Genomic DNA, 101,696 nt, shown 5'->3' with positions numbered 1-101,696 from the left:
AACCTCTCTCGTTGGAATCAGGGTCAACATACAAGGAGCGAGGCTTGCCCGCGAATGGCCGTGTCTGACACCCCGCAACACCCCCTACCAATGCACGCCGCCACCTCGTTCGAAAGTAGCATTCGGGTGCATGGCACCCCGTGCATTAATGGCTTTACCGGAATCGTCCGGCACAAGAAGAGGATTGACCCATGTGGACTAAACCCGCGTTTACCGATCTGCGCATTGGCTTCGAAGTGACGATGTATTTCGCCAACCGCTGATTGTTCACCCGGCCAGCTGTTGCGTTGGCCGGGCCTGCCTTCTGGAGCATTGCCCATGCACATTCGCGTTCTCGGATCCGCCGCTGGCGGTGGTTTTCCGCAATGGAATTGCAACTGCCGCCAGTGCGCTGCGATGCGCAATGGCAGCCTGCGGGCGCAACGGCGCACACAGTCCTCGATTGCCCTGAGCGACAACGGTGTGGATTGGGTGCTGTGCAATGCTTCACCGGACATTCGCGCACAACTCGAGAGTTTCGCGCCGCTGCAACCGGCGCGGCGGGTGCGTGATACCGCGATCGTCGGCGTCGTCCTGCTGGACAGCCAGATCGACCATTGCACCGGCCTGTTGAGTCTGCGCGAAGGCTGCCCGCATTCGGTCTGGTGCACCGAACGCGTCCATGAAGACCTGAGCAGCGGCTTCCCCTTGTTTACCATGCTCAAGCATTGGAACGGCGGGTTGCAGTGGCAACCGGTCGGACTGGACCGCGAACCGTTCAGCATCGCGGCCTGCGAGCACCTGCAATTTCGTGCGATCCCCTTGGTGAGCAACGCACCGCCGTACTCGCCCAATCGCGGCAATCCGCAGCCGGGCGACACCATCGGGCTGTTTGTAGAAGACCGACGCACCGGCGCCTCACTGTTCTATGCGCCAGGCCTGGGTCAAGTCGACGACGAAGTCCTGAGTTGGATGCAACGCGCCGATTGCCTGTTGCTGGACGGTACCTTGTGGCGCGACAACGAGATGCGAATCTGCGAAGTCGGCCAGAACCTGGGCAGTGAAATGGGTCACCTGTCGCAAAGCGGCCCTGGCGGAATGCTCGAAATCCTTGAAGGTTTCACCCGCCAGCGCAAGGTGCTGATCCACATCAACAACACCAACCCGATCCTCGATGAAGACTCGGCCGAAAGGGCATTGCTGGAGCGACACGGGATTGAAGTGGCCTATGACGGCATGAGTATTGTGCTGTAGCGGAGGGCCCTTTCGCGGGCAAGTCGGATCGCCGCACCGCTCGCTCCTACAGATCACATCGAATTTGTAGGAGCGAGGCTTGCCCGCGAAGGCGCTGGACCAAAAACAGCAGAGCTTCCAGGAGAACCGCAATGACTGACACCGCAATGACCCCCAGCGAATTCGAAGCGGCGCTGCGCGCCAAAGGCGCCTATTACCACATTCATCACCCGTTCCACCAAGCCATGTACGCCGGGCGCTCCAGTCGCGAGCAGATTCAAGGCTGGGTCGCCAATCGCTTCTATTACCAGGTAAACATCCCCCTGAAGGACGCAGCGATTCTCGCCAACTGTCCAGACCGCGACGTGCGCCGGGAATGGCTGCAACGGATCCTTGATCACGACGGCGCACCCGGCAGCGAAGGCGGCATCGAAGCCTGGCTGCGGCTGGGCGAAGCGGTGGGGCTGGATCGCGAGCAAATCCTCTCACAGGAACTGGTGTTGCCCGGTGTGCGTTTCGCCGTGGATGCCTATGTCAACTTCGCCCGCCGCGCCTGTTGGCAAGAAGCCGCCAGCAGTTCGTTGACCGAGCTGTTTGCGCCACAGATTCACCAATCCCGGCTCGATGCCTGGCCGACCCATTACCCGTGGATCGACGTCGGCGGTTATGACTATTTTCGTACTCGCCTGAGTCAGGCACGGCGCGACGTAGAGCATGGTTTGCGCATCACCTTGGCGCACTACGTCACGGTCGAAGGCCAGCAACGCATGCTGGACATTCTGCAGTTCAAGCTCGACGTACTGTGGAGCATGCTCGACGCCATGAGCCTGGCCTACGAGCTGGAACGCCCGCCGTATCACACCGTCACCACTGAAAACGTCTGGCACCGGGGGATTGCCCTGTGAGCCTGATCAACCGCGAGCAATCACCGTCGCTGCGCCGGGGTTTTCGCCTGCAATGGGAGCCTCGTCAGGACTGTCACGTGCTGCTGTACCCTGAAGGCATGATCAAACTCAACACCAGTGCCGGGCAGATCCTCGATCTGGTGGACGGCCGGCGCAGCGTTGCGGCGATCATTGATCGACTGTCCGCGAGTTTTCCCGGCGTACCGGGGATCGACGAGGACGTGCTGGCGTTTCTGGAGGTGGCCCATGCTCAATTCTGGATCGAGTGACTCGCGCCCGGGGCCGCCGCTGTGGCTGTTGGCGGAGTTGACCTATCGTTGCCCGCTGCAATGCCCGTACTGCTCCAACCCGCTGGACTTCGCCCAGCAGGGTGAGGAATTGAGCACCGAGGAATGGATTCGGGTGTTCCGCGAGGCCCGGGAGATGGGCGCCGCGCAACTGGGCTTTTCCGGCGGCGAGCCGTTGGTGCGTCAGGACCTGGCCGAGCTGATCAAAGCCGCCCGGGACATGGGTTACTACACCAACCTGATCACCTCGGGCATCGGCCTGACCGAGCAGAAAGTCCGCGATTTCAAGGTCGCGGGGCTGGACCACATTCAGATCAGCTTCCAGGCTGCCGACGAAGCGGTAAACAACATGCTCGCCGGTTCGCGCAAAGCCTTCGCCCAGAAACTCGCCATGGCTCGCGCGGTAAAGGCGCAGGGCTATCCGATGGTGCTGAACTTCGTCACCCATCGGCACAACATCGACCAGATCGCGCAGATCATCGACTTGTGCCTGGAGCTGGAGGCAGATTTCGTCGAATTGGCGACGTGCCAGTTCTATGGCTGGGCTGAACTCAACCGCGCTGGCCTGTTACCCACCCGCGAACAATTGCAGCGCGCCGAGCGCATCACCCACTCATACCGCGAGCGTCTTGAAGCGCAGGGCCACCCGTGCAAGCTGATTTTCGTCACCCCGGATTACTACGAAGAGCGCCCCAAGACCTGCATGAACGGCTGGGCCAATCTGTTTCTCGATATCACCCCCGACGGCACGGCATTGCCTTGCCACAGCGCCCGACAGTTGCCGGTGCAGTTTCCCAACGTGCGCGAGCACAGTATCGAGCACATCTGGACGGATTCTTTCGGTTTCAATCGCTTTCGTGGCGATGACTGGATGAAAGAGCCGTGCCGCTCCTGCGATGAAAAGCACAAGGATCTGGGCGGCTGCCGCTGCCAGGCCTTCATGCTGACCGGTGATGCCGCCAACGCTGACCCGGTGTGCAGCAAGTCCCCGCACCACGGCTTGATTCTCAAGGCCCGCGAGGAAGCCGAGGCCCCGGGGCTGGGCATGGAACACCTGACATTGCGTAACGAGAAGGCTTCGCGACTGATCTATCGAGGCTGAGCCCAGGGCTACCCATTGGTCTGATTGCATTCACAGCCGGATGCTTTAGTGTGAACGTTACCTTCCAAAACAATAAAAACAGGCTTTCCAATGAGCCAGAGTCTCAGCCAGCTGCGTAAATTCGTTTCGCCTGAAATCATCTTTGGTGCCGGCTGCCGGCACAACGTCGGCAATTGCGCCAAAACCTTTGGCGCCCGCAAGGTGCTGCTGGTCAGCGATCCCGGTGTGATTGCTGCCGGTTGGGTCGCCGATGTCGAGGCCAGTCTGCAAGCCCAGGGCATCGAGTATTTCCTGTACAGCGCGGTCTCGCCCAACCCTCGGGTCGAAGAAGTGATGCTCGGCGCCGATCTGTACCGGGAAAATCATTGCGATGTGATCGTGGCCGTCGGTGGCGGCAGCCCGATGGATTGCGGCAAAGGCATTGGCATTGTCGTCGCCCATGGGCGCAGCATCCTCGAATTCGAAGGCGTGGACACCATCCGTGTCCCGAGCCCGCCGCTGATCCTGATTCCGACCACGGCCGGGACCTCAGCCGATGTCTCGCAATTCGTGATCATCTCCAACCAGCAAGAACGCATGAAGTTCTCCATCGTCAGTAAGGCGGTGGTGCCGGACGTGTCGCTGATCGACCCGGAAACCACTCTGAGCATGGACCCGTTCCTGTCGGCCTGTACCGGCATCGATGCGTTGGTGCATGCCATCGAAGCGTTTGTTTCCACCGGTCACGGGCCGTTGACTGATCCCCACGCACTCGAAGCGATGCGTCTGATCAACGGCAACCTGGTGCAGATGATCGCCAACCCGAACGACATCGCCCTGCGCGAGAAGATCATGCTCGGCAGCATGCAGGCCGGGCTGGCGTTCTCCAACGCGATTCTCGGCGCGGTGCACGCGATGTCCCACAGCCTGGGCGGTTTTCTCGATCTGCCGCACGGTTTGTGCAACGCCGTGCTGGTGGAACACGTGGTGGCCTTCAATTACAGCTCGGCACCGGAACGTTTCAAGATCATCGCCGAGACCTTCGGCATCGATTGCCGTGGCTTGAATCACCGGCAGATTTGCGGGCGTCTGGTTGAACATCTGATCGCCCTGAAACATGCGATCGGCTTCCACGAAACCCTGGGACTGCACGGGGTCAGCACTGCGGACATTCCGTTCCTGTCGCAACACGCCATGCACGACCCGTGCATCCTGACCAACCCGCGCCAGTCCAGTCAGCGTGATGTCGAGGTCGTTTATGGCGAAGCCCTCTGACGAACAGCAACGGGCGCTGGCGGGGTTACTGGGATTAGGCAGCCATTCGGCGCGCAAGAGTCATTACCCGGAACTGGCCGCGCGCCTTGACGAGCTGGAAGCCGAGCGCAATCGCTACAAATGGCTGTTCGAAAACGCGGTCCATGGGATCTTCCAGGCAAGCCTTCTGGAAGGCATGCGTGCCGCCAACCCGGCACTGGCGCGGATGCTTGGCTATCAGAACCCGCAAGAGGTGCTGTTCTCACTGGCCGACCTGGCGAGCAACCTGTTTGTCGGTGGTGCTCAAGAGCTGGAAAACATCGGTGAAATGCTCAAGCGCGAGCGCAGCCTGCTCGGGTACGAAACCCAATTGCGGCGCAAGGATGGCAGCAGCCTCGACGTGCTGATGAACCTGTTGCTCAAGCCCGATCAGGAAGGGCTGGTGGAGGGGTTTGTCGCCGACATCACCGAACGCAAACTCGCCCAGCAGCGCCTGCAGCAACTCAACGACGAACTGGAGCAGCGTGTCACCGCGCGCACTGACGAGTTGCTGGAAGCCAACCGCAACCTGCAACAGCAGATCACCCAGCGTAAAGAGATTGCCCAAGCGTTGCGCGATGCCCGAGACGCCGCCGAGGCCGCCAATCGCAGCAAGGACAAATACCTCGCCGCCGCCAGTCACGACCTGCTGCAGCCGCTCAACGCCGCGCGTTTGCTGATCTCCACCCTGCGCGAGCGCAAGCTGCCCGACGTCGAACAAGTGCTGGTGGAGCGTACTCACCAGGCGCTGGAAGGGGCGGAAGATTTGCTCACCGATTTGCTGGATATTTCCCGGCTCGATCAGGCGGCGGTCAAACCGGACATTGCGCTGTACCGTCTCGACGAATTGCTCGCGCCGTTGGTGTCGGAGTTCCAGTCAGTGGCCCAAGCTGCAGGGTTGAACCTGCGGGTGCACATGGGCGATTACGCCATCAGTACTGACTTGCGCCTGATGACGCGGATCCTGCGCAATTTCCTCAGCAACGCCTGTCGCTACACTGACGGGGGCAGCATCTTGCTGGGTGCCAGACGCCGGGGTGAAATGCTGCGCCTGGAAGTCTGGGACACCGGGCGCGGGATCGCGGCGGATCGACTGGATTCGATCTTCCTGGAATTCAACCAACTGGATGTAGGGCGCGCCGCCGACCGTAAGGGTGTGGGCCTGGGGCTGGCGATCGTTGAGCGTATCGCCAAGATCCTTAACTACAGAATCCAGGTTCATTCACGGCCGGGACGCGGTTCGGTGTTCAGCATCGACGTGCCGATTTCCCATGAGGTTCCGCTACCGATCAGTCTGGCCGCGCCACTGCCGGGCACCGGCAATCCATTGCCGGGCCGACGTTTGTTGGTCCTGGACAACGAAGTGAGCATCCTCGAAAGCATGAGCGCGCTGCTCGGGCAGTGGGGCTGCGAGGTGGTGACGGCCACAGATGAGTTCTCCGCACTGGCGGCCTTGCAGGGGCGACCACCAGAATTGATTCTGGCGGACTACCACCTCGATCACGGAGTGGTGGGCTGTGATGTGGTCAGGCATTTGCGCGAGCATTACAAACAGGTGATTCCGGCGGTCATCATCACTGCCGACCGCACGGATCAGTGTCGGCGCTCATTGCAGAGACTCGACGCACCGCTGCTGAACAAACCGGTGAAACCCGGCAAGTTGCGCGCGGTGTTGAGTCAGTTGCTGGGGTAGCGATGCAGTCGTCAATCCGGTGGATGCGATTTTCCTGAGACACCGCGCCGTATGGTTTTACGACTGCTACGCAGCCTTCGGCAGCTGCTACACAGGGGACCTGATGATTTTTATCCCTTGAACACCGGCTCCGGCAAACCTTTCACCCCGGGATTGAGGGCGAACACACCGCCGGCCAGTGACTGTTCGTCGTGGTCGCCGCCGGGGCGGATCGAGGTGACGAACAGCGTGTCCAGTCGGCTGCCACCGAAGGCGCACATGGTCGGTTTTTTCACCGGTACGGCGAGGGAACGGTCCAGTCGGCCGTCGGGGGTGAAGCGGTGAATCAGCCCGGCGTCATTGGCGCAAATCCAGTAGCAGCCTTCGGCATCGACCGCTGCGCCATCGGGACGGCCAGGGAACTGATTCATGTCGACAAACAGCCGGCGATTGGACGGCGTACCGCTGTCGATGTCGTAATCAAAGGCCCAGATCTGCTGGACCAGGGGATGGGAGTCAGACAAGTACATCGTCCGCCCGTCGGGGCTGAAACCCAGGCCGTTGGGCACGATAAACCCGTTGAGTTGCGCCTCGAGTGGCCCACGTTGACCGGCGCTGTAGCGGTAAAGCGCGCCGTCGGTAGCATTGGCGCCCATGTTCATCACCATGCTGCCGGCCCAGAAGCGGCCCTGACGATCGCAGCGCCCATCATTCAAGCGCATATCGGCGCGGGCGTGATCGACGTCCGCCAGCAGTGCGCTGTCGAGGCTGCTGTCGTTGTGCGGGTGCAGATGGAAGAACCCGCTCTCCATCCCGGCAACCCAGCCACCGTCGCGGTGACGTGCGATGCAGGCGAGCATTTGCGGCGTTGTCCAGGCGTGGACATGACCGGTTTCGGCGCTCCAGCGTTGCAGGCCCCCGACGGAAATATCGACCCAGTACAGGGCGTTTTCCTCGGGGACCCAGACCGGGCTTTCACCGACCGCGTTACGGGCATCGACAATCAATTCAACGTTCATGGCAACTCATTCCCTTAGGTTTTTGTTCGGGGTGAGGAGGTTCAGTCGCCAAACGGGCCAGCCGCGACAAACGCACCACCCTGGTAAACCATCGCAGGGTCATCCGCGGCCGGCATCGGTTGGGCTTCGACTTTTTCGCGGAACACTTCGGAGTTGTCTTTTGCCGCGTAGCCCAGGGCGGTGGCGAAACGGTTGTCCCACCAGACGTTCTTGTTATCGGACACGCCGTAGACCACGGTATGGCCGACGTTCGGGGCGTACAACGCGCATTCGAGCAGGTGGGTCAGATCACCGAAGCTCAGCCAGGTGCTCATCATCCGGCGGTTTTGCGGTTCCGCAAACGAGGAACCGATACGCACGCTGACGGTTTCGATGCCGTAGCGATCGAAGTAGAAACTGGCCATGTCTTCGCCGTAGGACTTGGACAAGCCGTAGTAGCTGTCCGGGCGGCGAGGGGAGTGGGCGTCGATGACGTCGTCTTGCTTGTAGAAGCCAATCACGTGGTTGGAGCTGGCGAAAATCATGCGTTTCACGCCATGCCGGCGAGCGGCTTCGTAAATATGGAAAACGCCGCAGATGTTGGCGCCGAGGATCTCTTCGAACGGGCGTTCTACCGACACGCCGCCGAAGTGCAGGATCGCGTCCACGCCTTCGACCAGTTGATGGACCGCCTGCTTGTCCGCGAGGTCGCAGAGGACGACTTCTTCTCGATCATCAAGGGCAGGGGTGATGTCGGCGATGTCCGACAGGCGAATGACATTGGCGTAAGGCCGCAGGCTTTCGCGCAAGACTTTGCCAAGGCCACCGGCGGCGCCGGTCAGCAGCAGGCGATTAAAAGGGGGGCGGGCTGTAGGAGTGGGTGTCATGGAAGTTCCTGCACAAGCAGTTATTGTTATTGAGTTCGTTGTAGGTTGTCGTACGACTGATTGAAGTATCGTTAGGCTTTCCGGTCCTTGTCAACGAGTCATCGTTTGAAATTGACGGAGGGTCATTCCACCCCCCATCAACCACAGGGTTTTTGTGAGCCTGCAAAAGACGGGCGCTGCCGTTTTCCTTGCGGTTTTATTTTTGTCATGCGTCGACCTTTGTGGGAGTGTCAGCCAGTGATCATCGGCGGCAGGGTGCCCAGAAGTGAGACCGCGGCCACCGCTCCCTTCCCGAGCAACCCTTCGAGGATGACGCTGCTTTTCAGAGCGGTCCGACGCTGCTTGCAGTGGTTGATTCGCAGCCGATTGAACAGTGCCAATCCCGGTGAGTCCCCGAACATTGATCAGCCCGGTGATCAGCAGCCCCGCAACCAAGGCGTAACCGACACCGCCAAAGCGTTGCAATATCGCTTTAACGCAATGCTCTGCCGGTTGCCGCAGGATCATCACCAACAGCATCAAGCCGCCGAGCCAGGCACCGACGATCCGCAGGGGCAGGTTCGAACGCAATGGCGTCATCAGCAGCGCTACCAACACAGCGTTGAGCAGCAGGTGCCAGCGCCAGGCCTGGGTCTGAACACCCAGGCCCCGAACAGCATCAGCACCACGGTGAAATGCAGAAAGCGGCACAGCACCATCGCGCTCGTCATGAACTACTGGTCAACCTTGAAGCTGTAGGCGCCTTCGCTTTTGTGCGTATCGACCGACACCGCGTGCCATTCGACTTTGTAGGCACCCGCCGCCAGCGGTGCAGCCGGGGTGACGATCAGGGTTTTCTTGTCGCTGCCTTCGGTGACGAGGCTTTTCACCGGAACGGGGGCGCCGTCCTTGAAGCGGCGAGCAGCGAGCCGAGCAGGGCGCCGGTGGTCAGGGCTTTCTTGAGCAGCATCGTGAATACCTCTGAGGCAAGTTCGAAAAGGCGCCAATTTACCTGCGGGAAGCTAGGTGTACGAAGTTTCGTTTTCCCTTGTCGCCGCGATGTAGAGCGGATGCTAGTCTTGGCCAACGCTGTTGTCAGGGAGCCCTCATGGGCAATCACAAGATTGAGATTCGTCGCAGTAACGTCGAGAAAATTCTGCTGGGGGCCGAAAAGATTTTTGCCGAAAAAGGTTTCGGCGGCACCGCCATGGCCGACATCGCCGCTGAAGTGCAACTGCCGCGCTCCAACCTGCATTACTACTTCAGCACCAAGAGTGAGCTGTACAGCGCCGTGCTGTTGGGTTTGCTGGAAGTGTGGAAACAGGACGCCCTGTGCTTCGAGATGTTCGACGATCCGCGCGTGGTGCTCAGCAGCTACATCCGCGCCAAAATGAACCACTCCCGCAGCCGGCCTTACGGCTCCAAAGTCTGGGCCAACGAGATCATGCATGGTGCACCGACCCTGGGTGAGAAGCTGGACGTGAGTCTGTACGACTGGGCAAAGATGAAAGAAGCGAAAATTCGCCAGTGGGTGGACGACAAACGCATTCTGCCGGTGGAGCCTTCAAGCCTGCTGTACATGATCTGGGCCTCGACCCAGCATTACGCCGACTTCGATCATCAGGTCAATATTCTTAATGACCATCAGCCGCTGTCGGACATGCAGTTTGAGCGGGCGGTGCAGACGGTGACGAGTGTGATTTTGCGTGGGATCGGGTTGGAGCCCTGACTCGATCATTCCCACGCTCCGCGTGGGAATGCCGCCCGGGACGCTCCGCGTCCCTAACGCGGACGCAGAGCGTCCGTTGAGGCATTCCCACGCAGAGCGTGGGAACGATCGGTTAGAGAGCGACGTGATACGGATTCCTCGGGTCATGATTCCAATCCAAAAACGGCTTGCCCGTATCCATCGGCACCATCTCGATACAATCCTGCACCGGACACGTGATCTGACACAGATTGCACCCTACGCACTCATCATCGATCACTTCATATTTATGCGTCCCGTCCGCCTGCTTCAGGCTGGCAACCGCCTGGTGCGAGGTGTCTTCGCAAGCGATGTGGCAACGACCGCAACCAATGCACGCTTCCTGGTCAATCTTCGCAATCACCTGATAGTTGATGTCCAGGTACTTCCAGTCCGTGGTATTGCCCACCGCACGCCCGGTAAACTCCGACACGCTTGCATAGCCCTGACTGTCCATCCAGCGCGATAAACCGTCCTTCATCTCCTCGACAATCCGGAAACCATGCAGCATCGCCGCCGTGCACACCTGCACCGAGCCGCTGCCCAGCGCAATGAACTCTGCCGCGTCGCGCCAGCTGCCGATGCCGCCAATGCCAGAGATCGGCAGGCCCTGCGTCTGTGGGTCGCGAGCGATTTCGGCGACCATGTTCAGCGCAATCGGCTTCACCGCCGAACCGCAATAACCACCATGAGTGCTTTGGTTGCCCACGGCGGGATTGGCGACCATGCGCTCCAGGTTGACGCTGGTGATCGAGTTGATCGTATTGATCAACGACACCGCATCCGCGCCACCGCGATGGGCCGCGCGGGCGGCGACACGAATGTCGGTGATGTTCGGCGTGAGCTTGACGATCACCGGCAGCGAGCAGTACGTCTTGCACCAGCGGGTGACTTGCTCGACGTACTCCGGCACCTGACCGACTGCCGCGCCCATGCCACGCTCCGGCATGCCGTGGGGGCAACCGAAGTTCAGCTCGATGCCGTCGGCGCCGGTGGCTTCCACCAGCGGCAAGATGAATTTCCACGATTCCTCGACGCAGGGCACCATCAGCGACACGATCAGCGCGCGGTCCGGCCAGTCCTTTTTGACCTGAGTGATTTCCCGCAGGTTGATTTCCAGCGAGCGATCGGTGATCAGCTCGATGTTGTTGAAACCCATGACTTCACGATTAGCGCCGAAGAGCGCGGAGTAGCGCGACGACACGTTGACCGCCGCCGGGTCTTCACCCAGGGTTTTCCAGACCACGCCACCCCAGCCGGCCTCAAAGGCGCGGACCACGTTGTAGGCCTTGTCGGTCGGTGGCGCGGAGGCCAGCCAGAACGGATTGGGGGCTTTGATGCCGGCGAAGACAATCGAGAGATCGGCCATTTACGCAGCCTCCACGTTGAGCATGAGTTGAGCGTTGATGGCCTCGGCGGCCCGTTTGCCATGCTGCACGGCCTGCACGGTAAGGTCCTGATCGAGACGGGTGCAGTCGCCACCGGCGTACACGCCGGGAATGCTGGTGCGCAGGTTTTCGTCCACTTGAATCCGCTCACCCTGACGCTTGAGTTCACGGGCCAGCGGGTCGGCGAGGGCGCTGGCATCGAAGGCTTGGCCGATGGCTTTGAAGATCGCGTCGGCGGCCAGTTCGAAAGTTTCACCGGTGGTTTGCAGACGACCGTCTACCGGCCGCGTGCGGGCGAAGCGCATGCCGCGCACGTGGCCCTGATCATCGAGCAGCACTTCTTCCGGTTGCGCCCAAGTCAACAGCCGCACCTGATTGGCCTTGGCGATGTCTTGTTCGTGACCGGTGGCGCCCATTTCCTCGACACCGCGGCGGTACACCAGATTCACGTCGCGAGCGCCGAGGCGAGCCATTTGCACGGCCATGTCGATGGCGGTGTTGCCGGCGCCCAGCACGATGCAATGATCGGCCAGCGGCAGTTGCGTCAGGTCATCAGCCTGGCGCAGTTCGCGGATGTAGTCGGTGGCGGCGAGCAGGCCCGGCGCCTCTTCGTTGGCCAGCCCCAGTTGTTTACTGGCATTCAAGCCGAGGCCGAGGAACACCGCATCGAATTGCAGATGCAGTTCGCTTAAGGTCAGGTTCTCTCCCAGTTTTTGCCCGTGGCGGATCTCGATCCCACCGATCTCCAAGAGGAAATTCAGTTCCTTCTGCGCGTAATCGTCCACCAGTTTGTACTTGGCAATCCCGTATTCGTTGAGGCCGCCAGCCTTTTCCCGTGCCTCGAAAATCACCACGTCATGACCGTGCATGGCACTGCGGTGAGCGCAGGACAAACCGGCCGGTCCGGCACCGACCACGGCAATGCGCTTGCCAGTAGATGCCGCACGTGGGAAGGGGTGTTCGCTGAAGTGTGCGTTGTCTACGGCGTAACGCTGCAACAGGCCGATCAGCACCGGCGCGCACTCATGGTCGTTGTTGCGCACGCAGGCTTGCTGGCATAGAACTTCCGTCGGACACACCCGGGCGCAACTGCCGCCGAGGATGTTCGCCGAAAGAATTTTCTGCGCGGCGCCCTGAATGTTTTCCTGATGAATATTGCGAATGAACGACGGAACATCGATCTCGCTCGGACAGGCATTCACGCACGGCGCGTCGTAGCAGTACAGGCAACGCGAGGCTTCCAGATGGGCCTGACGGTCGTTGAGTGGTGGTGCCAGATCGGTGAAATGGCCAGCGAGGGCGGCCGCATTCTCATAGGGATGCGGGAGGTGGTTGAGGGTCTTGATCACGGTGTTGGCCTCACGGTTATTGAGGTACTGCCTCTGATGGGCTGATCGTTCCCACGCGGAGCGTGGGAATGATCGGGTGTACGGCGTCAGCGTTTCACGGCAACAGGCTTGTTCATCTCAGCCCGCTTACTCAGCAAATCAAACACCGCCGGATACGCCGGCCGTTCGACATACCGCCCGGCGCCACGCTCGGCCCGCAAATCACCATCTGCCCAAACCACCCGGCCCTGGCTGACGGTGTGGCTCGGTACACCGCGCACGGTCTTGCCTTCGAAGATGTTGAAGTCGACCTGCTGGTGATGGGTCTTCGCTGAAATCGTCCGCGTACCTTCCGGATCCCACAGCACCAGGTCCGCATCCGCACCGACGCGGATCGCCCCTTTGCGCGGGTAGAGGTTGAAGATCTTCGCGGTGTTGGTGGAGGTGAGCGCCACGAAGTGCTGCATCGACAAACGCCCGGTGTTCACCCCTTCATCCCACAGCACCGCCATGCGGTCTTCGATACCTGCCGTGCCATTGGGGATCTTGCTGAAATCGTCACGGCCGGCGGCTTTTTGTTCGGCGCAGAAGCAGCAATGGTCGGTGGCGGTGGTGTGCAGGTTGCCCGATTGCAGGCCGTGCCAAAGCGCCTCTTGATGGCCGCGAGGACGGAAGGGCGGGCTCATCACGTAACCGGCGGCGGTCTGCCAGTCCGGGTGTTGATAGACGCTGTCGTCCAGCAGCAAATGCCCGGCCAGGACTTCTCCGTAGACTGGTTGACCCTTGCTGCGGGCGTAGGTGATTTCGTCGAGGGCTTCCTTGGTCGAGACATGCACCAGGTACAACGGCGTGCCTAGCGTTTCGGCGATGCGGATCGCCCGGCTGGCCGCTTCACCTTCAACCTGCGAAGGGCGGGACAACGGATGCGCTTCAGGGCCGGTCATGCCCTGGGCCATCAACTTGCGTTGCAGGTGATAGACCAACTCACCGTTCTCCGCATGCACAGTCGGCACTGCGCCCAATTCCAGACAGCGCTCGAAACTCGCCACCAAAGTGTCGTCGGCGGCCATGATCGCGTTCTTGTAGGCCATGAAGTGCTTGAAGCTGTTGACCCCGTGATGATTGACCAGCTCGGCCATGTCCTCACGCACCTGTTCGCTCCACCAGGTGATCGCGACATGGAAACCGTAATCCGACGCTGACTTCTCGGCCCAGCCGCGCCACTGATGAAACGCTTCCATCAAGGATTGCTGCGGATTGGGAATCACAAAGTCGATGATCGACGTGGTGCCGCCGGCCAGACCTGCCGCCGTGCCACTGAAAAAATCCTCACTGGCCACCGTGCCCATGAAGGGCAGCTGCATGTGCGTGTGCGGGTCGATGCCGCCGGGCATCAGGTATTGGCCGCTGCCGTCGAGCACTTCGGCACCCGCTGGAACATCAAGATTTTCACCGATGGCTTTGATCACGCCGTCGGCGCAATAGACGTCGGCGCGATAACTTTCATCGTGGGTAATAACGGTGGCGCCACGGATCAACAGAGACATTCCGAGTTCCTCGCAGGCAATGACCGACTTGTGCCGGTTCTAAATGTTTTATATGAAGCCGACGCAAACAGGCGTATTCCTGTCAGCGCTGTCAGGAATAAAAGTTAGTCTGAGTTTACGGATAGAGCAAGAATATTTTTTATAAGCTTATATCTGTTTTAACGTATTGATATTTAAGGTTTAAATCGTGAATTTACCAAAATGGTGAGGCCTCTCACCATTTTGACGCACTTGACAGGTTCTAAAAATAGACGAGATTTCTTATGTGAAATCAGCCGGTTGAGGATGGTCTATGGTTGATGCGCGACGTTGAAAAAAAGTGGTATGCACCAGATTGAGTCCTGACGGTTCGGACAACTTGCCTCGCATTCGGCCTGAGTGAACAAGCAAGTCACCGGTGACTCATCGGGTATACAAATAAAACTGATCAACATCAGTTGGTTACAACGTTTTGATGGAACTGCCCGATGCGCAAACGGGGTGGCCGGCACGTTTATTGATGCCGCCAGCCCTTGATGAGCAAAAATAATCAAAAGAACAGTGGAGCGGCCATGCAACAGATCAGATCGCAAGTGACCGAGCGCGACGGCTTGTTTGAGCTCGAAGCCGGCAGTGACGTCCTCGACAGTCCCCGTTACAACCACGACATGGCACCGACCAAGGTGCACGAACGAACCTGGAACAAATGGCACATCACCGCGTTATGGATTGGCATGGCGGTCTGCGTGCCGACCTACACCCTCGGAGGCGTGCTCACCGCCTATTTCGGCTTGAGCGTCGGCGAAGCACTGCTGGCGATTCTGTTCGCCAACATCATCGTACTGATCCCTCTGACCCTGAACGCCTTTCCCGGCACCAAGTACGGCATTCCGTTTCCGGTGCTGCTGCGTTCGTCTTTCGGGATTCTCGGCTCCAACATTCCGTGCCTGATCCGTGCGCTGGTAGCGTGTGGTTGGTTCGGCATTCAGACGATGTTCGGCGGACTGGCCATTCACCTGTTTCTCGGCTCGGTGTTCGAGGATTGGAAAGCCCTTGGCGGTATCGGTGAAGTGATCGGCTTCATGGTGTTCTGGGCCTTGAACCTGTGGGTGGTGATTCGCGGTGCGGACTCGATCAAATGGCTCGAAACCCTCTCGGCGCCGTTGTTGGTGCTGGTGGGCGTGGGGCTGTTGGTGTGGGCCATGCCGAACGTGTCGATGACCGAGTTGCTGGCGATCCCGGCCAAACGTCCGGAAGGCGCCAGCGTGGTCAGTTACTTTGCCGCCGGGCTGACCGCCATGGTCGGGTTCTGGGCCACCTTGTCCTTGAACATTCCGGATTTCAGCCGCTATGCGAAAAGCCAGAAGGATCAGATCGTCGGGCAGATTATCGGCTTGCCGCTGACCATGTTCTTGTTTGCCTCCCTTGGCGTGGTGATGACGGCGGCCTCGGTAAAACTGGTGGGCGTCACCGTCTCCGATCCGGTCACCCTGATCGGCCATATCCAGAGCCCGGTCTGGGTCGCGTTGGCCATGGCGCTGATCATCATCGCCACGCTGTCGACCAACACCGCGGCCAACATCGTTTCACCGACCAACGATTTCCAGAACGTCGCGCCCACGTTCATCAACCGCACCAAAGCGGTGTTGCTCACCGGCCTGGTCGGCTTGGCGCTGATGGCCCATGAGCTGTTGAAGAAGCTCGGATTGATCGTCTCGGATTTAAGCCTGGAGACGGTGTATTCCAACTGGCTGCTGGGCTATTCGAGTCTGCTGGGGCCGATCGCCGGGATCATGGTGGTGGACTATTTCCTGATCAAGAAACAGCAACTGGACCTGGCTGGCCTTTACCGCGACGACGTTTACCCGGCATGGAACTGGTTCGGTTTCATCGCGTTTGGTGTGCCGGTGGCGCTGACGCTGCTGTCGCTCGGCAGTGACGCATTCAGCTGGTTCTACAGCTATGGCTGGTTTACCGGCTCAGCGCTTGGCGGGCTGATTTATTACGGGTTGTGCTCGATGCGCCCCAGCCCGTCAATCGCGAAGTCCGCGGTTTGATCGTCCCTACGCTCCGCGTGGGAACTAGAAGAACAGAGGAGATCATCATGAACGCTGCCGTAGACGTTCTGCAGTCCACCCATCAGCACATCAACCGCGACCGCTTGTGGCAGTCGCTTATGGACCTGGCCAAGCTCGGCGCCACGGTCAAGGGCGGCGTCTGTCGCCTGGCCCTGACCGACCTCGACCGCCAGGCCCGGGACATTTTCGTCAACTGGTGCGAGGAGGCCGGTTGCACCGTCAGCATCGACGCCGTCGGCAACATCTTCGCCCGTCGTCCGGGCCGCAACCCGAACCTGCCCCCGGTGATGACCGGCAGCCACATCGACACCCAACCCACCGGCGGCAAGTTCGACGGCTGCTTCGGTGTGCTGGCCGGCGTCGAAGTGCTGCGCACCCTCAATGACCTGGGCGTGGAAACCGAAGCGCCACTGGAAGTGGTGGTCTGGACCAACGAGGAAGGCTCACGCTTCGCCCCCTGCATGATGGGCTCCGGTGTGTTCGCGGAAAAATTCACCCTCGAAGAAACCCTGGCCAAGGTCGATGCCGAGGGCATTACCGTCGGTGAAGCCTTGAACGCCATCGGCTATGCCGGCGAGCGCAACGTCAGTGGCCATGCCGTCGGCGCCTATTTCGAGGCGCATATCGAACAAGGCCCGATCCTCGAAGACGAGCACAAAACCATCGGCGTGGTGATGGGCGCCCTCGGCCAGAAATGGTTTGACCTGAAACTGCGCGGCGTCGAAGCCCACGCCGGCCCGACGCCGATGCACCTGCGCAAGGACGCCCTGGTCGGCGCTTCGGTGATCGTCGGTGCGGTCAATCGCGCGGCCCTCGGTCATCAGCCGCACGCCTGCGGCACCGTCGGTTGCCTGCAAGCCTATCCCGGCTCACGCAACGTCATCCCCGGCGAAGTGCGCATGACCCTGGACTTCCGTCATCTGGAACCGGCGCGTCTGGATTCGATGATTGCCGAAGTCCGCGAAGTTATCGAAACCACCTGCGAGGAACACGGCCTGTCCTTCGAACTCACACCCACCGCCGACTTTCCGCCGCTGTACTTCGACAAAGGCTGTGTCGAAGCGGTGCGCGGCGCCGCCCAAGGGCTGGGCCTGTCGCACATGGACATCGTCAGCGGAGCAGGGCACGACGCAATCTTCCTCGCCGAACTCGGCCCGGCCGGGATGATCTTCGTGCCGTGCGAAGGCGGCATCAGCCACAACGAAATCGAAAACGCCGCGCCGGATGATCTGGCGGCCGGGTGTGCGGTGTTGTTGCGGGCAATGCTGGCGGCGTCGGCGGCGATTGCCGGCGGTCAATTGGCAGTTTGAAACGCAAAAAAATCGTAGCCGCCGGCAACACTTGCGCCGCCGAAGGCTACGATCTCTTGACATTGACCTGGCGAGACGACTTAACGACGCGCTTGCAACACTCTGAATATCAACATCCCCGCCAGCATGGCGATCGCAAATACCCACGCCTGCCAATGCCCCGTCGGCAACAGCACCAGCGCCGGCCCGGGGCAGATGCCCGCAATGCCCCACCCGACCCCGAACAGTAGGCTGCCACCGATCAAGCGTCGATCCAGTTCACGACTGACCGGCAACTGCATCGGCGCCCCCAGCAACGACGTGGATTGTTTCATGGCCCAGTGAAACGGCACCCAGGCCACGGCAATCGCCCCGATCATGACCAGCGCCAGGGATGGGTCCCACAAACCGGTTACATCGAGAAACCCCAGCACTTTGGCCGGGTTGGCCATACCGGCCAACAGCAGGCCGATGCCGAACAACAGGCCGGCGAGGAAAGCCGTGAGTTTTTTCATGTTCAAAACCCCAACAGATGGCGCAGGACAAACACGGTCACAAAGCCCGCGAACATGAAGCTCAACGTCGCGACGATGGAGCGTGGTGACAGCCGCGAGATACCGCACACCCCGTGGCCACTGGTGCAACCAGAGCCATAACGGGTGCCGATCCCGACACACAATCCGGCGATGATCAGCCCCACGGTACCGGTCTTGAATTCGATGGCCGGCCACACCTGAAACAACGCCCACAACAGGGGGGCCGCCAGCAGTCCGAGGATGAAAAAGGCTTTTTCGCCCCGTCCCGAACCACCCGGCGCTAGCAGACTGCCGAGTAATCCGCTAATCCCGGCGACCCGCCCATTGGCCACGAGCATCACGCTGGCCGCCAAGCCGATCAACGCACCTCCTGTCAACGCGGACCAAGGAGTGAAATGCAGCGTATCCAGCATCATGGCAACTCTCCAGGCAGGTAAAGCACAGCATTAAACCACTCTTTGACTTGAGCTTAGGGCAGCCGCCGCGAAAAGGATCTACGACCAAAAAATCACAGGTACTGCCGGCGCGTCACAAACTGTAGTGCTATTTCGTCATCTCGTTGAATCCCTTAAACAGTTGAGCAACACGATGTCGTCCAACACCCAACCGATTAACCTGCTGCAATCCATTCCTCAAGTCTTCGAAAGCCTGACTCAGGTGCATGTCACCCTCGACAATCACGACCTGCCAGCGAGGCTGAAGCATTTGATCCACCTGCGTGCCTCGCAGATCAACCAATGCGGTTTCTGCGTGAAGATGCACACCCGCGAGGCCCGTGACGCCAATGAAAGCAACGAGCGGCTGGACCGTTTGATCGTCTGGCGCCACGTCAGTGATTTCAGCGCCTCCGAACGTGCCGCCCTGGCCTGGACCGAGGCCCTGACCGTACTCGATGAAAAGACCGACTACGCCCGCTTGCGCGGTGACTTGCGCGGGCATTTCAACGACGCCCAGATCGGTGCCTTGACGGCCGAGATTGGCATGATCAACCTGTGGAACCGTTTGCAGGTGTCGAGGCACTGATCGATGAATTCCGCTGAACACGTTGCCGCTGTGTTCGAGCAGCGCCGGCCCTTTTTGCTCGGTCTGGCGTATCGCATCCTCGGCTCGCGCGCCGAAGCCGAGGATGTGGTGCAAGAGCTGTTCATCAAGTGGCTAGAGGCCGATCGGGCTTCCATTGCCACCCCGGCCGCCTGGCTGACCACGGCGTGCACCCGGCACTGCATCGATCTGCTGCGCTCGGTCCACAAGTCGCGGGTTGATTACGTCGGCACCTGGCTGCCAGAACCGATTCACACCACCCATCAGGATTCACCCGAACACAAGCATGAACTGGCCTCGTCGCTGTCCACCGCGTTCTTGTTGTTGCTGGAACGGCTAACCCCCAAGGAGCGCGCCGCCTATCTGCTCTACGAAATTTTCGACATGGATTACGCGCAAGTCGCGGACGCGGTCGGGGTTCAAGAATCTGCGTGCCGCAAACTGGTGTCCCGGGCGAAGGCCCGCCTGGGCAGCGGACAAACTCGCTTTCAGCCGGAACCGGCTCGTCAGGACCAATTGCTCAGCGCTTTCCATCGCGCCATCGCCAGCGGCTCGACCTCGTCCTTGACCGCGATGCTCGCCGAAGACGTCGAACTCTGCGCTGACAGTGGCGGCAAGGCCTCGGCCATCCGCGAAACGTTGTCCGGCATTTCCAGCGTGCTGGATTTCATTGCTCAGTCGTTGCACGTCTATTGGCAGACTTGCGAATGGCTGCCCTGCGAAATCAATGGCGCTCAAGGTGTAATCATCAAGGCCGACGGGGTCATCACTGCATCGATGACCTTTGGTGTTGACGAAGCAGGGCGGGTGAGCCGGATTTTCATCATGCGTAACCCGGAGAAGTTGGCGGGGCTGGAAGCGTCTTTGCTGTTGCAGTAGTTAAACCCCAATCGTCAGTTTCACACCGTCCGTAGCAGCTGCCGAAGGCTGCGTTCGGCAGCTGCTACACGTGCTTTGCACTATCCCAACCCCCCGCGGTCGTAGTCTTCACAGGGTTGCGCATGAATGCGCCGCCGCACGCGTGGAGATCCAATGAGCCAGGACGTCCTGATCACTGAAACCAATCGTCGTCAGTTGCAGCAGATTATCGCCGGCCTGTCCGATGGGGTGATTCTGGTGGAGCTCGACCAGACCCTCCTCTGGGCCAATGACGCCGCGCTGGCCATGCACGGCGTCGGGGAGCTCAGCGAGCTGGGGGCGAATGCCAAGGAGTACGCCAAGCGCTTCGCCTTGCGTTATCGCAATAATCATCCGGTTCAGCGCGACAATTATCCGATCAGCCGCGTCGCCCGAGGCGAGACCTTCAGTGATGTGTTGGTTGAGGTGACGCCTGCGGACGACGAAGAGCGCACCCGGGTCCACAGTGTGCGCAGCATGATACTGAGCGACAGCGCGGGCGAGCCCGAGTCGCTGGTGCTGATCATGAACGATGTCACAGAGTGGGCCAGCGCCGAGCAGCGTTTCGAAAAAACCTTCAATGCCAACCCGGCCCCGGCTGTGATCTGTCGCCTCAGCGATTTGCGCTACATCAAAGTCAACCCGGGCTTCCTGGAGATGACCGGTCATGCCCGTGATCAGGTGATCGGCAGTTCGACCTATGAACTGGACATACTGGAAGGGGCCGAAAACAAAGACCTGGCCAAGCAGCGTTTGCGCGAAGGGGCGACTATTCCGCAAATGCAGGCCCAGCTGCAGTTGCCAGACGGTGGCAGCAAACAGGTGATCGTCGCCGGCCAGCCCCTTGAGCTGAACGACGAAGCCTGCATGCTGTTTTCCTTCGTGGACATCGAGCCCCGGCATAAGGCCGAAGTCGCCTTGCGCCAGAGCGAGGAGCGTTTTGCCAAGGCTTTTCGTCTGACCCCGGTGCCGATCCTGGTGTGTAACGCCAGCGATCAGGTGGTGATGGACGTCAATGAAGCCTTCCTCGATACGCTCGCGTATCCCAGTGAAGAAGTGCTCGGCAAGACTGTGGCGCAGATCGAATTTATCGATGACACAGGCGCTCGCACGCGACTTTTTTCGGCCCTGGAAAAAACCGGAAGTGTGGATCGTGTCGATGTTCGGGTACGCAAGAAAGGCGCCCAGCTGATCGATTGCGCGGTCTCGGCCGACACCGTGAACATTCAGGACAACCCCTGCTACCTGCTGGTGTTTATGGACATCACCGAGCGTAAACGTACAGAGCTGGAGTTGGTGTCGGCGATCGAAGAGGTGATGAAAGACGCCTCCTGGTTCAGCCGCACGCTCATCGAGAAGCTCGCCAACGTGAAGAACGTCAACTCGCCGCAGTTGCCTAGCGTGTCTTTCACCGACCTGACTGCCCGTGAACGCGATGTGCTGGGGCTGATCTGCGAGGGCTTGGCCGACAAGGAAATCGCCGCGCGGCTGAAGCTCGCGCCCAACACCGTGCGTAACCATGTGTCGACGGTGTATTCCAAACTCGATGTGCACAGTCGCAGCGAGGCGATTGTCTGGGCTCGCGAGCGCGGTTTGTTCTCCAGCGAGTGGCGGCCCAAGGCCCAGCGTTAGGTGCAAATGCACTACTCGAAGGGGTGCAAATGGATGTTCTGGGCGGGTGCGGCAGTTCTTAGGCTGTGAGGGTGCGATACAGGTCTTCGGGTATCGCGTCCCTTTCGAAAACAGCTACAGGAACTGCAGGATGATTTACGTGGCGCAATTGCGTATGCAACTGGAGCGGAGTTTTTCGCCGTTGGCCTGTGACTGCAGTGTTACAGGTGATAACTCGCTGACGGTGAAGCTCTATCATCCGGTGTCGGGGCAGGTGGATCTGGTGGTCAGTGGGTTGAGCGTGGGTAATCTTAGAACGCCGGAGGCGGTGGCAGTGTTGATCGAAGAGCTGCGGTATGAGCTTGAGAGCAATACGTTGCATCGTCCCGTGATTTCCTAGGAACTGTCGGGTTTGGCTGGCGGTCGTACAAGGTATACGAAAGTTTTTTTCTGTGACCGGTCCGCGTGTTCGCGTTGAGGGTGTTGGGTCGCGGAACTATCTCGATCACTTACCGCGGGTCAGCCTATGAACAGTCTTGGGAAACGCGTTTTTGCTCCACTGTCGTTTGCACTCTGCGTCGCGATTCTGGGGGGGTGTGCCAGTCCGCCACCGCCACCTCCCGCCGCGCCGCCTCCACCTCCTGTACGCACTTGCCAGACCACCGAAAACACCGATGTGCAAGGCGATATGAGGGCTGAGGGGCAGGTGACCCGGGAAACGACGCTCACTCGTTGCGTCACTCAGTAAGCATTCATTTGCTCATGTTGTACCGCCAGCGGCGCTGTCTGCTGGCGGGTATCCCCCGCGTTTCGTTCAGACATCCTCGATCCTGACCCACCGCGACTCCCGCGCTGCCAACCGAATCGCCGTCGCCAGACGTTCGACCTCCCACGCCTGCTCGAAGTCCGTTCCGCGCTGGCCGACCCCGGCCAACGCCATCACCAGATCATGGACCTCCAGTGTCTTGAGTTCGTTGTAGCCGAGCTGATGCCCAGCCGCCGGGCTGAACGCCGCATACCCCGGCAGGTTCGGCCCTGCCAGCAAGCGTTGGAAGCCATCCTGCCCGGCGCGATAAAGACGCAGTTCATTCAGACGTTCCTGATCGAACGCTAACGTCCCTTGGGTGCCGCTGATTTCAAAACTCAGGTGATTTTTGTAGCCGTGCTTGAGCCAACTGCTGCTGAACGTCCCCCGGGCGCCGTTAGCAAACCGCAACAAGGCGTGGACCTGATCGTCGACGGCGATACGGCGTTGTTCCGGACTGCCAGCCGAGGCGGGACGTTGCCGGTGCACGGTCTGGGTGTCGGCGCTGACTGCCTCGACATCGCCCACCAGATAACGGGCCATGGCCAACAAGTGACTGCCCAGATCGGCCAATGCGCCGCCGGCATGATCGGCATCGCAACGCCAGGACCAGGGTGATGCAGGATCGGCCATGAAGTCTTCGCTGAATTCACCCTGGAAACTGATGATCTGGCCCAAGTCGCCGTTTTCAATCAGCTCCCGGGCAAGCCCGATCATCGGGTTGTGCTGATAGTTGTAACCCACCCGCGTCACCACACCCGCCGCTTTGGCCGCCAGGCGCATGGCGTCGGCCTGTTCCAGATTCACCGCCAACGGTTTTTCGCAGTACACCGGTTTTCCGGCGGCGAGGGCGGCCATGGCCATGGGGTAGTGCAGGTGATTGGGCGTGGTGATAGCGATCAGATTGACCTTGGGGTCATCGATCAGTTGCTGCCAGTCGGTATGAGCGGTGTCGAACCCCCAGGCATCAGCACAGTGGCGGGCACGCTGCGGATCGGCGTCGGCCAGGGCCGCGAGTTTAAGCTTGAGGGGTAGTTCGAAAACCGCGCTGACGTTGCGAAACGCCAAGGCATGGGCGCGGCCCATGAAACCTGTGCCGATGAGTCCGATACCGAGTTCGCGCATAGCCGGGGTCCTTTTGGATTTTATTTTCAGGAGGGGCTATTAATGGAATAAATATTCCTAATGAGCAATATGTAGAATAAATATTCCCTAGTCTGTACTGAAAACAAAAAAGGCAGCCCAGGGCTTAATGCCGATCAGTTAAGGAACTGCAGGCAAAACACGCTCTTTGTAGCAGCTGGCGAAGCCTGCGTCCGGCTGCGTAGCAGTCGTAAAGCCTGAGTGCGAGGTCTTCCTGAAACATACTTGTCGACTGATTTCACGACTGCTACGCAGCCGGACGCAGGCTTCGCCAGCTGCTACAGATCGTGTTACGGCTTAACTGATCGGTATTAGCCCAAGGCTACCTTTTTTACATTCAAAAACGGATCAGGACAGGAACCCCCCATCCACATTCAATGAAACGCCAGTGGTATAGCTCGATGCATCACTCGCCAGGTACAACACCGCACCCGCCATCTCACTCGGATCCGCCACGCGCTTGAGCGGAATCTGCTGCAATGCGGTGTTCAAAATAGCCTCGTTCTTCACCAGCGCCGAAGCAAACTTGGTGTCGGTCAGGCCTGGCAGCAGGGCGTTGCAGCGAATACCGAACTGCGCGCATTCCTTGGCGAATACTTTGGTCATGTTAATGACGGCAGCCTTGGTCACCGAGTAGATGCCCTGGAAAATCCCCGGCGAGATGCCGTTGATCGAAGCAACGTTGATGATGCTACCGCCGCCGTTTTCGCGCATCAACTTGCCGGCTTCCACCGACATGAAGAAGTAGCCGCGGATGTTCACGTCGACGGTTTTCTGAAAGGCGCTGAGGTCGGTGTCCAGTACGTTGCAGAACTGCGGGTTGGTCGCGGCGTTGTTGACCAGGATGTCCAGGCGGCCGAACTGTTCGCGGATGCCGGCGAAGACCTGGCTGATCTGCTCCATTTCACCGATGTGGCATGCGACGGCGGTGGCTTTGCCGCCGGCGGCGATGATCGCGTCGGCCACGTGCTGGCAGCCGTCGAGTTTGCGGCTCGAGACGATGACGTGGGCGCCTTGCTGGGCCAGCAGTTTGGCGATGGCTTCACCGATGCCGCGGCTGGCGCCGGAGACGAAAGCGATCTTGCCGTCGAGGTCGAACAACTGAGTCTTGGACATGGTTTTTCCTTGTTATGGAGGCCAGGGGTGCGATCAGAGCCGCGATCAGAGGCTGGATTTCGAAATGACTTGCAGGCTCATCTGCTCCAGCAGTTTGTTCATGTGAATGAACTGCGCGAAGCGTTTGTCCTGTGTCTGACCATGGAAGAAGCGGTAGTAGATCTGCTGCACGATGCCGGCCAGGCGGAAGAGGCCGTAGGTGTAGTAGAAGTCGAAATTGTCGATCTGGATGCCTGAGCGCTCGGCGTAGTAATCGACGAACTCGCGGCGGGTCAGCATGCCCGGGGCGTGGCTCGGCTGGCGGCGCATCAGTTGCACCGGCGCCGGGTCATCGGCTTCGATCCAGTAGGCGAGGGTGTTGCCCAGGTCCATCAGCGGGTCGCCGAGGGTGGTTAGCTCCCAGTCGAGCACGCCGATGATTTGCATCGGGTTGTTCGGGTCGAGGATCACGTTGTCGAAGCGGTAGTCGTTGTGGACGATGCTGGAGGTCGGGTGATCGGCAGGCATCTTGTCGTTGAGCCAGGCTTTGACCGCCTCCCACTTCGGCGCGTCCGGGGTCAGGGCTTTCTCGTAACGGTCGCTCCAGCCTTTAATCTGCCGCGCGACATAACCTTCGGGTTTGCCAAGGTCGCCCAGGCCATAGGCGTTGTAGTCGACCCGGTGCAGTTCAACAAACTTGTCGATGAAGCTTTTGCACAGCGTTTCGGTTTGCACCGAATCAAGACCCAGTTCCAGCGGCAGTTCGGAGCGCAGGATAATCCCGTTGACCCGTTCCATCACATAAAACTCGGCGCCGATCACCGATTCATCGGTGCAGTGCACGTAGGCTCTGGGGCAGTACGGAAAACCGTCGCGGAGCTGATTGAGAATGCGAAATTCGCGGCCCATGTCATGAGCGGACTTGGCCTTGTGCCCAAACGGCGGCCGACGCAGGACGAACTCCTGTTCGGGGTATTCCAGCAAGTAGGTGAGGTTCGACGCACCGCCGGGAAACTGGCTGATTTTCGGTAAGCCACTGAGGCCCGGAAAGTGGGCCTTGAGGTACGGATCGATCAGGCTGGCATCGAGTTCTTCGCCGGTGCGGATACGGGTGGACTGGTCAGTAAGCGCCATGCTTATCCCTTCTACTTATTCTGGAGGCCAGAGACTATTGGATAATCTAATGTGCATACCCGGCACTCACAACCACGTGCAGCCCTTATAGGTGAGCGTGTTGCCGGGCAATCATTGTTTTTGATACATCTGTTTGAATGGTCGTCAAATCACACTCATCGACGATGGCAGGGCAATCGGGGTCAATACTGGATCTCCGGAGAAAAACGCTACCAGGTTGCGACCTACCAGTTCCACAGTGCCTTGAGTGGCTTCCGGGGACAGGCCGGCGACATGCGGGGTGAGGATCACATTGGCCAGCACCTTGAGCGCATTCGGTATCTGGGGTTCTGCGTCGAAGACATCCAGCGCAGCCCCGGCAATTCTGCGCTGCTCAAGCGCGCTGATCAGGTCTGCAGTGACGATCACGCTGGCTCTGGCGATGTTGACGATGAACCCGTTGGGCCCCAGGGCGTCGAGTACTTGTCGGTTGATCAGGTGTTTGGTGCCCAGGCCACCGGGGGTGGCAATAATCAAAAAGTCTGAGGCCCGTGCCAGCTCGGCGGGCGTCGAGCAGAAGCTGTACGGCACGTCGCGGCGATGTTGGCGGTTGTGGTAACTGACCGTCATGTCGAAGCCGTTGGCGCCGCGTTTGGCGATGGCCATGCCGACCGCCCCGAGCCCCAGGATGCCCAGGCGCTTGCCGGCCAGGGAAGGGCGCATGATTTTCGGCCACTCATCACGGCGCACGGCGGCGTCGCAACGGGGAATGTCACGCACCAGCGAGAGCAGCATCGCCATGGCATGGTCGGCGACCGAAGAGGCATTGACTCCGGCGCCATTGGTGACAGTAATTCCCCGGTCGGCGGCGGCTTGCAGGTCGACGTGTTCGTAGCCGGCGCCGATCACGCAGATGATCTTCAGATTCGGCAGGGCAGCGATTTCATCGGCATACAGGCCCAATGGGCCACGGGTCAGCACCGCATCGATCTGGGCGCCATGCCGTGTGATGGCCTCGGCGCGCTCCGCAGGCGTAGGCGCCAGAATCAGGTGAAAGCCCTGATGTTCGAGAATCGGCAGGTAATCATTGATGGTTTCAACCAGTACCAGAACGGTTGCGGGCATGCTGGACTCCTGTGGGCATCGGAAAGTCGGGGCTCGAACGTCGCTTCAGATTGCTGATTGCGCAACGGTTTGGCAATCACCAAAGGTCACAGGCTTGTGGCCTGCGACCTCAGTGTAGGAGGTTCGGCAGCTCTTACCTCTCCACAGTGTTCAACACTTTTATGAATGACTTTTAAACGGCCGTGTCCGAGGTGAGAAACGCGCGAGCCGCGTCGAGAATTTCATCGGACAAGGCGTCACCACGGGTAGCGCGGGCCAGGGTCAGGGCACCGACCATCAGCGAATAGTCCACCAACGCTTTTTGCCGATTGATGTCGGGCTGATCCGCGCCCATCAGCGGTGCCAGCATCTGCAACAATGCCTCAAGCCCTTGGGTATAGGTCTGGTGCAAACCGCTTTCAGCGGTTCATGACACATGTCGCCGGCAAAGCGGTCACCGGGCAGCTTTCGCGGGAATCTATTCCACACAACCACTCCTCAGCTAAGCCTTTGCTTCTGCTCATTAATCCCGGACAATCGCGCCCCTGTTTCGGCCAGGGCGCTGCCTGTCGGGTTTTTCCGACTCGTCCTGACCGGGTAGCAACTGACCGGAATGCGGAGATCCCACCGGATGAATGATCGGGCCAATAGCGTCGACGAACGCTATGTAGCGGCGGCACCAGCGACGCTTGAGCGCTGGAATCGCCATGACACCACCTGGATGCTGGGCCTGTTTGGCACGGCCATTGGGGCTGGCACGCTGTTTTTGCCGATCAACGCGGGTCTGGGCGGCTTCTGGCCGTTGCTGGTCCTGGCGGTGTTGGCGTTCCCCATGACTTTTTACGCACACCGTGGCCTGACACGCTTTGTGTTGTCCGGACGCGAAGGCGCGGACATTACTGAGGTGGTGGAAGAACACTTCGGGATCAAGGCCGGCGCGCTGATCACCTTGCTGTATTTCTTCGCGATCTTCCCGATCCTGTTGATTTACAGCGTGGCCTTGACCAACACCGTGGGCAGTTTCCTCGAGCATCAACTGCACATCATGCCGCCACCGCGCGCTGTGCTGTCGTTCGTGCTGATCCTCGGCCTGTTGGCGGTGGTACGTTGCGGCGAGCAAGCGATCGTCAAGGCCATGAGCCTGATGGTTTATCCGTTCATTGTTGCGCTGCTGTTCCTCGCGGTGTTCCTGATTCCTCACTGGAACGGCGGCATCCTCGCCACCGCTTCGACGCTTCCAGAACCATCGGCACTGTTGCACACGCTGTGGCTGGCGATTCCGGTGATGGTGTTCTCGTTCAACCATTCGCCGATCATCTCGGCGTTCGCGGTCGACCAGAAGCGTCGTTACGGCGAGCACGCCGAAGAGCGCAGCTCGCAGATCCTGTCTCGCGCCCACGCCTTGATGGTGGTGATGGTGCTGTTCTTCGTCTTCAGTTGTGTGCTGACCCTGTCGCCGGCGCAATTGGCGGAAGCCAAGGCGCAGAACCTGTCGATCCTGTCGTACCTGGCCAACCACTTCAGCAACCCGACCATCGCCTTTGCGGCGCCGTTGATTGCGTTCGTGGCCATTTCCAAGTCGTTCCTGGGTCACTACATCGGCGCCAGCGAAGGTCTTAAAGGTTTGATCGTGAAGACAGGCAAGCGCCCGGCGCCGAAGACCCTGGACCGCATGACCGCCGCCTTCATGCTGGTGGTCTGCTGGATCGTCGCCACGCTGAACCCGAGCATTCTCGGGATGATCGAAACCCTCGGTGGCCCGATCATTGCCGCGATCCTGTTCCTGATGCCGATGTACGCGATCCGCAAGGTGCCGGCCATGGCGCGTTATCGCGGTCAGGCTTCCAACGTCTTCGTGACGGCGGTGGGCCTGGTGGCGATCTCGGCGTTGATCTATTCGCTGACTGCCTGATTGGGCAAAACAACGGCCGCACTGTGCATACCGCACAGTGCGGCCGTTTTTTTTTGCCTGGCGTAAAGCTCGGCACCTGACCCAGTACACTCATCCCGTGGGGATTAGCGACTAAGCTTGAGGCTGCATTAGCTCGTCGTAGAGCGTTTGCCGGGGAGTTGCCCCGGCCCGTCAATCTTACTCTGGAGACGCTTCATGGCTCGAGCCCACGGCGCATCGGCGCAACCCCTTGCCGATAGGCCAAACCGTTGGCTGGATGTGTTGGCCGGGCTGTCGATTGCCGGTTTGTTGTTACCTGAGGCGGTCGCCTATTCAAGCATTGCTGCGTTGCCGCCTCAGGCGGGTGTGATTGCGTTATTTGCCGGCCTGCTGTGCTACGGGCTGTTCGGCACCAGTCGTTTTGCCATCGTTTCTGCGACGTCGTCTTCGGCGGCGGTGCTGGCCGCCGCCACAGCCACTTTGGCCAATGGTGATTCGGGCCTGCGCATCACCCTCGCGATTGGTCTGGTGCTGATGACGGGTGGGTTTTTCCTGCTGGCCGGTTTGTTCAAGCTCGGCAGCGTGACGTCGTTTATTGCCAAACCGGTGCTACGAGGCTTTGCCTTCGGCCTGGCAATGACGATCATCCTCAAGCAAGTAGCGAGCATCGTTGATGTGCACTTGAGCAACGGCAACCTGATCCGTTTCGTGCCGCAACTGCTTGAGCAGTTACCGCAGTGGAACCGGGTCGGCGCGCTTGTGGCGGCCGTGTCCTTGCTGGTGCTGTGGCTGTGCGCGCGGGTCAGGCGTTTGCCGGGTGGCTTGCTGGTGGTGGCGCTCGGCATCGCGGCCGGCCAATGGCTGAACTTGCCAGCCTATGGGGTGAAACTGATCGGCGTGATCGACCTGAGCCTGGAAGTGCCTCGTCTTCCCGTATTGCCATTTACCGACTGGCTGCGCCTGGGAGAATTGGCGTTTGCCATGGTGATGATTCTGTATGCCGAGTCTTACGGATCGATCACCTCGTTTGCGCTCAAGCACGGCGACCGTGTGTCCTCGAACCGCGATCTGCTGGCGCTCAGTGCGGCCAATGTGCTGTCGGGCCTGTTCCATGGCATGCCGGCGGGCGCTGGTTACTCTGCGACGTCGGCCAATGAGGCCGCGGGTGCAGGATCGCGTCTGGCCGGTGCGGTAGCGGCGGGGGTGGTGTTGCTCATCGTGTTGACGGTGTTGCCCTGGATTGCCCTGACCCCCGAGCCGGTGCTGGCGGCCATTGTCATTCATGCATTGGCGCGCGGCTTGAGCCTGCAGCCCTTGGGCCGGTACTTTATCTGGCGCCGCGACCGTCTATTGGTGATCTGTGCGGTGGCGGCGGTGCTGGTACTGGGTGTGTTGGACGGCTTGTTGGTGGCGGTGGTGATCAGCGTGGTGCTGATGTTGAAACAGATGTCGTCGGCGGATATTCAGGTGCTAGGGCAAATGGGCGGTGGCCATGATTTTGTCGACGTGCAGCGCCATCCCCAGGCCATCGAGATCCCCAGTGTGCTGATTGTCAGACCGAGCGAGGCGCTGTTTTTTGCCAACGTGGAGCGCATTCTGGGCGGTGCACTGCGTCTGGCCCGACAGGCAGAGCCACCGATTCATACAATAATTCTCAGTCTGGAGGAGTCTCCCAACCTGGATGGCACCAGCATCGAGGCGCTGGAGGCGTTCTTTATGCACGTGCGAGCCGAGGACAAACTGCTGATTCTGGCGCGGCTCAAGCACGAGGCCAAAGCGGTGCTCTCACTGTTGCCGCCGCAGGAACTCGCGCAGGTGATACTCAGCGGCTTGAGCGTCGACGGCGCTGTGCAACAAGCGCTTCAGGCAAACGGGCACCTTTCGCAGGCATAAAAAAACGCCGCACATCTCACGATGGGCGGCGTTTTTCATGGCGTTGCAGCGTTAGGCTTGAACGACCGGGATGTTGGCGTTCGCAGCAGCTTCACGGAACTCGGCGATCTGGTCGAAGGACAGGTAGCGGTAAACATCGGCCGCCATGCTGTCGATCTTGCCAGCGTATTCCATGTACTCCTCGACGGTCGGCAAGCGACCCAGGATGGAAGCAACAGACGCCAGCTCAGCCGAAGCCAGGTAGACGTTCGCGCCGTCACCCAGACGGTTCGGGAAGTTACGGGTCGAAGTCGACACAACTGTCGAGTTCGGCTCTACACGTGCCTGGTTACCCATGCACAGCGAGCAGCCTGGCATTTCCATGCGAGCGCCGGCCTTGCCGTAGATGCCGTAGTAGCCTTCTTCGGTCAGCTGGTGAGCGTCCATTTTGGTCGGCGGCGACAGCCACAGACGGGTTGGAAGCTGACCCTTGACCTGATCCAGCAACTTGCCGGCAGCGCGGAAGTGACCGATGTTGGTCATGCACGAACCGATGAACACTTCGTCGATCTTCTCGCCAGCAACGCTGGACAGCAGACGGGCGTCGTCCGGATCGTTTGGCGCGCAGAGCACAGGCTCTTTGATGTCGGCCAGGTCGATTTCGATGATTTCAGCGTACTCGGCGTCAGCATCGGCAACCATCAGCTCAGGGTTGGCAACCCAGGCTTCCATCGCTTGAGCGCGACGTTCCAGGGTACGAGCATCGCCGTAGCCTTCGCCGATCATCCAGCGCAGCAGGGTGATGTTGGAGTTCAGGTACTCGGTGATCGAGTCTTTCGACAGTTTGATGGTGCAACCGGCAGCCGAACGTTCAGCCGAGGCGTCGGACAGCTCGAAAGCCTGTTCGATGCTCAGATTGTCCAAGCCTTCGATTTCCAGAATGCGGCCGGAGAAGGCGTTCTTCTTGCCTTTCTTCTCGACGGTCAGCAGGCCAGCCTGAATCGCGAAGTAAGGAATGGCGTGAACCAGGTCGCGCAGGGTGACGCCCGGTTGCATTTTGCCTTTGAAGCGCACCAGGATCGATTCCGGCATGTCCAGCGGCATAACGCCGGTGGCCGCAGCGAACGCAACCAGACCGGAACCGGCCGGGAACGAAATGCCCATCGGGAAACGGGTGTGGGAGTCACCACCGGTACCGACGGTGTCCGGCAGCAGCATACGGTTCAGCCAGCTGTGGATGATGCCGTCGCCCGGACGCAGGGAAACGCCGCCGCGGGTCATGATGAAGTCTGGCAGGGTGTGGTGAGTGGTCACGTCGATCGGCTTTGGATAAGCCGCGGTGTGGCAGAAGGACTGCATCACCAGATCGGTCGAGAAGCCCAGGCACGCCAGGTCTTTCAGTTCGTCACGGGTCATGGGACCGGTGGTGTCCTGGGAACCGACGGTGGTCATTTTCGGTTCGCAGTAGGTGCCTGGACGAACGCCTTTGCCTTCTGGCAGGCCGCAAGCCTTGCCGACCATTTTCTGTGCCAGGGTGAAACCCTTGCCGGTGTCGACAGGTGCTTCAGGCAGTTTGAACAGATCGGTAGGGCCCAGGCCCAGCTCGGCACGGGCCTTGTCGGTCAGGCCGCGACCGATGATCAGCGGAATACGACCGCCGGCACGAACTTCGTCCAACAGAACCGGAGTCTTCATTTCGAAGGTGGTCAGGACTTCGTCAGTGCCGTGTTTGCAGACTTTGCCAGCATGCGGATACAGGTCGATCACGTCGCCCATGTTCATGTTGGTCACGTCGAATTCGATCGGCAGTGCGCCGGCATCTTCCATGGTGTTGTAGAAGATCGGGGCGATTTTGCTGCCGAAGCAGAAACCGCCAGCACGCTTGTTCGGGACGTGAGGAATGTCGTCGCCGAAGAACCACAGCACCGAGTTGGTCGCCGATTTACGCGACGAACCGGTACCGACCACGTCACCGACGTAGGCGATTGGGAAACCGGAGTTGCGCATTTCTTCGATCTGCTTCATCGGGCCAGTCACGCCTTGGGCGTCAGGCTCGATGCCTTCACGGGCCATTTTCAGCATGGCCAGGGCGTGCAGCGGGATGTCCGGGCGGGACCAGGCGTCCGGGGCAGGGGACAGGTCGTCGGTGTTGGTTTCGCCGGTGACCTTGAACACGCGCAGGCTGATCTTGTCGGCCAGGGTAGGGCGGTTCTGGAACCACTCGCCGTCGGCCCAGGATTGCAGCACGCCTTTGGCGTGAACGTTACCGTTTTTGGCTTTTTCAGCGACGTCGTGGAAGGCATCGAACATCAGCAGGGTGTGCTTGAGTTCTTCGGCAGCGACCGGGGCCAGTTCGGCGCTGTCGAGCAGGTCAACCAGGGTCACGATGTTGTAGCCGCCCTGCATGGTACCGAGCAGTTCAACAGCACGCTTCTTGTCGATCAGAGGGGATTTTGATTCGCCTTTAGCGAGGGCAGAGAGGAAACCGGCCTTAACATAGGCAGCTTCGTCCACACCTGGCGGAACGCGATGGGTGATCAGGTCAACGAGGAAAGCTTCTTCGCCAGCCGGGGGATTCTTCAGCAGCTCGACCAGGCCTGCAGTTTGTTCGGCGTTAAGCGGCTGGGGAACGATACCCAGTGCTGCACGCTCTTCGATATGTTTGCGGTAGGCTTCAAGCACAGTTATTACCCTCATCAGTGGTCCCAAATGGGTGTCCGGGACGCTCATCCCGAAATTGCCGTACTCATGCGCTGCGTGGCGTTGTGGGCCACTTAGCCAGAATTACCGGCAATTCCTTACAGAAGCTGCTTTCAAAGTTTTACGCCTGCAGAACGGGGAGCTGATGAGGGTTGGCGTAGAGCTTTTCCCCGCTGGAAAAACCCTTCGCCAACTCCGCTCTGAAGGAACGACTGTGCTCGTGACGCTTTGAAAACAGCTTCTAACGGACATTGGCGCCTTAAAAGGCTGGCTGATTCTACGGCAAAAAAAAATTAAAGGTAAGTTAGACCCTCAAGATTGAGGGGTGATCAATGTTAGACAAAGGGCTAACATGCCGACCTGTTCTGCTTTCCCGTGTTCTCCCTGACTATGCCCAATCAGACCATCAAGACCCCCTGCGTCGGCCTCTGCTCCACTGTTTACGGTGATTTGGTGTGCCGTGGCTGCAAGCGTTTCCACCATGAAGTGATCAACTGGAATGGTTACAACGAGGAAGAGAAGCGCGCGGTGTGGCTGCGTCTTGAGCAACTGCTGTCCCAGGTGATGGCCAGCAAGCTGGAAATTTTCGATCCCCAGCGACTGCGACTGCAGCTGGAGCAGCGCAAGATCCGCTTTGTGCCGCATCAGTCGGAATATTGCTGGGCGTATCAGTTGATCGCCCGGGGCGCGCGGGTCATCAACAATCTGGAAGCCTACGGAATGGTGCTGATGCCAGAGTTTCGCGACTGGAACCTGCCCGAATTACGGGACGCCATTGATCGGGAATTCTTTTTGCTGTCAGAGGCGCATTACCAGCGCTACATCGCGCCAGGCTTCCTCAGGGACGCCTTCGGCGCCTGATTTTTAAAGTCAAAAGATCGCAGGCTTCGCCAACGCCTACAGGTTGAACACATTCCCATGTAGGCGCTGGCGAAGCCTGCGATCTTTTGATCTTCTCTAGTGCTGGGTCACAATCTCCTCCAGATGATCCATGATCGTATCCGGTTTCAGCACCAGCACATCGCTCTCCACCGCATCCAGTACCACTTCCGCCGTATTACCGATCAACGCCCCCGACAACCCGGACCGCGCGACCGTACCGATCACGGTCACTGACGCCTGCAGCTTGTGGGCCATGTACGGAATCAACACATCCGCCGGGCCTTCGGCGATATGCAGGTGGTCGTCGTCGATGTCGAATTCGGCCTGAAAGGCCTTGCACTGTTCGCGATAGCGCGCCTCGATGGTTTCGCTGAGCTGCAACGTCGGGTCGGCTGACGACAGCATCGGTGATGGATGGGCGCTGATCACATGCAGGTGAGCCTTGGCCAGGCTGGCGATGTCATAGCCATGATCGATGATGGCAGCGTGCAGCGTACGGTGTTCGCCATCGGTATTACCGACGTCGATCGCCGCGAGAATGACCCCGCCCGACCAGGGTTTCGAGGTTTTGACCAGCAGCACCGGCGTCGGGCAGTAACGCAGCAGTTTCCAGTCTGCCGGAGTGAGGAGGGCTTTTTTCAGCGGGCTGTCGGGGTAATGCTGTTTGACCACCAGCCCGCAACCTTCAGCCTGCTGCACATCGACGATGGTTTCGTGCAGGCTTTCGTTCCAGGCCTGCTCGGTGGTGACGCTGTAGCCATCCTCCAGCAGCGCGGCCTTGAGCACGCCCAACATGCCGCTGTGGTCATGCTTGCGGTCGCAGACCAGCAGATGCAGATGCGCTTGGGTCACGCCAGCAATCAGCTTGGCCCGCTTAAGCGCCAGGCTTTCCGAGTGTTCGGGTTCGATGACCACCAGGATGCTGCGAATGGCTTGCATGATCGGGATCTCCAGGAAGTAAAAAATATTGCGTTGGACAACTATAGTTGCTCGCCGCGCTTTCGGGACTTGATGCATATCAACGGTCGCGACTGGTGGTCTGCCGGCAGGCCGGTATAATTGGCGCCCTTCGATTTGAACCTCTTATCCGTGAGCCCCATGATCCTTCCCGAAATTCACGAGTTCCTCGGCTGCCGTACCCCCGATGGCTGGGTTCAGGCCGCGTTGGCCGATCAGGAAACCCTGCTGATCGATCATAAAAACTGCGAATTCAAGGCAGCCAGCACGGCATTGAGCCTGATTGCCAAGTATCACTCCCACGTCGATTTGATCAACCTGATGTCGCGCCTGGCCCGGGAAGAACTGGTGCACCACGAACAGGTCATGCGCCTGATGAAAAAGCGCAAGATCGAGCTGCGTCAGCTGTCCGCCGGGCGATACGCGTCAGGCCTGCGCAAAGTGGTGCGCAGCCATGAGCCGGTCAAACTGGTGGACACCCTGGTGGTCGGTGCTTTTATCGAAGCCCGCAGCTGCGAGCGTTTCGAGGCGCTGGTGCCGCATCTGGACGAAGAGTTGGGCAAGTTCTACTTCGGCCTGCTGAAAAGCGAGGCCCGGCATTTCCAGGGTTACCTGAAACTGGCCTACCAGTACGGTGACGCCAAGGACATCGCCCTAGTGATCGACAAGGTCCGCGCCGCCGAGCAGGAGCTGATCGAGTCGCCGGACGTGGAGTTTCGTTTCCACAGCGGTGTGCCCGCCGCGGCCTGACGGTCACGGCCGCGGTCAACCCTTCAAATCCAACCGCTCGTGCCACTCGGCGATGGACTCATCCGGCCAGACATCGCTCTGCCGATCACCCGCCTGCGCCTTGACCTCCACCCACGGCGCTTTCGAACCGAGCATCACGTGGGTGAGTTCCGGCGGCACTGGCAACGGCGTGTCGATGGCTGAGGCAAACGGGTGAATCAACTCCGGCCATTCGGGACTGAACAGCCACAACCCCGAACCACACACCGAACAGAAATGCCGTTCGGCCGTGCTGCGGTGGGCGCGTTTGTCACTGTCGCTCTTGAGCCGTGCATGATAAATCGCGATGTGCTTGCGGCCGCGAACCTTCAGGCTGCCAGCGTCGCCATCGATGTTGATCGAATAACCGCCACCGCCCTGGGTCTTGCGGCAGATCGAGCAGTAACAACGCTGGTACGGATAGGGATGGGCGCTGGTCAGACTGAACGACACCGCGCCGCAATGGCAGGAACCTTCGAGCCGCATGGGAACCTCCGACGGGTCTGAAACTTACCCAAGACAGCGTAGACCGGCTTTGTGAACACTGAAGATCAAGTGTGGGAGCGAGCCTGCTCCGGGCGGCGATCCGACGATGAACGATAACGCGGTCCCGCTGGACGCCCACCGATGGCCGGGTCAGCATGTGCGCCTTCCTATTGGAGCCTTTGCCATGCGACGACTGCCTTCCCTGGCCGCACTCAGAACCTTCGAATGCGCCGCCCGCCACGCCCACTTCGGTCGGGCAGCGGCGGAGTTGTGCGTCACCGACAGCGCGGTCAGTCATCAGATTCGGCAGCTCGAGGAGCAATTGGGCGTGTCGCTGTTCGTCCGCGAAGGCCGGCAGATTCGCCCGACGATGGCCGCCGGGCGCCTGATGCAAAGCTTGCAGCAGGCCTTCGAACTGATCGGCGAGGCCTGCGATGAGCTGCGTGACCCATCATCGCTGGCGGTGTTGCGCCTGGCGGTGACTGCCGAGTTGGCGCAAAAGTGGTTGATGAGTCGCCTGACTGATTTTTACGCGCGCTATCCGCACATCACCTTGCACCTCTACGAACAACCGATCGACGCCACGGCGCCGGGCGAGGACATCGATCTGGCGATCACCTACGGCACCGGCCCGGTGGACAGCAGCGCGTACTTCGTCCGGCCCTTGCCGGCGTTGCAGTTCTTCCCGGTGTGCAGCCCCGGTCTGTTCAACCAGGGCACGTTGAAAACCCCGAAGGATCTGACGCGTCATTGCCTGCTGCACGACGATCAGGACGGCAAGACCTGGACCGCCTGGCTCACCAGCCATGCCGGCGATCAGCGCCCCGAACGGCAGCTGTATTTCGCCCACGCGGGTTTGGCGCTGGAAGCAGCGGCTCAAGGCCAAGGTGTGGCCATGGGCGACAACTTGACCGCGCAGGAGGATTTGGCCAGCGGTCGCCTGGTCCGGCCGTTCACCTCAAACATGACTGCGCTCGGTCAATATGCGCTGGTGTGCGAGCGGGTGAGGCTGGAGCGCCCGGCGGTGGCGCAGATGCTGGAATGGTTCAACGATCAGCTGGTCGATTGATGAGTTGAATTCAAGTATTCCGAAATAATCATCGTTGGCGGGGAGGGCGCCGGCGACCTTAGCCTGTGGTCATTCCAATCCCCGTTGATGAGGTTTGACCATGGCACGTTTGCTCGACTCCACCCCTAAACTCGACGGTTTCCGGTTGCCTGGCGAATTCGAAACCAAGTCCGGTTGCTGGCTCGGCTGGCCGGAGCGTACCGACGTCTGGCGCAACGGTGCCAAGCCTGCGCAGAAAGTCTGGGTGCAAATCGTCACCGCCATCTCCCGGAGCGAACCGGTCACCGTATGCGCGTCCGCCTCGCAGTTTGCCACCGCTCGCCGCCAGTTGCCGCCTCAGGTGCGCGTGGTGGAAATGACCTGCAACGACACCTGGTTCCGCGACAGTGGCCCCTGCTTTGTGGTCAACGACGACAGCGGTGAAGTTCGCGGCGTGGACTTCGAGTTCAACGCTTACGGCGGCCTCGATGGCGGCCTCTATTACCCGTGGGACAAGGACGATCAGATCGCCAGCAAAATCCTTGAAATCGAACGTTTCGACCGCTACCGCGCACCGCTGATTGCTGAACTGGGCGGTATCCAGAGCGACGGCCAGGGCAGCCTTCTCACCACCGAACAATGCTTGCTCAACCGCAACCGTAACCAGCACCTGGGCAAGGACGAAGTCACCCGGCGATTGACCGATTACCTCGGCGCCGAGCAAATCATCTGGTTGCCACGTGGCTGCAAGTTCGACGAAACCGATGGCCACGTCGACGACCTCGCGTGCTTCGTGCGTCCCGGTGAAGTGGTGCTGCAATGGACCGACAATCGCGATGACCCGCAATGGGAAATCTACCAGGAGGCGTACGACATTCTGCGCAGCACTCGCGACAGCCGTGGCCGCGAGTTGATCGTGCACAAGCTGCCGCAACCGGACGTGCTGGAATGGACCGCTGAAGAAGCCGAAGGCCTCGATCAACTCGACAGCACCCACGTCCGTCAGGCCGGGACCAAAATCTGCGCGTCGTACATCAACTACTACGCCGGCAACACCTCAATCGTGGTGCCGCTGTTTGGCGATCGCAACGATCAGGCCGCACAGGCGACCCTCGCCGAACTGTTCCCTCAACACAAAATCGTCGGTATCGAAAACTCTCGGGAAATCCTCCTCGGCGGCGGTAACGTCGCGTGCATCACCATGCCGCAGTACGCAGGCAATGCCTGCAACAAAAAGGGAGTTTGAAAATGGGCCTGCACAAACTGACTCAAGCATTGCTGCTGGTGCTCGCACCCCTGTGTGTGCAGGCCGCCGACACCGCGAAACCGGTGGTCAATCTGTACATCTGGGGCGAGTACCTGGCCCCCGACACCCTGACCAATTTCGAAAAGAAAACCGGCATTCATGTGGTGGCTGATCACTTCGACTCCCTTGAAACCGCCGAGACCAAACTGCTCACGGGTCGCAGCGGCTATGACCTGGTGCTGACCGCGGGTCAGCATTTGTCCCGGGCGATCCAGAGCGGTGCGATTCAAACGCTAAACCCGCAACAGCTGCCCCATTTTGCCGGTGTTGGTGACGAGTTTCGCCAGCACATGGCCGTATTCGATCCGGGCAACCGGTACGCCGGGATTTACGCTTGGGGTACCACCGGCGTCGGTTATCAGCAAGAGGCGATCATCAAGCGTTTGCCCGACGCGCCAACGGACAGCTGGGCGATGCTGTTCGATCCGGCGGTGGTGTCGAAATTTGCCGATTGCGGGGTCAGTCTGCTCAACGACCCCAATGAGGTTTTCGCCGCGGTCATGAAGTACATGGGGCTGGACATCAACCTCCAGAACCTCGATGACCTGAAACTCGCCGAGCAGCAATTGGCGAAAATCCGGCCGTTCATTCGCTACTTCGACAATGACCTGAATATCAGCGACCTGGCCAACGGCAACACCTGTGTGGCGATGTCGTGGAACGGCAACGTGGCCATCGCCGCCGGCCAGGCAGAAGCCGCAAAAAAACCGTTCACCTTGACCTACCGCATACCGAAGGAGGGCACACTGATCTGGTTCGACGCCATGGTCATTCCCAAGGACGCGCCGCATCCCGAAGCCGGGCTGGCGTTGATGGATTATCTGATGACACCGGAGGTGATTGCGCCGATCACCGACACCATCCATTACGCCAACGCGATCACGGCGGCGGATGACTTGATTGATCCGGCGATTCGCAATGATCCGGGGACGTACCCGTCGGCGGAGGTGAGGGCTTCGTTGTATAGCAAGAATGACAATGGGAAGGTGTTTAACCGGGCTTTGATTCGGGCGTTCAGTCGGTTGAAGTCGGGGTTGTGACTGGAACGGGCGGCTTTGGAACACGCCACAAATACCACGCCGCCACCGTCCGAAACGGACTCCACCCCAACCCTATCTCAACCATCTGCTTACGCGTCGGCTGCACCTCCAACCCCTTCAGCCGCCGATACCCCTCTCGCACGCCAAAATCATCGGCCGGCAAAATATCCGGCCGCTCCAGGCTGTAAATCAGCAGCATCTCAACCGTCCAGCGCCCAACCCCACGCAAGGTAATCAACCGCTCAATCAGCGCCTCATCCTCCATCGCCAGCGCCATAGCGTAGTCCGGCACTACGCCATCCAGCGCCGCTTGAGCAATGCCCTGAATGGTCGCGATCTTGCTGGCGGAAAAGCCGCAACTGCGCAGTTGATCGAACGCAGTCGCGACAATCTGTTCAGGCCTCGGGAACGCGCCCGCCCCAAACAGCGCCAGTAGCCGACCGACAATCGCATCCCCAGCCTTGGCATGCAGTTGCTGGTAGGCAATCGCTCGCACCAGCGACTCATACGGATCGCGGGCCGCATGGGGCTGATGCAGGCAAGGGCCGACGGTGGCGATGTGGCGACGCCAATCTTCGTCGATGGCCGCCAGGAACTCAGTGGCGGCCAGGTAGGTATCGGGCATGGAGGTCAAACTTTCCGTGTCGGCGCCAAGAGGGCGTTAACTTCCCCGTAGGTGAAGGCCTTGAGGTGGCTACTGTCGAGCTTGCCGGTTTCCAGAAAGCGCTTGGCCAGGGATGCCATGGCACCATAAAGAAACTCGGCGATACCCGAACCTGCGCTCAAACGGCGTACGCCGAGCGCTTTCAGCTCTTCGGGCGACGGCAGGCCGGGGAGCCCGAGCACGTTCACCGGCAGCGAGGTGCCTTGGCACAACGCAGCGATCTCGTACTCTGCCGTGACGCCTGCCGGGAACAAGCCATCGGCACCGGCCGCCTGATACAACGCGGCGCGCTTGAGCGTCTCTGCAACCCGATCTTCGGCAGGCACCAGACTTTTAAGGTACACATCGGTGCGGGCGTTGATGAACAGCTTCACATTACGGCGACTGGCAACCTGCCGAGCGATTTCAATCTTGCGTGCCAGCAGCTCAGGCGGGGAAGCGCCGTCCTCGATGTTGATCCCGACAGCCCCGGCGGCAATCACCGCGTCAATGATCTCGGCAACCCGTGTCAGGTCATCGGAATAACCGGCCTCGATGTCCACCGTCAACGGCACCGAGATTACCCGAACGATGGACTCGACCGTTGATATCAGGCGCTCAAGGGGCAGGGCGTTGCCATCCTGATAACCGTGAGCCCAGGCCACCGCCGCACTGCTGGTGGCAACGGCTTTGCTGCCCAGTTGCTCTACGATTCGCGCGCCGGCGGCATCGGCGACGTTGGTGAGAATCAGCAGGCCGTCCTGGTGCAACTGGTGAAACTGGTTGTCGAGCGTGTCCATCGAATGTCCTTCCTTATGACTTTTTGAGAAACCTGCGAGTGATCAGAATGCGAGTTGTTGCGTGATCTGCACCGCCGCTTTTTCCAGCCTTAACAAGAACGCCTTGCGTGGTTGTCCTCCACCATAGCCGGTCAGTGAGCCGTCCGCACCGATCACCCGGTGACAGGGCAACACAATCGCCAGACGGTTATGCCCGTTGGCCAGGCCCACGGCGCGACTGGCGCCGGGTTTGCCCAATAGCGCGGCAATGGCGCCGTAGGTGCTGGTCTGGCCGTAAGGGATTTTCGCCAGTTCAGCCCAGACTTGCCGGGCGAAATCGCTGCCAGGCAGGTGCAGTGGAACGTGGAATTCAGTCAGTTTTCCGGCGAAATACTGCGCCAGTTCCTGTTCGATTTGCTGCAAGTGTCCGTTGTGCCCCGGTGCCACGGCATAGCCATAGCGGTTCTGCAGCGCTTCGACTTCCTTGGTCAGCGCTGGCCGATCAAGAAACTCCAGCAGCACCAGCCCGCGTCGTTCGGCCATGGCGATCATCGGCCCCAGCGGTGTGGTCAGGCGGGTGAACAGCAGCGGCTCGCTGTAGGCGGCGCGGCCGGGTGTGATGTGGAAGGACTTTTGAAACGCATCACGAAACCCGCTCAGGGACTCGTAGCCCGAGTCGAACGCGGCGTTGTCGATGGAATCGCCCTGTTTGATCCCGCCCAACGCCATGCCGAGGCGTCGAGTGCGCAGCCAGGCATGAAACGTCATGCTGAAATGCTGTTTGAACCAGCGTCGCAACTTCAGCGGCTCGATGCCTTCGGCCAGCAACTGGGCATCGGTCCAGCGCTGGTCGGGCTCGGCGTCTACCGATTTCAGCAGCCGCTGCACCCAGTCCGGCGCGATGGCCGCCGCGTCCAGCGGCTTGCAGCGCAGACAGGCGCGGTAGCCGGCCGACATGCACTCATCGGCATGGGCGAAGAACTCGACGTTCTCCGGCTTCGGCTTGCGCGCCGTGCAGCTGGGGCGGCAAAAAATGCCGGTGGTTTTGACCGCGGTAAAAAACACCCCCTCGTAGGCGGTGTCTCGTTCGAGCATGGCGCGAACCATCTCGGCGTGGGGCGGAAGCACAGCGTTTTGTAGGTTCATGGAATGAGCATAAGACGCGTCGGCTATCGCCTCCACCGGAAAATCGACAGAGAATTCGTAGGCCCTGTAGACGGCGGCATAAACTACAGGCCTGCCGCGCCTCGTCTGGCTATATAGTTTAGTTTTTCTTCTTGATTAGTTTGCTCATGTAGTACTTGAGGCTAAAACGATCTTTAGGCCTAGGCTTGTAGTGGGTTTTGTTTCGTTGTGCGGGGTCGATCGCCATGGTTCCTGCGGTGTAGTAATAAAGCGCTATAGACTTGCGCGTGATGTGCTCTGGCGTCGTTAAAGGCTCTGGGTGCCCATGATTACTGTCTTTGTCTGTGTTGAAAATGACACAGCGATTGTAAATGGGCAGGACTTTTTTAAGGCAGGTCTTCATGTCAACATCCCAAAGTTCCAGGTGGCCGCCGAATTCGTCTTGCCAGCCTTCATTCAGATAAATGATGACATTCAGTCTGCGCTCAACATTAAGCTTTTTGTTGAGCCTGAAGTCCGAGTGTACCCCCAGGAAACCACCGCTTTTCGTTTCATGCAGCCCGCCACCGGTAAAGTACGGGTCGGGTATCAAACCTTCGATGCCTGTGAGCTTTTCAAGAAACTGCAGCATGGGAGCCGAATTAAAGGCGTTGAAAACAGTCTTCAAATAAGGGGGGCATTCGTTGGGACTAATTTGACGTTTTCGTTGACCTTTATAGCCGCGCTCGTACAGCATTTCGTTGTGGGTCGGCTCGACTGGGAAGTGCGAGCAGATACTTGCAATCAGGTCTTCGTGCAAGAAGTTATCGATGACGATGTGCGGAAATGGCGTAGCCTGAGTATAGCGACTGGCCAATGAGTCACCAAAGGCGCTGGCGGCGCTCTGGTCGAAATCAAGCTCCGGGGAGAGGGTGATCGGCAGTGCTTGAGTGATGGGTGTCATTACCGCTCCAACAACTTAATATAAAGACTTATGGGTGGCTTCAAACAGCGTCGAACGCCGTGCTCGTTGCGTGTCTTCGTCGCTTAAACTTTGCGGTCGTCATTGTTCAGGCGCTTCAGGATGTTGTTGTACATTTTGGTTCGTCTATGAGTCTTTTCATAGCCGCCAGCCGCTGCGACAGTGCCGGACTGGATATGATCCAGACAGCTGAAAATTTTACGCGGTGATAACAATTCAACGATGTAGCCCAACTCGGTCATGCGATCTTGGAGGGTATAGCCAGGCACACGATCATCCATCGAAAAATGCAGGTTGTGCTGTTTAATAAGTTTGCAGTTCCACAATGTACAGAAACTCTTCAAGTAGACTTCTCTGTACGGTTTTGGTTCTCTGGAACGTAATCCTATGGAGATTTTCAGGTGTCTGAAATGGTGTTTGAATAGTCGTGAGCTAAAGCGCCAAAGCGTTCTCGTGGCGCCACGATTTAGTTGCTCTACACAGCCGACGGCTACGATTTTTTGGTTGTTGATGCATTTGTTCAGCATCATTGGAAAAACATTTTTATCGAAAATAAATGTATCGGTGTGCAATAGGAATAAATAATCAGTTTCGACTCGCTCCAACACCAGGTCAAGTGCTTTGCCATGTGCGATATGGCCTGGTTCTGGCTCAGAAACAGAACGCTCGATTAAATTGATCCAGTTAAGTGTGCGCAAATATTCAGTGCTTTCATCGGCGGAATAGTTGTCAACTACCCATATGGGTACGCTCTGGTTGCCTATATGCTGACGCAATAAGTCTAAGCATATCTTGGTAATTTCCGGCGTCTTGTAATTTACTATAACTATGCTAAAGGTTTTAGCGCTTTCAGTTGGAAGGCTAATATTGTTCATCGTTCAGGTGCTCAATAGTATTATATGTAGTTATAGAAATAATTGAACCCGTATACAGCTTCCGTTTATTTGTCCGCGCACAATTTGCGTGACGATAGAGCACAATTTGTTAGGTCGCTTTGTCATGCACTGAATAACCATAGCCTACTCATACCTGATGGAGAGCACTAGATGCGGCTTCATCGTATAAGGATCTGCTCTACAGGTAAATATCCGTGAATTATTCCGTTACATCAGAAGGCTGGTCAGGCGAGCTTCTTGGGCCGTCGCGGTACAGGTGAGGGGTGTTTTCTTCAATACAGCCATCACGCCGCTCTTTACCCTGAGGCCTCGTTCAACTGAATTGAAGAAGGTCTGTGATGAGTCTGATTATCTCCATGGCGGCGTTTGCACTGGTCGCTTCGATAACGCCGGGACCGGTGAATATTGTCGCGCTGAGTTCAGGGGCACGGTTTGGTTTTCGTGCCAGTCAACGGCATGTGGCCGGCGCAACCCTGGGTTTTGTTGTGTTGTTGGTGCTGATGGGGTTGGGGCTGCACGAGTTGTTGCGGTTATGGCCCGCGCTGACGCAGGTGGTGCAATGGGCGGGTGTAGCGTTCCTGTTGTACATGGCCTTCAAGTTGGCCGCCGACAAGGGCCATCTCGATGCTAAGGAATCAGGCCGGGCGCCGTCGATGTTGTACGGCGCCGTCATGCAGTGGCTCAACCCGAAAGCCTGGTTGGCCTGCGTGGCAGGCATGGGCGCTTTTGTAGCGGATGGCGAGGCGCGGCTGGTCTGGCAGTTTGCGGCGGTGTATCTGGTGATCTGCTACCTGTCCGTGGGTTGCTGGGCGTATGCCGGGACCTTTTTGCGCGGCTATTTGAACAACCCGGCGGGCATGCGCCTGTTCAATCGGAGCATGGCGTTGCTGCTGGCGGCGAGCGCGGTGTACCTGTTGTTGCCCTAGAGTACTTGAGTCACCCGCGGTACTGCCCCGGCGTCGCCGCCAGATGCTGTTTGAACGCACGCTGAAAATGCGCCTGATCGGCAAACCCCGCCTCCAGCGCCACATCGGCGATCAGCTTGCCGCTGCGCAGTTGATCGCGGGCGAACTGGATGCGCCGGTTGACCAGAAACGCGTGGGGTGTCATGCCGTAATGCTGCTTGAACGCGCGGATCAGGTAGGACGGCGATAGCTGAGCAGCCTCGCAAATAGCTTCGAGCTTGAGCATTTGCGTGCAGTTGTCGCGAATGTAATCGGCCGCCCGTTCCAGTTTGAAATTGGGCTCGCGCAGCGGCTGATCGATCGGATTGAGCCGCTGCTGCAGGTCGGTGAAAAACTCCACGGCCGCGCTTTGCTTGCGCAGCACGTCTTGCTGCGCATCGACCAGCACTTCGTACAAACCTTTGAGGCCGGCAAACAGGTCGCTGTCGTGAGTGTGGGTGATGGAAAACCGGCGAAACGCCAAGTCCTGGCTGATGCCGAGCTGATGCTGCAAATCGGTCAGCCAGGGTGTCTCGACGTACAGCATCAGGTACGACCACGGTTGGTCATCGATGGGATTGCAGGCGTGGACATCACCGGGGTTCATCAGCACCACGGTGCCGGCACTGACCTGACATTCCGATTGCTCGTGGAGATAGGTGCTGCGCCCGGCAGTGATCGCGCCGATGGAAAAGTGCGCGTGGGAATGCCGTGAATAGCAGACCTCGCGGCCGTCGGCGATGGCCCGCGCCTCGATGAAGGGCAGTGCGTCGTCGCGCCAGAAGCGCGGGGCTTTGTCAGCGTCTTTGGCAACGGCGGGCTTCATTATCAGCGTCCTCGGCAGGTCAGAACCGGAGTGTATTAGCTCTCGCCGTTAAAGGCCCGCTGCAAGGTGGCGATGTCGAGTTTTTTCATCTGCATCATGGCTTGCATGGCGCGCTGGGATTTTGTCGTGTCAGGATCTTTCAACATGTCCATCATGGCGACCGGCACGATCTGCCAGGACAAGCCGAATTTGTCCTTGAGCCAACCGCATTGCTCGTTCTGTGGATGGGCGGACAGCGCCCCCCAGAAATGGTCGACTTCGTCCTGGGTCTGGCAGTTGACCTGAAATGAAATCGCTTCGCTGAACGTGAAATCGGGGCCGCCATTGAGGCCTGTGAAAGGCTGTCCGTCGAGTTCGAAACTGACCGTCAACACCGAGCCTTCAGGCTTGCCATGAACCTCATGACCGGCGTTGCCGTAGTGAGTGATGGTGGTGATTTTCGAATGATCGAAGACCGAACAGTAAAACTTCGCCGCCTCTTCGGCCTGATCGTCGAACCAGAGGCAGGGGGTCAGTTTTTGAACGCGGTGCATGGCGTAGCTCCTCTACGGATTGCTCAGGCTGGACTTTCAGCGTAGTCAGCCTCTGGGCGTCTGGCCTTACCGTAGATCGACAAGTTAAAAGAGTTCCGTTGTCGACGGAATCAACGATGTCGACATGACCTTGTGGCGGGTATCAGTGACGGCCCAACGCTCCCTTTTGTGTGACCGGTGGTCGATGAACCTGTCTCGCCCGGCAATTTGCGCTTAGCTGAAAGGATAACGCCGACCCAAAAAAAATAAGGCGTCACCGTGAGTCTGAGGACATTCGCAATGCTGACCCTCAACATCAATGGCAAGGACCAGGCGCTGGATGTCCCCGCAGACATGCCGCTACTGTGGGTCCTGCGCGATGTCGCGCACCTGACCGGCACCAAATTTGGTTGCGGCATGGCCCAATGCGGGGCCTGCACCGTGCACGTCGACGGCGCGCCGCTGCGCTCCTGTATCACCCCCGCCACGGCCGTGGCCCACGGGCAAAAAATCCTCACTATCGAAGGCCTGTCCACCGACGGTTCACACCCGGTGCAACAAGCCTGGGCCGAACTCGATGTGGTCCAGTGCGGTTACTGCCAGTCCGGGCAGATCATGTCGGCGGCGGCCTTGCTGGCGAAGATTCCTCGACCCACCGACAGCGACATTGATCAGGCGTTGTCCGGCAACATCTGCCGCTGCGGCACCTACCCAAGAATCCGTGCAGCGGTCAAACGCGCCGCCGAGATTGGTTGATGCCACATTGAAGGGAGTCTGAGCAATGAAGAGCCTCAATCCTCTGTCGCGCCGTGGTTTTCTCAAGGGCGGCGCGTTGCTGGGCGGTGGTCTGGTGGTGGCATTTGTCATCCCTGGTGCCCATCGCTTTGCCCTCAGCGCCGAGAACCAAGGCAATGTTTTCGCGCCCAATGCGTTTTTACGGATCGGCAATGACAACAGCGTCACCGTACTGCTCGGCCATTCGGAAATGGGCCAAGGCATCTGGACCGGCCTGACCATGCTGATCGCCGAAGAACTGGACGCCGACTGGTCGAAGATCCGTGTAGAACATTCGCCGGCCTCGGCAGCCGAGTACGGTATGGCCGGGTTCGGCGGGATGCAAATTACCGGTGGTTCGACCTCGACCTGGATGGAATTCGACCGTTACCGTCAGGCCGGTGCCGCAGCGCGTTTGATGTTGATCGACGCGGCCGCTAAACGCTTCAACGTCGCACCTTCCGAGATTCGCACCGAATCGGGTGTGGTGATTGCTGGCGACAAACGCGCCACCTACGGCGAACTGGCCGATGACGCCGGCAAGCTACCGGTGCCGGATCCGGCGTCGATCAAGCTCAAGGAGTCCAAGGACTGGAAACTCATTGGCAAACCGACCAAGCGCCTGGACACGCCGGAGAAAATCACCGGCCGCGCCAAGTTCGGCATGGACGTGCAGTTCGACGGGCTAATGACCGCCATGGTCGCGCGTTCACCGGTGTTCGGCGGCAGCGTCAAATCCTTCGAAGGCGCCGAAGCGCTGGCGATACCGGGCGTGCACAAAGTCGTGCAGGTGCCCACCGGGGTGGCGGTGATTGCCGATCATTACTGGGCGGCGAAGCTGGGGCGCGATGCGTTGAAGGTCGATTGGGATCTGGGGCCCAACACCGGACTCGACAGTGAGAAGCTACTGGAAAGCTTCCGCAAACTCGCCGCCACCCCTGGCACTTCGGCCAGTCAGGCCGGTGATGTCGCGGCTGGTCTGGGTAAAGCGGCGAAGACTATCGATGTCGAGTACAGCGTGCCGTACCTGGCCCACGCGCCGATGGAGCCGCTCAATTGCACGGTGAAAATCACCCAGGACAAATGCGAAATCTGGACCGGCACTCAATTCCAGACGCTGGATCAAATGGTCGCGGGGAAAATCACCGGGCTCAAACCCGAGCAGGTGGAGATTCATACCGAGTTTCTGGGCGGCGGTTTCGGTCGCCGGGCCAATCCGACCTCGGACTTTGTCGCTGAAGCCGTGGAAGTCGCCAAAGCAGCGGGCGCGCCGGTGAAAACCGTCTGGTCGCGGGAGGACGACATCCGCGGCGGGTACTACCGTTCGGCGTTCCTCCATCAGGCACGCATCGGCCTCGATGCCGGCGGGATGCCGATCGCCTGGAAGCATGTCATGGTCGGGCAGTCGATCATGGCGGGCACGTCATTCGAGGCGACCATGGTCAAGAAAGGCATCGACAAAACCTCTGTCGAAGGGGTCGCCGACAGCCCTTACCTTGAGGGGTTGGCCAATCACCAGGTTGATCTGCATTCTCCGCAAACCGGCATCCGTGTGCTCTGGCTACGTTCGGTAGGGCACACCCACACCGCGTTCGTGATGGAGTCGCTGATCGACGAACTGGCCACGGCTGCCGGCAAGGATCCGGTCGACTACCGGCGAACCTTGCTCAAGGACCATCCACGGCATCTTGGCGTGCTGAACCTGGCCGTCGAAAAAGCCGATTGGAAGGCGCCACTGCCGGACGGCCATGCGTTGGGTGTCGCGGTGCATGAGTCCTTCGGCAGTTACGTTGCCCAGGTGGCCGAGGTGTCCCAGGACAACCTGGCGATCCGCGTACACCGGGTGGTGTGCGCAGTGGATTGCGGCATTGCGGTCAACCCGATGAGCATCGCGGCGCAAATGGAGTCGGCCATCACGTTCGGCCTCGGATTTACTTTGCACAGCAAACTGACCTTCAAGAACGGGCAAGTGGTGCAGTCCAATTACCACGACTATCAGGTGCTGCGGCTCAACGAAATGCCGGTGGTCGAAGTGCATATCGTGCCCAGCAGCGACAAACCCGGCGGCATCGGCGAGGTCGGTGTGCCGCCCACGGCGCCGGCAGTGGCCAACGCGGTGTTTGCCCTGACCGGGCAGCGCTTGCGCGAACTGCCGCTGCAACTGTCGGGGGTGTGAGATGAGACGACATCTGATTCTTGGCGCGGTGGTATTGATCGGCCTGATCGGTTACGCCGAGGACCTGTTCGCTGACGATAAGGACGCCATCAAGGCGTTCGATACGGTGCAAAAGGTCTTTCAGAGCCCGCGTTGCCAGAACTGCCATATTCCCGGCGATTCGCCATTGCAATTCGATGCCGGGATTCCCCACGCAATGAACGTCGTGCGGGGCATGGACGGCAAGGGCGCGGCGGGTTTGCCCTGCGCTACTTGCCACGCCGACAGTAATCCGCCGGCCAGTTATGGCGCTAACACCCCACCGGGAGCACCGCACTGGAGCCTGCCACCCGCTGCGCACAAAATGGCTTGGATCGGTCTGCCGGCCGATAAGTTGTGCGCAATGATCAAGGATCGCTCCAGCAACGGCGACCGCGATTTCGCCGCGCTGATCAAGCACGTCAGCGACGACAAACTGGTGCTTTGGGGCTGGAATCCGGGTCAGGGAAGGGCGCCGGTATCGGTGCCGCACGAGATTTTCGTCACCCAGTTCAAGATCTGGGCAGACGCTGGAGGGCCGTGTCCGGTACTGGGTAGTTGACCGGCGGTCCGTTTACAGGGAGTCAAACCGGGTATGGACGACTCTAAGAAACATACCCGCCAATGGAGTGAGCAATGCTGATCCCAGGGAAACCGGTAAAACCAGGCGCGTGCGCTGACCCGTTGCGTACGCCACTGCAGGAGCGCGAACTGCTGCGTGACCTGGCCCGCAAGGCCGAGGAGGAACTGATGGGCGTGCAGATGGCGAGCATGGACGAATTGACGCTGCTCTCCAATCGACACGGTTTTACAGCGCTGGCCCAACAAGGGCTGGAGGCCTGCCAGCACCTGGAAAAGCCAGCGACGGTGCTGCTCTTCAATATTGAAGGCTTCAAGCACATCAACTATCTCTATGGTCGTGCCGAGGGCGACAAAGCCCTGAAAAGCTTCGCTGATGTGCTGCGCATTGCCTTTCGCGAGAGCGATGTGATCGGCCGACTGGGTAACGACAAGTTCGTCGCGTTACTGACCGGCTCAAGCGTTGTGGAGATACCCGCTATCAAGGCGCGGCTCGAAGAAATACTTGAAGAGCGCAATGCCACGGTGCATCGCGGTTATGACATCCGCTTCAGCATCGGGCAAATCGAGTGCAGCCCTCAGCTACCCGGCTCGATCGAGGAGCTGCTGGCACAGGCCGATGCGTTCACTTGGCAAACAACTGACCCACATCCTTGAATGCCTTGAACTCAAGTGCGTTGCCGCACGGATCGAAGAGAAACATCGTCGCTTGCTCACCCACCAATCCTTGAAAGCGAATTCCCGGTTCGATCACGAATCGGGTGTCGAGGGATTTCAGTCGCTGGGCCAGCGCTTCCCATTGCGCCATTCCCAACACCACACCGAAATGCGGGACGGGCACGTCATGACCGTCGACAGCATTGGTGTGCGCGGCTTCTTGAGACGCGTTTTTCGGTGCGAGGTGAATGACCAACTGATGGCCGAAAAAATTGAAATCGACCCAATGATCGCTTGAGCGACCTTCTTCCAGGCCGAAGACTTCGCCATAAAAATTCCGCGCGGCGGTCAGGTCGTAAACCGGGATGGCCAAGTGAAAAGGGGAGAGTTGCATCGCAAGTGCCTCGACTGTCTGGATTCAGACTGAGTTTAGCCCTGTGCTTTTTGATTGAGGGACGATAATTTTCACATCGAGCTCAAATTATTTCGATCAATCGAGACGGTCATGCTGCGGGAACTGAAAACCTTCATTGCCGTGACGCGCTACGGCACTTTTGCCGCAGCCGGAATGCACATCGGCCTTACCCAGTCGGCCGTCAGCGCGCAGATTCGCAATCAGCACGAACGGCTCCCGGCGAATGACCTGCGCCGACAATTCCTTGGCTTGAGCATGGGGCGAAGGTTCGGATCATCCCTTTGGGGGCGTTGACGTTCTACCGCGAGATCGTCGTGTTGCAGCGTTACAGTCAGCGCACACAGCCGATCCAGCAGCTGTTTTCCAGCTGCCTGACACAAGTCGATGTTTAATCACAAATCCCCTGTGGGAGCGGGCTGTTCTTGGAATTTCGGGCACAAAAAACCCGCCTGGAAAGGCGGGTTTTTCTATTGGCTGACCGAAGATTACTCTTCGAGGCTACCCATGGCTGTGGTGTTGAAACCACCGTCCACGTACATGATTTCGCCGCTGATGCCGGACGCCAGGTCCGAGCACAGGAAGGCGCCGGCATTGCCGACTTCGTCGATGGTGACGTTGCGACGCAGCGGAGTTTGCGCTTCGTTGGCGGCCAGCATCTTGCGGAAGTTCTTGATGCCGGAAGCGGCGAGGGTGCGGATCGGGCCAGCCGATACGCAGTTGACGCGGGTGCCGTCCGGGCCCAAAGAACCGGCCAGATAACGAACGCCAGCTTCCAGGGAAGCCTTGGCCATGCCCATGACGTTGTAGTTCGGCATGGTGCGCTCGGCGCCTAGGTACGACAGGGTCAGCAGGCTGCCGTTGCGGCCTTTCATCATTTCGCGGCCAGCTTTGGCCAGGGCCACGAAGCTGTAGGCGCTGATGTCGTGAGCGATGCGGAAACCTTCACGGGTGGTGGCTTCGGTGAAGTCGCCGTCCAGTTGGTCGCCCGGGGCGAAGCCGACGGAGTGCACGATGCAGTCCAGGCCGTCCCACTTCTTGCCCAGCTCAACGAAGACCTTGGCGATTTCTTCATCGCTGGCCACGTCGCACGGGAAGCACAGGTCAGGGTTGGAACCCCAGCTTTGTGCGAACTCTTCGACACGACCCTTGAGTTTGTCGTTCTGATAAGTGAAGGCAAGCTCAGCGCCCTCGCGATGCATGGCGGCAGCGATGCCGGATGCGATGGACAGCTTGCTGGCGACACCGACGATCAGTACGCGCTTACCGGCGAGAAAACCCATGTGTTGCTCCTCTCTTTCAGGTTATTACGCAGTGGCTGGAACCAGGAAAGCGGCTTCCAGCAACTGCTGTGTATACGGATGTTTGGGGGCCGCAAAGATACTTTGCGCGTCTCCCTGTTCGACCACTTGGCCTTGCTTGACCACCATCAGCTGGTGGCTCAGCGCCTTGACGACAGCCAGGTCATGGCTGATAAACAGATACGTCAGGTTGTACTTGGTTTGCAGTGAGCGCAGCAGCTCCACCACTTGGCGTTGCACGGTCCGGTCGAGGGCCGAAGTCGGCTCGTCCAGCAGAATCAACGCCGGTTTTAGCACTAATGCCCGGGCAATGGCGATTCTCTGCCGTTGCCCACCGGAAAATTCGTGGGGGTAGCGGTGCCGGGTTTCCGGGTCCAGACCTACCTCCTTGAGTGCCGCAATAATCGCTTGTTCCTGTTCCGCCTCGGTGCCCATCTTGTGGATCCGCAGGCCTTCGCCGACGATCTGGCTCACGCACATCCGTGGGCTCAGGCTGCCGAACGGGTCCTGAAACACCACCTGCATCTCCCGACGCAGCGGCCGAACCTGTTGCTGCGTCAGGCAGTCTAGCTGCTTGCCTTCAAAACGGATGGCGCCTTTGCTACCGATCAGCCGCAAAATCGCCAAACCCAGTGTCGACTTGCCTGAACCGCTTTCTCCCACAATCCCCAAGGTCTGGCCTTGAGGCAGGCTGAAATTGATCCCGTCCACCGCTTTGATGTGGTCGACGGTTTTTTTCAGAAAGCCCTTCTTGATCGGGAACCAGACTTTCAGGTCCTCGACTTGCAGCAATGGCGGGCCAATAACGTTGGTCGCAGGCGTCCCGCTGGGCTCCGCTGCCAGCAGTTCCCGAGTGTACGGATGCTGCGGCGCGCGGAACAACTCTTCGCACGATGCCTGTTCGACGATGCAACCGCGCTGCATGACACATACGCGATGCGCAATTCTTCGCACAAGGTTCAAATCGTGACTGATCAGTAGCAGCGCCATGCCCAATCGGGCCTGTAATTCTTTGAGCAATTCGAGGATTTTCAGCTGAACGGTCACGTCCAGCGCGGTGGTCGGTTCGTCGGCGATCAGCAGTTCCGGCTCGTTGGCCAGGGCCATGGCAATCATCACCCGCTGACGCTGGCCGCCAGACAATTCGTGGGGCAGGGCCTTGAGGCGCTTCTCGGGCTCCGGGATGCCGACCATTTCCAGCAACTCCAGCGTGCGCTGGGTCGCGACTTTGCCGATCAGGCCCTTGTGGGTGCTCAACACCTCGTTGATTTGTTTCTCGATTGAGTGCAGCGGATTGAGCGAGGTCATCGGCTCCTGGAAGATCATCGCGATCCGGTTGCCGCGGATGTGACGGATGGTTTTCTCTTTCAGGCTCAGAAGGTTTTGCCCGGAATACTCGATGGTCCCGGACGGATGCCGGGCGAGCGGGTAGGGCAGCAACCGCAGGATCGAGTGAGCAGTCACCGATTTGCCGGAGCCACTTTCACCCACCAGCGCCAGGGTTTCCCCGCGCTTGATATCGAAGCTCACACCTTCGACCACCCGTTGAACACGCTCGCCAACGACGAATTCGACGGACAGGTCGCGCACTTCGATCAGATTGTCCTGATTCATTTCACTTCCTCGGGTCGAAGGCATCGCGAGCGGACTCGCCGATGAACACCAGCAAACTCAACATCAACGCCAGCACCGCAAACGCGCTCATGCCGAGCCACGGCGCTTGCAGATTGGATTTGCCCTGGGCCACCAATTCACCGAGAGACGGTGCGCCGGGCGGCAGACCGAAGCCCAGAAAGTCGAGAGCGGTCAGGGTGCCGATGGCGCCGGTCAGGATGAACGGCATGAAGGTCATGGTCGAGACCATGGCGTTGGGCAGGATGTGGCGGAACATGATCGCACCATTCTGCATTCCCAACGCCCGCGCGGCGCGCACGTATTCCAGATTACGCCCTCGCAGGAATTCGGCGCGGACCACGTCCACCAGGCTCATCCACGAGAACAGCAGCATGATCCCCAGCAGCCACCAGAAATTCGGCTGGACGAAACTGGCGAGAATGATCAGCAGGTACAGCACCGGCAACCCGGACCAGATCTCCAGAAAGCGTTGTCCAGCTAGGTCGACCCAGCCGCCGTAGAACCCCTGCAGGGCGCCGGCAATCACACCGATGATCGAGCTGAGAATGGTCAGCGTCAGCGCAAACAACACCGAAATCCGGAAGCCGTAAATCACCCGGGCTAACACATCGCGGCCCTGATCATCAGTGCCTAGCAGGTTGTCGGTGGAGGGCGGCGCCGGAGCCGGGACTTTCAGGTCGTAGTTAATGCTTTGGTAACTGTAGGGGATCGGCGCCCACAGCACCCAGGCGTCTTTGGCCTTGAGCAATTCGCGGATGTACGGACTCTTGTAGTTGGCTTCCAGCGGGAATTCGCCGCCGAAGGTGGTTTCCGGGTAACGCTTGAGCGCCGGGAAGTACCAGCCGTTGTCGTAGTGCACCACCAGCGGTTTGTCGTTGGCGATCAGCTCAGCACCGAGGCTCAGCCCAAACAGCAGCAGAAACAGCCACAGCGACCACCAGCCACGCTTGTTGGCCTTGAACAGTTCGAAACGTCGGCGATTGAGAGGGGACAGGTTCATCTCAATGCTCCCGGCTTTCGAAGTCGATACGCGGATCGACAAAGGTGTAGGTGAGGTCGCCGATCAGTTTCACCACCAATCCCAACAGGGTAAAGATGAACAGCGTGCCAAAAACCACTGGGTAATCGCGGTTGATCGCGGCCTCAAAACTCATCAGCCCGAGGCCGTCGAGGGAGAAGATCACTTCCACCAGCAACGAGCCGGTGAAGAAGATGCCGATAAACGCCGACGGGAACCCGGCGATCACCAGCAGCATGGCGTTGCGGAACACATGGCCGTAGAGCACGCGGTGATGGGTCAGGCCCTTGGCCTTGGCGGTGACCACGTACTGCTTGTTGATTTCGTCGAGGAAGCTGTTTTTGGTGAGCAGCGTCATGGTCGCGAAGTTGCCGATCACCAGTGCCGTGACTGGCAATGCGAGGTGCCAGAAGTAATCGAGAATCTTGCCGCCCATGCTCAACTCGTCGAAGTTGTTGGAGGTCAGCCCTCTGAGCGGGAACCAGTCGAAATAGCTGCCCCCAGCGAACACCACGATCAGCAGGATGGCAAACAGAAATGCCGGGATCGCGTAGCCGACGATGATCAATGAGCTGGTCCAGACATCGAAGTGGCTGCCGTGCCGCGTCGCCTTGGCGATCCCCAGCGGGATCGACACCAGGTACATGATCAGCGTGCTCCACAGCCCTAGGGAGATCGACACCGGCATCTTTTCCTTGATCAGGTCGATGACCTTGGCATCGCGGAAGAAGCTGTCGCCGAAATCCAGGGTCGCGTAGTTCTTGATCATGATCCACAAGCGTTCCGGCGCCGATTTATCGAAGCCGTACATGTGTTCGATTTCCTTGACCAGCATCGGGTCCAGGCCCTGGGCGCCGCGATAGGCGGAGCCGGCCACCGAGACTTCGGCACCGCCGCCGGCGATGCGGCTGGTGGCGCCTTCGAAGCCCTCGAGCTTGGCGATCATCTGCTCCACCGGCCCGCCGGGAGCGGCCTGGATGATCACGAAGTTGATCAGCAAAATGCCGAGCAAGGTCGGGATGATCAGCAGCAGTCGCCGAAAAATATACGCCAGCATCTGATTACTCCGTGCCCGCAGGGTCGGCTTGCAGTTTGGTTTCGACTTCTACCGCAGGTTTCGCGTCAGGCTTGACCCACCAGGTGTTAATGCCGATGTCGTACTTGGGTGATATTTTCGGGTGACCAATGTGGTTCCAATAGGCTACGCGCCAGGTCTTGATGTGCCAGTTGGGGATCACGTAATAGCCCCATTGCAGCACGCGGTCCAGCGCGCGGGCGTGGGCTACCAGGCTTTTGCGCGAATCGGCGTTGATCAGTTGCTCGACCAATTGGTCCACCACCGGGTCTTTCAGGCCCATGGAGTTGCGGCTGCCGGGTTTGTCGGCGGCAGCGGACATCCAGAATTCACGCTGTTCGTTGCCCGGTGAATTGGACTGCGGGAAGCTGCCGACGATCATGTCGAAGTCCCGGGAGCGTACGCGGTTGATGTACTGCGAGACGTCGACCCGGCGGATCACCAGGTCGATGCCCAGGTCGCTGAGGTTGCGCTTGAACGGCAGCAGCACCCGCTCGAATTCGGTTTGGGCCAGCAGGAATTCGATAGTCACCGGTTTGCCGGTGGCGTCGACCATCTTGTCATCGACGATCCGCCAGCCCGCCTCTTGCAGCAGTTGATAGGCCTTGCGCTGCTGGGCGCGGATCATGCCGCTGGCGTCGGTTATCGGGTTCTGGAACGCCTCGCTGAACACCTGCTCGGGAACCTTGCCGCGGAACGGCTCGAGGATCGCCAGTTGATCGGCATCCGCCAGGCCAGTGGCGGCCATTTCTGAGTTTTCGAAAAAACTGCGGGTGCGGACGTAGGCGCCGTTGAACAGCTGCTTGTTAGTCCATTCGAAGTCCAGCAACAGGGTCAGGGCCTGACGCACGCGCACGTCCTGGAACACCGGGCGGCGCAGGTTGAATACGAAGCCTTGCATGCCGGTCGGGTTGCTGTTCGGGATCTGTTCCTTGATCAGCCGGCCCTCGGTGACGGCGGGGATGTTGTAGGCGTTCGCCCAGTTCTTCGCGGCCATTTCCAGCCAGTAATCGAACTGCCCGGCCTTGAGCGCTTCCAGGGCCACGGTGTTGTCGCGGTAGTAGTCGGTGGTCATGACGTCGAAGTTGTAGAAGCCGCGGTTGGCCGGTAGGTCCTTGCCCCAGTAATCCTTGACCCGCTCATAGCGCACCGAACGCCCGGCCTTCACTTCACTGACCTTGTACGGGCCGCTGCCCAACGGCATTTCCAGGTTGCCCTTGTTGAAATCGCGAGTTGCCCACCAATGCTTGGGCAACACCGGCAACTGGCCGAGGATCAGCGGTAACTCACGGTTGTTGGTGTGTTTGAACTTGAACAGCACCGTCAGCGGGTCTTCAGCGACCACTTCCTCGACATCGCTGTAGTAACCGCGGTACAGCGGCGCGCCGTCCTTGATCAGGGTCTGGAAGCTGAACACCACGTCCTCGGCGCGCATCGGATGCCCGTCGTGGAAGCGCGCTTCGGGGCGCAGGTAGAAACGCACCCAGCTGTTGTCCGGGGCTTTTTCGATTTTGCCGGCGACCAGACCGTACTCGGTGAACGGTTCATCCAGGCCCTGTTTGGCCAGGGTGTCGTAGATCATGCTGATGTCGTCGGCCGCGACACCCTTGCTGATGAAGGGATTGAGGCTGTCAAAGCCGCCGAAACCGGCTTGACGGAAGACCCCGCCCTTGGGCGCATCGGGGTTCACGTAATCGAAATGTTTGAAGTCGGCCGGGTATTTCGGCGGCTCGTTGTACAGGGTCAGGGCATGTTGCGGGGCGGCGCAGGCCAGCCCGGCGAACAACAGACCGCTGGCGTGCAAGAGCAGGGCACGTACGGGGTTCATCGATCTTTCTCCGAAGATTTCAGCCACCACGCGCTCAGGCCCAACGTGTAGGGCGGCGTGGTGACGAAGGCGAACCGGTTGCGGTAGGCCAGGCGGTGATAATTGAGGTACCAGTTGGGAATGATGTAGTGCTGCCACAGCAACACCCGGTCCAGGGCCTTGCCGGCGGCGACCTGTTCATCGCGGGTCTGGGCGGCGAGCAATTGTTCGAGTAAATGGTCGACCACCGGATTGGCGATGCCGGCGTAGTTTTTGCTGCCCTTGACCCCGACCTGGCTGGAATGGAAGTACTGCCATTGTTCCAGGCCCGGACTGAGCGTCTGGTTGAGGGTCATCAGGATCATGTCGAAATCGAACTGATCGAGGCGTTGCTTGTACTGGGCGCGATCGACCGTGCGCAGCTGAGCATCGATGCCGATGTTGGCGAGGTTTTCGACGAAAGGCTGAAGGATGCGTTCCAGGTTCGGGTTGACCAGCAGAATTTCGAATCGCAACGGTTGGCCAACGGCGTTCTGAACGTGCTGGCCGTTAAGCTTCCAGCCGGCCTCGGCGAGCAGTCCCAGGGCTTTGCGCATGGTTTCCCGGGGAATGCCGCGCCCTTGGGTCTGCGACAGGCTGAACGGCTCGGTGAACAGCTTGGCGGGCAACTGCTCGCGATACGGCTTGAGCATCAACCATTCATGGCCGACCGGAAGGCCGGTGGCGGAGAACTCGCTGTTGGGGTAGTAGCTCATGGCGCGTTTGTAAGCGCCGCTGAACAGGGTGCGATTGGTCCACTCGAAGTCGAACATCAGGCCCAGGGCTTCACGGACCTTGGTCTCGGAGAAGGTCAGGCGCCGGGTGTTCATGAACAGGCCCTGGGTCTGGGTCGGGATCTGATGCGCGATTTGCGCCTTGATGACGTCGCCGCGTCGCACCGCCGGGAAGTGGTAACCGTTGTTCCAGTTCTTCGCCTGGTGCTCGATATAGATGTCAAATTCGCCGGCCTTGAAGGCTTCGAAGGCAACGTCGCTGTCGCGGTAGAACTCGACTTCCATGCGGTCGACGTTGTATTTGCCGCGATTGGCCGGCAGGTCTTTGCCCCAGTATTCCTTGACCCGTTGGAAAACGATCTGGCGCCCAGGCTCTACCGACGTGATGCGATACGGTCCACTGCCCAGTGGCGGTTCGAAGGTGGTGGCCTTGAAGTCACGACCTTTCCAGTAATGCTGGGGCAACACCGGCAATTCGCCCAGGCGCAGGATCAGCAACGGATTGCCGGCGCGTTTGAAGACAAAACGAATGCGCTGCGAGTTGAGGATGTCGACTCGCGACACTTCCTGAAGGTTGGTGCGGTACTGCGGATGGCCTTCCTTGAGCAACAAACGGTAGGAGAATGCCACGTCATAGGCGGTGATCGGCGTGCCATCGTGGAAACGCGCTTCGGGGCGCAGGTTGAACACCACCCAGCTGCGGTCCTCGCTGTACTCCACGGATTGGGCGATCAGGCCATAGCTGGAGGTCGGTTCATCGCCGGACGGCGCGTACTGCCCGGTGCCGACCATCAGTGGTTCGTTGAGCTCATTGATGCCGTATTGCGAGAAATTCGGCGTGGAAACCGGACTTGAGCCCTTGAAGGTGTAGGGATTGAGCGTATCGAAGGTGCCAAACGCCATCACCCGCAACGTACCGCCCTTGGGCGCTTGCGGGTTGACCCAGTCGAAGTGGGTAAATCTGGCCGGGTACTTGAGCGTGCCGAACTGCGCATAACCATGGCTTTCGCTGATCGTCGCGCTTGCGGGGCAGCTCAAGGCCAGGCTGATCAGGAGCAGGAGGAGGGGACGCTTCAAGTCAGAGATCCGATCCAGGCGGCTTGGGCTTTGTGGCCCGTACAGTAACAGCTTGTATCGACAGGAAAAAGACGGGTGCTTAATGCGTTGTTAATTGCCAACCCGGCCCCCCTGCAGCAGCTGGCGAAGCCTGCGTTCGGCTGCGCAGCAGTCGTAAAACCTGAGAATGCAGTTTGCCTGAAACACCGCGAGTACCGAATTCACGACTGCTTCGCAGCCGAACGCAGGCTTCGCCAGCTGCTACAGGAATTTAGGGCAACCTTTTGAGCAAAAAAAGCCCCTGAAGTCAGGGGCTCATTTTAGTGCGGCGAATACACCGTCAGCATCTGGCCCGGTTTGAGCGCCTGACCGACACGCGGGTTCCAGCGCTTGAGGTGCTGCATTTCAACGTTGAAACGCTTGGCCACCATGTACAGCGAATCGCCTTGCTTGACCTTGTACTGGGTCTGCGACTTCTTGGTGTTGGCCGCCACTACGGTGGTGGTGCGCCCGGAACTGCGCTTGGTGGTGTCCTGCATGACCAGCGTCTGGCCGACCTTGAGGTTCTTGCCGGTCAGTTTGTTCCAGCGCTGCAGGTCCTTGATATCGACTTTGTTAGCCTTGGCGATGGTGCCGAGGTTGTCGCCGCGTTTAACGCGGTAAGCGCGTTTGAGGCTGGCAATTTCGGAGTCGTCTGCGCCTTCGAATACTGGCTTGAGCGGCTTCTTGCTGATCAGCTCCTCAGGACGCATGGTCGAGAGACTGGCCGTCAGCAGTTGCGCCTTGGATGTTGGCACCAGCAAATGCTGAGGGCCATCGATGGTGGTGCGTTGCTTGAAGGCCGGGTTGAGCTGAAACAGTTCGTCTTCGTCGATGTTGGCCACCGCGGCGACCTTGGACAGGTCCATGCGCTGGTTGATTTCGACGACCTGGAAGTACGGTTCGTTGGCGATCGGGTTCAGGTTCACGCCGTAGGCTTCGGGCGCCAGCACCACTTGCGACAACGCCAGCAACTTCGGCACGTAGGCCTGGGTTTCGGCCGGCAGTGGCAGGTTCCAGTAATCGGTCGGCAAACCGAGCTTTTCGTTACGCTCGATGGCCCGGCTGACCGTGCCTTCGCCAGCGTTGTAGGCCGCCAGGGCCAGCAGCCAGTCGCCGTTGAACATGTCGTGCAGGCGGGTCAGGTAATCCATGGCCGCGGTGGTCGAGGCGGTGATATCGCGACGGCCATCATAAAAACGGGTTTGACGCAGGTTGAAGTAACGCCCGGTGGAGGGGATGAATTGCCACAAGCCAACCGCGTTGGCCCGGGAATAGGCCATCGGGTTGTAGGCGCTCTCAATCACGGGCAATAACGCCAGTTCCAGCGGCATGTTGCGTTCTTCAAGGCGTTCGACGATGTAGTGGATGTAGAGGCTGCCGCGTTCGCCGGCATTTTCGAGGAAGGACGGGTTGCTGGCGAACCACAGGCGCTGTTGCTCGATGCGCGGGTTGACACCCAGGCTGTCCTGCAACTGGAAGCCCTGGCGCATGCGCTCCCAGACATCTTGTGGAGCTTGTGGAGTCGGTTTTTCACTGAGCCAGATAGGCTTCTGCTTGGCTCGGGCGGCGATATTCGGAGTGTGTGCCGCGTCGGTTTGCGGCACATGGCTTGAACAGCCCGCCAATGTGGCGGACACAGCCACCGCGATGGCTTGAGCCAAGCGGGTCAATGCGTCTGAATTGATGGCTTTACGAATAGATGACGACATTGGCTGGAAGTAAGTTCCGGGCAAAAATGTCGGGCGATTCTAGAAAGCGTACCCCCTGAGGTCAACCATTCAGAATTTTTGTACCAACGGGATGGCTACTTAGAACTTATCTTTCCAAGCCCGAAGAGCAGCAAAAACCGCACTCGGAGCCCGGTTATCGGTTCCGTTCCGTTCGTCCATTTTTTCTTTAACGGATGTTTCGTCGACCCGCAAAAACGGGTTGGTAAGCTTTTCAAGCGCCAGAGTAGAGGGCAGCGTGATGATTCCGGCTTCACGTTGTGCGGTGACTTTTTCCAGACGTGCGGCGGTGTCCGGATTGCCCGGTTCGACCGCTGCGGCAAATTTCAGGTTGCTCAGGGTGTATTCATGGGTGCAGTAGACCTGCGTATCTTCAGGCAGGGCGGCGAGGCGGGCAAGCGAGGCGTGCATTTGCTCCGGTGTGCCTTCGAACAAGCGCCCGCAACCCGCGGCAAACAGCGTGTCACCGCAGAACAGCAAACCGTGATGGTAATAGGCAATATGCCCCAGGGTGTGACCGGGGACGGCAAAGATATCGAAGTCCCAGCCCAGCACGGTGACGCGGTCGTTGTCCTTGAGCGCCACGTCCCGGCCCGGGATGGTTTCGCTCGCCGGACCGTAGACTTTCGCGTCTGTCGCTTTTTTAAGCTGCTCGACGCCGCCGACGTGGTCATGATGATGGTGAGTGATCAGAATATCACTCAACACCCAACCCGGATGCGCTGCGAGCCAGGCCTGCACTGGCGCGGCATCGCCCGGATCGACCACTGCGCAGCGCTGGGTGCGGTGGTCTTGTAACAACCAGATGTAGTTGTCGGTGAAGGCGGGCAGGGCACTGATCTGTATCATCGTCGGATTCGCCAAGCGGAAAACAATGGTGCATCTTAGAACTTCCTGGCGCGTTGGAGAATGCAATGACCGATAAAGCGTTCGCTCAGGCTGATCCTGAGTGGCTGACATTGATCAGCGCGGCCCGTGAATGGCTGTCCGGCCCCATTGGGCAATTTCTGCTGGACGAAGAACGTCGCATGCTCGAAGACGAGTTGGGACGCTTCTTTGGCGGTTACCTGGTGCATTACGGCCCGTCGGCCCAGACACCGCCGTCGGCGCCGCAAGTCCAGCGCAATGTGCGGCTCGGTGCGCCGTTGCCGGGTGTCGAGATCGTCTGCGAAGAGCAGGCGTGGCCTTTGAGCGAGCATGCCGCCGACGTGGTGGTGTTGCAGCATGGGCTGGATTTCTGCCTGTCGCCCCACGGTTTGCTGCGTGAAGCGGCGAGTAGCGTGCGGCCCGGCGGGCATCTGCTGATCGTCGGGATCAATCCCTGGAGCAGCTGGGGTTTGCGACACGTTTTTGCTCACGACGCCTTGCGCAAGGCTCGCTGCATCTCCCCGTCGCGGGTCGGCGACTGGCTCAATCTGCTGGGTTTCGCGCTGGAGAAACGCCGCTTCGGGTGCTATCGTCCGCCGCTTGCGTCACCCGCCTGGCAGGCTCGTCTGGCCGGTTGGGAGCGCAAGGCCGGTGACTGGCAACTGTCGGGTGGCGGCTTCTATTTATTGGTGGCGCGCAAGATCGTGGTGGGCCTGCGGCCCGTCCGTCAGGAGCGGCGCGAACCGATGGGCAAGCTGATTCCATTGCCGATGGCCAAGGTCAATCGTCGCCGCCTCGATCCGTAATACATTTTTTACTTTCCCGGCCGGGTTCGCCCCGGCCTCGGGCATCGTCGATCACTGATCGGCGAGCCGCCGCATTTTCTGGATAGATTGGCATGAGCGATAGCGTAGAACTCTTCACCGACGGCGCCTGTAAAGGCAATCCTGGCCCAGGCGGCTGGGGCGCTTTGCTGGTGTGCAAGGGCATTGAAAAAGAACTGTGGGGCGGCGAAGCCAACACCACCAACAACCGCATGGAGCTGATGGGCGCGATCCGCGGCCTGGAAGAACTCAAGCGCTCATGCGACGTACTGCTCGTGACTGACTCGCAATATGTGATGAAAGGCATCAACGAGTGGATGGACAACTGGAAGAAGCGCGGCTGGAAAACGGCGGCGAAAGAACCGGTGAAAAATGCTGATTTGTGGAAGCTGCTCGATGAGCAGGTCAACCGCCACAACGTCACCTGGAAATGGGTGCGTGGCCACATCGGCCATCACGGCAACGAACGGGCCGACCAATTGGCCAACCGCGGCGTGGATGAAGTGCGCGGTTACAAGCAGGCTTGATCCCTGTGGGAGCCGAGCTTGCTCGCGATGAACGATGACGCGGTGCACCTGAAAGACCCCAGCGAGCGTGTTAACATCGCCGCTTTTGCACGATTGACCCGTTGAGAGCTGAGCACTGATGGCCACCAGATCCGTTGTACTCGATACCGAAACCACCGGCATGCCGGTGACCGACGGCCACCGGATTATCGAAATCGGCTGTGTCGAGTTGATCGGTCGGCGCCTGACGGGCCGGCATTTCCACGTTTACCTGCAACCAGACCGCGAGAGTGATGAAGGCGCCATTGGCGTCCACGGCATCACCAACGAATTTTTGGTGGGCAAGCCGCGCTTTACTGAAGTGGCCGATGAGTTCTTTGAATTCATCAAGGGCGCGCAGCTGATCATTCATAACGCGGCGTTCGACGTTGGTTTCATCAACAACGAATTCGCCTTGATGGGCCAGCACGACCGTGCGGATATCACGCAGCACTGCTCGATCCTCGACACCCTGATGATGGCCCGGGGACGTCACCCGGGGCAGCGCAACAGTCTCGACGCCTTGTGCAAACGTTATGGCGTCGACAACTCCGGTCGTGAACTGCACGGCGCCTTGCTCGACTCCGAGATCCTCGCCGACGTTTACCTGACCATGACGGGCGGCCAGACCAGCCTGTCCCTGGCCGGTAATGCCTCCGATGGCAATGGTTCCGGTGAAGGGGCAGATAACTCGGCCACCGAAATCCGCCGTCTGCCGGTCGATCGTCAACCGACGCGAATTATTCGCGCCAGCGAAGATGACCTGGCCCAACACGTGGCACGCCTGGAAGCCATCGCCAAATCCGCCGGCGCCCCATCGCTCTGGCAGCAACTGGCCGAGGCCAAGGCTCAGGCCTGAGTTGCTGGCCACATGATGGTGCATCCGTTGACCCACATCAGGGCATCGCGCTCGCCACAAGCGCTTGAACCCTCTACCCTGAGGTGATTGGCGGACCACGGTCTGCCGCCTCAGGATGCTGAGCCCCATGTATAAAGATCTGAAATTCCCGGTCCTGATCGTCCATCGCGACATCAAGGCCGACACCGTCGCCGGTGACCGCGTGCGTGGCATCGCCCGGGAACTGGAACAGGAAGGCTTCAGCATTGTCTCGGCGGTGGATTACACCGAAGGGCGCTTGGTCGCCTCGACCCATCACGGTCTTTCCTGCATGTTGATTGCGGCCGAAGACGCCAGCACACACTCTCATCTATTACACAACATGGCCGAGCTGATCGGCCTGGCGCGGGTTCGTGCGCCTGACTTGCCGATCTTCGCCCTTGGTGAGCAAGTGACGCTGGAAAATGCACCTGCCGACGCGATGGCGGAGCTCAATCAGCTGCGCGGCATCCTTTATCTGTTCGAAGACACCGTGCCATTCCTGGCCCGTCAGGTGGCCCGAGCCGCGCGCAAATACCTGGATGGTCTGCTGCCGCCGTTTTTCAAAGCGCTGGTGCAGCACACTGCCGACTCCAATTATTCCTGGCACACACCCGGCCATGGCGGCGGCGTGGCGTACCACAAGAGCCCGGTGGGTCAGGCGTTTCACCAGTTCTTCGGGGAGAATACCCTGCGTTCGGACTTGTCGGTGTCGGTGCCGGAACTCGGTTCTTTGCTCGATCACACCGGTCCGCTGGCAGAAGCGGAGGCCCGTGCTGCCCGCAACTTCGGTGCCGATCACACGTTCTTCGTGATCAATGGCACCTCGACCGCCAACAAAATCGTCTGGCATTCGATGGTCGCTCGCGATGACTTGGTGCTGGTGGACCGCAACTGCCACAAGTCGGTGCTGCACTCGATCATTATGACCGGCGCCATCCCGCTGTACCTCTGCCCGGAGCGCAATGAGCTGGGGATCATCGGCCCGATTCCGTTGAGCGAATTCAGCCGCGAATCGATTCAGGCCAAAATCGACGCCAGCCCGCTGACCAAGGGCCGGGCGCCCAAGGTCAAGTTGGCGGTGGTGACCAATTCGACGTACGACGGCCTCTGCTACAACGCTGAGCTGATCAAGCAGCAGCTGGGCAACAGCGTCGAGGTCTTGCACTTTGATGAAGCCTGGTACGCCTACGCGGCGTTTCACGAATTCTTCGCCGGACGTTATGGCATGGGCACTTCCCGCAGTGAAGACGGCCCGCTGGTGTTCACCACCCATTCCACCCACAAACTGCTGGCGGCGTTCAGCCAGGCGTCGATGATTCACGTGCAGGACGGCGGCGCGCGGCAACTGGATCGGGATCGCTTCAATGAAGCGTTCATGATGCACATCTCCACTTCGCCGCAGTACAGCATCATCGCTTCGCTGGACGTGGCTTCGGCCATGATGGAAGGGCCGGCCGGGCGTTCGCTGTTGCAGGAAATGTTCGACGAAGCGCTGAGTTTCCGTCGGGCGCTGGCCAATCTGCGCCAGCATATCGCCGCTGACGATTGGTGGTTTTCCATCTGGCAGCCGCCGTCGGTGGAAGGCATCGACCGGGTTGTCACGCAAGACTGGCTGCTGCAACCCGACGCCGACTGGCACGGCTTTGGCGGCGTGACCGACGACTACGTGCTACTCGATCCGATCAAGGTCACTTTGGTGATGCCGGGCCTGACGGCCGGCGGCGCACTTAGCGAGCGTGGGATTCCGGCGGCGGTGGTCAGCAAATTCCTTTGGGAGCGTGGGCTGGTCGTTGAAAAGACCGGGCTGTATTCATTCCTGGTGCTGTTCTCCATGGGCATCACCAAGGGTAAGTGGAGCACCTTGCTGACCGAGTTGCTGGAATTCAAGCGCAGCTACGATGCCAACGTCAGCCTCGCGACGTGCCTGCCGTGCGTGGCGCAAGAGAATATCGCACGCTATCGGGGCATGGGTTTGCGCGATCTGTGCGATCAATTGCACGCTTGCTACCGCAGTAATGCCACGGCCAAACACCTCAAGCGCATGTACACGGTGCTGCCGGAAATCGCCATGAAGCCCTCTGACGCCTATGATCAATTGGTGCGTGGCGAGGTTGAAGCGGTGTCGATCGATGCTCTGGATGGGCGGATCGCCGCGGTGATGCTGGTGCCGTACCCGCCGGGGATCCCGTTGATCATGCCCGGCGAGCGTTTTACCGAGTCGACACGCTCGATCATCGATTACCTGGCATTCGCCCGCACGTTCGATAGCAGTTTCCCGGGGTTTGTCGCTGATGTGCACGGTTTGCAACACGAAGACGAGGGCAATGGACGGCATTACACCGTCGATTGCATCAAGGAATGAGGACCTTTCCCAGTATGCAACCACTCATGAATCCGAAATATCCAGGGCTGTCGGTGCGCGTTGCCGACGACGGCTTCGCCGCTTACATCTGGGGCAGTGATTTCAGTTTTGAAGTCGTGGCCTACGGCGCAGCCGAAATTGGCAAGCCGGTTGAGCAGTGGGTCGTGACACCGATCACGCCCTATCGCAAGTGCTACGGCATCGATCCTGAAGAGTTCAGCAGTTTCCGCGATGCTGCTGACAGCGCGATTTTCATGGCTTATCTCGATGATGAACCGGTGGGTCACCTGGTGGTCAGCACCAACTGGAACGGCTTTGCCCATATCGACGAGTTGGCGGTGCATGCGCCGGCGCGGCGCCATGGTGTGGCCAAGGCGTTGCTGGATGTGGCGCAGTTCTGGAGCCGCAAAAAAAAGCTGCCGGGCATCATGCTCGAAACCCAGAACAACAATTTGGATGCCTGTCGGCTTTATGAGCGCTGCGGTTATATGATCGGCGGGATCGATCATCTGCGTTATCGCGGGATCGATCCGAACACCGCCGAAGTGGCGCTGTTCTGGTATCGATTGTTCGATAACCCTCTGGAAACCTTGCCTAGCTCGCCAGCATCGCCACGGCTTGTTCCGTGATGATGCCGAGTAAGGCCTGAACCGTCGGTGATGGCTTGCCGCTCTTGAGGGTCAAGGCATACAGGCTGATCGGCACGGCAGGCGCCAGCGGGCAGACATCCAGCCCGGCCGATTTGGCCCCGAGGGCGGTGAAAGGGTCGACGATGGCCAGGCCTTCACCGGCCTCGACCATGCTGCGCATCATCTGGTGAGTCTGTACGCGGGTCTGAATGACCGGGGCAGGGCGCAGGGCATGCAGTTTGTTCTCCAGCGCCGGACTCAGCGGATCATGGCCCTCCAGGCCAACCATCGATTGGCCCGCCAAGTCCTGCAGCGAGATGTACTTTTGTTTGGGTTGCAACCAACCGTGAGGTGCCAGCAGCTGAAGTTTGCCTTGGGCAATCACCTGACAATGAATGTCGGCGTGATCGGGATCATGCAGGCTCAGGCCCAGATCGCTTTCGCGCAGCAGCAGGCTTCTGACGATCTCGCGGGTGGGTTGGCTAAGGAGGGTGCAAGGCGCATCAGGGAGACGTCGGCGCAGGGCGGCAATGCTCTGGGGCAATAACTGCTGTGCCAAGGGCGGCGTGCAAATGATCCGCAAGGGCGGAGCCTGATATTGCTTGAGACTGTTGGCCAGGCGCTGGACCGGCTCGAGCGCTTCATAGACGTGGGCGATCTGAACTTGCAACTCCCGCGCCTCGCGCGTGGCCTGCAGGCGTCCACGCACGCTGGAAAACAGCATGAAACCCAACTGATCCTCGGCGTCGCGAAGAATGCCTTCGACTTCGGCCACAGGCAGCTGTAGCCATTCGGCCGCGGTGCCCAGGTGACCGGTTTGCAGGAGCGCCTGGATCACTTCGATATGACGTAAACGCATGCTTGAAGTCCATGTTCAGCAGGTGAGGGAGTCAGTGGCTGAATCCTAACTCAAGTGCGCGCATATGACTTCTGCTCATAACACGGGGTTATGAGACGACGGTGGTTTCCGGCAAACTTCCGACATGGGTATCGGGTTCGCGAACGATGGTGACGTCCGATTGCACCAGCAGAAACTGGTTGTCATCGAGCTTTTTGACGCGATCGCCAATGGCCAGCTTATAAGTGGTGACAGGCACCGAGCCAGTGAGGCCGTCTGCCGACGGGGTGGATTCCTGGAACTCATGTACGGAATAGACACGGCCTTCTGCGTCTCTTGCATGGAACTGACCGACGAGTACTGCTGCCATCTGCTTAGAACCTCTGGAGATAAATCACTCAATATGCGGCTCTGTAGACCGTGGTTGGGCGAGGTAAGTTTTCCTACAGGAAAAAAATAGTCAGGGGCGGCGTTTTCGGTCGCCCACTGGTTGAATCGTCATCTATAACTACAAGCTCTTTCCATCGGACAGTCGAGAATCTTCCATGAGCAACGTCTATACGATCGCCGTACTGGTCGGCAGCTTGAGAAAGGAATCGATCAATCGCAAGGTGGCGCTGGCCCTGGCCGACCTGGCGCCTGCCAATCTCAAGCTTACTATCGTCGAAATCGGCGATCTGCCGCTCTACAACGAAGACATCGATGGCGCTTCACCGCCGGCAGCCTACAGCACTTTCCGACAACACGTGAGTTCATCCGACGCAGTGCTGTTCGTGACCCCCGAATACAATCGTTCGGTACCTGCACCACTGAAGAATGCGATCGACGTTGGATCGCGCCCTTATGGCAAGAGTGCCTGGAGCGGTAAGCCTGGGGCGGTAATCAGTGCTTCACCGGGCGCTGTCGGCGGTTTTGGTGCCAACCATCACCTGCGCCAGTCCATGGTGTTTCTGGATGTGCCGTGCATGCAGCAACCGGAAGCTTACTTGAACGGTGCCGGCTCGGCATTCGACGAAGCGGGCAAGCTGTCCGAGTCGGTCAAACCGTTCTTGCAGAACTTCATCAATGCTTACGGCAAGTGGGTCGAGCAACACAAGAAGCAATGACGCTCATTTAGCCACGAAGCCGGCCACAGATCATCGACTCGATCTCCAGCAGGTATTGTGGGTGACGTTGGCGGCTTTGGCTTTGCGGTTATCTTCTTGAACCGCTTCGGCCCTATCGCGAGCAAGCTCGCTCCCACAGGGATCTTCGCCAAAAGGAGATCCAGTGTGAGAGCGGGCTTGCTCGCGAAGCGGCCAGCCCAGACGCTACAAAAACTCAGCCACTGCCAGGAACGTTAGGCCAAAGATCCGCCACCAGAAACAGCCGCTCGGCTTCTTCCCAATCGCCCGTGGCGTTTTCTGTGAGTCGCACCAGCAACTGCGCAGGGGCCAGTGGCTCCAGATCGCTGAGCCAGGCATTCAGTTGCTCAGTGTTCCAGGTCTGCTCCACCGGATAGTGCGCCGGTGCCAGCCAGGCATGGCGGGGCAGGGGTTGCCAGCGACCGAATGGACGCTGCACGACAAAGTCTGCCCAGTCCTTCTGATGCAGCCAGCTACCGCGCAAATGTTGTGGATGTGCGCCGTTCGGTGGCTCGGACGGTCCCGGCCACGGATACAGCAAATAGCCCCCCAGCCACAAATGCGCACTGAACTGCTGGATATCCAGCGCCGCCAATACTTCGAGGCTCTCCGGGCGCGCCGAAATCGGCAATTGATGCTGAGTCAGATGTGCCAGTTTGCGGTCCAGTCGATCGTGGCAGCCGGGGCCGAGCCACTGCGCCGTGTCGTGTCCGTCGCCATTTTGCGGGCCAAGGTAAAGTTTGATCGCCAGTTCCAGATGATGCACGCCGTCGCGATCGCGCAGCAGCATGTCCAGCTCGCCCAACGTGTGGCCTTCGCGGCGGATCGGCATGTTGGCGGCAATCAGATCGATACCCGGCGCGTGCCGCACGGCGTATTGCCAGAGGCGTTCGTAGTACACGCCCAATCGCCGGGTTCTGGCCTGCGCTAGCCAGTGCAGCAAGTCATAACTGTCGCGATCGAGTTGCCGCAGCCAGAGTTCCAGTCGCTCCGGTGCCTGCACCCAGTCGCTTCCAGCCAGCGGATGACGTTGCGGCCACGGGGTTTCGCCGAGCATCGGCGGCGCGAGGATGACCCACGCCAGGTCGCGCACTTCGGGGTGGCGCAACTGGTGGGGTAACTGCAGCAAATCTGGAAATAGGATCATCTTGCGAGCATAGCCCTAAACATGAGTACATCCTTGTGGCTGAAAGGATTTTGTCTATCCTGCGCTTTCGCCCATAATCGTGTTTTTCGCCGCCGCGCAGGAACCCCATGGAGCAATTTCGCAATATCGGCATCATCGGTCGCCTGGGCAGTTCTCAGGTGCTGGATACTGTCCGCCGACTGAAACGGTTTCTGCTCGATCGTCACCTGCACGTGATCCTCGAAGACACCATCGCCGAAGTGCTGCCGGGTCATGGCTTGCAAACCTCGTCGCGCAAGATGCTCGGCGAAGTGTGTGACATGGTGATTGTGGTCGGTGGTGACGGCAGCCTGTTGGGCGCCGCCCGCGCGCTGGCCCGCCACAATATTCCGGTGCTCGGGATCAACCGTGGCAGCCTGGGCTTCCTGACCGATATTCGCCCCGATGAACTGGAAGTCAAAGTCGCCGAAGTGCTCGACGGCCATTATTTGGTCGAGAACCGCTTTCTGCTGCAAGCCGAAGTCCGCCGCCACGCCGAGGCTATCGGTCAGGGCGATGCGCTTAACGATGTGGTGCTGCACCCCGGCAAATCGACGCGGATGATCGAGTTCGAGTTGTACATCGACGGCCAGTTCGTCTGCAGCCAGAAGGCCGACGGCCTGATCGTCGCCACGCCCACCGGTTCGACGGCCTACGCGCTGTCGGCGGGCGGGCCGATCATGCATCCCAAGCTCGACGCTATTGTGATTGTGCCGATGTACCCCCATACCTTGTCGGGTAGGCCGATCGTGGTCGATGGCAACAGTGAGCTGAAAATCGTCGTGTCCAAAGATATGCAGATCTACCCGCAAGTCTCCTGTGACGGGCAGAACCACTTCACCTGCGCGCCGGGTGACACCATCACTATCAGCAAGAAAGCCCAGAAGCTGCGGCTGATTCACCCCCTCGACCACAACTATTATGAAGTCTGCCGGACCAAGCTCGGCTGGGGCAGTCGGTTGGGTGGTGGAGGCGATTGATGCTCGATCCCGCGCGTAGCTACGACCTGATCGGTGACGTGCACGGTTGCGCTCTGACCCTTGAGCATTTGCTCGACCGGCTCGGTTATAAAAAACACGGTGGCGTCTGGCGGCACCCGTCGCGTATGGCGGTGTTCGTCGGCGACATCATCGACCGCGGTCCGCGGATTCGCGAAGCGCTGCACATTGTTCACGACATGGTCGAAGCCGGCCAGGCGCTGTGCATCATGGGTAACCATGAATTCAACGCCCTCGGCTGGAGCACGCCGGCGCTTCCGGGTAGCGCCAAGCAGTTCGTACGTGAGCACACCCCGCGCCATGCCCGCTTGCTGAACGAAACACTGACCCAGTTCGAAGACCATCCGGCTGACTGGCATGACTTCCTGCAATGGTTCTATGAGATGCCATTGTTCGTCGATGCCGGGCGTTTCCGGGTGGTGCATGCCTGCTGGGACTCGGGACTGATCGAACCGCTGCGAGCACTGTTCCCCAACGGTTGCGTCGACGAGCACTTCCTCCAGGCCTCCGCGGTGCCGGGCAGTTTCGCCTGCACCGTATTCGACCGCTTGCTGCGCGGTACCGACATGCGCTTGCCTGATGGTCTGACCATGACCAGCGGCGATGGCCTGACGCGTTCGTTTTTCCGCACCAAATTCTGGGAAGACGACCCGCAAACCTACGGAGACATTGTGTTCCAGCCCGACGCCTTGCCCGAACCTGTGGCCCAGACGCCGCTGTCGTCTACCGAAAAAAACACCTTGCTGCGCTATGGCGTCGATGAGCCACTGTTGTTCGTTGGCCATTACTGGCGCAGTGGCAAACCGGTGCCGATCCGGCCGAACCTGGCGTGTCTGGATTACAGCGCCGTGCTCTACGGCAAACTGGTCGCTTACCGTCTGGACCAGGAAACCCGGCTCGACCCGCACAAGTTTGTCTGGGTCGATGTCGAGCGGCCGGAGGTGCTGCGATGAGTGCTGTTGCCGTTTTACGTCTGCCGCTGGCGGCGGACTTGAGCGGGTTCGTCAAACTGTTGCAGCGCATGCAGGTGCCGCATCGGGTCAGCGAAGAGGCGGGTGAGCAGGTGCTGTGGGTGCCGGCCAACATAAGCGAAGACGTGCGCTCGTTGTACGAACGCTTCCCGGCCGGTGATCCCGATCAACAGCTGGACATTCCGGTGGCGAAAACCATCAAGCGCCCAAGTTTCGTCGAGCAACTGCGCCAGGCCAAGGCGACAGCGTTGGTGTTGCTGCTGAGCCTGCTCGTCGGCGCGGTGACGCTGCTGGGCGAAAACCTCGACACGATGCGCTGGCTGACCTTCCTCGATTTTCGCATTGTCGGCGAATACATCCACTTTGTGCCATTGGCCGACAGCCTGGCGTCGGGGCAGTGGTGGCGTCTGGTGACGCCGATGCTGATTCACTTCGGCATCCTGCACCTGGCCATGAACGGCATGTGGTACTGGGAACTGGGACGACGCATCGAGTCGCGTCAGGGCAGCATCAACCTGATCGGCCTGACCTTGCTCTTCAGTCTGGTTTCCAACTACGCCCAGTATTATTTCAGCGGTCCGACCTTGTTCGGCGGGTTGTCCGGCGTGCTGTATGGCTTGCTCGGGCATTGCTGGATTTTCCAGCTCTTGTCGCCGAACCAGGCTTATCGCCTGCCGCGCGGTGTGCTGGTGATGATGCTGGTGTGGCTGCTGCTGTGCCTGTCCGGGCTGGTCTCGATGATCGGCTTCGGTGAAATTGCCAATGCGGCCCACGTCGGCGGGTTGCTCGTCGGATGCTTGACCGGTTTGTTGGGTGGTTTGTACAACCGCCGTAAACTGGCCGCCTAAATTAGTTATGTGAATAAAGAGCGCGGAGCCCTTAATGTCCTCTTTTAACGAAATGATCCAAAACATCACCCCCGATATCTACCAGCGCCTGAAACTGGCGGTGGAAATCGGTAAATGGTCCGACGGTGGCAAACTCACCGCCGAACAACGCGAGCTGTCGCTGCAAGCGATGATCGCCTGGGAAATCCAGAACCTGCCCGAAGACCAGCGCACCGGTTACATGGGCGTGCAGGAGTGCGGCTCCAAGTCGATCACCGTGCCGAACATCCTGTTCAAGTCGGATGCCGTCCATTGATCGAGATTGGCCGCGGTGCAATCAGCAAAATGTCGGCGCGCCTTGACGGGCCGAACGTGCAGTACGCGTTTCGTCTGGATGACGTCGAGGTCCCGGTCAATCCATTGATCGGCACCACGGTGCGTCTGGAATACCTGGGGGCGATTCACTGCTCGCATTGTGGACGCAAGACCAAAACCAGTTTCAGCCAGGGTTATTGCTACCCGTGCATGACCAAACTGGCCCAGTGCGACCTCTGCATCATGAGCCCGGAGCGCTGCCACTATGAGGCTGGCACCTGCCGAGAGCCGGAGTGGGGCGAGAAGTTCTGCATGACCGATCACATCGTGTATCTGTCCAACTCGTCGGGGGTGAAGGTCGGGATTACCCGCGCCACCCAGCTACCAACCCGCTGGATCGATCAGGGCGCCCGTCAGGCGTTACCGATCATGCGCGTTTCGACCCGCCAGCAATCGGGCTTCGTCGAAGACCTGTTCCGCAGCCAGGTGGCGGACAAGACCAACTGGCGTGCTTTACTCAAGGGCGATGCAGTGTCGGTGAATCTGGCCGAGGTTCGCGATCAACTGTTCGACAGCTGCGCCGAGGGTTTACAAGGTTTGCAGGAACGATTTGGCCTACAGGCAATCCAGACTATTGCCGATGTAGAAACGCTCGAGATCCGCTATCCGATCGAGCAATACCCGGCGAAGATAGTCAGCTTCAACCTGGACAAGAACCCGATTGCCGAAGGCACGCTGCTGGGGATCAAGGGCCAGTACCTGATCTTCGACACCGGCGTGATCAATATTCGCAAATACACGGCCTATCAGCTCGCCGTGCATCAGTAAGGACTCCAGCATGCGCACCGAACAACCGAAGATGATCTACCTGAAAGACTATCAGGCGCCTGAGTACCTGATCGACGAGACGCACCTGACCTTCGAGTTGTTCGAGGACCACAGCCTGGTCCATGCGCAACTGGTGATGCGCCGCAATCCTGAACGTGGCCCGGGCCTGCCGCCGCTGGTGCTGGACGGCCAGCAGCTTGAATTGCTGTCGGTTACCCTGGCCGACAGCGAGTTGACCGCCGCCGACTATCAGCTGACGGAAAACCACCTGACTCTGCACCCGTCCAGCACCACCTTCACGGTCGACACCAGCGTCAAGATCCACCCGGAAACCAACACCGCGCTGGAAGGCCTGTACAAATCCGGCACGATGTTCTGCACCCAGTGCGAGGCCGAAGGCTTCCGCAAGATCACCTATTACCTCGACCGTCCGGACGTGATGAGCACGTTCACCACCACGGTCGTCGCCGAGCAGCACAGTTACCCAGTGCTGCTGTCCAACGGCAACCCGATTGCCTCAGGTCCCGGCGAAGACGGCCGGCACTGGGCGACCTGGGAAGATCCGTTCAAGAAACCTGCCTACCTGTTCGCGCTGGTGGCCGGTGATTTGTGGTGCGTCGAAGACACCTTCACCACCATGACTGATCGCTCCGTGGCGCTGCGCATTTATGTCGAGCCGGAAAACATCGACAAGTGCCAGCACGCCATGAACAGTCTGAAGAAGTCCATGCGCTGGGACGAAGAGGTCTACGGTCGCGAGTACGACCTGGACATCTTCATGATCGTCGCGGTCAACGACTTCAACATGGGCGCCATGGAGAACAAGGGCCTCAACATCTTCAACTCCAGCGCCGTGCTGGCCCGCGCCGAAACCGCCACCGACGCCGCGCACCAGCGGGTCGAGGTGATCGTTGCGCACGAGTACTTCCACAACTGGTCGGGCAACCGCGTGACCTGCCGCGACTGGTTCCAGTTGTCGCTCAAGGAAGGCTTCACGGTGTTCCGTGATTCCGGTTTCTCCGCCGACATGAACTCGGCCACCGTCAAACGCATCCAGGACGTGGCGTACCTGCGGACCCACCAGTTCGCCGAAGACGCAGGTCCCATGGCCCACGCCGTGCGCCCGGACAGCTTCATCGAGATTTCCAACTTCTACACCCTGACCGTGTACGAAAAGGGTTCGGAAGTGGTCGGCATGATCCACACCCTGCTCGGCGCCGAAGGCTTCCGCAAAGGCAGTGACCTGTACTTCGAACGCCATGACGGACAGGCCGTGACCTGCGACGACTTCATCAAGGCCATGGAAGATGCCAACAGTGTCGACCTGACCCAGTTCAAACGCTGGTACAGCCAGGCCGGCACACCGCGCTTGGCGGTCAGCGAGTCCTACGACGCTGCGGCGAAAACCTACAGCCTGACGTTCCGTCAAAGCTGCCCGGCAACCCCGGACAAGGTTGAGAAGTTGCCGTTCGTGATACCGGTGGAATTGGGCCTGCTGGACGCCAAAGGTGCGGCCATTGCGTTGCGTCTTTGCGGTGAAGCCAGCGCTCAGGGCACCTCACGGGTTATTTCGGTGACTGAAGCCGAGCAGACTTTCACCTTCATTGACATCGCTGAACAGCCATTGCCTTCGTTGCTGCGTGGCTTCTCGGCGCCGGTGAAGCTGAGCTTTCCGTACAACCGCGATCAGCTGATGTTCCTGATGCAACACGACAGCGATGGCTTTAACCGCTGGGATGCCGGTCAGCAACTGTCGGTGCAGGTCCTGCAAGAGTTGATCGCCCAACAGCAGAAGGGCGAAAAACTGGTGCTCGATCAGCGTCTGATTTCTACCTTGCGCACCGTGCTGTCTGACCAGACGCTGGACCAGGCCATGGTCGCGGAAATGCTCTCGCTGCCGGGCGAGGCATATCTGACCGAAATCAGCGAAGTCGCTGACGTTGATGCCATTCACATCGCTCGCGAGTTTGCTCGTAAGCAATTGGCAGAAGGGTTGTTCGAGGCGTTGTGGTTGCGTTATCAGGCCAATCGCGATCTCTCGAAGAAAACCCCGTATGTGGCTGAGGCCGAACACTTCGCTCGTCGCGCGTTGCAGAACATCGCGCTGTCGTACCTGATGCTCAGCGGTAAACCGGAAGTATTGGCGGCGACGCTGGAGCAATTCGAGACGAGCGACAACATGACCGAGCGCCTGACGGCGTTGGCGGTGGTGGTCAATTCGTCGTTCGAAGAAGAGAAGGCTACGGCATTGGCGAGTTTTGCCGAGCACTTCAAGGACAACCCGCTGGTCATGGATCAGTGGTTCAGTGTTCAGGCGGGCAGCACGTTGCCAGGCGGTCTGGCGCGGGTGAAAGCGTTGATGCAGCATCCGGCGTTCAACATCAAGAACCCGAACAAGGTGCGGGCACTGGTCGGCGCGTTTGCCGGGCAGAACCTGATCAACTTCCATGCGGCCGATGGTTCGGGATATCGGTTCCTGGCGGATCTGGTGATCGAGTTGAACGGGTTTAATCCGCAGATTGCCTCTCGCCAACTGGCGCCGCTGACGCGCTGGCGCAAGTATGACGATGCGCGTCAGGCGTTGATGAAAGGTGAGCTGGAGCGGATTCGTGCTTCGGGTCAGTTGTCGAGCGATGTGTTTGAAGTGGTCAGCAAAAGCCTGGCTTGAGTTTGGTTTCGCTCTCACAGGGGACACTTGGATTCCTGTGGGAGCGAGCTTGCTCGTGATGGCGGCCTTGGAGCCGACCGTGATTTTGAGGGTGTACATATCCATTACTGCGGTAACGGCTGCTTAGGGTTTCGCCCTTACGGCGAGTCCATTTTTCAAACGCCAAAAAGGAACCCAAAGGCTTCGCCCCAGCGTCCGGCCCCTCGCCTAGGCTCGGCGTTCCTTCGTTCGGGCATTCATCTGGGGGCATCGCCTCCGGTTGGCTTCGCTTCAACCTCTTCTCGATGTGTTCGACTTTGTCGAACGGCGCTACGCGCCTGCCCCCCAGATGAACACCTCCACTTAGCCTCCCGAAGGGGCGGGTAGATCAAGAGCTGCAGGCGCGCTGACGCTCGGCCTGTTGAGTGGTGAAGGGCGGGGTGTACTTGCTTCAGGAGCTGCCGAAGGTTCGGGCCGCGTTCGGACGATCTTTTGATCTGGCTCAGCGGAGATGTACACAAAACCCGAAACCCGAAATCCAATCACCCCACCTGATACCGAATCATTCAGCAACTGCGCATCCCCCCCAGGTTAACAAAAGATAACGTGGCGTCGATTGTCAGACCTTTCCAAACCCCGATAGGATAAGCCAGCTTCCGAAGGGGCTCTAGATTGCGTATTCCAGGACTATACTCCAGAAAAGGCAATCCTGAAGAACAGTCCTTACGGCGCCCTGAAAGGTTGAACGACCTAACAATAATAATGGGGGAAGGTCTATGAGTGAGCCTGTCATGGGTGTGGGTATCTGCCGCCCGCCGGCACTACGCAAATTCGCGTTGCTGGCTACAGCGCTCTCGCTGTTGGGCTGTGCCGTGTTGTCGGCACCTGTACTGGCCGCTGCTGCGCCAGCATCCGACAGTGTTTATTCCGTTGAGTCTGCCAAAGCCAGCAAGAGCCTGATGCTCGACGTCGTGCACGCAGGCTCTCGTCTGGTCGCGGTCGGGGATCGCGGGCACATTCTGTATTCCGATGACCAGGGCGCGACCTGGACCCAAGCCAAAGTGCCGACCCGACAACTCCTGACGTCGGTATTTTTCGTCGACGACAAACACGGTTGGGCCGTCGGCCATGACGCACAGATCCTCGCCAGCGAGGACGGTGGCGTCACCTGGACCAAGCAATTTGAAGATCTGAAACGCGAATCGCCGCTGCTCGACGTCTGGTTCAAGGACGTCAACAGCGGCTTTGCCGTGGGCGCTTATGGTGCGTTGCTGGAAACCACCGACGGCGGCAAGCACTGGGAAGACGCCAGCGATCGCCTGGACAACGAAGACCAGTACCACCTCAACGCCATTGCCGCGGTCAAGGATGCTGGCCTGTTCATCGTCGGTGAGCAGGGCAGCATGTTCCGCTCCGCCGATGGGGGCCAGACCTGGGAGAAGCTGGAAGGCCCATACGAAGGTTCGCTGTTCGGTGTGATCGGCACCGCTGAAGCCAATACGCTGCTGGCCTACGGGCTGCGGGGCAATCTGTTTCGCTCCAGCGATTTCGGCACCACCTGGGAGCCGATCGAGTTGAAGGCGGCTCGCGGTGCGCTGGAATTCGGTCTGTCCGGCGCGACGCTGCTCGACGACGGTTCCATCGTGATCGTCGGTAACGGCGGCTCCGTGATCCGCAGCAGCGACAACGGCGAAAGCTTCAGCGTGTTCAACCGTCCGGATCGTATTTCCGTTTCGGCGGTGACTGCGGCTGGCAACGGCAATCTGATTCTGGCAGGACAGGGTGGCGTTCGCGTCACCTCGCCAAACGGCGCCGGCGCAGAGAATGGAAAAAATGGGTCGTCCAAATGAGCCGGGCAAATAATAAAAAGGCGGGTCTATGACATCCTTGAGCAGTCATCACCAAGACAAGGCGACGTTTCTTGAACGCCTGATTTTCAACAACCGCCCGGCAGTGATCGTGATCTGCCTGCTGGTGAGTATTTTTCTGTTCTGGCAGGCGACGCTGATCCGGCCGTCCACCAGTTTCGAAAAAATGATCCCGCTCGACCATCCGTTCATTCAAAAGATGATGGAGCACCGCAATGATCTGGCGAACCTGGGCAACACGGTGCGGATCTCGGTTGAGGCCACCGACGGCGACATCTTCTCCAAGGAATACATGGAGACCCTGCGCCAGATCAACGACGAGGTGTTCTACATCTCCGGTGTTGACCGTTCCGGCCTCAAGTCGCTGTGGAGCCCGAGCGTACGCTGGACCGAAGTAACAGAGGAGGGCTTCGCCGGTGGTGAAGTGATTCCACAGAGCTATAACGGCTCCCAGCAAAGCCTCGATCTGTTGCGCAACAACGTGCTCAAGTCCGGTCAGGTCGGGCGTCTGGTGGCCAACGACTTCAAGTCGAGCATTGTCGATATCCCGCTGCTGGAGTCCTACCCGGACCCACAAGACCAAGGCAAGTTGCTGGCGCTGGACTATCGGAAGTTCTCTCACGAACTCGAAGACAAGATCCGTAACAAGTTCGAAGCCCAAAACCCTAACGTGCAGATCCACATCGTCGGTTTCGCCAAGAAAGTCGGCGACCTGATCGATGGGCTGGTCATGGTGGTGATGTTCTTCGGCGTCGCCTTCGTCATCACGTTGATCCTGCTGTATTGGTTCACCAACTGCATGCGCAGCACCGTGGCGGTGTTGAGTACAACGCTGGTGGCGGTGGTCTGGCAGCTCGGTCTGATGCATTTCTTCGGCTTCGGACTTGATCCGTATTCAATGCTGGTGCCGTTCCTGATCTTCGCCATCGGTATTTCCCACGGTGTGCAGAAAATCAACGGTATTGCCTTGCAGTCCAGCGAGGCGGACAACGCTTTGACCGCGGCGCGGCGTACGTTCCGTCAGTTGTTCCTGCCGGGGATGATTGCGATCCTCGCGGATGCGGTGGGTTTCATCACGCTGCTGATCATCGACATCGGGGTGATTCGCGAACTGGCCATCGGCGCGTCCATCGGCGTTGCAGTGATCGTGTTCACCAACCTGATCCTGCTGCCAGTGGCGATTTCCTACGTCGGCATCAGCAAACGCGCCGTGGATCGCAGCAAAAAGGATGCAACCCGCGAACACCCGTTCTGGCGTCTGCTGTCGAACTTTGCCAGCCCGAAAGTCGCGCCGGTGTCGATTGTTTTGGCCTTGCTGGCCTTCAGTGGTGGCCTCTGGTACAGCCAGAACCTGAAAATCGGCGACCTCGACCAAGGCGCGCCTGAACTGCGTCCCGACTCGCGCTACAACAAAGACAACAACTTCATCATCAGCAATTACTCCACCAGTTCCGATGTGTTGGTTGTGATGGTCAAGACCAAGTCTGAAGGTTGCTCGCGCTACGAAGCCATGGCGCCGATCGACGAGCTGATGTGGAAGATGCAGAACACCGAGGGCGTGCAGTCGGCAATCTCGCTGGTGACGGTGTCCAAGCAGATGATCAAGGGTATGAACGAGGGCAACCTGAAATGGGAAACCCTGTCGCGTAACCCGGACGTGCTGAACAACTCCATCGCCCGTGCTGATGGCCTGTACAACAACAGTTGCTCATTGGCACCGGTGCTGGTGTTCCTCAACGATCACAAGGCCGAAACCCTGGATCGCGCGGTGCATGCAGTGCAGGACTTCGCCAAGGAGAACAACAAGGAAGGCCTGGAATTCATCCTCGCTGCCGGTAACGCTGGCATCGAGGCGGCCACCAATGAGGTGATCAAGGAATCCGAGCTGACCATCCTGATTCTCGTCTACATCTGCGTCGCGGTCATGTGCATGATCACCTTCCGTTCCTGGGCGGCGACTTTGTGCATCGTGCTGCCGCTGGTACTCACCTCTGTACTCGGCAACGCCCTGATGGCCTTCATGGGCATCGGCGTGAAAGTCGCAACCTTGCCGGTGGTGGCGCTGGGCGTGGGGATTGGCGTGGACTACGGGATCTACATCTACAGCCGACTCGAAAGCTTCCTGCGTGCCGGCCTGCCGTTGCAAGAGGCGTACTACCAGACGCTGAAGTCCACCGGTAAAGCCGTGTTGTTCACCGGTCTGTGCCTGGCGATCGGCGTGTGCACCTGGATCTTCTCGGCCATCAAGTTCCAGGCCGACATGGGCCTGATGCTGACCTTCATGTTGCTCTGGAACATGTTCGGCGCACTGTGGCTGCTGCCAGCGCTGGCGCGGTTCCTGATCAAACCGGAGAAGCTGGCGGGGCAGAAGGGTAATTCGTTGTTTGCCCACTGATCTATCGCTGAAACTAAAAAGCCGCAACCTCAGGGTTGCGGCTTTTTTACATGCCGAATTCCACACCAAATCCTTGTGGCGATCAGGAAAGGTCGGTACCCAGCACCACGTTCAGCGCACTGCGCGCATCATCCAGCTGCACCAACGTCGCATGCCGTGCACCGAGTGCATCACGATTCTCGATAGCCGTCAGAATAGCCTTATGCCGTGGCAATGCCAGTTCATGCAGATTCGGCCGCTGGTTGGAATGCTTCAAGGCTTCGGCAATCGCCACTGACAGCATGTTGCACAGGTTCGCCAGCAAGTCGTTGTGCGTCGCATCGGCAATCCGGCTATGGAAATCCAGGTCCGGTTGCAAGAGCGCTTCGGGGGTCGGTGCGGCTTCCATGCGTTGGTAGGCTTCACCGATGGAGGCGATGTCATCGTCCGTGGCGAACTGCGCGGCGAGGGCAGCCGCAGCGGGTTCGATGATGCTGCGCACGCTGGTCAGCAAATCGAAAAACTCATTCTGCGGGCTGCTTTGCATCAGCCAATGCAAAACGTCCGGGTCGAGCATGTGCCAGTCCTTGCGCTGCTTGACCACCGTGCCGACCCGCGGACGGGAATACACCAGTCCCTTGGCGACCAGTACGCGTGTGGCCTCGCGCAGCACCGGGCGGCTGACCGCGTATTCCTCGCACAGCAGGGCTTCAGGGGGCAATTTTTCGCACGGTTTAAAGCGCCCGGAAACGATCTGCATGCCCAGTTCCTGGACGATGCGCGAATGCATGCTTTTGCGGTCGGAGGGTTTGCGGTAATCCATGGGGAACGGCGCGATCCTGTGCGATGGGGTGCCGCGCATGATAACAGGCGCGGCGATGACGGTCGCCAGAGCAAGCACGGTCCCACAGGGGATTTGTGGTGTTAGTGGGAGTGACGCGGTACTTCGGAGCCGCGGCAGCCGACCAGAAAGTCGAAATCGCAACCCTGATCCGCCTGCAACACATGGTCGATGTACAGCTGACGATAACCGCCCACGATCAGTTGCAGCGGTGGCTGCAGATCGGCCATGCGCGCTGCCAGTTCCGCATCCGGAATGTCCAGGTGCAGACGACCATTGGCGCAGTCGAGTTCGATCCAGTCACCTTCCTTCACCGTCGCCAAAGGTCCGCCAGCGGCCGCTTCAGGGGCCACGTGCAAAACCACGGTGCCGTACGCCGTGCCGCTCATGCGTGCGTCGGAAATGCGCACCATGTCCGTCACGCCTTGGGCCAGCAGCTTGGCCGGCAAACCCATGTTGCCGACTTCGGCCATGCCCGGATAACCCTTCGGCCCACAGTTCTTCATGACCAAAATCGAATTGGCATCTACCTCCAGCTCCGGATCGTTGATCCGTGCCTTGTACATGTCGAAGTTCTCGAACACTACCGCACGCCCGCGATGTTGCATCAGTTCGGCACTGGCGGCGGAGGGCTTGAGCACCGCACCCAGTGGCGCCAGGTTGCCGCGCAATACACAGATGCCGCCGTCAGCGCGGATCGGGTTGTCGAGGGTGCGGATCACTTCGTCCTGACCGTAGATCGGTGCGTCCTTGGTGTTCTCTCCGAGGGTCTTGCCGTTGACGGTCAGCGCATTCGGATTCGGAATCAGGTTGGCTTCCCCCAGACGTCGCAGCACCGCTGGCAGGCCGCCGGCATAGTAGAACTCTTCCATCAGGAAACGCCCGGACGGTTGCAGGTCGACAAGGGTCGGCATGCCGCGACCGATGCGGGTCCAGTCATCGAGGTCCAGTTCCACGCCGATGCGCCCGGCAATGGCTTTTAAATGGATCACGGCGTTGGTCGAACCACCGATGGCGGCGTTCACGCGAATGGCGTTTTCGAAGGCCTCTTTGGTAAGGATTTTCGACAGCTTCAAGTCTTCTCGAACCATCTCCACCGCACGCATGCCGGACATATGCGCCAACACATAACGACGCGCATCCACCGCTGGAATCGCCGCGTTGTGCGGCAGGGAAGTGCCGAGGGCTTCGGCCATGCACGCCATGGTCGAGGCGGTGCCCATGGTGTTGCAGGTGCCGGCCGAGCGGGACATGCCCCCCTCGGCCGCGAGGAAATCGTCGAGGGTGATAGTGCCGGCTTTCACCTGTTCGCTGAGCTGCCAAACCACGGTGCCCGAGCCAATGTCCTGCCCTTTGTGCTTGCCGTTGAGCATCGGCCCGCCGGTGACGACGATCGTCGGCACGTCGCAACTGGCCGCGCCCATCAACAACGCCGGAGTGGTTTTGTCGCAACCGGTCAGCAGCACGACACCGTCAATCGGGTTACCGCGAATCGCTTCTTCGACGTCCATGCTCGCCAGGTTACGGGTGAGCATGGCGGTCGGGCGCAGGTTTGATTCACCGTTGGAGAACACTGGGAACTCCACCGGGAAGCCCCCAGCCTCGATCACCCCACGTTTGACGTGTTCCGCAATCTGGCGGAAATGCGCGTTGCACGGGGTCAGCTCCGACCAGGTGTTGCAGATGCCGATGATCGGCTTACCGTGGAACTGGTGGTCGGCGATGCCCTGATTCTTCATCCAGCTGCGGTACATGAAGCCGTTCTTGTCGGCAGTGCCAAACCATTGGGCGGAGCGCAGGGTGGGTTTCTTATCAGGCATGATCGGTTCTCTTATTGTATGACTATATTGTTCGGGATGAGGCGTAACATAAGCTCTAATTCGACCGTTTGGAAGTGTTGTTGCATAAATAGTAATACTATATAGTCCGTTGCAACGGAGGGATGACCCTGGCGGTTTTCCACGAGAGGCGTCCCCCGAGGTTCTATAACAACAACAATCGGAGACCGATCTCATGAGCCAGGAACTGCGGCTTATTCGTCGCATCACGCTGAAACTGATTCCCTTCCTGATCCTGCTGTACCTGATCGCCTATGTGGATCGCTCCGCCGTAGGCTTCGCCAAGTTGCACATGGGCGCTGACCTCGGTATCGGTGACGCGGCTTACGGGCTGGGTGCCGGGCTGTTTTTCATTGGCTATTTCCTGCTGGAAATCCCCAGTAACCTGATGCTCGATCGCTTCGGCGCGCGACGCTGGTTCGCGCGGATCATGGTCACCTGGGGCGCCATCACCATCGGCATGGCCTTCGTCCAGGGGCCGCACAGTTTCTATGTGATGCGCTTTCTGCTCGGTGCGGCGGAAGCCGGGTTCTTTCCGGGCGTTCTCTACTACATCACCCAATGGTTCCCGGTGCGCCATCGCGGCAAGATCCTTGGACTGTTCATCCTTTCCCAACCCATCGCCATGCTCATCACCGGCCCGGTGTCCGGCGGTCTGCTTGGCATGGACGGCATTCTTGGCCTGCATGGCTGGCAGTGGCTGTTCATCGTCATCGGTACCCCGGCAATCCTGTTGACCTGGCCGGTGCTGCGTTGGCTGCCGGACGGCCCGAAACAGGTGAAGTGGATGGACCAGGCCGAAAAGGACTGGCTGACCGGCGAACTGAAAAAGGATCTCGAGGCATACGGCCAGACTCGCCACGGCAATCCGTTGCACGCCCTCAAGGACAAACGGGTGTTGTTGCTGGCGCTGTTCTATCTGCCGGTGACCCTGAGCATTTACGGCCTGGGCTTGTGGCTGCCGACCCTGATCAAGCAGTTCGGTGGCACGGATCTGATGACTGGCTTCGTGTCGTCGGTGCCGTACATCTTCGGGATCATCGGGTTGCTGATCATTCCGCGCAGTTCCGACCGCTTGAATGATCGGTACGGCCACTTGGCGGTGCTTTACGTATTGGGTGCCATCGGCCTGTTCTTCAGCGCCTGGCTGACGGTGCCGATGCTGCAACTGGCGGCGTTGTGCCTGGTGGCCTTCGCGCTGTTTTCCTGCACCGCGGTGTTCTGGACCCTGCCGGGCCGCTTCTTTGCCGGGGCCAGTGCGGCGGCCGGAATCGCGTTGATCAACTCGGTGGGCAACCTCGGCGGCTACATCGGTCCGTTCGTGATCGGCGCGCTCAAGGAATACACCGGCAACCTGGCTTCGGGTCTGTACTTCTTGTCCTGCGTGATGGTGTTCGGGCTGGTGTTGACCGGTGTGGTCTATCGCCTGCTGGAACGCAAGCACGTACTACCGGCCGACCAGTTCGCTGCCAGCGCCCGTGGCGCTACCCGCACTTAATCTGCAAACAGGAGAAGGTTCATGCGTTTAGTTCAGTTCGAATTGAGTAACGGCGAGCGCCGGGTTGGCGTGGTCGAGGACGGTCTGGTGCGCGAAGTGCAGGACGCGCGCACGGTTCGCGACCTGGCGTTGGCGGCGATCGAGGCGGGCGTCAATCTTGAGCAACAGGTGAACACCCTGGGCCTGGGCATCAGCCATGACTATGCAGAACTGTTGGCCACGTTGCGTATCCTGCCGCCTCTGGATCACCCGGATCCGGCGCACATGCTAGTCAGCGGCACGGGCCTGACTCACTTGGGCAGCGCCTCGGCCCGGGACAAAATGCATCAGCAAGTCGGCGACGAAGCCGCGATGACCGACACCATGCGCATCTTCAAATGGGGCGTGGAGGGCGGCAAACCAGCCGCGGGGCGGGCCGGTGTGCAACCGGAATGGTTCTACAAAGGTGACGGCAGCATTGTCGTTCGACCGGGCCAACCGTTCCCGCTGCCACCGTTTGCCGAAGACGCGGGGGAGGAACCAGAACTCAGCGGCCTCTACGTCATCGGCCACGACGGCAAGCCATATCGACTTGGTTTCGCAGTGGGTAACGAGTTCTCCGATCATGTAATGGAACGCAAGAATTACCTGTACCTGGCGCACTCTAAATTGCGCAGTTGCAGTTATGGCCCGGAACTTCGGGTCGGGGAACTGCCTCAGCATCTGGCGGGCACCAGTCGCATTCTGCGTGACGGCGAGGTGCTGTGGCAGAACGAGTTTCTCAGTGGCGAGGCCAACATGTGCCACAGCCTGGAAAACCTCGAGTACCACCATTTCAAGTACAGCCAGTTCCTGCGTCCGGGCGATGTGCACATTCACTTTTTCGGCACCGCGACCCTGTCCTTTGCCGACGGCATTCGCACCCAGCCGGGTGACGTGTTCGAGATCAGTCAGACCGAGTTCGGTGCACCGTTGATCAACGGTATTGCACCGGTTGAAGCGGCGTTCGAGCCCGGCACCGTCGGCACCCTTTGAGGAGATACCCATGCCCCAGATTCTTGGTCACAACTACATCGGCGGTCAGCGCAGTGCGGCCGGCCAGCTCAAACTACAGAGCGTCGACGCCAGCACCGGCGAAGCGTTGCCGTACTATTTCTCCCAGGCGACCCCGGAAGAAGTCGATGCCGCTGCCAAGGCTGCCGCCGCGGCTTATCCGACGTATCGCAGCTTGAGCGCCGAACGTCGTGCGCAATTTCTCGATGCGGTTGCCAATGAACTGGACGCGCTGGGCGATGACTTTGTTGCGGTGGTCTGCCGCGAAACCGCGCTGCCCGCCGCACGGATTCAAGGCGAACGCGGTCGCACCAGCGGCCAGATGCGTCTGTTCGCCAACGTGCTGCGTCGCGGTGATTTCTACGGTGCGCGGATCGATCAGGCGTTGCCTGAGCGCAAACCGTTGCCGCGTCCGGACTTGCGTCAGTACCGCATCGGCCTCGGACCGGTTGCCGTGTTTGGCGCCAGTAACTTTCCTTTAGCGTTCTCCACGGCTGGCGGCGACACCGCGTCGGCGTTGGCCGCCGGTTGCCCGGTGGTGTTCAAGGCCCACAGCGGTCACATGGCAACGGCCGAACAAGTAGCGAACGCGATCATTCGCGCGGTGAAAAAAACCGGCATGCCCGCCGGCGTGTTCAACATGATCTACGGTGGTGGGGTTGGCGAAGCGCTGGTCAAGCATCCGGCAATTCAGGCGGTTGGCTTTACCGGCTCGCTGAAGGGCGGACGTGCGTTGTGCGACATGGCCGCTGCACGTGCGCAGCCAATCCCGGTGTTCGCCGAGATGTCGAGCATCAACCCGGTGATCGTTTTGCCGCAGGCGCTTGAGATTCGGTCAGAAACTGTCGCTCGGGACCTGACGGCCTCGGTGGTTCAAGGCTGCGGTCAGTTCTGTACCAATCCGGGTCTGGTCATCGGTATTCGTTCGCCGCAGTTCAGCGCGTTTGTGCAACAGGTGGCTGGACTGATGGGCGATCAACCCGCGCAAACCATGCTCAATGCCGGGACCTTGAGCAGCTATGGCAAAGGTCTGCAAAAACTACTCGCTCATCCGGGCATCAAGCATCTGACCGGTCAGGCACAGCAGGGCAATCAGGCCCAGCCGCAACTGTTCAAAGCCGATGTCAGCCTGTTGATCAATGGCGATGAAGTGCTGCAGGAAGAAGTGTTCGGCCCGACCACGGTGTTCGTAGAAGTTGCCAATACGGCACAACTCAGTGCCGCGTTGAACGGCCTGCACGGGCAGCTGACGGCGACGATCATTGGCGAGCCGGCGGACTTCGAGCAATTCGGCGAGCTGACGCCATTGCTGGAACAGAAGGTCGGACGGATCCTGCTCAACGGTTATCCGACTGGCGTGGAAGTCTGCGACTCGATGGTCCACGGTGGGCCGTATCCGGCAACTTCCGATGCTCGGGGCACGTCGGTGGGCACCTTGGCCATCGACCGTTTCCTGCGCCCGGTGTGCTTCCAGAACTACCCCGACAGTTTGCTGCCGGATGCGTTGAAGAATGGCAATCCGTTGCGAATCCAGCGCTTGGTGGACGGCCAACCCTTGCGCGACGCGCTGTGATCCGCTGACTGATCGTTCCCACGCAGAGCGTGGGAACGATCATTGCGGTGTGATGAGCTATCATTGCGTTTTTCCCATTCAAAGATTACTGCCATGACTGCCGCTACCGACACCTTGCTCTACACACTCGAACACTGTGACATGGTGGAAATCGACGGGCTGCACGCCTTCGAATTCTCCCTTGATGAGTTCGACAACCTGCACATCGAATGCATGGACGGCCGGGCAGCCAAGCACTGGGAGTTTACCCCGGCGCAGATTCAGGCAGCGACCTTCGATCCAACCCTGCAAAGCTGGGTCATCACCGGTGATTCCGGCGAACACCGGCTGGTGTGCATGACCGCGTTCCGCGGTGGTGACGACGAGGAAGAAGCGAAAGAGGATGCGTAAGCTCTGGCCGCTGTTGATCGCCGGCAGCGTCGGTGCGATGGGCGTTCAGGCCGCGTCGGCCGAGGTCTATCAGTTGCTGGTCGGTTCCTACACGGCCGGTCAGAGCCAAGGGATTTATCGCCTGAACTTCGACGCCGCCACCGGGCAGATCAATGCCAAGCCGCTGCAAGTGGTCAAGAGTGAAAACCCGTCCTGGCTGACCCTGTCCAAGGATCAGCGTCACCTTTTCGTGGTCAACGAAAACGGCCCGGGACAGACCGATCCTGTAGGGCGCGTCAGCAGCTATGCGATCGATCCCAAAACCCATGCGCTGAGCCCGATCAATCAGGTGCAGAGCCTGGGCAACGAGCCGACTCATTCGAGCCTCAGCCTTGAAGCCAGTCACCTGTTTGTCAGCAACTATTCGGTGGCTGAAGATCCGGGTGGCACCCTGGCGGTGTTGCCGGTGGGCGCCGAAGGCCAGCTCAATTCGGTGGTGCAGATGAGCAGCCATCCGTCCAGCCGGGTTAATCCCGAGCGGCAGATGTCGGCGCACGTGCATTCGACGGTTTCGTCGCCGGACGGCAAGTATGTGTTCTCCAATGACTTGGGCGCCGACAAGGTCTTTGTCTACCGCTTCGACCCCAAGGCCAACCCGGAACTGCCATTGACCGCCGCTACACCGGCGTCCGTCCAGTTGCCACCCGGCAGCGGGCCGCGTCATTTGCTGTTCAGCGCCGATGGCAAACACGCGTGGTTGATCATGGAAATGAGCGCGCAGGTCGCGGTGTTCGACTACAAGGACGGCAAACTCGAGCAAACGCAAATGGTCGAATTGGCGACGGGTCAACCCACTTCGGACAAGGCAGCCGCTGCGCTTCACGCGTCGCAGGATGGCAAGTTCCTTTACGTCAGCAACCGTGGCACCGCCAATCAGCTGCTGGTGTTCGCCATCGATCCTGCGACCGGCCACCTCAAAGAACTTCAGCGACGGGCCGTGGAGGGCGATCACCCGCGTGAGTTCTGCCTCGACCCGAGTGGCAAGTTCGTGTTGATCGCCAACCAGAAAAGTAACCAGATTGTTGTCGTCGAGCGCGATGCCAAGAGCGGTTTGCTGGGTAAAACCGTGCAAAAACTGCCGATGGATGCCCCGAGCGACCTCAAGTTCCTGGTGCGTCAATAGGCCGCAGGCCCCGGTTGATGGGGCCTGCATCCTTCTATTAATGACGCTGATATCTGCTAATACTACAAAAGATTTCAAGGCGCCAACCTTGACGGTTAAGTTTGCTTCACGGCCCCACCGGGCAAACAAGCCAACTGAATCCGAGGAATACCGCCATGAACTTTAATCTCTTCTCCGTAATCGCTGCTTCCGCTATCTCTGCCACTGTTGCTCTGCCAGCCAGCGCCAACATTGAAATCAGCGACAAAAAATCCCACGCGCAAAGCTACACCCAGAAGTACCTGCAACAGAGCGCCAACTTTTACGCGGCTCTGGATCACAAGACCCAAGCCTGAAATTTGAACCCTGCACCTTTTATGCAGGAGCGAAGTCACTTGCGCCGATCGAGCTGAAAGCTTCGAGAAACCCTGAGTGATGTCGCTCCTGCATAACGCGTTGCCCGTTCCAGACGAGCCCGATGCGGCCCGCGAGCGGTTGATGAGTTGTGTTGGCGTGAGTCGGTTATTTCTGCATCACGCCAGTAAATAACTCCGACGCCAGAAACCGCTGCAACCAGGCCTGCAAACGCCGATAGGGCGTCTGCCCGAACCACTCGCGATCTACATGGGCGAATTGCCGCACGAACGGCATCAGCGCCACGTCCGCCAGACTCGGATGCTCGGCAAGCAAGTAGTCGCGTCCCTCCAGCAACTCCTCGAGCCTGCGCAAAAACACCTCGCCCTCGGCACGATAGAACGTCATCGGCTGCTCGGGATAGCGTTCGGCGTACTTGTAGCGATTCAGGTGCAGCTTGAACACCTGATCGTTTTCTTCGATCAGCCCGGCGATGTGTCGCTGCCCGACAGGATCATCCTTGAGCAACCAATCCTTTGGATCGTTCTGCGCCAAAGCCCAGTGCATGATCGCCAGGCTTTCATCGATCACCTGACCGTCGACGCTCAGCACCGGCACCGTGCCTTTGCTCGACAGCGCGAGCATTTCGGCAGGCTTGGCCTTGAGGCTGACCTCAACAATGTTCACCGTAACCCCTGAATAGCGCAGCGCCATGCGCGCCCGCATCGCGTAGGGGCAGCGGCGGAAGGAATACAGCGTATTCATTTCACCTCCAGGGTACTCAGGCCGTTGCCCTGACGGCGGACCTGAATCTGCACCGGAATCCGCTCATGCATTTCCTGCACGTGTGAAATCACCGCGACTTTTCGTCCCTGCGCTTGCAAGCCATCCAAGGCGTCCATGGCCAGTTGCAGAGATTCCGGATCAAGGCTGCCAAAGCCTTCGTCGATGAACAGCGATTCAATTTTCAGTGTGCTCGACGCCATTGATGCCAGGCCCAAGGCCAGGGCCAGCGACACGAGGAATGTCTCACCGCCGGACAGCGAATGCACCGAACGCAGTTCATCACCCATCTCGGTGTCCATCACCAACAACCCGAGCATGCTGCCGCCGCGTTTCAGGCGATAGCGCCGCACCAGTTGCCGCAACTGAACGTTGGCGTGATGCACCAGCAGGTCGAGGTTGTAGGCTTGCGCGATCTTGCGGAAAGTGTCGCCCGTGGCCGAACCAATCAATGCATTCAAACGTGCCCAGCGCTGGTACTCGGTGTAGGCGTCGGCGATCCGCTGCGCGAGAGCCTGATTGGCGTTTTGCCGGCGCTGATCCTCGGCCTGTTCGGCGCGCAGTTCGGCGCAACGGTGTTCGATGGCAGCGGACAGGGTTTGCAGGTCGGTGAGCGCGGTCGCCAGTTGTTCGGCGTCGAGGTTGCCATTGTGCTGGGCCTGATGGCTGAGCAAGCGTTGATCCCGCTCCTGCAGCAGCACGTTGGCCTGCTCAATGGCTTTTTCGCTGTGCTGCAACTGCTGGCGCAACTCGCTGACCTGTTGATCATTGACGCTCAGCAGATCTTCCAAGCCACCGTCATCCAGTTCCGGATGCAAGGCGCGCCAGTCGGCAATCTTGCCGCTCAGCTCGCGATCTTCGGTTTGCAGTGCCTGCGAGCGGTCTTGCTGAGCCTTGAGCTCGGCGCCCAGTTGCACCCGCCGCGTGCGCACGGTTTGCAGTTCCTGATTGGCCGTTGTTTCGGCATTACGCGCCTGTTCAACGGCTTGATCCAGTTGTTGCTGCCACTGCTCGGCGCTGGTGTGTTTGCCGAGCAATTGCGTCATCTTTTGCTGGCAGGCCTGTTGCTGGTCGGCGAGGGCGGTGAACTGCTGTCGGGCCGTTTCCAAGTGCTGGACACGCGTGAGTTGGCGGTCCTGTTCTTTCTCCAGCGTCTGTTGCCGTTGTTGCTGTTCGCTGAGTTCATCGCGTTGCTGGTCGAGCTGCTCCAGACGCTGGGCGATCTGCCGATCCAGTTGCATGAAGGTCGCGGCCGGTTCGTTGCGCAAGGCTTGCAGCGTATCGGCAGGGAGCAGGGTGCTGAACGCCGTCAACTCCTCGTCCAGGCGCTGGCGATCACTGCTCAACTCACGTTGCTGGTTGACCAAGTGCTGGGACGCTTGCTGGCTCGCCGCTTCAGCGCTACGCAGTTGCTGTTGAAGGCGCGCGGCGTCCTGTTGCAGGGTGAGCAGGGCGGTTTGCCGTTGTTCGTCCTGGGTAATGCTTTGATTCAACTGGTTGCTTTGCTGCGCCAGCCAGGCATCGCGTTTGAGCGCATCGTGGGTTAGCAACTGCGCAGACAACGGATGTGCTTCAAGGCTCGGCGCCAGGCTCTGCTGCTGGGTCGCGAGTTGTTCTTGCTGTTGCAGCAACTCTTTTTGCTGAGCAATCACGCCGCCCACTTCAGTGCGCAGGTCAGTAAGTTTTTCTTTCAACAGGTCGACGGCTTTCTGGGCGTTGGCCTGTTCGCTTTCATCATGCCGACCAAGGCTTTGCAGCAGGGCTTCGGGCTGATGATAGGGATGGTCGGGACTGCCACAGACCGGGCACGGCTGATCGTCCTGTAACTGCTCGCGCAGTTCTTCGACGCTGGCGCTGCGGGCCAGACGCTGGCGTTCCAGCAGTTCGCGGGTGACGGTCAGCGTCTGTTCGGCCACGGCCAATTCGTTCTTGGCTTTCACACCGTCCTGGGTCAGACGCTCACGTTCTTGCTGAGCGGTCAGCTGGCGCTGCTGGAGTTCGGACGCGCGTTTGTCCAGTTCCTGCTGACTGGCCCACAGTCGCGTCAGCTCTTCAAAGGCCCGCTGTTGCTTGCGGTTGTCTTGCAACAGGCTACCGAGAATCTGGATCTGCTCGGCCACCGCTTCCGGTTCTGCGCCGGCCTCTTTGTACAGCACTTCAAGGCTCTGGCGCTGGGTGGACAGATCCTCGGCAGCGCGAGCGGCGCTGTGTTCCAGGGCGGCCAGTTCGGCCTGACCCTTGTTCAGACGATTACCCACCAGCATCAGCTGTTGCAGACGATCGCGGTAGGCGTTCCAGGCATTGCTCAACGGCGCCAGAGGGGTGCTTTGCTCAAGCGCCGTGGCGATTTGTTCCAGGCGTGACGCGACCTGCTTTTGCTGGTCGAGCACGCCTTGAATCGTGCTTTGGCCCTGAGTGCAGGCTAGTTCCGCCTGCTGCTTGAGGTCGGCACTGAGGCCGACGTCTTTGACCAGGCGGGCGACGGTGCTTTGCTCTTCGAAGGCCTGACGAAGCAGCGGAGCGCTTGAGGTGTGTTGGCTTTGGGCCTCGACCAGCGCGGTCTGCGCAGCGCCCAGGCTTAGTTCGAGCTGAGCCTGGCGCTGGCTCAGTTCGGTTTGCTGTTGGGTGTGTTGCGAAATCTGCGCGGTCAGTGGTTTGAGCTGGGCGGTGAGTTCGGTCTTGCGGGCGAACTGGTGCCGTTGCGGGGCCAGTTGCTCAAGCCGGGTCAGCTTCAGGCGTTCACCCGCCAGACCGTCCCAATGCTGTTGGGCCGATTGCAGCTGCTCGGTGGCGCTCTGTTGCTCGTCCTGTAATTGACGCAGGTCCTTGAGCCAGGTGTGTTGCAGTTCTAATTGCTTGAGTTGCGCTTGCTGGGTCTTGAGTTGTTGCTGAGCCTCGTTGAAGCGTTCATCGAGTTCCGCCCGGGCTTCTGGCAACAAAGGCGTGACCCCGGTGGCCTGGTCCTGCAGCAGCTTGTGGGCTTCGCGAGCCTCTTTGGTTTTGTCGAAAGCCCGGCGACCGAGGCGCGTATACAGCGCAGTGTCGGTGAGTTTTTCCAGCAGTTCGCTGCGTTCGTTGTCGTTAGCCTTGAGGAAGGCACTGAACTCGCTTTGGGCCAGCAGCACGGCTCGGGTGAACTGTTCGAAGTTCAGGCCCAGTACGGCTTCGAGCTGGGTTTTGAATTCGACTTTCTGACTGGCTAGCAGTTGATCCAGATCGATGTCGCGCAAACTCTGACGGCTGGCTTGCAGCTTGCCGCCGGCCTTCTCCCGGGCGCGATTAGCTTCCCAGCGAGCGCGGTAGCGCCGGCCATCGATGCCAACGAAATCTACTTCGGCATAGCCTTCGCCCGTGCCGCGACGCAGCAGCGTGCGGGGATCGCCCGTGCTGATCTCGCCGTCGGCGTCCGGCGCTTTGGCAGACACCTGAGCAGAGCTCAGCCGAGGCACAGCGCCGAACAGCGCCAGGCACAAGGCGTCGAGCAAGGTGCTTTTGCCGGCGCCGGTTGGCCCGGTGATCGCGAACAGCCCAGCGCTGGCCAGCGGTTCCGCGGTAAAGTCGATTTCAAAAGGCCCGGCCAATGAGGCGAGGTTTTTCAGGCGGATCGCGAGGATCTTCATGGTTGTTCGCTCTCCATCTGCACGTCTTGCAACAGCTCGGCGAAGTCCTTGAGCGTTTGCTCATCGACCTCGCTGCCGTAGTTGTCCAGCCAGGCGCGGCTGAACAGTTCCTGAGGTGTGAGCTGGTCGAGTTCGATCAAGGTCGTGCCGTCATCGAGTCCCTCGCGGCTGCCGTTGCCGGCGTATTCAGCGGCGATCCGCACCAGGCGCACGGCTTTGCCTTGCAGGGCGGTTTCGACTTGATGACGCAAGTCGGGTTGCGGCTCATCTAGACGCACCCGAACTTCCAGCCACGGCTGGCGCTGGATATCGGCCAGCAGGTCGATGTTCGGCAGGTCGGCCAGTTGCAGCAGGATTTCCGCCAGTGGCGCGGGACCGATGCGTTGCAGATTCACTGCCCGGGGGATCAGTTTGGGTTCGACGCTGACGAGGGTTTCGCCCTCGAGTTTGATGTCGAGAATCTGGTGTTGATAGCCGATCTCAGAGAACGACAACGGAATCGGCGAGCCGCTGTAGCGGATGCGCTCTTCACCGTTGACCTTCTGCGGTTTGTGCAAATGACCGAGGGCGACGTAACTGATGCTCGGCCCGAACAGGCTGGCGGGCAGCGCTTCGGCGTTGCCGATGATCAGGCTGCGCTCGGAATCTTCCGACACCGAACCGCCGGCCATGTGCGCGTGGCTGATGGCGATCAGCGCCTGGCCTGGCTGGCGTTTGGCATTGGCCGCTTCGATCAGCCACTCGTGAACCTGACCGATGCCGCGCAGGTAGTTGTCGCCCAAATGCGCGCCGGTCACTTCGGCGGGTCGCAGGAACGGCAGCGCCAGGCACCAGGCGACGGTTTTGCCCTTGGCATCCGGCAATGGCAGCAACAAGCGTTCGGCGTCGAGTTGACCGTCATCCAGCCACAGCACACGGCCCAGCGCATGCGTGCGCAAACGCCGCATCAACGGCGCGGGCAGTTCGATCCGCGAGCCGGAATCGTGGTTGCCGGCGATCATCACGATGGTCAGCTTCGGCTGTTGTTCGTGGGCACTGACGATGAAATCGTAGAGGCGTTCCTGGGCTTTAACCGGCGGGTTGACCGTGTCGAAGATATCGCCGGCGATCAGCAGCACATCAGGCTGGTCGAGCTTCAGCTGACGCAACAGCCATTCAAGGAAACAGCCGTGTTCGAAATCGCGTTCCTGGCCGTGCAGGTTTTGTCCAAGGTGCCAGTCGGAGGTGTGAAACAGACGCAAGGCGAACTCCGTAGGAAATTAGGTAATGGCCGCGTGGGAAATGATGGCGGCTAAAGGGGAGGGAGTTTACTGGCAAAAGACCGGGGATGCTGAAAGCCTTGAAAGATTGCTTATCGATTGGACGGGGCCTCAGTATGGTAGACCGCGGCCGAGGTGACGAGGCGGACGCTGTTGCGCAACACCAGGGAGTTTTGAATAGTTAAGGAGACGTCATGACTCAACGGTTACTTCAACTTGATCAAGTGTCGTACAACCTGCCCGACGGGCGCGTTCTGTTCGATCACTTGAACCACACCTTCAGTACCAGGGCCACCGGCATCGTGGGCGCCAATGGCTGTGGCAAGTCCTTGCTTGGCCGACTCCTGACGGGGGAGCAACTGCCCACCAGCGGCATCGTCCGTCGCGAAGGCCGGGTTTACGCCGTGGCGCAGTTACTGGAACCCGAGCGCTATCCCAGCGTTGCCGCGATTGCCGGGGTCGCCCCTATTCTGGCGGCGCTGGATCGCATTGCCCAAGGCAGCGTCGACGATGACGACCATGCGCTGGCGGTCGATCAATGGGATTGCGCCACACGCCTTGAGGCGCAACTGCAGCAGATCGGCCTGGGTCATTTGAACGCCGACGCGCGCACCGACGCACTCAGTGGTGGCGAACGGCAACGGGTGGCGCTGCTGGGGGCGTGGTTATCCAGGGCCGACTGGCTCATTCTGGATGAGCCCAGTAATCACCTGGATATTGATCAGCAACACAGTCTTGCGCAGCAGATCGATCGCTGGCCCAACGGCCTGGTGTTGATCAGCCACGACCGGGGCCTTCTGGAGCACGTGAACGAAATTGTCGAGCTTTCACCCTTGGGGCTGGGGGTTTATGGCGGCAACTACAGTCAGTATGCGGCGGCACGCGAGCAAGAACAGCAGTCGTTCCAGTCGGCATTGCAAGGTGAGCGGGCGCAGGCCAAGCGCGAGCAACGTGAGATGGCCGTGCAGATGGAGCGTCAGCAACGGCGGAATGCGCGCGGCGACCGTCAGGCCCGCGACGGCAATCAGACCAAACTGATCACCAATGCCCAGAAAGAGCGCAGTGAAAACAGTCAGGGAAAATTGCGCCTCAATCAACAGGTGGGCCGGGAGCAGCAACAACAACGTATCGCCGAGGCCCGTGCGCGGTGTGCGCCGGACATTCAACGCATGATGTTGTCTCCGGAAAGCGTAGTGCCCAATGGCAAGCTGATTGTGCAGCTCAACGACGTCATTCTCCCGTTCGGTTACGCGGCGCCGCTCAATCTGACGCTGACGGGGCCTATGCGCATGGCAATCCTGGGCGCCAACGGCAGCGGCAAGTCGACCCTGTTGCGAGTGATCGCCGGCCAACTGCCGGTGCGCGAAGGCGAACTCATCCGCAGTTGCCAGGTCGGCTGGCTGGATCAACACGCCGGATTATAGTACCCCGAACGCACGGCGGTGCAATGGCTCTACGAGAGTAATCCGGAGTTGCCCGAGGCCGAGGCGCGGACCCGCCTGGCCCAGATGGGGATTGACGCGGATCGTGCGATGCTCAAGACCTGCCAATTGAGCGGTGGCGAACGCCTGAAAATAGCACTGGCGGCGCAGTTATATGCACAGCGACCACCGCAATTGCTGTTGCTGGACGAACCGGACAACCATTTGGACTTGCCCAGTAAAATTGCGCTGGAGCAGATGCTCAATCAGTACCAAGGGGCATTGATCGTCGTCTCTCACGACAGCGCTTTTTTACAGGCCATTCATCTGGACGCCGAGTTTCATCTCAACAGCGAGCTGTTGGTGTCCGAAACCTGATGATGACCGGCTAGGTGTTGCCCCGCGCACAGGCGCTGTATGCCTGCAATCGTGACCTTGGCCGGCATCATTTTGGATAGAGCGGCGGCAACCCGGGGGTTGATGCGAATGACACGATTGCGAGAAACCCATGCACCGTTGGTGTTCAAGGTCTGCATGTATGCACCCATCATGCGCGACGTTTGCCGGTCGGATTCAATTGCTGTACTTCAGCAAAAATCTCGGTAATCGGTCGGCGAGGTTGGCGTTTGTGTAGCTGTCGGACCTGTTCGCTAAGACGCAGCAGTTCTTCACTCGGTTTCGCCCATTGTTCCTTCGGTAATGGTTCGGACCATAGACGCATCGCTTCGGGCAAGGCGTGCGGGGCCATTTTCTGAAGGCGGCGGACTTCCCATTCGGTCAGGTGGTTGGGAATCGTCCACAGCGTCATCACGTGGTACAGGTACCAGAAGAAGCCGGACACTCGACCACGTTGGCCGTCGCGGATTTGCTGATGCATACGCGCGCGGGCGTTGTGGAAGGTGTGCAGGCCTTCGTGGGGCGGGTCGTTCGGGCCTTGCAGGTCTAGCGGATCCTGGATGGATTTGAGGTCGTGGATTTCGTATTCCATGTAGCCGCGGATGGCTTCCCAGTGGCTGATGGCCAGGGAAAGACCGAAGCAGGGAAATTCGACGCTGGTCAGGGTCTCGCCGTGCTGGCAACCGATGCCCATGCCGTATTGGCGGTGGATGCCGTATTGGGTGGCGCCCTGGGCTTCGATGACCCAGGCGGATAGGGATTCCCAGGGGACGAAGACGGGTTCGGTGGCGTCTTCGGGCATGAAGCAGACTTCGCGGCGTTGGCGGTTGAAGCGGGTGGGGATGATTTGGAGACGTTTTTTATGGTTGTGGTGCCAGACGGCGAGGCCGATTAATAAGCTAGAAACCCCTCCTAATATGGCGTATTCGGATATGGCAAAAAAAAAGTCAACGACAAACTCCCATGTGTATGCAAGGTCATATCCGAACATGAGACCGAGGCAGCCAATCATTGGCGGGAAAATGAATGCAATCATAAAGGCACCGCTGAATGGCCCACCCAATGTTATCTGCCACATAAACACTTGAGGCGAACCCACCCCGAAGTCCATGTACACATCATTTAGTTCCCCGATATGAGGGCCAAGCGGCGGCAGCGGTGTCGGCAGTGGCAACGGCGCGAGATAAGTGATTCTTCCGCTGGGAAACGGTTGGACATCGCCTGCTTTGCGGGACTGCTCAAGGTGCGGTCCAGGCAGGGAGCTTTCAATCTTGGTGGGCATGGTCGGCCAGCTCCAGCAGATGGGTTTCAACCAGCAACAACGGTGGATGCTCGGTAACGGATTGACGAGGTAACGCAGGGAAATGACCCTTACCGCGCGGGTTGAGGTGAATAACGTCAGTCAGCGATTCCCACACCCCCTTGGCGTTCAAGGTCTGTACGCAGACGGCCAGCTCCAGTGTTTCGGACGCTGGGGTAAATTCGGCATCAGGATCCACGGGATATTGCAGGCATAACACAAACCGGTCGGGTCCTGTTTGTACGATGCGCAGGCTGTTTGCGACTTCCTCACTGATGATGTCCTTGCGTTCTCGGGGTGCGCCGCGACTGTGGAGAGGAATGGCAATGCGGTGGGCGCCGATCCCAAGGCGATGAGCCGGTTGTCCACTCAATGGTGGCTGGAAATCACTGAGCTTGAGCCTTGGCAGCACCAGGTGAATGTCGCTGGGCCTGGCTTTTAGCAGAAAGTTTTTCAGCCACGAGTCATGCTCATTCGGGCCCAGTTGCGCGTACGGGGCGTTGAGCAAATAGGCCAGATAACGCTGATATTCATCCAGGGTATGGTCGCCACGATGATCAGTGTCCAGGCTCCAAGGTGTGGTTTTCAGCCATTTATCATGAGCACTGATGTTGTAGCGGTTGTACAGCCAGGTTCCACCCAGTTCCAAAATGGTGAACAGGGCTCCGGCCAGATTGAACCGGAAGAATACGGTGGATAGCCTTGTCCCCGCAGCAGCCCAAGCAGCCGTTCTTGCTGCAGCGTTTCTGGCAATCGCTACGGTATACCCCGCGTGCAAGGTGTGACCCAAGCCATAGGCATTAGCAACCGTCATGCCGCCTGCACCCAGGGTGGCAAACGCCGCACTAGTTTGTGCCGAGCGATCTCCGGTACGCGTCGCCTGCTGCCATTTCTGCTGTTGGGAATTGAGGCTGGACAGTGATGATGCAAAACCAAAAAGGTAAGTAAAGAAACCCAGTCCAACATGCATCTTCCCCATCTGCACATGCACATTCTGCAAGGCGTGGTGTTGAAGTCCGGCAACTAGCTGTGTACTACGCGCCTTCAAGGCCGTATCAGCCAGGCTCTGTGCAGCCGTGAATCCAGCTGCACCCGTAGAAAGGGCCGAGTTGATCAACGGCGCCAACTTACGGTGATCCCGTGACTGGCTAAACGTTTCCCTAGCTACCCCTACCAAATTCACCCCCTGCACCAAAAACACCAACAACCCCATCCCCTCGCTTCTAATCAACTTCCCATTCGGCACACTCTGAACCCCCAACCGAATGTCCTTCAACAAACTTCGCACCTCCAACTGCTGTGCCGGCGGAAACACCACCGTCACCCCCGCCCGAGCCGGCGTCGCGCCGTACAGGCGCGCCGACTGATCCGGCAGCTCCGCAATCGGGCTCAGCGCCCCGGCCAACCGGCCTTCGAGCTGCGTCAACTGCCCACGCACCCGCACGATCTCGCCCTGCAACTCCACCGCCCGTGGCGTCTTGTGCCCCTGGCGGTTTTTGTTGTGGGTGAGCTGGTTACGTTCACGGGTCAGGGTTTTCAGGTAGTCGCGCTCCCTGAGCAGTTCCTTGAGGTTGGTTTGCAACGCCGCGTGTTCTGCCGGGCTGGCGACAGTAAAGGTCACCCCGGTGGTTTTCGCCGCATCGAGTAGCCGCCCCGACAAGGCTTTGGGCAGGCGCCGGAACAGTTCGTCGAGATCGGGGATTTTCTCTGCCGCCAGATCGAACCCTTCCAGCGCCCGGCTCAGACCCAGGTTCAGCGCCGGGCTGAGGCTGTGCTGCGCTGCGTCCGCGACGGCGCGGGTATGTTCGGGCAGGTCGTCGAGGGCCGGCAGGTGCGCTTGTTCGATTTTCTGCAGCTCGCCCAGCCAGTGCGGCAGGTTGTTGAACACCCCCATGCCGGCGTTGAACAGCGTGGCGTATTGCGCGGCCCGTTCTGGCTGAAGACGCAGGGGCAAGGTGTAGAACAGTGGCCGGGTCAGTTCAGGGTGTTTCTCCAGATAACCGAGCAAGATTTCGCTCGCGTGGTCACTGCGGCAGATGTCCTTGAGACAGGCGTATTCGGCGGTGAACGCTTGGTGGAGCTGCTGTTGATCCAGCGCGTCGTAATACCAGGCCGAGCGATGGAAGCGACCGGCACACACCAGCAGGGTGCGGTCGGCGGTGATGCGCTCAAGCAATCGGTTCCAGCGGCTGAGGTCGTCGCGATGCTGAAACAGCGCAGCGTCCATGGCCGGCCGGTCGATGAAATCGTTGACCCCGCGTTTGCCACTGAAATTGGAACCTTCAAGCACATCCACGATGCGTTTGTTTTGCTCTTGGCCGAGTTTCATCAAGGTATCGAGGTGACGTTCGACGAAATCGTCGGGCGCGACCTTGAAATGTTGGCGAGCGTAGTAACGGCGGTCTGCCTCGTCACTGGCGCGACTGTGGGCGGTGAAGTCGGGTGTGGCGCCCTGGTACTTGGCGAGTTTGAACGCTTCGGCATGCG

86 protein-coding genes and 5 pseudogenes are annotated in these 101,696 nt (G+C 59.6%); 48 read left to right on the top strand and 43 right to left on the bottom strand.

Annotation, left to right across the window (positions count from 1 at the left end):
• Nucleotides 1-191: 191 nt before the first annotated feature.
• The 7 genes from pqqA to QK293_RS20385 all read left to right on the top strand — a co-directional run bounded on the left by pqqA (nt 192) and on the right by QK293_RS20385 (nt 6,471).
• Nucleotides 192-263: a pyrroloquinoline quinone precursor peptide PqqA gene (gene pqqA / locus QK293_RS20415; protein WP_003253598.1), complete on the top strand. Its 72-nt coding sequence runs from the start codon at nt 192-194 to the stop codon at nt 261-263.
• Nucleotides 264-318: 55 nt separating this feature from the next.
• Complete coding sequence (gene pqqB / locus QK293_RS20410; protein ID WP_282380347.1) at nt 319-1,233, top strand: pyrroloquinoline quinone biosynthesis protein PqqB; 915 nt, start codon at nt 319-321, stop codon at nt 1,231-1,233.
• A gap of 131 nt (nt 1,234-1,364) precedes the next feature.
• Nucleotides 1,365-2,117, top strand: a complete 753-nt coding sequence (pqqC, locus tag QK293_RS20405; protein WP_282380345.1) for a pyrroloquinoline-quinone synthase PqqC — start codon at nt 1,365-1,367, stop codon at nt 2,115-2,117.
• On the top strand, nt 2,114-2,386 hold the full coding sequence (gene pqqD / locus QK293_RS20400) for a pyrroloquinoline quinone biosynthesis peptide chaperone PqqD (RefSeq protein WP_282380340.1): 273 nt from the start codon (nt 2,114-2,116) through the stop codon (nt 2,384-2,386). The genes pqqC and pqqD overlap by 4 nt, the downstream gene beginning before the upstream one ends.
• The gene (gene pqqE, locus QK293_RS20395; protein WP_282380338.1) at nt 2,364-3,506 is read left to right on the top strand and encodes a pyrroloquinoline quinone biosynthesis protein PqqE; all 1,143 of its coding nucleotides are present in this window, start codon (nt 2,364-2,366) and stop codon (nt 3,504-3,506) included. The genes pqqD and pqqE overlap by 23 nt, the downstream gene beginning before the upstream one ends.
• A gap of 90 nt (nt 3,507-3,596) precedes the next feature.
• Nucleotides 3,597-4,760, top strand: coding sequence for an alcohol dehydrogenase-like regulatory protein ErcA (ercA, locus tag QK293_RS20390; protein ID WP_282380336.1), 1,164 nt, complete (start codon nt 3,597-3,599; stop codon nt 4,758-4,760).
• A complete protein-coding gene (locus tag QK293_RS20385) occupies nt 4,744-6,471 on the top strand; it encodes a NahK/ErcS family hybrid sensor histidine kinase/response regulator (protein WP_282380334.1) in 1,728 nt (575 codons plus the stop codon). Before ercA ends, QK293_RS20385 begins: the two co-directional genes overlap by 17 nt.
• Nucleotides 6,472-6,581: 110 nt before the next feature.
• Here QK293_RS20385 and QK293_RS20380 read toward each other — a convergent pair whose 3' ends face one another.
• The 4 genes and pseudogenes from QK293_RS20380 to QK293_RS20365 form a co-directional block, all read right to left on the bottom strand.
• Entirely contained in the window at nt 6,582-7,469 is an 888-nt protein-coding gene (locus tag QK293_RS20380) for an SMP-30/gluconolactonase/LRE family protein (protein WP_282380332.1), read from the bottom strand.
• Nucleotides 7,470-7,510: 41 nt separating this feature from the next.
• Nucleotides 7,511-8,335 carry an NAD(P)-dependent oxidoreductase gene (locus QK293_RS20375; protein WP_282380330.1) on the bottom strand — a complete coding sequence of 275 codons (825 nt, stop codon included), beginning with the start codon at nt 8,333-8,335 and terminating at the stop codon, nt 7,511-7,513.
• Nucleotides 8,336-8,565: 230 nt separating this feature from the next.
• A pseudogene (locus tag QK293_RS20370) lies at nt 8,566-9,045 on the bottom strand (hypothetical protein).
• Between the two features lie 3 nt (nt 9,046-9,048).
• A pseudogene (locus tag QK293_RS20365) lies at nt 9,049-9,284 on the bottom strand (copper resistance protein CopC).
• Between the two features lie 138 nt (nt 9,285-9,422).
• Here QK293_RS20365 and QK293_RS20360 point away from each other — a divergent pair.
• Nucleotides 9,423-10,043: a TetR/AcrR family transcriptional regulator gene (locus tag QK293_RS20360; RefSeq protein ID WP_282380328.1), complete on the top strand. Its 621-nt coding sequence runs from the start codon at nt 9,423-9,425 to the stop codon at nt 10,041-10,043.
• A gap of 112 nt (nt 10,044-10,155) precedes the next feature.
• On the opposite strand, the gene preA is transcribed toward QK293_RS20360, so the two are convergent.
• The 3 genes from preA to hydA all read right to left on the bottom strand — a co-directional run bounded on the left by preA (nt 10,156) and on the right by hydA (nt 14,324).
• On the bottom strand, nt 10,156-11,430 hold the full coding sequence (gene preA / locus QK293_RS20355; RefSeq protein WP_282380324.1) for an NAD-dependent dihydropyrimidine dehydrogenase subunit PreA: 1,275 nt from the start codon (nt 11,428-11,430) through the stop codon (nt 10,156-10,158).
• Nucleotides 11,431-12,798 (bottom strand): NAD(P)-dependent oxidoreductase, encoded by a 1,368-nt coding sequence (locus QK293_RS20350; RefSeq protein ID WP_282380322.1) that lies wholly within the window; start codon nt 12,796-12,798, stop codon nt 11,431-11,433.
• Between the two features lie 86 nt (nt 12,799-12,884).
• Nucleotides 12,885-14,324 (bottom strand): dihydropyrimidinase, encoded by a 1,440-nt coding sequence (gene hydA / locus QK293_RS20345; RefSeq protein WP_282380320.1) that lies wholly within the window; start codon nt 14,322-14,324, stop codon nt 12,885-12,887.
• 551 nt (nt 14,325-14,875) lie between these two features.
• Between hydA and QK293_RS20340 the strand changes: the two genes are divergently transcribed.
• Both QK293_RS20340 and QK293_RS20335 read left to right on the top strand, forming a co-directional pair.
• On the top strand, nt 14,876-16,360 hold the full coding sequence (locus QK293_RS20340; RefSeq protein WP_282380318.1) for an NCS1 family nucleobase:cation symporter-1: 1,485 nt from the start codon (nt 14,876-14,878) through the stop codon (nt 16,358-16,360).
• A 47-nt stretch (nt 16,361-16,407) separates the two neighbouring features.
• Nucleotides 16,408-17,691 (top strand): Zn-dependent hydrolase, encoded by a 1,284-nt coding sequence (locus tag QK293_RS20335; RefSeq protein WP_282380316.1) that lies wholly within the window; start codon nt 16,408-16,410, stop codon nt 17,689-17,691.
• 80 nt (nt 17,692-17,771) lie between these two features.
• Here QK293_RS20335 and QK293_RS20330 read toward each other — a convergent pair whose 3' ends face one another.
• The gene (locus QK293_RS20330) at nt 17,772-18,185 is read right to left on the bottom strand and encodes a DUF6691 family protein (protein WP_282380314.1); all 414 of its coding nucleotides are present in this window, start codon (nt 18,183-18,185) and stop codon (nt 17,772-17,774) included.
• Between the two features lie 2 nt (nt 18,186-18,187).
• Nucleotides 18,188-18,622, bottom strand: coding sequence for a YeeE/YedE family protein (locus QK293_RS20325; protein ID WP_282380312.1), 435 nt, complete (start codon nt 18,620-18,622; stop codon nt 18,188-18,190).
• A gap of 172 nt (nt 18,623-18,794) precedes the next feature.
• Here QK293_RS20325 and QK293_RS20320 point away from each other — a divergent pair, with 172 nt between their 5' ends.
• The 4 genes from QK293_RS20320 to QK293_RS20305 all read left to right on the top strand — a co-directional run bounded on the left by QK293_RS20320 (nt 18,795) and on the right by QK293_RS20305 (nt 22,155).
• A complete protein-coding gene (locus QK293_RS20320; RefSeq protein WP_282380310.1) occupies nt 18,795-19,229 on the top strand; it encodes a carboxymuconolactone decarboxylase family protein in 435 nt (144 codons plus the stop codon).
• A gap of 3 nt (nt 19,230-19,232) precedes the next feature.
• Entirely contained in the window at nt 19,233-20,126 is an 894-nt protein-coding gene (gene sigJ, locus QK293_RS20315) for an RNA polymerase sigma factor SigJ (RefSeq protein WP_282380308.1), read from the top strand.
• 153 nt (nt 20,127-20,279) lie between these two features.
• On the top strand, nt 20,280-21,776 hold the full coding sequence (locus QK293_RS20310; RefSeq protein ID WP_282380306.1) for a helix-turn-helix transcriptional regulator: 1,497 nt from the start codon (nt 20,280-20,282) through the stop codon (nt 21,774-21,776).
• A gap of 130 nt (nt 21,777-21,906) precedes the next feature.
• Complete coding sequence (locus QK293_RS20305; RefSeq protein WP_282380304.1) at nt 21,907-22,155, top strand: DUF1652 domain-containing protein; 249 nt, start codon at nt 21,907-21,909, stop codon at nt 22,153-22,155.
• Between the two features lie 414 nt (nt 22,156-22,569).
• Here QK293_RS20305 and QK293_RS20300 read toward each other — a convergent pair whose 3' ends face one another.
• The 5 genes and pseudogenes from QK293_RS20300 to QK293_RS20280 all read right to left on the bottom strand — a co-directional run.
• Nucleotides 22,570-23,685, bottom strand: coding sequence for a Gfo/Idh/MocA family oxidoreductase (locus tag QK293_RS20300; protein ID WP_282380302.1), 1,116 nt, complete (start codon nt 23,683-23,685; stop codon nt 22,570-22,572).
• A gap of 366 nt (nt 23,686-24,051) precedes the next feature.
• A complete protein-coding gene (locus tag QK293_RS20295; protein WP_008149805.1) occupies nt 24,052-24,819 on the bottom strand; it encodes an SDR family oxidoreductase in 768 nt (255 codons plus the stop codon).
• Nucleotides 24,820-24,864: 45 nt separating this feature from the next.
• Nucleotides 24,865-25,932: a phosphotransferase family protein gene (locus QK293_RS20290; protein ID WP_282380296.1), complete on the bottom strand. Its 1,068-nt coding sequence runs from the start codon at nt 25,930-25,932 to the stop codon at nt 24,865-24,867.
• Between the two features lie 144 nt (nt 25,933-26,076).
• On the bottom strand, nt 26,077-27,036 hold the full coding sequence (locus QK293_RS20285; protein WP_282380294.1) for a 2-hydroxyacid dehydrogenase: 960 nt from the start codon (nt 27,034-27,036) through the stop codon (nt 26,077-26,079).
• A gap of 172 nt (nt 27,037-27,208) precedes the next feature.
• Nucleotides 27,209-27,465: pseudogene (locus QK293_RS20280) on the bottom strand (TetR/AcrR family transcriptional regulator); the annotation flags it as partial.
• 181 nt (nt 27,466-27,646) lie between these two features.
• On the opposite strand from QK293_RS20280, the gene QK293_RS20275 reads away from it, so the two are divergent.
• Complete coding sequence (locus QK293_RS20275; RefSeq protein ID WP_282380291.1) at nt 27,647-28,927, top strand: HAAAP family serine/threonine permease; 1,281 nt, start codon at nt 27,647-27,649, stop codon at nt 28,925-28,927.
• Nucleotides 28,928-29,122: 195 nt separating this feature from the next.
• Complete coding sequence (locus tag QK293_RS20270; RefSeq protein ID WP_282380289.1) at nt 29,123-30,799, top strand: SulP family inorganic anion transporter; 1,677 nt, start codon at nt 29,123-29,125, stop codon at nt 30,797-30,799.
• 51 nt (nt 30,800-30,850) lie between these two features.
• On the opposite strand, the gene acnB is transcribed toward QK293_RS20270, so the two are convergent.
• Nucleotides 30,851-33,460, bottom strand: a complete 2,610-nt coding sequence (gene acnB / locus QK293_RS20265; protein ID WP_282380351.1) for a bifunctional aconitate hydratase 2/2-methylisocitrate dehydratase — start codon at nt 33,458-33,460, stop codon at nt 30,851-30,853.
• A 408-nt stretch (nt 33,461-33,868) separates the two neighbouring features.
• Here acnB and QK293_RS20260 point away from each other — a divergent pair, with 408 nt between their 5' ends.
• On the top strand, nt 33,869-34,339 hold the full coding sequence (locus QK293_RS20260) for a DUF1289 domain-containing protein (RefSeq protein ID WP_282380349.1): 471 nt from the start codon (nt 33,869-33,871) through the stop codon (nt 34,337-34,339).
• A gap of 96 nt (nt 34,340-34,435) precedes the next feature.
• On the opposite strand, the gene QK293_RS20255 is transcribed toward QK293_RS20260, so the two are convergent.
• A complete protein-coding gene (locus tag QK293_RS20255) occupies nt 34,436-35,299 on the bottom strand; it encodes a universal stress protein (protein WP_282380287.1) in 864 nt (287 codons plus the stop codon).
• Between the two features lie 159 nt (nt 35,300-35,458).
• Between QK293_RS20255 and miaE the strand changes: the two genes are divergently transcribed.
• Complete coding sequence (gene miaE / locus QK293_RS20250; RefSeq protein ID WP_282380285.1) at nt 35,459-36,067, top strand: tRNA isopentenyl-2-thiomethyl-A-37 hydroxylase MiaE; 609 nt, start codon at nt 35,459-35,461, stop codon at nt 36,065-36,067.
• Nucleotides 36,068-36,082: 15 nt separating this feature from the next.
• Here the strand turns inward: miaE and QK293_RS20245 are convergent, their stop codons facing one another.
• Nucleotides 36,083-36,571 carry a GFA family protein gene (locus QK293_RS20245; RefSeq protein WP_282380283.1) on the bottom strand — a complete coding sequence of 163 codons (489 nt, stop codon included), beginning with the start codon at nt 36,569-36,571 and terminating at the stop codon, nt 36,083-36,085.
• Nucleotides 36,572-36,755: 184 nt separating this feature from the next.
• Here QK293_RS20245 and QK293_RS20240 point away from each other — a divergent pair, with 184 nt between their 5' ends.
• The 3 genes from QK293_RS20240 to QK293_RS20230 all read left to right on the top strand — a co-directional run bounded on the left by QK293_RS20240 (nt 36,756) and on the right by QK293_RS20230 (nt 39,965).
• Nucleotides 36,756-37,640 (top strand): LysR substrate-binding domain-containing protein, encoded by an 885-nt coding sequence (locus QK293_RS20240; protein ID WP_282380281.1) that lies wholly within the window; start codon nt 36,756-36,758, stop codon nt 37,638-37,640.
• 100 nt (nt 37,641-37,740) lie between these two features.
• A complete protein-coding gene (aguA, locus tag QK293_RS20235) occupies nt 37,741-38,865 on the top strand; it encodes an agmatine deiminase (RefSeq protein ID WP_282380280.1) in 1,125 nt (374 codons plus the stop codon).
• A gap of 2 nt (nt 38,866-38,867) precedes the next feature.
• Nucleotides 38,868-39,965: an extracellular solute-binding protein gene (locus QK293_RS20230; RefSeq protein WP_282380278.1), complete on the top strand. Its 1,098-nt coding sequence runs from the start codon at nt 38,868-38,870 to the stop codon at nt 39,963-39,965.
• Here QK293_RS20230 and QK293_RS20225 read toward each other — a convergent pair.
• From QK293_RS20225 to QK293_RS20205, 5 genes are all read right to left on the bottom strand, one after another.
• Nucleotides 39,940-40,590, bottom strand: a complete 651-nt coding sequence (locus tag QK293_RS20225) for a DNA-3-methyladenine glycosylase (RefSeq protein WP_282380276.1) — start codon at nt 40,588-40,590, stop codon at nt 39,940-39,942. The genes QK293_RS20230 and QK293_RS20225 overlap by 26 nt on opposite strands.
• A 5-nt stretch (nt 40,591-40,595) precedes the next feature.
• Nucleotides 40,596-41,408 (bottom strand): isocitrate lyase/phosphoenolpyruvate mutase family protein, encoded by an 813-nt coding sequence (locus tag QK293_RS20220; RefSeq protein ID WP_282380274.1) that lies wholly within the window; start codon nt 41,406-41,408, stop codon nt 40,596-40,598.
• A 42-nt stretch (nt 41,409-41,450) separates the two neighbouring features.
• Nucleotides 41,451-42,533 (bottom strand): bifunctional transcriptional activator/DNA repair protein Ada, encoded by a 1,083-nt coding sequence (locus tag QK293_RS20215; protein ID WP_282380272.1) that lies wholly within the window; start codon nt 42,531-42,533, stop codon nt 41,451-41,453.
• 118 nt (nt 42,534-42,651) lie between these two features.
• Complete coding sequence (locus tag QK293_RS20210; protein WP_282380268.1) at nt 42,652-43,455, bottom strand: 2OG-Fe(II) oxygenase; 804 nt, start codon at nt 43,453-43,455, stop codon at nt 42,652-42,654.
• 83 nt (nt 43,456-43,538) lie between these two features.
• A complete protein-coding gene (locus QK293_RS20205) occupies nt 43,539-44,348 on the bottom strand; it encodes a glycosyltransferase (protein ID WP_282380265.1) in 810 nt (269 codons plus the stop codon).
• Nucleotides 44,349-44,707: 359 nt separating this feature from the next.
• Between QK293_RS20205 and QK293_RS20200 the strand changes: the two genes are divergently transcribed.
• Entirely contained in the window at nt 44,708-45,295 is a 588-nt protein-coding gene (locus QK293_RS20200; RefSeq protein WP_282380263.1) for a LysE family translocator, read from the top strand.
• Between the two features lie 10 nt (nt 45,296-45,305).
• On the opposite strand, the gene QK293_RS20195 is transcribed toward QK293_RS20200, so the two are convergent.
• Complete coding sequence (locus QK293_RS20195) at nt 45,306-46,139, bottom strand: AraC family transcriptional regulator (protein WP_282380260.1); 834 nt, start codon at nt 46,137-46,139, stop codon at nt 45,306-45,308.
• Between the two features lie 35 nt (nt 46,140-46,174).
• Nucleotides 46,175-46,672, bottom strand: coding sequence for a VOC family protein (locus QK293_RS20190; RefSeq protein WP_282380259.1), 498 nt, complete (start codon nt 46,670-46,672; stop codon nt 46,175-46,177).
• A 279-nt stretch (nt 46,673-46,951) separates the two neighbouring features.
• Here QK293_RS20190 and QK293_RS20185 point away from each other — a divergent pair, with 279 nt between their 5' ends.
• The 4 genes from QK293_RS20185 (at nt 46,952) to QK293_RS20170 (ending at nt 50,855) form a co-directional block, all read left to right on the top strand.
• Nucleotides 46,952-47,407, top strand: a complete 456-nt coding sequence (locus tag QK293_RS20185; RefSeq protein WP_282380258.1) for a (2Fe-2S)-binding protein — start codon at nt 46,952-46,954, stop codon at nt 47,405-47,407.
• 25 nt (nt 47,408-47,432) lie between these two features.
• The gene (locus QK293_RS20180; RefSeq protein WP_282380257.1) at nt 47,433-49,601 is read left to right on the top strand and encodes a xanthine dehydrogenase family protein molybdopterin-binding subunit; all 2,169 of its coding nucleotides are present in this window, start codon (nt 47,433-47,435) and stop codon (nt 49,599-49,601) included.
• Between the two features lies 1 nt (nt 49,602).
• Complete coding sequence (locus QK293_RS20175) at nt 49,603-50,181, top strand: hypothetical protein (protein ID WP_282380256.1); 579 nt, start codon at nt 49,603-49,605, stop codon at nt 50,179-50,181.
• Nucleotides 50,182-50,255: 74 nt separating this feature from the next.
• Nucleotides 50,256-50,855 (top strand): GGDEF domain-containing protein, encoded by a 600-nt coding sequence (locus QK293_RS20170; RefSeq protein WP_282380255.1) that lies wholly within the window; start codon nt 50,256-50,258, stop codon nt 50,853-50,855.
• On the opposite strand, the gene QK293_RS20165 is transcribed toward QK293_RS20170, so the two are convergent.
• Nucleotides 50,824-51,249, bottom strand: a complete 426-nt coding sequence (locus tag QK293_RS20165; RefSeq protein ID WP_282380254.1) for a VOC family protein — start codon at nt 51,247-51,249, stop codon at nt 50,824-50,826. The two genes, QK293_RS20170 and QK293_RS20165, sit on opposite strands and share 32 nt — an antisense overlap.
• Nucleotides 51,250-51,360: 111 nt before the next feature.
• On the opposite strand from QK293_RS20165, the pseudogene QK293_RS20160 reads away from it, so the two are divergent.
• Nucleotides 51,361-51,662 (top strand): annotated as a pseudogene (locus QK293_RS20160) (LysR family transcriptional regulator).
• Nucleotides 51,663-51,755: 93 nt separating this feature from the next.
• On the opposite strand, the gene fabI reads toward QK293_RS20160, so the two are convergent.
• The 8 genes from fabI to gloB form a co-directional block, all read right to left on the bottom strand.
• A complete protein-coding gene (gene fabI / locus QK293_RS20155; RefSeq protein WP_008152082.1) occupies nt 51,756-52,550 on the bottom strand; it encodes an enoyl-ACP reductase FabI in 795 nt (264 codons plus the stop codon).
• Between the two features lie 24 nt (nt 52,551-52,574).
• On the bottom strand, nt 52,575-54,182 hold the full coding sequence (locus tag QK293_RS20150) for an ABC transporter ATP-binding protein (protein ID WP_282380251.1): 1,608 nt from the start codon (nt 54,180-54,182) through the stop codon (nt 52,575-52,577).
• Between the two features lies 1 nt (nt 54,183).
• Nucleotides 54,184-55,203 (bottom strand): ABC transporter permease, encoded by a 1,020-nt coding sequence (locus tag QK293_RS20145; RefSeq protein WP_123364351.1) that lies wholly within the window; start codon nt 55,201-55,203, stop codon nt 54,184-54,186.
• 1 nt (nt 55,204) lies between these two features.
• Entirely contained in the window at nt 55,205-56,278 is a 1,074-nt protein-coding gene (locus tag QK293_RS20140) for a microcin C ABC transporter permease YejB (protein WP_282380248.1), read from the bottom strand.
• A 4-nt stretch (nt 56,279-56,282) separates the two neighbouring features.
• On the bottom strand, nt 56,283-58,124 hold the full coding sequence (locus tag QK293_RS20135) for an extracellular solute-binding protein (RefSeq protein WP_282380247.1): 1,842 nt from the start codon (nt 58,122-58,124) through the stop codon (nt 56,283-56,285).
• A complete protein-coding gene (locus tag QK293_RS20130; RefSeq protein ID WP_282380246.1) occupies nt 58,121-59,953 on the bottom strand; it encodes an extracellular solute-binding protein in 1,833 nt (610 codons plus the stop codon). The genes QK293_RS20135 and QK293_RS20130 overlap by 4 nt, the downstream gene beginning before the upstream one ends.
• A 299-nt stretch (nt 59,954-60,252) precedes the next feature.
• On the bottom strand, nt 60,253-61,683 hold the full coding sequence (locus tag QK293_RS20125; RefSeq protein WP_282380244.1) for a transglycosylase SLT domain-containing protein: 1,431 nt from the start codon (nt 61,681-61,683) through the stop codon (nt 60,253-60,255).
• A 99-nt stretch (nt 61,684-61,782) separates the two neighbouring features.
• A complete protein-coding gene (gene gloB / locus QK293_RS20120; RefSeq protein ID WP_282380242.1) occupies nt 61,783-62,550 on the bottom strand; it encodes a hydroxyacylglutathione hydrolase in 768 nt (255 codons plus the stop codon).
• Nucleotides 62,551-62,615: 65 nt separating this feature from the next.
• On the opposite strand from gloB, the gene QK293_RS20115 reads away from it, so the two are divergent.
• The 5 genes from QK293_RS20115 to QK293_RS20095 all read left to right on the top strand — a co-directional run bounded on the left by QK293_RS20115 (nt 62,616) and on the right by QK293_RS20095 (nt 67,808).
• Nucleotides 62,616-63,374: a methyltransferase domain-containing protein gene (locus tag QK293_RS20115; RefSeq protein ID WP_282380240.1), complete on the top strand. Its 759-nt coding sequence runs from the start codon at nt 62,616-62,618 to the stop codon at nt 63,372-63,374.
• Nucleotides 63,375-63,466: 92 nt separating this feature from the next.
• On the top strand, nt 63,467-63,919 hold the full coding sequence (gene rnhA / locus QK293_RS20110; protein WP_008152099.1) for a ribonuclease HI: 453 nt from the start codon (nt 63,467-63,469) through the stop codon (nt 63,917-63,919).
• A 118-nt stretch (nt 63,920-64,037) separates the two neighbouring features.
• The gene (gene dnaQ / locus QK293_RS20105; protein ID WP_282380235.1) at nt 64,038-64,796 is read left to right on the top strand and encodes a DNA polymerase III subunit epsilon; all 759 of its coding nucleotides are present in this window, start codon (nt 64,038-64,040) and stop codon (nt 64,794-64,796) included.
• A gap of 127 nt (nt 64,797-64,923) precedes the next feature.
• Complete coding sequence (locus QK293_RS20100) at nt 64,924-67,179, top strand: Orn/Lys/Arg decarboxylase N-terminal domain-containing protein (protein WP_282380233.1); 2,256 nt, start codon at nt 64,924-64,926, stop codon at nt 67,177-67,179.
• A 14-nt stretch (nt 67,180-67,193) separates the two neighbouring features.
• On the top strand, nt 67,194-67,808 hold the full coding sequence (locus QK293_RS20095) for a GNAT family N-acetyltransferase (RefSeq protein ID WP_282380231.1): 615 nt from the start codon (nt 67,194-67,196) through the stop codon (nt 67,806-67,808).
• Here QK293_RS20095 and QK293_RS20090 read toward each other — a convergent pair.
• Complete coding sequence (locus tag QK293_RS20090; protein WP_282380229.1) at nt 67,774-68,667, bottom strand: LysR family transcriptional regulator; 894 nt, start codon at nt 68,665-68,667, stop codon at nt 67,774-67,776. The genes QK293_RS20095 and QK293_RS20090 overlap by 35 nt on opposite strands.
• Before the next feature lie 88 nt (nt 68,668-68,755).
• Nucleotides 68,756-69,016 (bottom strand): hypothetical protein, encoded by a 261-nt coding sequence (locus QK293_RS20085; RefSeq protein ID WP_282380227.1) that lies wholly within the window; start codon nt 69,014-69,016, stop codon nt 68,756-68,758.
• Nucleotides 69,017-69,191: 175 nt separating this feature from the next.
• Between QK293_RS20085 and QK293_RS20080 the strand changes: the two genes are divergently transcribed.
• Nucleotides 69,192-69,752, top strand: a complete 561-nt coding sequence (locus tag QK293_RS20080) for an NADPH-dependent FMN reductase (RefSeq protein WP_282380224.1) — start codon at nt 69,192-69,194, stop codon at nt 69,750-69,752.
• A 214-nt stretch (nt 69,753-69,966) separates the two neighbouring features.
• Here QK293_RS20080 and QK293_RS20075 read toward each other — a convergent pair whose 3' ends face one another.
• Entirely contained in the window at nt 69,967-70,917 is a 951-nt protein-coding gene (locus QK293_RS20075) for a DUF1853 family protein (RefSeq protein WP_282380221.1), read from the bottom strand.
• Between the two features lie 107 nt (nt 70,918-71,024).
• On the opposite strand from QK293_RS20075, the gene QK293_RS20070 reads away from it, so the two are divergent.
• The 8 genes from QK293_RS20070 (at nt 71,025) to QK293_RS20035 (ending at nt 81,784) form a co-directional block, all read left to right on the top strand.
• Nucleotides 71,025-71,915, top strand: a complete 891-nt coding sequence (locus QK293_RS20070; RefSeq protein ID WP_010459816.1) for an NAD(+) kinase — start codon at nt 71,025-71,027, stop codon at nt 71,913-71,915.
• Nucleotides 71,915-72,886: a metallophosphoesterase gene (locus tag QK293_RS20065; protein ID WP_282380210.1), complete on the top strand. Its 972-nt coding sequence runs from the start codon at nt 71,915-71,917 to the stop codon at nt 72,884-72,886. Before QK293_RS20070 ends, QK293_RS20065 begins: the two co-directional genes overlap by 1 nt.
• Nucleotides 72,883-73,752 carry a rhomboid family intramembrane serine protease gene (locus QK293_RS20060; RefSeq protein ID WP_282380208.1) on the top strand — a complete coding sequence of 290 codons (870 nt, stop codon included), beginning with the start codon at nt 72,883-72,885 and terminating at the stop codon, nt 73,750-73,752. The genes QK293_RS20065 and QK293_RS20060 overlap by 4 nt, the downstream gene beginning before the upstream one ends.
• 34 nt (nt 73,753-73,786) lie before the next feature.
• Entirely contained in the window at nt 73,787-74,047 is a 261-nt protein-coding gene (locus QK293_RS20055) for a DUF1315 family protein (RefSeq protein WP_282380206.1), read from the top strand.
• Nucleotides 74,044-74,874, top strand: coding sequence for a DUF2797 domain-containing protein (locus QK293_RS20050; protein ID WP_282380204.1), 831 nt, complete (start codon nt 74,044-74,046; stop codon nt 74,872-74,874). The genes QK293_RS20055 and QK293_RS20050 overlap by 4 nt, the downstream gene beginning before the upstream one ends.
• Nucleotides 74,875-74,884: 10 nt before the next feature.
• Nucleotides 74,885-77,542, top strand: coding sequence for an aminopeptidase N (pepN, locus tag QK293_RS20045; RefSeq protein WP_282380202.1), 2,658 nt, complete (start codon nt 74,885-74,887; stop codon nt 77,540-77,542).
• A 755-nt stretch (nt 77,543-78,297) separates the two neighbouring features.
• Nucleotides 78,298-79,371 carry a YCF48-related protein gene (locus QK293_RS20040; RefSeq protein ID WP_282380200.1) on the top strand — a complete coding sequence of 358 codons (1,074 nt, stop codon included), beginning with the start codon at nt 78,298-78,300 and terminating at the stop codon, nt 79,369-79,371.
• 28 nt (nt 79,372-79,399) lie between these two features.
• Nucleotides 79,400-81,784 (top strand): RND family transporter, encoded by a 2,385-nt coding sequence (locus QK293_RS20035; protein ID WP_282380198.1) that lies wholly within the window; start codon nt 79,400-79,402, stop codon nt 81,782-81,784.
• A gap of 82 nt (nt 81,785-81,866) precedes the next feature.
• Here QK293_RS20035 and QK293_RS20030 read toward each other — a convergent pair whose 3' ends face one another.
• Together QK293_RS20030 and QK293_RS20025 are read right to left on the bottom strand one after the other, a co-directional pair.
• Nucleotides 81,867-82,586: a FadR/GntR family transcriptional regulator gene (locus QK293_RS20030; RefSeq protein WP_282380196.1), complete on the bottom strand. Its 720-nt coding sequence runs from the start codon at nt 82,584-82,586 to the stop codon at nt 81,867-81,869.
• A gap of 101 nt (nt 82,587-82,687) precedes the next feature.
• Nucleotides 82,688-84,424, bottom strand: coding sequence for an IlvD/Edd family dehydratase (locus QK293_RS20025; protein WP_282380194.1), 1,737 nt, complete (start codon nt 84,422-84,424; stop codon nt 82,688-82,690).
• Between the two features lie 193 nt (nt 84,425-84,617).
• Here QK293_RS20025 and QK293_RS20020 point away from each other — a divergent pair, with 193 nt between their 5' ends.
• From QK293_RS20020 to QK293_RS19995, 6 genes are all read left to right on the top strand, one after another.
• Nucleotides 84,618-85,940: an MFS transporter gene (locus QK293_RS20020; RefSeq protein WP_282380192.1), complete on the top strand. Its 1,323-nt coding sequence runs from the start codon at nt 84,618-84,620 to the stop codon at nt 85,938-85,940.
• A gap of 21 nt (nt 85,941-85,961) precedes the next feature.
• Nucleotides 85,962-86,954 (top strand): AraD1 family protein, encoded by a 993-nt coding sequence (araD1, locus tag QK293_RS20015; protein WP_282380190.1) that lies wholly within the window; start codon nt 85,962-85,964, stop codon nt 86,952-86,954.
• Between the two features lie 10 nt (nt 86,955-86,964).
• On the top strand, nt 86,965-88,545 hold the full coding sequence (locus tag QK293_RS20010; protein ID WP_282380188.1) for an aldehyde dehydrogenase (NADP(+)): 1,581 nt from the start codon (nt 86,965-86,967) through the stop codon (nt 88,543-88,545).
• A 93-nt stretch (nt 88,546-88,638) separates the two neighbouring features.
• Entirely contained in the window at nt 88,639-88,935 is a 297-nt protein-coding gene (locus QK293_RS20005) for a DUF5629 family protein (protein ID WP_282380186.1), read from the top strand.
• Nucleotides 88,928-90,097, top strand: coding sequence for a lactonase family protein (locus QK293_RS20000; protein ID WP_282380185.1), 1,170 nt, complete (start codon nt 88,928-88,930; stop codon nt 90,095-90,097). Before QK293_RS20005 ends, QK293_RS20000 begins: the two co-directional genes overlap by 8 nt.
• 155 nt (nt 90,098-90,252) lie before the next feature.
• Nucleotides 90,253-90,432, top strand: coding sequence for a hypothetical protein (locus QK293_RS19995; protein ID WP_033054657.1), 180 nt, complete (start codon nt 90,253-90,255; stop codon nt 90,430-90,432).
• Nucleotides 90,433-90,598: 166 nt separating this feature from the next.
• Here the strand turns inward: QK293_RS19995 and QK293_RS19990 are convergent, their stop codons facing one another.
• The 3 genes from QK293_RS19990 to QK293_RS19980 are packed head-to-tail and all read right to left on the bottom strand — an operon-like array spanning nt 90,599 to nt 96,074.
• Nucleotides 90,599-91,195 (bottom strand): glutathione S-transferase, encoded by a 597-nt coding sequence (locus QK293_RS19990; RefSeq protein WP_282380178.1) that lies wholly within the window; start codon nt 91,193-91,195, stop codon nt 90,599-90,601.
• Nucleotides 91,192-94,833: an SbcC/MukB-like Walker B domain-containing protein gene (locus QK293_RS19985; protein WP_282380176.1), complete on the bottom strand. Its 3,642-nt coding sequence runs from the start codon at nt 94,831-94,833 to the stop codon at nt 91,192-91,194. The genes QK293_RS19990 and QK293_RS19985 overlap by 4 nt, the downstream gene beginning before the upstream one ends.
• A complete protein-coding gene (locus tag QK293_RS19980) occupies nt 94,830-96,074 on the bottom strand; it encodes an exonuclease SbcCD subunit D C-terminal domain-containing protein (protein WP_282380174.1) in 1,245 nt (414 codons plus the stop codon). The genes QK293_RS19985 and QK293_RS19980 overlap by 4 nt, the downstream gene beginning before the upstream one ends.
• Nucleotides 96,075-96,286: 212 nt before the next feature.
• On the opposite strand from QK293_RS19980, the pseudogene QK293_RS19975 reads away from it, so the two are divergent.
• Nucleotides 96,287-97,891, top strand: a pseudogene (locus QK293_RS19975) (ATP-binding cassette domain-containing protein).
• Between the two features lie 169 nt (nt 97,892-98,060).
• Here the strand turns inward: QK293_RS19975 and QK293_RS19970 are convergent.
• Both QK293_RS19970 and QK293_RS19965 read right to left on the bottom strand, forming a co-directional pair.
• Nucleotides 98,061-99,191 carry a hypothetical protein gene (locus QK293_RS19970; protein ID WP_282380172.1) on the bottom strand — a complete coding sequence of 377 codons (1,131 nt, stop codon included), beginning with the start codon at nt 99,189-99,191 and terminating at the stop codon, nt 98,061-98,063.
• Nucleotides 99,175-101,696 (bottom strand): hypothetical protein (locus QK293_RS19965; protein WP_282380170.1); only part of this gene is annotated, 2,522 nt, incomplete at its 5' end. The genes QK293_RS19965 and QK293_RS19970, both read right to left, overlap by 17 nt.

The sequence above is a fragment of the Pseudomonas sp. AL03 genome (assembly GCF_029960815.1).
Classification (GTDB): domain Bacteria; phylum Pseudomonadota; class Gammaproteobacteria; order Pseudomonadales; family Pseudomonadaceae; genus Aquipseudomonas.
The sequence above is the reverse complement of the archived record's forward strand: the minus strand, read 5'-3'. Positions and strand labels throughout refer to the sequence as shown.

What these genes read in the sequence shown, in the direction of transcription:
- QK293_RS20075 (WP_282380221.1), bottom strand. Translation starts at nt 70,917, where the DNA reads ATGATCCTATTTCCAGATTTGCTGCAGTTACCCCACCAGTTGCGCCAC.
- hydA (WP_282380320.1), bottom strand. Translation starts at nt 14,324, where the DNA reads ATGTCTCTGTTGATCCGTGGCGCCACCGTTATTACCCACGATGAAAGT.
- QK293_RS20200 (WP_282380263.1), top strand. Translation starts at nt 44,708, where the DNA reads ATGAGTCTGATTATCTCCATGGCGGCGTTTGCACTGGTCGCTTCGATA.
- QK293_RS20225 (WP_282380276.1), bottom strand. Translation starts at nt 40,590, where the DNA reads ATGCCCGATACCTACCTGGCCGCCACTGAGTTCCTGGCGGCCATCGAC.
- aguA (WP_282380280.1), top strand. Translation starts at nt 37,741, where the DNA reads ATGGCACGTTTGCTCGACTCCACCCCTAAACTCGACGGTTTCCGGTTG.
- QK293_RS20380 (WP_282380332.1), bottom strand. Translation starts at nt 7,469, where the DNA reads ATGAACGTTGAATTGATTGTCGATGCCCGTAACGCGGTCGGTGAAAGC.
- QK293_RS20300 (WP_282380302.1), bottom strand. Translation starts at nt 23,685, where the DNA reads ATGCGCGAACTCGGTATCGGACTCATCGGCACAGGTTTCATGGGCCGC.
- QK293_RS20055 (WP_282380206.1), top strand. Translation starts at nt 73,787, where the DNA reads ATGTCCTCTTTTAACGAAATGATCCAAAACATCACCCCCGATATCTAC.
- QK293_RS20185 (WP_282380258.1), top strand. Translation starts at nt 46,952, where the DNA reads ATGCTGACCCTCAACATCAATGGCAAGGACCAGGCGCTGGATGTCCCC.
- QK293_RS20150 (WP_282380251.1), bottom strand. Translation starts at nt 54,182, where the DNA reads ATGAATCAGGACAATCTGATCGAAGTGCGCGACCTGTCCGTCGAATTC.
- QK293_RS20310 (WP_282380306.1), top strand. Translation starts at nt 20,280, where the DNA reads ATGAGCCAGGACGTCCTGATCACTGAAACCAATCGTCGTCAGTTGCAG.
- QK293_RS20245 (WP_282380283.1), bottom strand. Translation starts at nt 36,571, where the DNA reads ATGCGGCTCGAAGGTTCCTGCCATTGCGGCGCGGTGTCGTTCAGTCTG.
- QK293_RS20340 (WP_282380318.1), top strand. Translation starts at nt 14,876, where the DNA reads ATGCAACAGATCAGATCGCAAGTGACCGAGCGCGACGGCTTGTTTGAG.
- QK293_RS20285 (WP_282380294.1), bottom strand. Translation starts at nt 27,036, where the DNA reads ATGCCCGCAACCGTTCTGGTACTGGTTGAAACCATCAATGATTACCTG.
- QK293_RS20005 (WP_282380186.1), top strand. Translation starts at nt 88,639, where the DNA reads ATGACTGCCGCTACCGACACCTTGCTCTACACACTCGAACACTGTGAC.
- pqqB (WP_282380347.1), top strand. Translation starts at nt 319, where the DNA reads ATGCACATTCGCGTTCTCGGATCCGCCGCTGGCGGTGGTTTTCCGCAA.
- QK293_RS19995 (WP_033054657.1), top strand. Translation starts at nt 90,253, where the DNA reads ATGAACTTTAATCTCTTCTCCGTAATCGCTGCTTCCGCTATCTCTGCC.
- QK293_RS20180 (WP_282380257.1), top strand. Translation starts at nt 47,433, where the DNA reads ATGAAGAGCCTCAATCCTCTGTCGCGCCGTGGTTTTCTCAAGGGCGGC.
- QK293_RS20220 (WP_282380274.1), bottom strand. Translation starts at nt 41,408, where the DNA reads ATGGACACGCTCGACAACCAGTTTCACCAGTTGCACCAGGACGGCCTG.
- preA (WP_282380324.1), bottom strand. Translation starts at nt 11,430, where the DNA reads ATGGCCGATCTCTCGATTGTCTTCGCCGGCATCAAAGCCCCCAATCCG.
- pepN (WP_282380202.1), top strand. Translation starts at nt 74,885, where the DNA reads ATGCGCACCGAACAACCGAAGATGATCTACCTGAAAGACTATCAGGCG.
- QK293_RS20320 (WP_282380310.1), top strand. Translation starts at nt 18,795, where the DNA reads ATGTCGTCCAACACCCAACCGATTAACCTGCTGCAATCCATTCCTCAA.
- QK293_RS20035 (WP_282380198.1), top strand. Translation starts at nt 79,400, where the DNA reads ATGACATCCTTGAGCAGTCATCACCAAGACAAGGCGACGTTTCTTGAA.
- QK293_RS20085 (WP_282380227.1), bottom strand. Translation starts at nt 69,016, where the DNA reads ATGGCAGCAGTACTCGTCGGTCAGTTCCATGCAAGAGACGCAGAAGGC.
- QK293_RS20080 (WP_282380224.1), top strand. Translation starts at nt 69,192, where the DNA reads ATGAGCAACGTCTATACGATCGCCGTACTGGTCGGCAGCTTGAGAAAG.
- QK293_RS20275 (WP_282380291.1), top strand. Translation starts at nt 27,647, where the DNA reads ATGAATGATCGGGCCAATAGCGTCGACGAACGCTATGTAGCGGCGGCA.
- QK293_RS19990 (WP_282380178.1), bottom strand. Translation starts at nt 91,195, where the DNA reads ATGAATACGCTGTATTCCTTCCGCCGCTGCCCCTACGCGATGCGGGCG.
- QK293_RS20210 (WP_282380268.1), bottom strand. Translation starts at nt 43,455, where the DNA reads ATGACACCCATCACTCAAGCACTGCCGATCACCCTCTCCCCGGAGCTT.
- QK293_RS20360 (WP_282380328.1), top strand. Translation starts at nt 9,423, where the DNA reads ATGGGCAATCACAAGATTGAGATTCGTCGCAGTAACGTCGAGAAAATT.
- QK293_RS20170 (WP_282380255.1), top strand. Translation starts at nt 50,256, where the DNA reads ATGCTGATCCCAGGGAAACCGGTAAAACCAGGCGCGTGCGCTGACCCG.
- QK293_RS20175 (WP_282380256.1), top strand. Translation starts at nt 49,603, where the DNA reads ATGAGACGACATCTGATTCTTGGCGCGGTGGTATTGATCGGCCTGATC.
- QK293_RS20065 (WP_282380210.1), top strand. Translation starts at nt 71,915, where the DNA reads ATGCTCGATCCCGCGCGTAGCTACGACCTGATCGGTGACGTGCACGGT.
- QK293_RS20305 (WP_282380304.1), top strand. Translation starts at nt 21,907, where the DNA reads ATGATTTACGTGGCGCAATTGCGTATGCAACTGGAGCGGAGTTTTTCG.
- QK293_RS20040 (WP_282380200.1), top strand. Translation starts at nt 78,298, where the DNA reads ATGAGTGAGCCTGTCATGGGTGTGGGTATCTGCCGCCCGCCGGCACTA.
- QK293_RS20115 (WP_282380240.1), top strand. Translation starts at nt 62,616, where the DNA reads ATGACCGATAAAGCGTTCGCTCAGGCTGATCCTGAGTGGCTGACATTG.
- QK293_RS20330 (WP_282380314.1), bottom strand. Translation starts at nt 18,185, where the DNA reads ATGAAAAAACTCACGGCTTTCCTCGCCGGCCTGTTGTTCGGCATCGGC.
- QK293_RS20090 (WP_282380229.1), bottom strand. Translation starts at nt 68,667, where the DNA reads ATGCGTTTACGTCATATCGAAGTGATCCAGGCGCTCCTGCAAACCGGT.
- QK293_RS20230 (WP_282380278.1), top strand. Translation starts at nt 38,868, where the DNA reads ATGGGCCTGCACAAACTGACTCAAGCATTGCTGCTGGTGCTCGCACCC.
- rnhA (WP_008152099.1), top strand. Translation starts at nt 63,467, where the DNA reads ATGAGCGATAGCGTAGAACTCTTCACCGACGGCGCCTGTAAAGGCAAT.
- QK293_RS20060 (WP_282380208.1), top strand. Translation starts at nt 72,883, where the DNA reads ATGAGTGCTGTTGCCGTTTTACGTCTGCCGCTGGCGGCGGACTTGAGC.
- QK293_RS20270 (WP_282380289.1), top strand. Translation starts at nt 29,123, where the DNA reads ATGGCTCGAGCCCACGGCGCATCGGCGCAACCCCTTGCCGATAGGCCA.
- QK293_RS20260 (WP_282380349.1), top strand. Translation starts at nt 33,869, where the DNA reads ATGCCCAATCAGACCATCAAGACCCCCTGCGTCGGCCTCTGCTCCACT.
- QK293_RS20125 (WP_282380244.1), bottom strand. Translation starts at nt 61,683, where the DNA reads ATGTCGTCATCTATTCGTAAAGCCATCAATTCAGACGCATTGACCCGC.
- QK293_RS20165 (WP_282380254.1), bottom strand. Translation starts at nt 51,249, where the DNA reads ATGCAACTCTCCCCTTTTCACTTGGCCATCCCGGTTTACGACCTGACC.
- QK293_RS20010 (WP_282380188.1), top strand. Translation starts at nt 86,965, where the DNA reads ATGCCCCAGATTCTTGGTCACAACTACATCGGCGGTCAGCGCAGTGCG.
- miaE (WP_282380285.1), top strand. Translation starts at nt 35,459, where the DNA reads ATGATCCTTCCCGAAATTCACGAGTTCCTCGGCTGCCGTACCCCCGAT.
- araD1 (WP_282380190.1), top strand. Translation starts at nt 85,962, where the DNA reads ATGCGTTTAGTTCAGTTCGAATTGAGTAACGGCGAGCGCCGGGTTGGC.
- pqqE (WP_282380338.1), top strand. Translation starts at nt 2,364, where the DNA reads ATGCTCAATTCTGGATCGAGTGACTCGCGCCCGGGGCCGCCGCTGTGG.
- QK293_RS20385 (WP_282380334.1), top strand. Translation starts at nt 4,744, where the DNA reads ATGGCGAAGCCCTCTGACGAACAGCAACGGGCGCTGGCGGGGTTACTG.
- gloB (WP_282380242.1), bottom strand. Translation starts at nt 62,550, where the DNA reads ATGATACAGATCAGTGCCCTGCCCGCCTTCACCGACAACTACATCTGG.
- QK293_RS20205 (WP_282380265.1), bottom strand. Translation starts at nt 44,348, where the DNA reads ATGAACAATATTAGCCTTCCAACTGAAAGCGCTAAAACCTTTAGCATA.
- pqqC (WP_282380345.1), top strand. Translation starts at nt 1,365, where the DNA reads ATGACTGACACCGCAATGACCCCCAGCGAATTCGAAGCGGCGCTGCGC.
- QK293_RS20095 (WP_282380231.1), top strand. Translation starts at nt 67,194, where the DNA reads ATGCAACCACTCATGAATCCGAAATATCCAGGGCTGTCGGTGCGCGTT.
- QK293_RS20100 (WP_282380233.1), top strand. Translation starts at nt 64,924, where the DNA reads ATGTATAAAGATCTGAAATTCCCGGTCCTGATCGTCCATCGCGACATC.
- QK293_RS19970 (WP_282380172.1), bottom strand. Translation starts at nt 99,191, where the DNA reads ATGCCCACCAAGATTGAAAGCTCCCTGCCTGGACCGCACCTTGAGCAG.
- QK293_RS20070 (WP_010459816.1), top strand. Translation starts at nt 71,025, where the DNA reads ATGGAGCAATTTCGCAATATCGGCATCATCGGTCGCCTGGGCAGTTCT.
- QK293_RS20135 (WP_282380247.1), bottom strand. Translation starts at nt 58,124, where the DNA reads ATGAACCCCGTACGTGCCCTGCTCTTGCACGCCAGCGGTCTGTTGTTC.
- QK293_RS20335 (WP_282380316.1), top strand. Translation starts at nt 16,408, where the DNA reads ATGAACGCTGCCGTAGACGTTCTGCAGTCCACCCATCAGCACATCAAC.
- QK293_RS20215 (WP_282380272.1), bottom strand. Translation starts at nt 42,533, where the DNA reads ATGAACCTACAAAACGCTGTGCTTCCGCCCCACGCCGAGATGGTTCGC.
- QK293_RS20375 (WP_282380330.1), bottom strand. Translation starts at nt 8,335, where the DNA reads ATGACACCCACTCCTACAGCCCGCCCCCCTTTTAATCGCCTGCTGCTG.
- QK293_RS20290 (WP_282380296.1), bottom strand. Translation starts at nt 25,932, where the DNA reads ATGGCGCTTACTGACCAGTCCACCCGTATCCGCACCGGCGAAGAACTC.
- QK293_RS20325 (WP_282380312.1), bottom strand. Translation starts at nt 18,622, where the DNA reads ATGATGCTGGATACGCTGCATTTCACTCCTTGGTCCGCGTTGACAGGA.
- QK293_RS20025 (WP_282380194.1), bottom strand. Translation starts at nt 84,424, where the DNA reads ATGCCTGATAAGAAACCCACCCTGCGCTCCGCCCAATGGTTTGGCACT.
- QK293_RS20190 (WP_282380259.1), bottom strand. Translation starts at nt 46,672, where the DNA reads ATGCACCGCGTTCAAAAACTGACCCCCTGCCTCTGGTTCGACGATCAG.
- QK293_RS20255 (WP_282380287.1), bottom strand. Translation starts at nt 35,299, where the DNA reads ATGCAAGCCATTCGCAGCATCCTGGTGGTCATCGAACCCGAACACTCG.
- QK293_RS20020 (WP_282380192.1), top strand. Translation starts at nt 84,618, where the DNA reads ATGAGCCAGGAACTGCGGCTTATTCGTCGCATCACGCTGAAACTGATT.
- QK293_RS20145 (WP_123364351.1), bottom strand. Translation starts at nt 55,203, where the DNA reads ATGAACCTGTCCCCTCTCAATCGCCGACGTTTCGAACTGTTCAAGGCC.
- fabI (WP_008152082.1), bottom strand. Translation starts at nt 52,550, where the DNA reads ATGGGTTTTCTCGCCGGTAAGCGCGTACTGATCGTCGGTGTCGCCAGC.
- QK293_RS20240 (WP_282380281.1), top strand. Translation starts at nt 36,756, where the DNA reads ATGCGACGACTGCCTTCCCTGGCCGCACTCAGAACCTTCGAATGCGCC.
- dnaQ (WP_282380235.1), top strand. Translation starts at nt 64,038, where the DNA reads ATGGCCACCAGATCCGTTGTACTCGATACCGAAACCACCGGCATGCCG.
- QK293_RS20000 (WP_282380185.1), top strand. Translation starts at nt 88,928, where the DNA reads ATGCGTAAGCTCTGGCCGCTGTTGATCGCCGGCAGCGTCGGTGCGATG.
- QK293_RS20295 (WP_008149805.1), bottom strand. Translation starts at nt 24,819, where the DNA reads ATGTCCAAGACTCAGTTGTTCGACCTCGACGGCAAGATCGCTTTCGTC.
- QK293_RS20195 (WP_282380260.1), bottom strand. Translation starts at nt 46,139, where the DNA reads ATGAAGCCCGCCGTTGCCAAAGACGCTGACAAAGCCCCGCGCTTCTGG.
- QK293_RS19985 (WP_282380176.1), bottom strand. Translation starts at nt 94,833, where the DNA reads ATGAAGATCCTCGCGATCCGCCTGAAAAACCTCGCCTCATTGGCCGGG.
- QK293_RS20140 (WP_282380248.1), bottom strand. Translation starts at nt 56,278, where the DNA reads ATGCTGGCGTATATTTTTCGGCGACTGCTGCTGATCATCCCGACCTTG.
- QK293_RS20030 (WP_282380196.1), bottom strand. Translation starts at nt 82,586, where the DNA reads ATGGATTACCGCAAACCCTCCGACCGCAAAAGCATGCATTCGCGCATC.
- sigJ (WP_282380308.1), top strand. Translation starts at nt 19,233, where the DNA reads ATGAATTCCGCTGAACACGTTGCCGCTGTGTTCGAGCAGCGCCGGCCC.
- ercA (WP_282380336.1), top strand. Translation starts at nt 3,597, where the DNA reads ATGAGCCAGAGTCTCAGCCAGCTGCGTAAATTCGTTTCGCCTGAAATC.